Annotated in this window: 96 protein-coding genes, 1 other RNA gene and 1 pseudogene (1 of these 98 only partly in view); 39 read left to right on the forward strand and 59 right to left on the reverse strand. The window is 71.7% G+C overall.

What is annotated here, in order from left to right; translation table 11 throughout:
- Window positions 1-511 precede the first annotated feature (511 nt).
- Window positions 512-1,024 (forward strand): DUF6624 domain-containing protein, encoded by a 513-nt coding sequence (locus B5D66_RS10745; protein WP_078761545.1) that lies wholly within the window; start codon window positions 512-514, stop codon window positions 1,022-1,024.
- A 7-nt stretch (window positions 1,025-1,031) separates the two neighbouring features.
- On the opposite strand, the gene B5D66_RS10750 is transcribed toward B5D66_RS10745, so the two are convergent.
- From B5D66_RS10750 to B5D66_RS26555, 3 genes and pseudogenes are all read right to left on the reverse strand, one after another.
- Entirely contained in the window at window positions 1,032-2,114 is a 1,083-nt protein-coding gene (locus tag B5D66_RS10750; protein WP_159457252.1) for a methyltransferase domain-containing protein, read from the reverse strand.
- Complete coding sequence (locus B5D66_RS25460) at window positions 2,111-2,650, reverse strand: MvdC/MvdD family ATP grasp protein (RefSeq protein WP_159457253.1); 540 nt, start codon at window positions 2,648-2,650, stop codon at window positions 2,111-2,113. Before B5D66_RS25460 ends, B5D66_RS10750 begins: the two co-directional genes overlap by 4 nt.
- Before the next feature lie 105 nt (window positions 2,651-2,755).
- Window positions 2,756-3,091, reverse strand: a pseudogene (locus B5D66_RS26555) (MvdC/MvdD family ATP grasp protein); the annotation flags it as partial.
- Between the two features lie 832 nt (window positions 3,092-3,923).
- Between B5D66_RS26555 and def the strand changes: the two are divergent.
- On the forward strand, window positions 3,924-4,478 hold the full coding sequence (gene def / locus B5D66_RS10755) for a peptide deformylase (protein WP_078761547.1): 555 nt from the start codon (window positions 3,924-3,926) through the stop codon (window positions 4,476-4,478).
- Window positions 4,479-4,655: 177 nt separating this feature from the next.
- Window positions 4,656-5,630 carry a coiled-coil domain-containing protein gene (locus B5D66_RS10760; RefSeq protein ID WP_078761548.1) on the forward strand — a complete coding sequence of 325 codons (975 nt, stop codon included), beginning with the start codon at window positions 4,656-4,658 and terminating at the stop codon, window positions 5,628-5,630.
- A 252-nt stretch (window positions 5,631-5,882) separates the two neighbouring features.
- On the opposite strand, the gene B5D66_RS26065 is transcribed toward B5D66_RS10760, so the two are convergent.
- Both B5D66_RS26065 and B5D66_RS10765 read right to left on the reverse strand, forming a co-directional pair.
- Entirely contained in the window at window positions 5,883-6,176 is a 294-nt protein-coding gene (locus B5D66_RS26065; RefSeq protein ID WP_235000913.1) for a DUF6518 family protein, read from the reverse strand.
- Complete coding sequence (locus B5D66_RS10765) at window positions 6,097-6,531, reverse strand: DUF6518 family protein (protein WP_235000914.1); 435 nt, start codon at window positions 6,529-6,531, stop codon at window positions 6,097-6,099. The genes B5D66_RS26065 and B5D66_RS10765 overlap by 80 nt, the downstream gene beginning before the upstream one ends.
- A 371-nt stretch (window positions 6,532-6,902) precedes the next feature.
- Between B5D66_RS10765 and B5D66_RS10770 the strand changes: the two genes are divergently transcribed.
- A complete protein-coding gene (locus B5D66_RS10770; RefSeq protein ID WP_144390077.1) occupies window positions 6,903-7,883 on the forward strand; it encodes an MBL fold metallo-hydrolase in 981 nt (326 codons plus the stop codon).
- 245 nt (window positions 7,884-8,128) lie between these two features.
- Here the strand turns inward: B5D66_RS10770 and B5D66_RS10775 are convergent, their stop codons facing one another.
- The 5 genes from B5D66_RS10775 to B5D66_RS10795 form a co-directional block, all read right to left on the reverse strand.
- Window positions 8,129-9,346 (reverse strand): MFS transporter, encoded by a 1,218-nt coding sequence (locus B5D66_RS10775; RefSeq protein ID WP_235000915.1) that lies wholly within the window; start codon window positions 9,344-9,346, stop codon window positions 8,129-8,131.
- Window positions 9,347-9,434: 88 nt separating this feature from the next.
- A complete protein-coding gene (locus B5D66_RS10780; protein WP_235000916.1) occupies window positions 9,435-10,241 on the reverse strand; it encodes an alpha/beta hydrolase family protein in 807 nt (268 codons plus the stop codon).
- Between the two features lie 666 nt (window positions 10,242-10,907).
- Window positions 10,908-11,477 carry a TetR/AcrR family transcriptional regulator gene (locus B5D66_RS25465; protein ID WP_078761551.1) on the reverse strand — a complete coding sequence of 190 codons (570 nt, stop codon included), beginning with the start codon at window positions 11,475-11,477 and terminating at the stop codon, window positions 10,908-10,910.
- Window positions 11,478-11,498: 21 nt separating this feature from the next.
- Window positions 11,499-11,822 (reverse strand): DMT family transporter, encoded by a 324-nt coding sequence (locus tag B5D66_RS10790; RefSeq protein WP_078761552.1) that lies wholly within the window; start codon window positions 11,820-11,822, stop codon window positions 11,499-11,501.
- A gap of 519 nt (window positions 11,823-12,341) precedes the next feature.
- The gene (locus B5D66_RS10795; protein WP_235000917.1) at window positions 12,342-13,142 is read right to left on the reverse strand and encodes a CPBP family intramembrane glutamic endopeptidase; all 801 of its coding nucleotides are present in this window, start codon (window positions 13,140-13,142) and stop codon (window positions 12,342-12,344) included.
- A gap of 221 nt (window positions 13,143-13,363) precedes the next feature.
- Between B5D66_RS10795 and B5D66_RS10800 the strand changes: the two genes are divergently transcribed.
- Entirely contained in the window at window positions 13,364-15,526 is a 2,163-nt protein-coding gene (locus tag B5D66_RS10800; RefSeq protein ID WP_078761554.1) for an elongation factor G-like protein EF-G2, read from the forward strand.
- A 70-nt stretch (window positions 15,527-15,596) separates the two neighbouring features.
- Here B5D66_RS10800 and abc-f read toward each other — a convergent pair whose 3' ends face one another.
- The gene (abc-f, locus tag B5D66_RS10805; protein WP_078761555.1) at window positions 15,597-17,255 is read right to left on the reverse strand and encodes a ribosomal protection-like ABC-F family protein; all 1,659 of its coding nucleotides are present in this window, start codon (window positions 17,253-17,255) and stop codon (window positions 15,597-15,599) included.
- 176 nt (window positions 17,256-17,431) lie between these two features.
- On the opposite strand from abc-f, the gene B5D66_RS10810 reads away from it, so the two are divergent.
- Both B5D66_RS10810 and B5D66_RS10815 read left to right on the forward strand, forming a co-directional pair.
- Complete coding sequence (locus B5D66_RS10810) at window positions 17,432-18,037, forward strand: TetR/AcrR family transcriptional regulator (RefSeq protein WP_078761556.1); 606 nt, start codon at window positions 17,432-17,434, stop codon at window positions 18,035-18,037.
- A gap of 146 nt (window positions 18,038-18,183) precedes the next feature.
- Window positions 18,184-19,122: a threonine ammonia-lyase gene (locus B5D66_RS10815; RefSeq protein WP_078761557.1), complete on the forward strand. Its 939-nt coding sequence runs from the start codon at window positions 18,184-18,186 to the stop codon at window positions 19,120-19,122.
- A gap of 25 nt (window positions 19,123-19,147) precedes the next feature.
- On the opposite strand, the gene B5D66_RS10820 is transcribed toward B5D66_RS10815, so the two are convergent.
- Together B5D66_RS10820 and B5D66_RS10825 are read right to left on the reverse strand one after the other, a co-directional pair.
- The gene (locus B5D66_RS10820) at window positions 19,148-19,945 is read right to left on the reverse strand and encodes a M48 family metallopeptidase (protein WP_078761558.1); all 798 of its coding nucleotides are present in this window, start codon (window positions 19,943-19,945) and stop codon (window positions 19,148-19,150) included.
- A 54-nt stretch (window positions 19,946-19,999) separates the two neighbouring features.
- Window positions 20,000-21,778: an amidohydrolase gene (locus B5D66_RS10825; RefSeq protein WP_200813610.1), complete on the reverse strand. Its 1,779-nt coding sequence runs from the start codon at window positions 21,776-21,778 to the stop codon at window positions 20,000-20,002.
- 344 nt (window positions 21,779-22,122) lie between these two features.
- On the opposite strand from B5D66_RS10825, the gene B5D66_RS10830 reads away from it, so the two are divergent.
- Complete coding sequence (locus B5D66_RS10830) at window positions 22,123-23,208, forward strand: acyltransferase family protein (RefSeq protein ID WP_144390078.1); 1,086 nt, start codon at window positions 22,123-22,125, stop codon at window positions 23,206-23,208.
- Window positions 23,209-23,281: 73 nt separating this feature from the next.
- Here the strand turns inward: B5D66_RS10830 and B5D66_RS10835 are convergent, their stop codons facing one another.
- Entirely contained in the window at window positions 23,282-24,283 is a 1,002-nt protein-coding gene (locus B5D66_RS10835) for a CDP-alcohol phosphatidyltransferase family protein (RefSeq protein ID WP_078761561.1), read from the reverse strand.
- Between the two features lie 224 nt (window positions 24,284-24,507).
- Between B5D66_RS10835 and B5D66_RS10840 the strand changes: the two genes are divergently transcribed.
- From B5D66_RS10840 to B5D66_RS10855, 4 genes are all read left to right on the forward strand, one after another.
- Window positions 24,508-25,947 carry a GuaB1 family IMP dehydrogenase-related protein gene (locus tag B5D66_RS10840; protein ID WP_078761562.1) on the forward strand — a complete coding sequence of 480 codons (1,440 nt, stop codon included), beginning with the start codon at window positions 24,508-24,510 and terminating at the stop codon, window positions 25,945-25,947.
- A 171-nt stretch (window positions 25,948-26,118) separates the two neighbouring features.
- Window positions 26,119-27,168, forward strand: coding sequence for an ABC transporter ATP-binding protein (locus tag B5D66_RS26465; RefSeq protein ID WP_327308329.1), 1,050 nt, complete (start codon window positions 26,119-26,121; stop codon window positions 27,166-27,168).
- A 7-nt stretch (window positions 27,169-27,175) separates the two neighbouring features.
- Window positions 27,176-29,605, forward strand: coding sequence for a YhgE/Pip domain-containing protein (locus B5D66_RS10850; RefSeq protein ID WP_078761563.1), 2,430 nt, complete (start codon window positions 27,176-27,178; stop codon window positions 29,603-29,605).
- Between the two features lie 68 nt (window positions 29,606-29,673).
- Window positions 29,674-30,312, forward strand: coding sequence for a TetR/AcrR family transcriptional regulator (locus B5D66_RS10855; protein WP_078761564.1), 639 nt, complete (start codon window positions 29,674-29,676; stop codon window positions 30,310-30,312).
- On the opposite strand, the gene B5D66_RS10860 is transcribed toward B5D66_RS10855, so the two are convergent.
- Genes B5D66_RS10860 through B5D66_RS10870 form a run of 3 tightly spaced genes read right to left on the reverse strand, consistent with a single transcriptional unit; the run spans window position 30,287 to window position 33,001 of the window.
- Window positions 30,287-30,667, reverse strand: coding sequence for a DUF3592 domain-containing protein (locus B5D66_RS10860; RefSeq protein WP_078761565.1), 381 nt, complete (start codon window positions 30,665-30,667; stop codon window positions 30,287-30,289). The two genes, B5D66_RS10855 and B5D66_RS10860, sit on opposite strands and share 26 nt — an antisense overlap.
- Window positions 30,668-30,727: 60 nt before the next feature.
- Window positions 30,728-31,357, reverse strand: coding sequence for a hypothetical protein (locus B5D66_RS10865; RefSeq protein WP_144390079.1), 630 nt, complete (start codon window positions 31,355-31,357; stop codon window positions 30,728-30,730).
- Window positions 31,358-31,366: 9 nt separating this feature from the next.
- On the reverse strand, window positions 31,367-33,001 hold the full coding sequence (locus B5D66_RS10870) for a substrate-binding and VWA domain-containing protein (protein ID WP_235000918.1): 1,635 nt from the start codon (window positions 32,999-33,001) through the stop codon (window positions 31,367-31,369).
- 679 nt (window positions 33,002-33,680) lie between these two features.
- Between B5D66_RS10870 and B5D66_RS10875 the strand changes: the two genes are divergently transcribed.
- From B5D66_RS10875 to B5D66_RS10895, 5 genes are all read left to right on the forward strand, one after another.
- Entirely contained in the window at window positions 33,681-36,164 is a 2,484-nt protein-coding gene (locus B5D66_RS10875) for a sensor histidine kinase (protein WP_078761567.1), read from the forward strand.
- A complete protein-coding gene (locus tag B5D66_RS10880) occupies window positions 36,161-36,607 on the forward strand; it encodes a roadblock/LC7 domain-containing protein (RefSeq protein WP_078761568.1) in 447 nt (148 codons plus the stop codon). Before B5D66_RS10875 ends, B5D66_RS10880 begins: the two co-directional genes overlap by 4 nt.
- Before the next feature lie 11 nt (window positions 36,608-36,618).
- Window positions 36,619-36,996, forward strand: a complete 378-nt coding sequence (locus B5D66_RS10885; RefSeq protein WP_078761569.1) for a DUF742 domain-containing protein — start codon at window positions 36,619-36,621, stop codon at window positions 36,994-36,996.
- Window positions 36,977-37,570, forward strand: a complete 594-nt coding sequence (locus tag B5D66_RS10890; RefSeq protein WP_078761570.1) for a GTP-binding protein — start codon at window positions 36,977-36,979, stop codon at window positions 37,568-37,570. Before B5D66_RS10885 ends, B5D66_RS10890 begins: the two co-directional genes overlap by 20 nt.
- Window positions 37,571-37,765: 195 nt before the next feature.
- Complete coding sequence (locus B5D66_RS10895) at window positions 37,766-38,716, forward strand: oxygenase MpaB family protein (protein WP_078761571.1); 951 nt, start codon at window positions 37,766-37,768, stop codon at window positions 38,714-38,716.
- Window positions 38,717-38,770: 54 nt separating this feature from the next.
- On the opposite strand, the gene B5D66_RS10900 is transcribed toward B5D66_RS10895, so the two are convergent.
- Entirely contained in the window at window positions 38,771-39,289 is a 519-nt protein-coding gene (locus tag B5D66_RS10900; RefSeq protein WP_078761572.1) for an NADPH-dependent FMN reductase, read from the reverse strand.
- A gap of 540 nt (window positions 39,290-39,829) precedes the next feature.
- On the opposite strand from B5D66_RS10900, the gene nagA reads away from it, so the two are divergent.
- From nagA to B5D66_RS10915, 3 genes are all read left to right on the forward strand, one after another.
- Window positions 39,830-40,966, forward strand: a complete 1,137-nt coding sequence (gene nagA / locus B5D66_RS10905; protein WP_078761573.1) for an N-acetylglucosamine-6-phosphate deacetylase — start codon at window positions 39,830-39,832, stop codon at window positions 40,964-40,966.
- A gap of 61 nt (window positions 40,967-41,027) precedes the next feature.
- Window positions 41,028-42,065, forward strand: a complete 1,038-nt coding sequence (locus tag B5D66_RS10910; protein WP_078761574.1) for an aminotransferase class V-fold PLP-dependent enzyme — start codon at window positions 41,028-41,030, stop codon at window positions 42,063-42,065.
- 105 nt (window positions 42,066-42,170) lie between these two features.
- Window positions 42,171-42,524, forward strand: coding sequence for a hypothetical protein (locus B5D66_RS10915; protein WP_235000919.1), 354 nt, complete (start codon window positions 42,171-42,173; stop codon window positions 42,522-42,524).
- A 17-nt stretch (window positions 42,525-42,541) separates the two neighbouring features.
- On the opposite strand, the gene B5D66_RS10920 is transcribed toward B5D66_RS10915, so the two are convergent.
- The 12 genes from B5D66_RS10920 to B5D66_RS10975 form a co-directional block, all read right to left on the reverse strand.
- Window positions 42,542-42,739 (reverse strand): hypothetical protein, encoded by a 198-nt coding sequence (locus B5D66_RS10920; protein ID WP_078761575.1) that lies wholly within the window; start codon window positions 42,737-42,739, stop codon window positions 42,542-42,544.
- A 184-nt stretch (window positions 42,740-42,923) separates the two neighbouring features.
- Window positions 42,924-43,294, reverse strand: a transfer-messenger RNA (tmRNA) gene (gene ssrA, locus B5D66_RS10925).
- A gap of 641 nt (window positions 43,295-43,935) precedes the next feature.
- Window positions 43,936-45,900, reverse strand: coding sequence for a penicillin-binding transpeptidase domain-containing protein (locus tag B5D66_RS10930; RefSeq protein ID WP_078761576.1), 1,965 nt, complete (start codon window positions 45,898-45,900; stop codon window positions 43,936-43,938).
- 22 nt (window positions 45,901-45,922) lie between these two features.
- On the reverse strand, window positions 45,923-46,387 hold the full coding sequence (smpB, locus tag B5D66_RS10935; protein WP_078761577.1) for an SsrA-binding protein SmpB: 465 nt from the start codon (window positions 46,385-46,387) through the stop codon (window positions 45,923-45,925).
- A gap of 22 nt (window positions 46,388-46,409) precedes the next feature.
- Window positions 46,410-47,318, reverse strand: a complete 909-nt coding sequence (gene ftsX, locus B5D66_RS10940; RefSeq protein WP_200813611.1) for a permease-like cell division protein FtsX — start codon at window positions 47,316-47,318, stop codon at window positions 46,410-46,412.
- 77 nt (window positions 47,319-47,395) lie between these two features.
- Window positions 47,396-48,085: a cell division ATP-binding protein FtsE gene (gene ftsE / locus B5D66_RS10945; protein ID WP_078761578.1), complete on the reverse strand. Its 690-nt coding sequence runs from the start codon at window positions 48,083-48,085 to the stop codon at window positions 47,396-47,398.
- Between the two features lie 363 nt (window positions 48,086-48,448).
- Complete coding sequence (prfB, locus tag B5D66_RS10950; protein WP_078761579.1) at window positions 48,449-49,564, reverse strand: peptide chain release factor 2; 1,116 nt, start codon at window positions 49,562-49,564, stop codon at window positions 48,449-48,451.
- A gap of 37 nt (window positions 49,565-49,601) precedes the next feature.
- Complete coding sequence (locus B5D66_RS10955; protein ID WP_078761580.1) at window positions 49,602-50,441, reverse strand: tetratricopeptide repeat protein; 840 nt, start codon at window positions 50,439-50,441, stop codon at window positions 49,602-49,604.
- Between the two features lie 114 nt (window positions 50,442-50,555).
- A complete protein-coding gene (locus tag B5D66_RS10960; protein WP_078761581.1) occupies window positions 50,556-55,406 on the reverse strand; it encodes an NAD-glutamate dehydrogenase in 4,851 nt (1,616 codons plus the stop codon).
- Window positions 55,407-55,913: 507 nt separating this feature from the next.
- The gene (locus B5D66_RS10965; protein ID WP_078761582.1) at window positions 55,914-56,675 is read right to left on the reverse strand and encodes an HAD family hydrolase; all 762 of its coding nucleotides are present in this window, start codon (window positions 56,673-56,675) and stop codon (window positions 55,914-55,916) included.
- 221 nt (window positions 56,676-56,896) lie between these two features.
- Window positions 56,897-57,352, reverse strand: a complete 456-nt coding sequence (locus B5D66_RS10970) for a DUF6912 family protein (protein ID WP_078761583.1) — start codon at window positions 57,350-57,352, stop codon at window positions 56,897-56,899.
- Between the two features lie 84 nt (window positions 57,353-57,436).
- Entirely contained in the window at window positions 57,437-58,093 is a 657-nt protein-coding gene (locus B5D66_RS10975) for an HAD family hydrolase (RefSeq protein ID WP_078761717.1), read from the reverse strand.
- A 193-nt stretch (window positions 58,094-58,286) separates the two neighbouring features.
- On the opposite strand from B5D66_RS10975, the gene B5D66_RS10980 reads away from it, so the two are divergent.
- Both B5D66_RS10980 and B5D66_RS25470 read left to right on the forward strand, forming a co-directional pair.
- Window positions 58,287-59,486 carry an acyl-CoA dehydrogenase family protein gene (locus tag B5D66_RS10980; protein ID WP_078761584.1) on the forward strand — a complete coding sequence of 400 codons (1,200 nt, stop codon included), beginning with the start codon at window positions 58,287-58,289 and terminating at the stop codon, window positions 59,484-59,486.
- 131 nt (window positions 59,487-59,617) lie between these two features.
- The gene (locus tag B5D66_RS25470) at window positions 59,618-60,991 is read left to right on the forward strand and encodes a PQQ-binding-like beta-propeller repeat protein (RefSeq protein ID WP_159457254.1); all 1,374 of its coding nucleotides are present in this window, start codon (window positions 59,618-59,620) and stop codon (window positions 60,989-60,991) included.
- A 53-nt stretch (window positions 60,992-61,044) separates the two neighbouring features.
- Here B5D66_RS25470 and B5D66_RS10990 read toward each other — a convergent pair whose 3' ends face one another.
- From B5D66_RS10990 to B5D66_RS11020, 7 genes are all read right to left on the reverse strand, one after another.
- Window positions 61,045-62,718 (reverse strand): glycoside hydrolase family 3 protein, encoded by a 1,674-nt coding sequence (locus B5D66_RS10990; RefSeq protein WP_078761586.1) that lies wholly within the window; start codon window positions 62,716-62,718, stop codon window positions 61,045-61,047.
- Between the two features lie 122 nt (window positions 62,719-62,840).
- Window positions 62,841-64,523 carry a phosphoenolpyruvate--protein phosphotransferase gene (gene ptsP, locus B5D66_RS10995; RefSeq protein ID WP_078761587.1) on the reverse strand — a complete coding sequence of 561 codons (1,683 nt, stop codon included), beginning with the start codon at window positions 64,521-64,523 and terminating at the stop codon, window positions 62,841-62,843.
- 9 nt (window positions 64,524-64,532) lie between these two features.
- Complete coding sequence (locus tag B5D66_RS11000) at window positions 64,533-64,781, reverse strand: HPr family phosphocarrier protein (RefSeq protein ID WP_078761588.1); 249 nt, start codon at window positions 64,779-64,781, stop codon at window positions 64,533-64,535.
- A gap of 28 nt (window positions 64,782-64,809) precedes the next feature.
- Window positions 64,810-65,475, reverse strand: a complete 666-nt coding sequence (locus B5D66_RS11005; RefSeq protein WP_235000920.1) for an HAD family hydrolase — start codon at window positions 65,473-65,475, stop codon at window positions 64,810-64,812.
- Window positions 65,472-65,918, reverse strand: coding sequence for a PTS sugar transporter subunit IIA (locus tag B5D66_RS11010; RefSeq protein WP_078761590.1), 447 nt, complete (start codon window positions 65,916-65,918; stop codon window positions 65,472-65,474). The genes B5D66_RS11005 and B5D66_RS11010 overlap by 4 nt, the downstream gene beginning before the upstream one ends.
- A gap of 55 nt (window positions 65,919-65,973) precedes the next feature.
- A complete protein-coding gene (locus B5D66_RS11015) occupies window positions 65,974-66,210 on the reverse strand; it encodes a PTS sugar transporter subunit IIB (RefSeq protein ID WP_078761591.1) in 237 nt (78 codons plus the stop codon).
- Window positions 66,211-66,300: 90 nt separating this feature from the next.
- Entirely contained in the window at window positions 66,301-67,344 is a 1,044-nt protein-coding gene (locus B5D66_RS11020) for an SIS domain-containing protein (RefSeq protein ID WP_078761592.1), read from the reverse strand.
- Window positions 67,345-67,538: 194 nt separating this feature from the next.
- On the opposite strand from B5D66_RS11020, the gene B5D66_RS11025 reads away from it, so the two are divergent.
- Window positions 67,539-68,279: a GntR family transcriptional regulator gene (locus B5D66_RS11025; RefSeq protein WP_078761593.1), complete on the forward strand. Its 741-nt coding sequence runs from the start codon at window positions 67,539-67,541 to the stop codon at window positions 68,277-68,279.
- Between the two features lie 79 nt (window positions 68,280-68,358).
- The gene (locus tag B5D66_RS11030) at window positions 68,359-69,705 is read left to right on the forward strand and encodes a PTS transporter subunit EIIC (protein WP_235000921.1); all 1,347 of its coding nucleotides are present in this window, start codon (window positions 68,359-68,361) and stop codon (window positions 69,703-69,705) included.
- A gap of 757 nt (window positions 69,706-70,462) precedes the next feature.
- Here B5D66_RS11030 and secA read toward each other — a convergent pair.
- Window positions 70,463-73,369 carry a preprotein translocase subunit SecA gene (gene secA / locus B5D66_RS11035; RefSeq protein WP_078761594.1) on the reverse strand — a complete coding sequence of 969 codons (2,907 nt, stop codon included), beginning with the start codon at window positions 73,367-73,369 and terminating at the stop codon, window positions 70,463-70,465.
- Between the two features lie 219 nt (window positions 73,370-73,588).
- On the opposite strand from secA, the gene B5D66_RS11040 reads away from it, so the two are divergent.
- Window positions 73,589-73,912 (forward strand): hypothetical protein, encoded by a 324-nt coding sequence (locus B5D66_RS11040; protein WP_078761595.1) that lies wholly within the window; start codon window positions 73,589-73,591, stop codon window positions 73,910-73,912.
- A gap of 260 nt (window positions 73,913-74,172) precedes the next feature.
- On the opposite strand, the gene hpf is transcribed toward B5D66_RS11040, so the two are convergent.
- The 5 genes from hpf to mtrA all read right to left on the reverse strand — a co-directional run bounded on the left by hpf (window position 74,173) and on the right by mtrA (window position 80,614).
- On the reverse strand, window positions 74,173-74,847 hold the full coding sequence (gene hpf / locus B5D66_RS11045; RefSeq protein WP_078761596.1) for a ribosome hibernation-promoting factor, HPF/YfiA family: 675 nt from the start codon (window positions 74,845-74,847) through the stop codon (window positions 74,173-74,175).
- Window positions 74,848-75,558: 711 nt separating this feature from the next.
- A complete protein-coding gene (locus B5D66_RS11050; RefSeq protein ID WP_078761597.1) occupies window positions 75,559-76,239 on the reverse strand; it encodes a ComF family protein in 681 nt (226 codons plus the stop codon).
- A gap of 63 nt (window positions 76,240-76,302) precedes the next feature.
- A complete protein-coding gene (locus B5D66_RS11055; RefSeq protein WP_078761598.1) occupies window positions 76,303-78,183 on the reverse strand; it encodes an LpqB family beta-propeller domain-containing protein in 1,881 nt (626 codons plus the stop codon).
- Window positions 78,180-79,925: an MtrAB system histidine kinase MtrB gene (gene mtrB / locus B5D66_RS11060; protein ID WP_078761599.1), complete on the reverse strand. Its 1,746-nt coding sequence runs from the start codon at window positions 79,923-79,925 to the stop codon at window positions 78,180-78,182. The genes B5D66_RS11055 and mtrB overlap by 4 nt, the downstream gene beginning before the upstream one ends.
- A gap of 11 nt (window positions 79,926-79,936) precedes the next feature.
- Entirely contained in the window at window positions 79,937-80,614 is a 678-nt protein-coding gene (mtrA, locus tag B5D66_RS11065; protein WP_078761600.1) for an MtrAB system response regulator MtrA, read from the reverse strand.
- 458 nt (window positions 80,615-81,072) lie between these two features.
- Here mtrA and B5D66_RS11070 point away from each other — a divergent pair, with 458 nt between their 5' ends.
- From B5D66_RS11070 to B5D66_RS11090, 5 genes are all read left to right on the forward strand, one after another.
- Window positions 81,073-82,398 carry a DUF7847 domain-containing protein gene (locus tag B5D66_RS11070; RefSeq protein WP_078761601.1) on the forward strand — a complete coding sequence of 442 codons (1,326 nt, stop codon included), beginning with the start codon at window positions 81,073-81,075 and terminating at the stop codon, window positions 82,396-82,398.
- Window positions 82,395-83,036 (forward strand): DUF4129 domain-containing protein, encoded by a 642-nt coding sequence (locus B5D66_RS11075; protein WP_235000923.1) that lies wholly within the window; start codon window positions 82,395-82,397, stop codon window positions 83,034-83,036. Before B5D66_RS11070 ends, B5D66_RS11075 begins: the two co-directional genes overlap by 4 nt.
- 14 nt (window positions 83,037-83,050) lie before the next feature.
- Window positions 83,051-84,202, forward strand: a complete 1,152-nt coding sequence (locus B5D66_RS11080) for a DUF4350 domain-containing protein (protein ID WP_078761720.1) — start codon at window positions 83,051-83,053, stop codon at window positions 84,200-84,202.
- 88 nt (window positions 84,203-84,290) lie between these two features.
- Window positions 84,291-85,274 carry an AAA family ATPase gene (locus B5D66_RS11085; protein WP_078761602.1) on the forward strand — a complete coding sequence of 328 codons (984 nt, stop codon included), beginning with the start codon at window positions 84,291-84,293 and terminating at the stop codon, window positions 85,272-85,274.
- 46 nt (window positions 85,275-85,320) lie between these two features.
- Complete coding sequence (locus B5D66_RS11090; RefSeq protein WP_078761603.1) at window positions 85,321-86,622, forward strand: DUF58 domain-containing protein; 1,302 nt, start codon at window positions 85,321-85,323, stop codon at window positions 86,620-86,622.
- A 55-nt stretch (window positions 86,623-86,677) separates the two neighbouring features.
- Here B5D66_RS11090 and B5D66_RS11095 read toward each other — a convergent pair whose 3' ends face one another.
- From B5D66_RS11095 to B5D66_RS11105, 3 genes are all read right to left on the reverse strand, one after another.
- On the reverse strand, window positions 86,678-87,478 hold the full coding sequence (locus B5D66_RS11095; protein WP_078761604.1) for a VOC family protein: 801 nt from the start codon (window positions 87,476-87,478) through the stop codon (window positions 86,678-86,680).
- A 61-nt stretch (window positions 87,479-87,539) separates the two neighbouring features.
- Entirely contained in the window at window positions 87,540-87,950 is a 411-nt protein-coding gene (locus B5D66_RS11100) for a VOC family protein (RefSeq protein ID WP_078761605.1), read from the reverse strand.
- A gap of 20 nt (window positions 87,951-87,970) precedes the next feature.
- Complete coding sequence (locus B5D66_RS11105) at window positions 87,971-88,405, reverse strand: helix-turn-helix transcriptional regulator (protein ID WP_078761721.1); 435 nt, start codon at window positions 88,403-88,405, stop codon at window positions 87,971-87,973.
- A 261-nt stretch (window positions 88,406-88,666) separates the two neighbouring features.
- On the opposite strand from B5D66_RS11105, the gene B5D66_RS11110 reads away from it, so the two are divergent.
- Window positions 88,667-89,140 carry a DUF1801 domain-containing protein gene (locus tag B5D66_RS11110; protein WP_078761606.1) on the forward strand — a complete coding sequence of 158 codons (474 nt, stop codon included), beginning with the start codon at window positions 88,667-88,669 and terminating at the stop codon, window positions 89,138-89,140.
- 229 nt (window positions 89,141-89,369) lie between these two features.
- On the opposite strand, the gene B5D66_RS11115 is transcribed toward B5D66_RS11110, so the two are convergent.
- Complete coding sequence (locus B5D66_RS11115; RefSeq protein WP_078761722.1) at window positions 89,370-90,365, reverse strand: stage II sporulation protein M; 996 nt, start codon at window positions 90,363-90,365, stop codon at window positions 89,370-89,372.
- Between the two features lie 133 nt (window positions 90,366-90,498).
- Between B5D66_RS11115 and B5D66_RS11120 the strand changes: the two genes are divergently transcribed.
- On the forward strand, window positions 90,499-91,302 hold the full coding sequence (locus B5D66_RS11120; RefSeq protein ID WP_078761607.1) for an RDD family protein: 804 nt from the start codon (window positions 90,499-90,501) through the stop codon (window positions 91,300-91,302).
- Between the two features lie 30 nt (window positions 91,303-91,332).
- On the opposite strand, the gene B5D66_RS11125 is transcribed toward B5D66_RS11120, so the two are convergent.
- Window positions 91,333-92,592, reverse strand: coding sequence for an adenosylhomocysteinase (locus B5D66_RS11125; RefSeq protein WP_078761608.1), 1,260 nt, complete (start codon window positions 92,590-92,592; stop codon window positions 91,333-91,335).
- 19 nt (window positions 92,593-92,611) lie between these two features.
- On the reverse strand, window positions 92,612-94,048 hold the full coding sequence (ahcY, locus tag B5D66_RS11130; protein WP_078761609.1) for an adenosylhomocysteinase: 1,437 nt from the start codon (window positions 94,046-94,048) through the stop codon (window positions 92,612-92,614).
- 103 nt (window positions 94,049-94,151) lie between these two features.
- Here ahcY and B5D66_RS11135 point away from each other — a divergent pair, with 103 nt between their 5' ends.
- Complete coding sequence (locus B5D66_RS11135) at window positions 94,152-94,520, forward strand: MerR family transcriptional regulator (protein ID WP_078761610.1); 369 nt, start codon at window positions 94,152-94,154, stop codon at window positions 94,518-94,520.
- Between the two features lie 376 nt (window positions 94,521-94,896).
- Here the strand turns inward: B5D66_RS11135 and B5D66_RS11145 are convergent, their stop codons facing one another.
- The gene (locus B5D66_RS11145; protein WP_327308353.1) at window positions 94,897-96,981 is read right to left on the reverse strand and encodes an acyltransferase family protein; all 2,085 of its coding nucleotides are present in this window, start codon (window positions 96,979-96,981) and stop codon (window positions 94,897-94,899) included.
- Between the two features lie 242 nt (window positions 96,982-97,223).
- Between B5D66_RS11145 and B5D66_RS11150 the strand changes: the two genes are divergently transcribed.
- Complete coding sequence (locus B5D66_RS11150) at window positions 97,224-98,468, forward strand: hypothetical protein (RefSeq protein ID WP_078761612.1); 1,245 nt, start codon at window positions 97,224-97,226, stop codon at window positions 98,466-98,468.
- Window positions 98,469-98,479: 11 nt separating this feature from the next.
- Here B5D66_RS11150 and B5D66_RS11155 read toward each other — a convergent pair whose 3' ends face one another.
- The 5 genes from B5D66_RS11155 to B5D66_RS11175 form a co-directional block, all read right to left on the reverse strand.
- Complete coding sequence (locus tag B5D66_RS11155; protein ID WP_078761613.1) at window positions 98,480-99,727, reverse strand: serine/threonine-protein kinase; 1,248 nt, start codon at window positions 99,725-99,727, stop codon at window positions 98,480-98,482.
- A gap of 28 nt (window positions 99,728-99,755) precedes the next feature.
- Window positions 99,756-100,874: an SIS domain-containing protein gene (locus B5D66_RS11160; protein WP_078761614.1), complete on the reverse strand. Its 1,119-nt coding sequence runs from the start codon at window positions 100,872-100,874 to the stop codon at window positions 99,756-99,758.
- Between the two features lie 52 nt (window positions 100,875-100,926).
- The gene (locus tag B5D66_RS11165; RefSeq protein ID WP_078761615.1) at window positions 100,927-101,103 is read right to left on the reverse strand and encodes a Trm112 family protein; all 177 of its coding nucleotides are present in this window, start codon (window positions 101,101-101,103) and stop codon (window positions 100,927-100,929) included.
- 36 nt (window positions 101,104-101,139) lie between these two features.
- Window positions 101,140-102,504: a phosphomannomutase/phosphoglucomutase gene (locus tag B5D66_RS11170; RefSeq protein WP_078761616.1), complete on the reverse strand. Its 1,365-nt coding sequence runs from the start codon at window positions 102,502-102,504 to the stop codon at window positions 101,140-101,142.
- A gap of 151 nt (window positions 102,505-102,655) precedes the next feature.
- Window positions 102,656-103,066: a DUF3499 domain-containing protein gene (locus B5D66_RS11175; protein ID WP_078761617.1), complete on the reverse strand. Its 411-nt coding sequence runs from the start codon at window positions 103,064-103,066 to the stop codon at window positions 102,656-102,658.
- A gap of 147 nt (window positions 103,067-103,213) precedes the next feature.
- Between B5D66_RS11175 and B5D66_RS11180 the strand changes: the two genes are divergently transcribed.
- Window positions 103,214-103,639 (forward strand): metallopeptidase family protein, encoded by a 426-nt coding sequence (locus tag B5D66_RS11180; RefSeq protein ID WP_078761618.1) that lies wholly within the window; start codon window positions 103,214-103,216, stop codon window positions 103,637-103,639.
- 209 nt (window positions 103,640-103,848) lie between these two features.
- Here B5D66_RS11180 and B5D66_RS11185 read toward each other — a convergent pair whose 3' ends face one another.
- Entirely contained in the window at window positions 103,849-104,136 is a 288-nt protein-coding gene (locus B5D66_RS11185) for a WhiB family transcriptional regulator (RefSeq protein ID WP_078761619.1), read from the reverse strand.
- A 214-nt stretch (window positions 104,137-104,350) separates the two neighbouring features.
- The gene (locus tag B5D66_RS11190) at window positions 104,351-105,775 is read right to left on the reverse strand and encodes a hypothetical protein (RefSeq protein WP_144390080.1); all 1,425 of its coding nucleotides are present in this window, start codon (window positions 105,773-105,775) and stop codon (window positions 104,351-104,353) included.
- A gap of 275 nt (window positions 105,776-106,050) precedes the next feature.
- Here B5D66_RS11190 and cofD point away from each other — a divergent pair, with 275 nt between their 5' ends.
- The 4 genes from cofD to B5D66_RS11210 all read left to right on the forward strand — a co-directional run bounded on the left by cofD (window position 106,051) and on the right by B5D66_RS11210 (window position 111,468).
- On the forward strand, window positions 106,051-107,019 hold the full coding sequence (cofD, locus tag B5D66_RS11195; protein WP_078761621.1) for a 2-phospho-L-lactate transferase: 969 nt from the start codon (window positions 106,051-106,053) through the stop codon (window positions 107,017-107,019).
- Window positions 107,016-108,296 (forward strand): coenzyme F420-0:L-glutamate ligase, encoded by a 1,281-nt coding sequence (locus B5D66_RS11200; RefSeq protein WP_078761622.1) that lies wholly within the window; start codon window positions 107,016-107,018, stop codon window positions 108,294-108,296. The genes cofD and B5D66_RS11200 overlap by 4 nt, the downstream gene beginning before the upstream one ends.
- A 274-nt stretch (window positions 108,297-108,570) precedes the next feature.
- Window positions 108,571-109,767 carry a glycosyl hydrolase family 18 protein gene (locus B5D66_RS11205; RefSeq protein WP_078761623.1) on the forward strand — a complete coding sequence of 399 codons (1,197 nt, stop codon included), beginning with the start codon at window positions 108,571-108,573 and terminating at the stop codon, window positions 109,765-109,767.
- A gap of 117 nt (window positions 109,768-109,884) precedes the next feature.
- Window positions 109,885-111,468: a Na+/H+ antiporter gene (locus tag B5D66_RS11210; protein ID WP_078761624.1), complete on the forward strand. Its 1,584-nt coding sequence runs from the start codon at window positions 109,885-109,887 to the stop codon at window positions 111,466-111,468.
- 21 nt (window positions 111,469-111,489) lie between these two features.
- On the opposite strand, the gene B5D66_RS11215 is transcribed toward B5D66_RS11210, so the two are convergent.
- Both B5D66_RS11215 and B5D66_RS11220 read right to left on the reverse strand, forming a co-directional pair.
- Window positions 111,490-114,102 carry a bifunctional FO biosynthesis protein CofGH gene (locus B5D66_RS11215; protein WP_078761625.1) on the reverse strand — a complete coding sequence of 871 codons (2,613 nt, stop codon included), beginning with the start codon at window positions 114,100-114,102 and terminating at the stop codon, window positions 111,490-111,492.
- Window positions 114,103-114,183: 81 nt separating this feature from the next.
- Window positions 114,184-115,343: the 3' portion of a glycosyltransferase family 4 protein gene (locus B5D66_RS11220; RefSeq protein WP_078761626.1), read on the reverse strand. It continues 19 nt past the right edge of the window; 1,160 of the gene's 1,179 nt are visible here — the last part of the coding sequence; its start codon lies off the right edge, out of view; it ends in the stop codon at window positions 114,184-114,186.

The following is a 115,343-nucleotide window of genomic DNA, read 5'->3' on the forward strand; positions in this document are numbered from 1 at the left end:
TTGTGGGGGTCATCCCCGCGTGCGCGGGGAGCAGCTCGACGGTGTTCGTCATGGTGTCCTCCAGGTGGGGTCATCCCCGCGTGCGCGGGGAGCAGTCTTATTGACCTGGGACGTTATCAGCCGACCCCCTCGGATTCGACCACTTCTTAAGAAAAGGACGAAACGCGCCACAGGTCGCAAAAACCCATCGAGGCGCCTAACCGCCGACGTCTCAGAGAAGCCTCCACCGGTCCTGCCGATGGTGCCGGTCGAGGCCATCTCTCCCAGGCGGGTGGCCGAGTCACGGCAGCTGCTCGCCCCCATGGCGACACTCGGTTCACGATCAAGGCGACGCTCTTGCCGAAACCGCCTCCTGGAAAGTCCTGGAACCGGTGCCCCTTGAAGGGCGAAGCGAGGACATTCACCTCCCCTGGGGGGTCGGCCTCCGCGTGCGCGCCGATGTGTCACGGGTAGGGCTGCGCTCACGCGGTGCCGCCATCCGGACGGCGGTCCGCGGGAAGGGGGATGCTCTGTGAGGACAACAGAGATCCTGCGCGCGGAGCTGCTCGACCGCGCGAGGCGGGATCGTCGGGCACGTGAGGCCCTGCCCGCCGGGTACACGACGCGGGACTGGGCCAGGCTGGTGGCTCCGGTCGACGAGGACAATCACGCCTGGCTGCGCGAACTCGTCGCGGCCCACGGGTGGCCGGGGTGGTCGTCGGCCGGTGACGACGGCGCCGAGGCGGCCTGGCTACTGGCCCAGCACGCTCCGCCCGAGGACCAGGAGAGGTTCTTGCCGTTGCTGCGCCGCGCGGTCGAGAACGGGGACGCCGCACCCGTCCACCTGGCCTATCTGGAGGATCGGGTGCGCGTATGGCGGGGACTGCCGCAACGGTACGGGACACAGTACCGCCGGCTTCCGGACGGCGGGCTGCGCTTGGAGGAGGTGGAGGACCCATCGGGCCTGGACGAACGCCGGGCGTCGGTCGGTCTCGGACCCCAGGCCGAGTACGACGCACGGCTCCGCGCCTCCGCGTCCGCGTGATCCTCGCTCACGCCGGTGTGATCCGCTGCCCTTCCGGGGTCACGGTGATGGTGTGGTCGCCGATCGCCGGCCTGCCCGCGGACTCCCACTCCGCGTGGGCGTTCTCCGCAGCGGCCCACAGGTCGCGTGTTCCGGCTGTCCGTACCCTCCCCTCCTCGGCGAGCGCCCAGGACCCGTCCGAGGTGAACAACAGCGTCCTCTGCCCCATGCGAACGAAGCCGATATCGGGCGCGGCCAGCCACAGGGCCCAGGCCATGTCGGGATCCCCGAGCACGGCGCCGTCGAGGTCGCTGACGCGGGTGATGGCGTCACGTAGGTCCATGGCGGGTGGAAAACGCCGGTTCGGGGTGGCGGCGTCCGAACGGGCGGGCATGAAACAGCCCGGCTCCGCGTGACCGAAGTCGCCGCTCGCGGTGCCGTCGTCGTCAACGGTCAGCCGGGCGATGTGACCGATGTGGGTGTTGCCCACGGAGCGGATATCCACCAGGATCACGCCGCCGGGCCTGGTCTGGGACACCCAGGTGTAGGGGACCCGCTCGACGGAGTGGGTCGCGATCACCCGGTCGTAAGGCGCTTCACCGGGGCATCCCTCGCGGCCGTCGGCGGCGACGAGGACGGGGTGGTGCCCTAGAAAGGCCAGGCGGCCACGGGCCGTCTCCACCAGCTCGGGGTCGATGTCGACGGAGACCACGTGGCGGTCCCCGAGCCGGGCCCCCAGCAGGGCGGCGTTGTAGCCGGTACCGGTCCCGATCTCCAGTACGCGCATCCCGTCGGCGACGTCCAGGGCCTCCAGCATCGACAGCATGAGGGAGGGGCGGCTGCTGGAGGAGGTGGGCCACCAGTTCTCGGGGTCGTCGGGATGGCGGCGTAACTGTGTGACCAGGGACTGGTCGGCGTAGACGCCCGGCAGCCACGCGGGGTCGTCGGAGCCGATCCAGGCGGGCGGGTTCCGTTCGTCGTGGAAACCGGGAACGAAAACGTGCCGGGGAACCGAGAGGAACGCTTCGCGCCACGCGGGATCGGCGGGCGCGATCTCATCGACCAAGGCGTCCAGCAAGGGCCGCCACCGTTCCTCAGGAATGTTCGTCACGGACTCTCCTCGGTCAGCGCGTCGGCGACCAGGGAGCTGATCGGCGCCCCCGTCTCCTCCTGAAGCCAGGCCCACTGCGCGCCGGGACCACACTCCAGGAAGTACCAGCCGGCCTCGGTGGCACAGAAGTCGAACACTCCCAGTTCCAGTCCGAGCGCTCGTAGATAGGCGCGGCATCCGATGGTGATGGGCTCGGGAACGTCCACCACCTCATAGACGAGATCCCCATAGCCCGTCCGGAAGTCCTGGTGTGCTTGTGGATCCCCGGCGTGGATCGCCACCGCGATCTGGCCATGCCGAGTCGCGACCAGACGGACGTCGAACAGTTTCTTCGCGGCCAGGTTGGCTTGGAACTGATGCATCGTGATCCCAATCCGCTGGTTGACGGACTCGGAATCGACGGGTGTGGTGTAGATCAGTCGAGCCTGGCCGTCGTCGGCGACCACCTTGTGCATGAGCGTCTTGTAGACGGCACCGCAGCCGACGTGATCCTGTTCCTCGGCGAACCGGCGGGCGGCCTTGGGATCGTTGGTCAACAGTGTCGGGAGGACCGGAAGTCCGCACCTGACAGCGGTAGCCAATTGCAACGGCTTGTACTCGCCGTCAGCGACCCGTCCCGGCGCTCCGGGAACCCAGCGGGCAGGAAGGGCAGCGAACAGTCCGCCAAGACCGAACCGCGCCTCGATCCGGGCGAATCGCTCCTCGGGCTCGCTCATCCCCGCGGGAAAGCCGAAAGGCCGAGGTCGCCGGTAGAAGACCGAAGTGACACCGATGAGATCGGCCTTTCCCTCCCTGGTCCGGACGCGGACACGCCACCCTGCGTTCTCCAGTTCCGCGGTGACCACGCATTCCATCGGAAAGGCCGCTGTATCGAAGGAGAGCACTGGAACTCCCCGTGCCGCCAGTCGCTCTCGGACGAGTTCTGCCTCCCCATCGTCTCGGGAGGCCAGAAACAGTACGAGCGCCGGGGATTCCATCAGTCCGTGACGGTCTGGGTGTAGTCGTCCCTTTCAACCGCACCGTCCTTGGTGTACTCGGTGGGGACCTTCTCCGTCCGACTGGTCGTTGGTTTTTCATGTTTGCCTGCGAGATCGACCGGCCGAGGAACAACCGCTTGATCCATCCCCCATGGCCTCAATGAGGTCGGCGGGACATTTACCACAGGGACACGGTGGTCCGCCAGGCCCGCGGGGAACCGATCATGCGCAAGAGCGAGGGGGTCTTCCACGATTCGCCTTTCACTGCTGGGGGCAAGCATCTTGTTCTTTACCCCGAAACTCCTGCTCACACCCCGTTCAGTCTCTGTGTGGCCGGTAGCGGGCAGTGGAAGAAATGATCACTGGCGGCGGTATACCGCATCTCTCAGTAGCTCTGACTTCTTCCCGCTCGGGGCTGGAGAACGCCCTAGCCTGTTCCCCCTCCTCTCTCGTACGGGACACGCACATCAGGTCTCCGAAGTCCGATGCGTTTTTCCTCTGCTCCATCCCCGCGTGCGCGGGGAGCACTTGGGCCAAGCCGTACTTACGGGCGAGCTTCGGGGACCATCCCCGCGTGCGCGGGGAGCACTCTTGTTGACCTGGGACGTTACCAGGCGCTTCCTCTCTCCACGACCACTTCTTGAAATTCCGGCATAAACCCCATAGACAGCACAAGGCGACAAAGGGACATCCTCGCCTCCTGTCCCGCGCCCCGGATCGTCCGTCCCGTCCGTCTCGGCGCCTCTCCGTCGCCCCTCTTCTCCCGGCTTCCCGAGGTCATCCCCTCATAGGGCGGAATGCCCGCTCCCGGAGCGCGGCTAATCTTGCGGGCATGACCATGCGGCCCATCGTGTACTTCGGCGACCCCGTTCTCGTCACCCCCACCACGCCCATCACCACGTTCGACCGGCACACCGAGGCGCTGGTGCGCGACCTGCTCGACACCGTGGACGCGCCCGGGCGCGCCGGGGTGGCGGCGACGCAGATCGGCGTGGGGCTGCGCGCGTTCAGCTACAACGTCGAGGGGAAGATCGGCTACGTCATCAACCCCGAGATCGTGGAGCTGTCCGAGGAGGTCCAGGAGGGTGACGAGGGCTGCCTGTCGGTGCCGCGCCTGTGGTATCCGACCCGGCGGGCCCAGCGCGCCGTGGTGCGCGGCGTGGACCTGCGCAACGAGCCGGTCACGGTGTCCGGCGAGGGGCTGATGGCCCGCTGCCTCCAGCATGAGACCGATCACCTCGACGGCATGCTCTACCTGGACCGCCTGGACCGCGACAACCGCCGCGCCGCGATGCGGGAGGTCCGCAACTCCCCGTGGTTCCTGCGGGAGAAGCCCGAACCGGTCTCGCCGTCGAAGCTCCCCAGCGCGTTCGACGGAATCGGATGATCCTCCCCATGTCACGACAAACAACGACACCGACTAGGCAGATAACGGCACGATCTCGTAAGGTCTGCTGAAGCATCACGTGGCCCAGCGGAACCATTCGCCCCCCATCTCAGGGCGAGGCCACAGGTCTGCCCACGGAGCACTCCAGTGACGAAACCCCTTGCATCACGCCCCTCTATGCCCACGCGCCGCCGCCGCGCGATGGTGTTCGCCGGCCTGGCCGCCGCGTTCGCCCTCGCCGTGCCCGCGCCCGCCTACGCCGACCCCGGGGACGAGGTCGACATCGAGGAGCTGAACGAGCGCGCCGAGAAGCTGGAGGAGGAGTACGACAGCGAACTCGTCCAGTACACCTCCGCCAAGGAGGGTGCCCAGAAGGCCCAGGACGACCTGGACGAGATCAACAAGCGGATGGAGGAGGCCCGCCAAGGCGTCTCCCAGATCGCCGCGAGCCAGTACAAGAGCAGCGGCCTCAACCCCACCATGGAGGTCGTGTTCAGCAGCTCCCCCGACGAGATGCTCGGCGACGCGGCTCTCGTCGACCACCTCGCCGACAGCAACGGTGAGCGCGTCCTCTCCCTCGCCGACCTGCAAGCTGAGGCCGAGAAGGCCAAGGAGAAGGCCGACGGCAAGCTCAAGGAGGCCGAGGAGCTGATCGAGGACCTGGAGGAGCAGCGCGACGAGGTCCTGGACAAGATCGAGAAGTACGAGGCCGAGCAGACCCCCGAACCCGCCGAGACGGGTTCGTCCGGCGGCTCCGGCGACGGCACCGTCCCGGCGAGCGCGATCGGCCCCGGCTGGGACGGCGCGACGCCGCGCATGGCGGCGATCCGCGACGAGATCGTCCGCGAGTTCGGCGCCCCCTTCCCGGTCGGCTGTCTGCGGCCCGGCGACCCGGGCGAGCACGGCTCCGGCCGCGCCTGCGACTTCATGATGAGCGCCAACGGCGGCATGCCCTCGGCGGCCAACCAGCAGCTCGGCACGCAGATCGCCGAGTACGCGAAGAACAACGCCGACCGCCTGGGCGTCATGTACGTCATCTGGGAGCAGCGCATCTGGGACTCCCGCAACCCCGGCGCCGGCTGGAAGCCGATGGAGGACCGCGGCAGCATCACCCAGAACCACTACGACCACGTGCACGTCTCGTCGTACTGACGGGCACGCGACCGGGGACGGGGACGCCGGCGGCGTCCCCGTCCGTCGTGTCCGGCCCGCCCCGCAGACCGGGGTCAGGCGGGCCGGCACCGGAGGGCGGTCGTCCTCCCCCGCGGCCTCGCACCCGCCGTCCCGGCGCTTGACGCTCCTCGGCGCCGTCCCCGCACAGGCCGTTCCGTGGGATCGCGCGCCGCTCTCACGAGACCGGCCCGACCTGCCGGTACACCGGGCACCGGCGCGTCGCCGCCTCGCTCAGGACGACCACCAGATCAGCAGGTCGCCCGAGTAGACGACCACGAACGCGACGGCCGTCACCGCCGCGACGGCCACCGCAGCCAGGATCGACCGCGCGTCGCGGAAGCGCCACGCGCACCCCCACGCCAGCAGGGCCGACCCCGCGGCGATCGACCCCGCCCAGTAGGCCCCCGAGGTGGTCGCCAGGATGTACAGCAGCCCGTAGGCGCCCTCACCGACGAGCACCCCGCTCAGCAGGCCGACGCCGTAGGGGGCGAAGGCCGTCCGGAACCGCAGGGCGTGGGCCGTCACCCCCCAGGAAGGGGCCGACGACGACGGCCGCCGTCACCCAGAAGAGCGTCACACCGGCCGAGACGGAAAAGCCGCGCAGGACCGAGGCCAGGTCGTAACCGGCCATCATGGCCGCCAACGCCAGGACGCCCGCGACGACCGCGGCCCACCGCCGTGGCGCGAGCAGCGCCAGCAGGAGCGCCGCCACGCTCCAGGAGCCGGCCGAGTTGGCCAGGGAGTTCAGGGCCGATGGCAGCCATCCCTGCCCGAACGAGGTCAGGACGCCGATCGCCAGGCCCCCGACGACGGCCGGGGCGAGGGCGGCGACGGAGGCGAGGGGGGAGGCGGCCGGTGGCGCCGTCGTGCTGGTGGTCATGCCTCTCCTCACGAGGGGCCGGTGGCCGCGCGGAGTCTCAAGGACGATCCTGCCCGATCCGGTCCGGGGAGGCGATCCGCGGCGCCGGCGACCGGAAGGGCCGCGACGGCGCCGCGAGGCCGCCCGTCCGGTGGGCGGCCCCCTGGTGACCGTTTCCGGTCACGGACCGCGCGTCCCCGGTCCCGGGACGGCGGAGGTGGCGGCGCCGGCCGCCCGCAAGCCGCAGGCCAGCGGCGCGGCGGGACGCCGCGTCCACGTTGAGGCCCGGAGTTTCGGGCCTCGCCGAATCGCCGCGGAACGTCTCGTCCCGGCCGCGCGATCCGCGTAGCGTGCCCTCCGCCCCGTGCCACACGAGTCAGCAGGAGAACCACGTGCGTCCCTCACCCCGCCGCGATGGCGAGGCCGGTCTGGTCTCCCGGCGCGGCTTCGGCCGGCTCGCCGCCTTCGGGCTCGCGGCCGGCGCCGACCTGGTCGGTCCCGCCCCCGCCGCGAGCGCGGCGGCCGACGGACAGGACTACTACGAGCGCGCCCGCGCGCTGGCCGGGGACGATCCGGTCCTGCGGGCCCTCGCCTCGGCGCTGGCCCCCGACGTCACCTTCCCCGACGTGCCCGCGCCGGCGCCGCTGCTGCTGTTCGACGATCTCGCCCTGGTGAGCGTGGGCTTCGTGCACGCCATGGCGCTCCTCACCGACGACGGGATCGTGCTGTTCGACGCGCTCCGCTCCCCCGAGGACGCCGAGGACGTCATCGTCCCGGGGCTGCGCGAGCTGGGCGCCGATCCCGCGGCGATCAGGTACGTCGTCATCACCCACGGGCACTACGACCACTTCGGGGGCGCCCAGTACCTCGCGGACCGCTATGGGGCCCGCGTCCTGATGTCGCCGGCCGACTGGGATCTCGTCGCCGGCTCCCGGCCGGACAACGCCCCCGTCCGGGATCTGGAGATCGCGGACGGGCAGCGGCTCACGCTCGGCGGCACGACGGTCCGCTTCCACCACACCCCGGGTCACACCCCCGGCACGGTCTCGCCGATCTTCCCCGTGCGGGCCGGCTCCGATCGGCACACGGCCATGTTGTGGGGCGGCACCAACCCGCCCGGCACGCTGCCGGAGCTGCGCGACTACCTGGCCTCCATCGCCTCCTTCCGCGGCCGGATGCGGGAGGCGGGGGTGGACGTCGAACTGTCCAACCACCCCAACGACTACGGGCTGCAACGCGCCGAGCAGCTGAGGGAGCGGCCCGACGGGGCGAACCCCTTCGTGCTGGGCCGGCACCGCGCCGACCGGTACATGGCGGTCATGGACCTCATGCTGCGCGGGAGGATCGCCGACGCCGAGGCCGCCGGCGGCTGACCGCCGGCGCCGTGTGGCGCCGACCGCTCCGATCGCGTCCGCTGCCCGCCCCGGCGCTCGTGGCCGCCGCCGGAGGGACACTCCGGCGGCCGGTGTGCCGGGCCTCGGGCGCGGAGGTGACCTCCGTGGCCACGTGTCCCGGCTGCGTTCCGGCAACGCCCCGGGAGCGGTGCCGGAGGTCCGCGGGCGGGGAGCGTCCCCTTCCGCGTCCCGCGTCCGCGCGAGTGGGCCGCGGTGGAGGCGGGCTAGCGGGCGCCGGCGGTCTCGTCCCGACCGCGCCGGCCCAGGCGCAGCGCGGTGGGCAGGCACACGGCCGCCACCAGCGCGGACAGCGCGAACGCCGGACCGTGGCCGAGCCCTTGGGCGACGACGCCCAGGGCGAGCGCCCCCACGCCGGTCCCCGCGTCGTAACCGATGTTCCACGCGGCGCTGGCCGTGCCGTAGCCGCGCGGCCCCGAGCGGCGCAGCATGACGGTGACGGTGTCGTTCTGCGCCGCGCCGAACCCGGCGCCGAACAGGGCCGCCCCCGCCACGACCAGGACCGTTCCCGCCGCTCCCGGCCCGCTCCAACCGGGAACGGCGGCCCACAGCGCCCAGGCGATGGCGGCGCACCCCAGCGCGCAGGCGGCCACCGCCGGTGTCAGCAGGGCCGCGCGGCCGGCACGGTCGCCGAGCACGCCCGCGACCCCGCGGCCGGCGGCCGAGAACACCCCGTAGGCGAGCAGCGCGACCGTGGCGACCGCCGGGACGCGCTCCAGGGGGATGGCCAGGAACGTGACGAGGCTGTTGGAGGCGACCGCCACCGCCAGCATGACGGCCAGCGGCGCGGCGAGGAGGAGCCAGGTCCGGGCGTCCGCCGGCCCTTCGGCCCGCGCGCCGTCGCCCCGCCCCCGCGTCCCGGCCGGGGCGCCGTCGCCGCCGGTGAGCCACACGCCCACCGCGGCCACGGCGCCCAGGAGCGGGCCGACGCAGGCGAACCAGAACACGGCCGCGAACCCGACGTTGAGCGCGATCCACACCCCGCTCGACAGGAAGACGAGGTTGGACAGGCCGACGGCGAGCCCGTAGTAGCCGGTGGCGCGCCCGATCTGCTGGGGCGGGACGAGCCGCGCGGCCAGCGCCGTGCCCGCGACGGTGGCCATGCCGAAGCCGATCCCGCGCGCTCCCGACAGGGCCAGGAGCGTGGCCAGGTCGGTGGTCAGCGGGTACAGCGGCGCGGGAAGGCCGAGCAGGAGCGAGCCCACGGCCATGGTCCAGCGGTAGCCGCCCCGGTCGAGGATCCAGGGCATCGCGAGCTGCGTGAGGACGGTCGTCAGCATGAACACCGACGTGGTCGCGCCCGCCGCGACCTCGCCGGCGCCGCCGCGCACCGCCCACAGGGGGACGACGGGCAGCAGCAGGACGTAGCCGCTGAAGGTGGCGATGGTGGCGGCGATGAGGAGCCGGAAGGCCGGCGTGCGCACGCCGCGCCGGGGCGGGGTCACCGGGGCGTGCCGGGGCGAGCGAACGTGCCGCCTTTCGCGTCCCGGTCCGCCCCGCGCCCTCGGGGGCTCACTTCCCCTCCGGCGCCGGCCCCGAAGCGCCGTCCAGACGCGCGGCCAGCCACCGGGCGACGCGTTCGGCCCGTTCGGGGGTCATGGCCCGCTCGGCGTGGCCCATGCCCGGTTCGATCCACAGTTCCTTCGGTTCGCGCGCCGCCTCGTGGATGCGCAGGGCGTGTTCCACCGGGAAGTAGGCGTCGGCGTCGCCGTGCACGACGAGCAGGGGCGCCGGGGCGATCGCGGCGGCCAGCTCCGTGGGGTCGGGCGGAACCGGGTCCCACTCCCGGTCGGTGACGCGGACCCGGCGGGCGGTGCGCAGGAACCACCGGCCGGCCGGCTTCTCGACCCCGAAGTGCAGCAGCCGCATACGGGGGGTGCCCCGGTAGAACCAGCGGCTGGGACCGCTGATGGCGACCACGGCGTCCACGCCGCCGAACGTGCCGGCGTGGCGCACGGCGACGGCCGCGCCCATGGAGAAGCCGACGGTGGCCACACGGGTGTAGCCGAGGCCGCGCAGGTGGCCGACGACCGCCTCCAGGTCGTGGATCTCGCGGTCGCCGACCGTGCACTCACCGCCGGAGGAGTGGTGGCCCCGGAAGTCGAAGACCATGACGTCTCCGACGGCGAGGAGGCTGCGGGCGATCATGCGGCTGCCGGGGTTGCGCCAGGTGCCGGTGAAGCCGTTGGCGACGGCGATGGCGACCGGGCGCGTGGCGGTGCCGCGCAGCAGGGCCGCGTCGATGGAGACGCCATCAGAGGTCAGCAGGGTGGCGGGCTCGGGGTGGGACGGCGTGGTGCCGGGCAGGAGGTCGGACACCGTCCCATCCTGCCGCATCCCGTTTCCGGGGTCAGGGGGGTGGGCCGGTGATCGGGCGTGGTGCGGGCCCCACCGGTCCGGGCGCGCGGGCCGGTGGCCGGTGGCCGGGAGCGGCACCGGGGTTCATCGGCGTGCCCGGTCGCGCGGCCTTGGGCGGGCGGTCGCGTCCGGACTTCTTGGAGCCGGCCCGGACGTGGCGTCTCCACGTCGGCCCGGCGGGGCCGGTTTCACGACGCCCGCCCGGTGTCCGCGCGACTCAGCAAGGCGGCGGGCCGGCCATGGCCAGTGAACCGGGAGGCCGAACACCCCGATAGGCCGCGGCCGATCCCTCCACCGGAGGACGCCTGATCCCGCCTCCCCACCGGCGTCTCCCCGGACGGGCGCCGCGCCCGCCGCGTGCCCGGTCGCGCGGCCTTGGGCGGGCGGTCGCGTCCGGGCTCCTTGGAGCCGGTCGGGGCGCGGCGTCTCCACGTCGGCCCGGCGGGGCCGGTTTCACGACGCCCGCCCGGTGTCCGCGCCGCTCACCGAGGCGGCGGGCCGGCCATGGCCAGTGAACCGGGAGGCCGAACACCCCGATAGGCCGCGGCCGGCCCCTCCACCGGAGGACGCCTGATCCCGCCTCCCCACCGGCGTCTCCCCGGACGGGCGCCGCGCCCGCCGTCCGGATCAGGCGGGGAACAGGCGGGGGAGCGCCGCGGCGAGGGCGGTGGTGGCGGCCCCCTCCGGGTCGGCCACGCCCTCGCCGCCGGCGTTGACGAGCAGGCCGTCGGTGAGCGCGAGGGCCAGCCTCGCGTCGTCGGAGTCGACGTCCCGTCCGGCTCGGGCGAAGAGCGAGACGATCACGCGGACCAGGTCGGTGTTCCAGTCGCGTACGACACCGGCGTAGGCGGGGTGGCGTCCGGCCTGGACGTAGCGCTCGTAGAAGGCGAGCGCGCCGGGTTCGCCGACCGGCCCGGCGACCATGCGGACCAGGGCCGCGGCGAGTTCGCGCTCCCCTCCCGGCTCGAATCCGGCCAGGACCTCCTCCGCGTGGGCGCGGAACCTGCCGCCGAGGCGGACCAGCGCCTGGACGGTGAGGTCCTCCAGCGAGTCGAAGTAGTAGGTGGTGGAGCCGAGCGGCACGCCGGCGCGCGCGGCGACCGCCCGGTGGCTCAGCGCGGCGAAGCCCTCGCCGAGGATGATGTCCACCGCGGTCTCCACCAGTTCGGCCTTGCGCCGTTCGCCGCGTTCGGTCACGCCGCCTCCTCCCTCGGGTCGTCAGTGGGCGCCGCCGCCCGCCAGTTGCAGGGCGACGACCCCCGCCAGGATGAGCACGATCGCGACGATACGCAGCACCTGGACGGGATCGCCCAGGAACATCATGCCGAAGACCGCGGTGCCCGACGCCCCCAGACCGGTCCACACCGCGTAGGCGGTGCCGACGGGCAGGGAGCGCAGGGACAGGCTGAGCAGGGTGAAGGACGCCGCGGCGGCGGCGAAGGTGACCGTGGGCCACAGTCGGGTGAATCCCTCGCTCATCTTCAGGGCGATGGCGAAGACGGTCTCCAGCAGCCCCGCGATGATCAGCAGGATCCAGGCCATGACGAACTCCTTTTGTACGGCTGTACACAATTGTACGGTCGTACAATTTCAGGGGCAACGTCAGACCGGTCACCTCCGGAGCCCTCTCGCGTCGCCGCACGGCGGCGCGAGGGCGGGAACGCGGCGGGCTGTCTCCTCGTGGCCCTCCACGGCCCGGGATGCGGACCCGCGGGATCGGCCGCGCTGGGGTCCCGGGCCACCGCGCGCCTCCTCGCCGGAGCGGCTCGACCACCTCGCCTCCCCCGACGATCGGCCGGCCACGGAGCCGGCCGGACCCAACACCCGTCGGCGACGAGGGCGACCGCCCACTCGAGGCACGGCGACAGGCCGCCACCCGGCCGGACGGCACCGGTCCCCGCGGGAGACGGTCCGCCGGACAGGACGCGGCCCCGGTGGGCGCCCCGCGTCGGCGGCGGGATCGATCACCTCGCCGGCGAACCGGAGCATCGCGCCTCTAACCACCCGAGAACGCGGGAGGACGGTGCCGCGCCCCGTCCCGGCAGGTCCGCCCCGGGCCGGCTACAGCTCCGGCGCGCGGTGGCGGCGGCCGGTTCCGGTCAGCAGCAGCGCCCTCGTGTCCAGCAGGATGTGCAGGACGACGGGGATGAGCAGGCTTCCCGTCCCCAGGTAGAGCACCATGAACAGGGCGCCGAGCAGCCCGGGGCCCACCAGCCCCCACCAGCCCTGGTAAACGTGGGCGAGCGCGAACAGGACGCACGACGCCACGGCCGCGGCCCACAACGGCAGCCCCAGGGACACCCCCAAGGCGACGAACAGACCGCGGTACAGCAGCTCCTCGCAGATCCCCGTTGTGACGGCCAGGCCGATCCCCAGCCGCCGCTCGGTCCGCGAGCGCGGCGCGAGCGTGGTGATGACGTGCCCGCCCGGGGTCGCGCGCGACGACGACGGCGCTCCGCCCGCGCGCCCGCCCCCGCCCGCGCGGCCGGAGCGCCGGGACCCGCCCGAGGCGCCACGGTCGCGCGTCAGCAGCCACAGCACCAACGCCGCCAGGCAGAAGCCGATGACCGCGGCCAGCAGCGGCCCCCACTGGCTGGGCGCGCGCAGGCCCAGGTGCTGGGCCCGCACTCCCGGGGACAGCAGGACCGCGACGACGATGAGCGCGGTCCAGGTCCACTCGACGCCGATCGTCGTCCGGTACAGCCGGGTCAGCGCGCGCGGGTCCGAGGGGCGTCTTCGCTCCAGCCGGGCGAACCCGCGTCGGCCCAGCAGCGGCTCACCGACCGCCGCGTAGGCCACCAACACGATGCCGATGATCGTCGCGGCCGTACTGAACTGGGGAACGCTCTCGCTCCATGGCACGGGCCACAGCCTAAGAGATCGCGAGGGCCGTTCGGGTCCCGGCGGCGCACCCGGATCCCCTCCTTCTCCGAATCTCCTACGTAGCCGGATGACCTGGGCTTTCGCCCCGGCGTGTCGTGTTTTCCCCCTTGCGGGATGTGCCGATGGGGGGTGACCGTAGAAGGTGTCCCCTGTCACACAGGACGCGGGACATCTGTCTCTTCCCATGGGAGTGATGCACCATGGCGGACAAATCCGGTACGGTCACCGCCGGCAGGGCGCCCACGGCCGATCAGCCCGCGAACATCCGCAACGTCGCGCTGGTCGGCCCTTCCGGCTCCGGAAAGACCACGCTGGTCGAGGCGTTGCTGTCGGCCTCCGGGACGATCGAACGCGCCGGCCGGGTCGAGGACGGCACGACCGTCAGCGACCACGACGACGTGGAGGTCCGGCAGAAGCGGTCGGTGAACCTCGCCATCGCCCCCGTCCGGGTCGGCGGCGTCAAGGTCAACCTGATCGATACACCCGGTTACGCCGACTTCGTCGGTGACCTGCGCGCCGGACTGCGCGCCGCGGACGCCGCGCTGTTCGTGGTCTCCGCGATCGACGGCGTTGACGGGCGCACCCGGCTGCTGTGGGACGAGTGCGCGCGGATCGGGATGCCGCGCGCCGTCGCGATCAACAAGATCGACCACCACCGGGCCGACTTCGACGGCGTCGTCGAACAGTGCCGGGCCGCGTTCGGCGAGGGGGTCGTCCCCGCCTACCTGCCGGTGGTCTCCGGCGAGGGAGACGAGCGCACCGTGCGCGGGCTGGCGGCCCTGTTGTCGGGGCGCTACACCGACCACACGGGAGCCGAGCGGACGGTCCGTGACGGGCTGCCCGAGGAGATCGCCGCGCAGGCCGGGCCGCTGCGCGACGCCCTCATCGAAGGCGTGATCCAGGAGAGCGAGGACGAGACGCTCATGGACCGCTACATGGAGGGCGGGCAACTCGACGCGACGCTGCTGATCACCGACCTGGAGGCCGCGGTCGCGCGCGGCGGGCTGCACCCGGTGCTCGCGGTCTCGGCCACCACCGGCGTGGGCGTGGCCGAGCTGTTGGAGGAGCTGCCCCGGGCCTGCCCCTCCCCGCCCGAACGGCCGATCCCGCCGGTGACCACGCCGGAGGGGCGCCCGGTCTCCGACCTGACGTGCGACCCCGACGGGCCGCTGCTGGCCGAGGTCGTCAAGACGGTGAGCGATCCCTACGTCGGCCGGGTCAGCCTGGTCCGTGTCTTCTCCGGGCGGTTGCGCCCCGACTCGTCGGTCCACGTGTGCGGACGCGGCCTGGCCGATCGCGGCCACGAGGACCACGACGCCGACGAACGGGTGGGCGCGCTCGCCGAGCCGTTGGGCAACCGGTCCCGGCCGGTGGGCGAGGTCCTGGCCGGTGACGTCTGCGCCGTGGCCAAGCTGGCGCACGCCGAGACGGGGGACACCCTGTCGGACAGGGAGCGTCCCCTGCTGATGCCGCCGTGGACGTTCCCCGACCCGCTGCTGCCGGTGGCCGTGCACGCGGCACACGCCTCCGAGGAGGACCGGCTCGCCCAGGCGGTGGCGCGACTGTCGTCCGAGGACGTCACGCTGCGGGTCGAGGTCAACCCCGAGACGCACCAGCTGGTGGTGTGGTGCATGGGCGAGGCCCACCTCGACGTGGCCCTGGACCGGCTCGCGCACCGCTACGGGGTGGAGGTCGAGACCGAGGAGGTGCGCATCCCGCTGCGCCAGACGTTCACGATCCCGGCGCAGGGCATGGGACGCAACGTCAAGCAGAGCGGCGGCCACGGCGAGTACGGGGTCTGCCACATCAAGGTCGAGCCGCTGCCGTCGGGGTCGGGGCTGGAGTTCGTCGACGAGATCGTCGGCGGCGTCGTGCCGCGCCAGTACGTGCCCTCGGTCGAGAAGGGCGTGCGCGCCCAGATGGAGCAGGGGGTGGGGCCCGGGTACCCGGTGGTGGACATCCGGGTGACCCTCTACGACGGCAAGGCCCACTCGGTGGACTCCTCCGACATGGCCTTCCAGAAGGCGGGGAGGCTGGCGTTGCGGGACGCCGCCGAGAAGGGGCAGGTCACCCTGTTGGAACCGGTGGACGAGCTGTCGGTCGTCGTCGCCGACGCCTACATGGGCGCGGTGATGAGCGATCTGAGCTCCCGGCGGGGCAGGGTGGTGGGCACCGAGTCCCTGCCCGGCGGGCGCACCCTGATCCGGGCCGAGGTCCCGCAGGCGGAGATCGCGCGCTACGCGATCGACCTGCGCTCGGTCTCCCACGGGACGGGCACGTTCAGCCGGCGCTACCTGCGCCACGAGGCGCTGCCCCGGCACCTGGCGGACAGGTACGTCACGCCGAAGGCCGGGGCGCGCTGAGACCCGTCCGCCGCTGGGGGCCGTCCCGATCGGGGCGGCCCCCACACGTGCCGGCGCGGCGGCGCGGCGCTCACCCCCGTCTCCCGGCGGGCACCTCCTCCCGCGATCGGCTCCGCGGTGGCGCCACGACCCGGCCCTCCTCGACCCACAGCTCGGCACCGGCGAACGCGCGGCACAACGCCCGGTCGTGCGAGACGACGACGATCGCCCCCGGGTAGTGCCTCAGCGCCTCCTCCAGCTCCTCGACCAGGTCGAGGGAGAGGTGGTCGGTGGGTTCGTCGAGTAGCAGCAGGTCGGTGTCGGCGGCCAGGACGCGGGCGAGGGAGAGCCGGCGCAGCTGCCCGGTCGACAGCGTCCCCAGCCGCGCCTCCAGCCGGTCGGGGCGGAACAGGCCGAACGACAGCAGCCGTTCGGCGTGCTCCTCAAGGGTGCCGGGCCTTCCGGCGGCGAAGGCGTCCAGCAGGGTCCGTCCGGGGTCGGTGACCACGGTGTGCTGGGGGAGCAGACCGATCCGGCCGCGGCGGCGTACCACGCCCCGGTCGGGCCGCACCTGTCCGGCGATCACCCGCAGCAGGGTGGTCTTGCCGGCCCCATTAGGGCCGCGCACCAGGAGGCGCTGTCCCGCCTCGATCTCCAGGTGGGCGACGGCGAGCCGGTCGCCGACCGCCACGTCCGCCATTCCGACGAGCACGCCCCGCGTCTCGCCGCCGCCGGGGCGGGCCGTGAAGCGCAGGGGGTCGGGCGGGCGCGGCACGGGGTCGGCGTGGAGGCGGCGCAGCCGTTCCCGGGCGTTGCGGATGCGGGCGGACATCGACCCCTGGACCCGGCCCGCGGCCCGATCGTAGGCCATCTTGTTGTTGTCCCTGATGGCACGGCCGGGGGCGACCTGCCGGGCGGTGAGGGCGACCTGCGCGGTGAGGCGTTCCACGTCGCCGCACCACCGCTCGTAGTCCTGTTCCCACCGCCGGCGGGCCGCGGCCTTGCCCTGGAGGAAGCCGGCGTAGCCGTCGCCGTGGCGCACGACGGTACGGCGCTGGGCGTCGACCTCCAGGATCGCGGTGGCGGTGCGTTCCAGGAAGAGACGGTCGTGGGAGACGGCGACGACGGTGCCCCGGTGGGCGCGCACCCGTTCCTCCAGCCAGGCGGTGGCGTCGGCGTCGAGGTGGTCGGTGGGCTCGTCGAGCAGGAGGATCTCGGGCGGGGCGGCGAGCAGGCCGGCCAGGGCGAGCCGGACGCGCTGTCCCCCGGAGAGGGTGGAGAGGGGGCGGTCATGGCCGATTCCGGCCAGGCCGAGGATGTCGAGGGCCGCGGCGACGCGGGCGTCGGCCTCGTATCCGCCGCGCGCCTCGAAGGCGGAGAGCAGGTCGCCGTAGGCGGCGAGATCGGCGGGACGGGCCTGGTCGAGGACCGTCTCCAACTCGCGCATGCGCCGTTCCATGGCTCGCAGGTCGGCCAGGGCGGTGTCGATCGCCTCGCCCACGGTGTGTTCCCCGGGCAGGGCCACGACCTGGCCGAGGTGGCCGACACCGTTGTCGGCGTCCACGGTGACGCTTCCGCTGTCGGGCTGCTGTTCGCCGGCCATCAGGCGCAGGAGGGTGGACTTGCCGGCGCCGTTGTCGCCGACGACCCCGACACGCTCGCCGGGGGTGACGGTCAGGGAGATCCGGTCGAGGATCAGTCTCCCGTCGTAGGAGACGGTGACGTCACGCAGGGAGAGCTGAGTAGGCAAAGAGGACTCCGATCGCTTCGGGCGCGGCCGTGTGGCGCGCGAGGGGTGGGGGAAGGGGCGCGTCCTCGCAGGTCCATGACTGGTGTCTCCTCACGTACGAACCTAAGGCAACTTTAGTTGCGTTAAGCTGATCCTGGACCATTTCCGCTCCCGACGCAACCGGAGAATCGCGTTCCATGGAGGACGAGAACACGCCCGGCACCCGACGGCCCGGCGGACGGACCGCCCGCACCCGGGCGGTCGTGGTGGCCGCGACACTGGCCGAACTGGGCGAATACGGCTATGGCGGGCTGACCGTCGAGGGCGTCGCCCGTCGGTGCGGCGTCCACAAGACGACCCTGTACCGGCGCTGGGGCGGCGTTGACGGCCTGCTCTGCGACGCCCTCGACGCCGCGAACGACGACACCTGGCTGCCGGCCGACACCGGGACGATCGACGGCGACCTGCGCGAGATCGCCCGCGAGGTGGTGCGGGGCTTCACCGGCCCGCAGGCCCCGGTCCCCTCCGCCGTGATCGCCGCGGCCTTCCAGTCCGAACGCGCCGCGGCGGCCCTGCGCGGGTTCTTCGCCGTCCGTCACCGGCGCTGCGCCGTCGCCGTCGCCCGGGCGGTGGAGCGCGGCGAACTGCCCGCTGACGTCGACGCGGTGGACCTGGTCCGCACGGCGGTCGCGCCGTTGTACTACCGGCTGTTCGTCAGCCGTGAGCCGGTCGGACTCGACGACGCCGACCGCGCCGCCGCCACCGCCCTCGCCGCGGTCCGGGCCACCGCGCACCGCGGCTGACGGTCCGGTCCACCCGGTTGCGCCCCGACCGTATCGAGGCGCGGGGAAGACCGGTATCAACGGGAAAGTCGGCGGAAAGCCGCATGCCCGGACAACAGGCAGAGAGTCCACCACGGGATGAATTCGCCGCGCTCTACCATGCGCACATGCCGAACGCTGCCCTCAGCCTGGACCGAATCGAAGCGGCCAGCCGCCTCATCGACCCCGTTTTCCGCGACACCCCCCACCTCGCCGACGAATCGCTTTCCCGAAGCCTGGGACGCGAGGTATTCGTCAAGATCGAAACGCTCACCCCGGTCCGCTCGTTCAAGGGACGCGGCGCGGACTTCCTGCTCGGCCACACCAAGGAGACCAGGACGGTGGTGTGCGCCTCCACCGGCAACTTCGGCCGGGCGCTGGCCCAGGTGGCCCGCCGCCGCGGCCTGGGCGCCTGCGTCTTCGCGCCGGTCGGCACCGCCCCGGCCGAGATCTCACGGCTGCGCGGGCTGGGCGTCCGCGTCGTCGTCGAGGGGCGCGACATCGACGACGCCCGGCACGCCGCGAGCGTCTACACCCGCGGACGCGGCGACCTCGTCCTGATCGAGGAGGGGCGGGAGGCCCGGATCGCCGAAGGCGCCGGGACCATCGGCGTGGAACTCGCGCCGTTACGCCCCGACACCGTCCTCCTCCCGGTCGGCAGCGGCGCGCTGGCCGCCGGCGTCGGCCGTTGGCTGAAGGCGCGCTCCCCCCGCACCCGCGTGATCGGCGTGTGCGCGGCCGGCGCCCCCGCCATGGCCCACAGTTGGCGCGCCGGATCACCGATGGCCACCGCGCACGCGCGCACCTTCGCCACCTCCCTGGCCGTGCGCTCGCCCACGCCCGAGGCGGTGGAGTGGATGCGCGACGTCGTCGACGACGTGCTCCTCGTCGAGGAGAAGGCCATCGACGACGCGCTGCGCCTGCTCCGCGACACCCTCGGCCTCCTCGTCGAGCCGGCGGCCGCGGTCGGCATCGCCGCCGTGCTGGCCCACGATCCACCCGGGGCGCGGACGGCGACGGTCCTGACCGGCGGGCGCTCCCCGGTGGAGGCGGTGCGCGCCCCCTGACCCCCGCCACGCGAACGCTCCACGGTCACAGCAGCCGGCCCGGCCGCTCCCGGTCCCGCAACGCCGCGAACCGCCAGGTGTTGATGGGATGGCTGGACAGGAAGTTGACGAGCAGCACGAAGAACCCCTGGTCGGTGTGGGCGCGGGCGACGATGTCGTCGAAGTCGACCCGCCGGTAGAGGTACTTGCCCGCGGCCAGGACCCGCAGCCCCTCCACCCCTTCGGGGCAGAACACGTAGGCGTAGTTGTCCGCCGTGTACTCCTGGGCCCGGCTCAGACCGGCCCCCACCCCGGGGACGAACTCGGCGATGGACACGCCCAGCTGACGCCAGAACGAACCGTGGCCCGCCGCGATGTGGCCCACCTCGTGGCCGATGACGAAGCGCAGCGCGTCGCGGTCGGTCATGCGTCCGCCGATCTCGAACAGATCGCTGTGGATCGCCACGTAACGACGGAACCCGTGTCCCGAGGCGAAGGCGTTGATCCGCCCGTTGCCCGGTACCACGTAGGCGTCGGGGACATCGGGCAGGCCGAAGGAACGGGCCGCGTCCACCACCATCCGGTGGACCTCGGGAAACTGCCCGGGGCCGATGCGCACCCCGTTGACCCGCTGGCGGGCGTAGAGCTGCCCGCGGGTGAAGTAGACCAGGGCCGGGATGCCCAGAAGCAGGAGGGGGCGCCCGGTGTCCCCATCGAAGACGCGGTTGAGCGTGCCCACGATCGTCAACACGGTCACGACCACGCACAGCGCCAGCAGCGCGTTCTCCCGGGGATGGCGCAGGGCGCGCCGCCGGTCGCGGTCACCCCAGCGCAGGACGGGCATGGGCTCATTGTCGTGGCGCGGGCCCCTCCGCGAAATCCCTTCGGCCCGACCGGGTCACTCCCGGTACGGGTAGGGCAGATCGTCGCTCAGCGGGTCCTCTCCCGACGCGGGCGGCGGGGCGGCGACCGGCGGACCCGACGGCGGAGGGGCGGGGAAGGCCGGCCCCGTGGGCGGCTGCGGTCCCACGGGCTGTTGCGGGCCCGTGGGCGGCCGGCCGGGACCGGTGTCGGTGCCGCGCGTGGGCCCCGTGGGCGGCGGAGGCGGTTCCTGCGGCAGCCCCGCCCGATCGGCCCGGCCCTCGTCGGCCCGGCCCTCGTCGGCCCGGCCCTCGTCGGCCCGGCCCTCGTCGGCCGGGTCCTCCTCGGCGAGCAGGGCCGCCATGTCCGCGTCGCGGGTGGAATCCAGCTCGGGCTCCTCCTCCACGACGGACTCCCCGGCCGGGGCGGGGACGGGCGCGGACGGCTCGCCCAGGAGGGAGGGGTGGCCGGCCGTCGCCGTCTCGGCCGGCGGCCGGGGCGAGGTGTGCCCCAGGTAGGTGAGCGCCCCCAGGGTGAGCGCGGCCAGGCCGACGCGCAGGGTGGGTTCGCGGTCGGGGGCGAAGAACGGCGAGTGGTTGCCGGGCACCCCGGCGAGCTTCTCGTAGGGGGTGCTCCCCGGTGCCGCGTTCCACACGTCGTGCGGGGTCCCGCCGATGAACCAGAACACGTAGGGCACGGGGTCGGGGCCGTCGGACAGCCCGAAGTCGCCGAAGTCCTCGCTGCCGGTGAACGGCTCGGGCATGTCGACGACGTAGGCGTCGCCCAGGTAGGCACGGTGCGCGGCGGCCAGCGCGGCGGTGTGCGCGGGGTCGTTGCGGGTGACGCCGGCCTGCTGGACCAGGGTGATCTCGGGCTCGCGGGGCGCTCCGGAGGCGGCGGCCTCGGCCCGGACGATCCGCTCGATGGCCGCGTGGAGACGCCGCTGCACCCGCTCGTCGAAGGAGCGGGTGTTGACCTCCAGGTAGGCCTCGTCGGGGATGATGTTGGCCTTGTTGCCCGCCCTGAGCACGCCGACGGTGACCACCGCGCTGTCGGCCGGGTCGATCTCGCGCGACACCACGGTCTGCAGCCTGGTGACGATGGAGGCCGCGATGACCACCGGGTCGATCGCGTTGTGCGGCCGCGAGGCGTGCCCGCCGGAGCCGAACACGCGGACCCGCAGGGTGGCGCCGGCCCCCAGGATGACGCCGGCGCGGTGGGCGATCAGGCCGGCCGGCTGTGGACCCACGTGCTGGGCGAGCGCGATGTCGGGCCGGCCGAACCGCTCGTACACGCCGTCGCGGAGCATGCCCTGCGCGCCGTCGATCATCTCCTCGGCGGGCTGGGCGACGATCATGAGGGTGCCGCTCCACCGCTCGCGGGTGCTCGCCAGCAGGTCGGCGGCGCCCACGAGACAGGCGGTGTGCACGTCGTGGCCGCAGGCGTGCATGATCGGGACCTCGTTGCCCTCGCTGTCGACACCGCGCGCGGTGCTGGCGTAGGGCAGGCCGGTCTTCTCCTCCACCGGCAGCGCGTCCATGTCGCCACGCAGCATCACGGTGGGCCCGGGGCCGTTGCGCAGCACACCGACGACGCCGGTGCCGCCGACGCCCGAGGCCACCTCGAACCCGGCGCGCGACAGCCACTCGGCGACGGCCCGCGAGGTGCGGTGCTCCTGGTGCGACAGCTCGGGATTGCGGTGCAGGTCAACGTAGAACCCCTCGACGAGCGGAAAGATCTCGTCAACGAGTCGCATCACCGCTTCGCCGTGCTGGGCGACACGTTGTGGATCGACCGCCTGCGGCACTGCTTCCACCGCCTTCATCGGGTACGGGCCTGGGGCGCGGCGGTGCCCCGGACATGAGGCGCTCCGCCGCGCCGATTCTCCCGCCAGGGATGACGAATCTCAAACGCGGGTGCGGCGCACCGCTCCCCTCGTGCGGGTTCGCTCCCGATGAGAAGGTTCGTCCCCAGCGGATCAAGATCAAAGTGGAATCAAGTGTCCACGAAGGAGTAACGTCCGTCCCAGCGATTCCACAGGTTTGTGCGCTAAGGGCCGGCTTCGCCATGGCGGAGGACCGGCGATCCCCTGTGGGTGAACCCGCTGTGGGCGACCCGCTCCGCCCGTCGCGTCGACACAGAACAACGACCGGAGTTTCCGTGCCCTCGTCTTCCCCGTCAACCCCCCTCGACCATGCCCGGACGCGGGAGGGGAGTCCCGCGCCTCCTCCCCCGAAACAGCGCGACGCGCTGCTCGACAACGCCAAGTTCCTGCTCATCGGCCTGGTCGTGATCGGCCACGCGATCAGCCCCCTGGAGAACTCCCGCTCCGCCGAGGTGCTGTACTTCTGGATCTACCTGTTCCACATGCCGGCGTTCGTGCTGATCAGCGGCTACCTGTCGAAGTCCTTCGACGCCTCCCCGCGCCGGCTCGACAAACTGCTGACCACCGTGGCCGCGCCGTACCTGGTGTTCTGGTTCCTCTACGCGCTGCAGTCGCTGTGGGTCGGGCGCGACATCCCCGGCTCGCCCCTCCAGGCGCTGTGGTTGACCTGGTTCCTCGCCGCGCTGTTCGTGTGGCGGCTGACGGTCCCCCTCTGGTACCGGGTGCGCCACCCCGTGCTGATCTCGATCGCGATCTCGTGCTGTGCCGCAGTGGTCGACCTGGGCACCGTCATGGCGTTGCCGCGCATTCTCAGCCTGTTGCCGTTCTTCGTTGCGGGCCTGTTCCTGGAACCCCGCCACTTCGCGTTCCTCCAGCGCACCTGGGTGCGGGTGTGCGCGGTGGTCACGGTGGCGGCGAGCGCCGTGGCGACCTACCTGTTCCTCCAGCCGGAGCTGCACCCGACGTGGCTGTTCTGGAGCAGGAGCCTGACCGACCGCGACATCGAGCTCTTCCCGCTGGGGCTGCCCATCCGGCTCTTCCTGCTCGTCACGGCGGCCGTGCTGACCGCGGCGTTGCTGGCGCTGACCCCGCGCCGCGCCACCTGGTTCACCGGCCTGGGGGCGCTGACGATGTACGCGTTCCTGCTGCACGGGTTCCCGATCCGGTTCGCCCAGTACTTCGGGCTGTACGACCACCTGTCGGGCCTGTCCGGACTCGTGGTGGTCGGCGTGGCCGCGGTCGGGCTGACACTGCTGTGCATGACCCCGTGGGTGCGGCGGGCCACCTCCTGGGCGGTGGAACCGAAGGTGGGGCCGCTGATCCTGCGCCCCTCCAAGCCGAGATCCCCCCAGGGCTCCTGAATTCCCGCCGGAGGCCCGAACGTCGGCGGGGGCCGGGTCCGCTCGTGGACCCGGCCCCCGTTGCCGCACCGGTTCACCCGGCCTGGATGCGGTTCATCTCCTTGGTGAAGTCCCGGGTCGCCAGCCACAGCTTGTAGACGATCACGACCTCGAAGAACAGCAGGGCCGCGCAGGAGAGGACCACGACCGGCACGATCAGGCCGGGCAGCGGCGAGATCGGCGCGAGGAGCGCGGTGAGGGGCGCCAGCACGCACACGAACATCTCGAACTCGATGCCGCTGAACAGGTGCGGACGCACCCGGCTGCGCAGCAGGAAGGCGCGCACCCGCTCGTACCAGCCGAACTTGCGGCTGAACCCCTGGTGGACGTCGATGACGCGGGCCCCCGACAGGTGCGCCCCCGACCGCACCTGGTCGGCGTCGAGGTCGGGGTTCTCCCGCAGGACCTCCTCCATGAACACCACCGGCGCGCCGTCCCCCGCGGTCGCCGGCGCCGCGTCGATGGGCTGCTCGGCGGTCTCGGTGCTCTCCGGGTCGTCACCGGCGGTGTCGGCCGGGCTCCCCGTGGCCGCGGCGCGCAGCTTCTCCCGCATGCTCTGCCGGGTCTTGGCGACCTGTGATCCGTTGAGGTAGCGCAGCAGGTCGACGAAGGTCACCACCGGCGTCAACAGCAGGTAGACCACCTCGCCGGTGGCCGCCCACTGTCCGACGAGCAGGGCGAGCATGCACCCGAAGAACCGGATGCGGTCGAAGATGAAGTCCACCCACGCGCCGAACACCGAACCGTTGTTCTTCAGCCGGGCGATCTTGCCGTCCATGCAGTCGAGCACGAAGCTCAGGTGGAACAGGATCGCGCCGGCCACCAGCCAGGGCCAGTCGGCGAGGGCAAAGCAGATCGCCGACCCCAGGCCGAGCACGCCCGCGCCGAAGGTGATCTGGTTGGGCGTGATGTTGGTGTGGTTGGCGGTCCACACGACCAGGCGGGACGCGAGCGGGTCGACGAGGAACACCGTCCACCACGCGTCCCGTTTCTTATAGGTGCGCTCGCGGACGTCCGCGAGTGTGAAGCTCGTCATCTCATCTCCTGCGGGTCTCCCGCCGGTGGCGCGCGCCACGTCACCGTGCGCGTCGCAAGGGGACACGACCGGGGGAGGGGAGGGTGGGTGTCAGCCGGAAGATCATTCCAGACGGTATGCCGGGTGACCTAATCGGCGCGGTCATAATTGACAAGTAAGAGGGGTTGTGGGCCGAACGGACACGTTCGCCCGCCATCCCCCGAAGCAACGACCGAGGTAGAGGCGTGCGCTTTCTGAACAACCAGGTCCCCAACCACGACCTGACCTACAGCGACGTGTTCATGGTTCCGCGGCGCTCGGCCGTGGGATCCCGGCTGGACGTGGATCTCGCGTCCCATGACGGGACGGGGACGACCATCCCCATCGTAGTCGCGAACATGACCGCGGTCGCCGGACGGCGGATGGCCGAGACGATCGCCCGACGCGGCGGCCTGGCCGTGATCCCCCAGGACATCCCGATGGACGTCGTCGCCGACGTCATCCGCTGGACCAAGGAACGCGACCTGGTCCACGACACCCCGATCACGCTCGGCCCCGACAGCACGGTGGGCGACGCGCTCAACCTGCTGCCCAAGCGGGCCCACAACGCGGTCATCGTCATCGACGACAAGCGCCGTCCCCTCGGCGTGGTCACCGAGGCCGACTGCACCGGCGTGGACCGCTTCACCCAGTTGCGCGAGGTGATGTCGGCCGACCTGTTGACGATCACGGCGGGGACCGACCCCAAGGAGGCGTTCGGGACGCTGCACGACTCCCGGCACCGTCTCGCCCCCGTGGTGGACGCCGAGGGCGCGCTCGTGGGCGTTCTCACCCGCACCGGCGCGCTGCGCGCGACCCTGTACCGGCCGGCCGTCGACGCCAACGGGGCGCTGCGCGTCGCCGCGGCCGTGGGCGTCAACGGCGACGTGGCGGGCAAGGCCGCGCAGCTCCTGGAGGCCGGCGCGGACGTCCTCGTGCTCGACACCGCGCACGGCCACCAGGAGAAGATGATCTCCGCGCTGCGCAAGGTGCGCGCGCTCGACCCCCAGGTGCCCGTCGTCGCCGGGAACATCGTCACGGCCGAGGGCACCCGCGACCTCATCGAGGCGGGCGCCGACATCGTCAAGGTCGGGGTGGGGCCGGGTGCCATGTGCACCACCCGGATGATGACCGCGGTCGGCCGGCCCCAGTTCTCCGCGGTGCTGGAGTGCGCGGCCGCGGCGCGTGAGCTCGGCAAGGCGGTGTGGGCCGACGGCGGTGTGCGCCACCCCCGTGACGTGGCGCTGGCGCTGGCGGCCGGCGCGTCCAACGTGATGATCGGCTCCTGGTTCGCCGGGACCTACGAGTCGCCGGGCGACGTGATGCGCGACGCCCAGGGCCGCCTGTACAAGGAGAGCTTCGGCATGGCCTCGGCTCGCGCGGTCCGGCTGCGCACGGCCGAGGACTCCCCCTTCGACCGCGCGCGCAAGGCCCTGTTCGAAGAGGGCATCTCCACCGGCCGGATGTACCTGGACCCCGAGCGGCCCAGCGTCGAGGACCTGGTCGACGAGATCGTCGCCGGGGTGCGCAGCTCCATGACCTACGCGGGCGCGACCACGCTGGACGAGTTCCACGAGCGCGCGACCGTGGGCGTGCAGAGCGCCGCCGGCTACAGCGAGGGCAAGCCCGTTCCGACGAGCTGGTAGCGGCCCGCCGAGGCCCGGGGTGGCGGGATTGGACCGCCGCCCCGGGCTGTTCCTCCCTCTTGACCTGCGTGATCCGCCTTTCCACCGGGAAGGCACAGGTTCGGCCAATGGCACGCGCGTCGCGTTGAGTTTCCCGTTGCGCTCCGTGAGGCTCGAAGGACACGGCGGAACGTGTCCTCTCCCGAGCCGCCCGGCCGGGCCGGAGGTACGCGGGACGAGGGGGCCGAACGGATGCGTCGGGCGACGGGAGCGCGGGTGGAGGCCCGTGGGCTGGGGCTGCGTACGGGCAGGGGCCCGGTGTACCAGGACGTCGACTTGGACGCCGCCCCCGGATCGCTGACGGCCGTCCGGGCCGAACGGGGCTGTGGACGGACCTCGCTGCTGTTGACGCTGGCCGGACGGATGCGGCCCACCTCCGGCTCCCTGCGCGTGGACGGCCACGCGCTCCCCCACAGGGCGCGGCTGGTGCGGCGGATCGCCGCCCTGGGGGTCAGCGAGGGGGTGAACGACCTCGACGACCGGTTGCGGGTGCGCGAACACCTGCGCGAGCGGCTGCACCTGCGGATGCGCCCGGCCCGTGGCGCGCTGACGGGCGCGGCGCTGGAGTCGGCCGGGTTGGCGGAGTCGGACGGACGCCGGCTGGTCCGAGATCTGAGCACGCTCGAACGGCGCCGGCTCGGGGTGGCCCTGGCGCTCCTGGAGGAGCCCCGGCTCCTGCTGGTGGACGACCTCGACCTGGGGCTGGGACCGGACCACCAACGCGACCTGTGGCGGACCCTGCGCGACCTCGCCGACGACGGACCCACCATCGTTACCGCCTGCGCCGACACCACGGCGTCCGAGGACGTGGCACCGGCGGTGGTGGAACTGCGCCGTCCCCCGGCCCGCACCGCGGACGAGGAGACGGCCGCCGCCGAGGACACCGAACCGCTGGAGCCGCTGCCCTCCCACCGCGCCCCGTCCCACTACGTCCCCGCCCACCGTGCCCCCTCCCGCGGTCTCCTCTCCCTCTCTCTTCGGGGAAGGTCCCACCCCCGGGAGGAGGGGTCCGCGCCCCCGGTCCCGACGCCGCGCCGCGGGGAGGGGCGCCTCCCCGACCACGCTCCCCTCCGACCGCCCCGGCCGCGCGGCGGCCACGTGCGGACGCTCCAGCCGGACACGGGGCCGCGCCCGCCCCGGCACGCGCGCCCCGACACGGAACCGGTGGAGGAGGGGAGGTGACCGGACCGTGAGTCCTCGCGTGCTGCCCTCGGCCCGCGTCGCCGGCCTGGGGCTGTTGTCCTTCCTGCGGGCGCCGTTGCCGGCCGCAACGCTGGCCGCGCTCATCCTCATCCCGCTGCTCTACTCCGGCCTGTACCTGTGGTCGTTTTGGGACCCGTTCGACCGACTGGAGCGCCTTCCGGTGGCGCTGGTCAACGAGGACCGGGCCGTCACCGTGGACGGCTCCCGGCTGCACGCGGGGGCGGACCTCACCGACGAGCTGCTGAAACGCGGCGATCTGGACTGGCACGCCGTGGGCGCCGAGACGGCGGCCCGGGGGGTCGCCGACGGCAGCTACTACCTTTCCCTGACCATTCCCCACGACTTCAGCGCCCATCTCGCCACGCCCGCCGACCCCGAGGCCGAACCGGTCCCCGCGGAGCTGGAGGCCCACTTCAACGACGCCAACGGCTACATCGTGCGGGAGGTGGTCGGCGCCGTCTTCGTCGAGATCAAGGACGCGGCGGGGGCGACGGCCGCCGCGCGCTACCTCGACCGCATCTTCCTCGGCTTCAACGAGATCCACAGCCGGACGGAGGAGGCCGCCCACGACACCGCGAAACTCGCCGAGGGGGCCGACGACGCCAAGAGCGGCGCGGACCGGCTGGCCTCCGGTCTCGCCGACGTCGGGGACGGTGCCGGCGAGCTCGGCTCGGGACTGGAGGAGGCCAAGAACGGATCCGCCTCACTCGCCTCGGGCACCGCCAGCGCCGACAACGGCGCCCACGAGCTCGGCTCGGGACTGGAGGAGGCCAAGAACGGATCCGCCTCACTCGCCTCGGGCACCGCCAGCGCCGACAACGGCGCCCACGAACTCGCCGCGAGCCTGGCCGAACTCGACGCGGGGGCGGCCGAACTGGCCTCCGGCGCCACTGCGGCCTCCGAGCGGGTCTCCGCGGCCGCCGACGCGCTCGGCCCGATCGCCGCCGAGGTGATCCCCCGGTTGCGCGACGACGCCCCCGCGATCCAGGCCGGCGCCGGCGCGGTGGCCGACGCCGCGACGGCGCTGGCCACCGCGCTGGAGGAGCTGCCGACCGCCGTCTCCGCCGCGGAGGAGGGGACGGCGGATGTCGGCGGCCGGATCGGCGCCTACCTCGACGCCCATCCCCGGCTCGCCGAGGACGATCCTCTGCTGTACGCGCTGCTCACCGACGCGCGTACCGCCGTGGACCGCGCGGTCGCGGTCGAGGCGTTCGTCCGCGACAACGACGAGAGGATCTCCGCCATCGCCGCCGACGCCACCGAGGCGGCGGCGCTGGCCTCGGCGATCGCGGCCGAGGCGCCTAATCTCGCCGACGACGCCGAGGCGGCGGTGGGCGCGGTGGACGAGCTCGACGCGGCCCTGGCCGAAATCGCCGAGGGCGCCCGGACGCTCGACGACGGGCTGGACGCGGCCTCGGCCGGGGCGGCCGACCTCGCCGACGGCCTGGACTCGCTCTCCCAGGGGGCGAGCACGCTCGATGACGGCCTCGGCGACCTCGGCAACGGCGCGACCACCCTCGCCGACGGCCTCGACGACCTCAACGACGGCGCGACCACCCTCGCCGACGGCCTCGACGACCTCGACAACGGCGCGACCACCCTCGCCGACGGCCTCGACGACCTCGACAACGGCGCGACCACCCTCGCCGACGGCCTGGGCGATCTCAGTGACGGAGCGCACGGCCTGTCGGAGGGCGTGGCGAACGGCCTCGACCAGATCCCCACCTATGACCAGGGGGAACGTTCCACGCACCGGACGATGATGAGCGACCCGGTACGGCTGAGCGAGAGGGTCGACAACGAGGCGCCCCACTACGGCACGAGGTTCGCGCCCTTCTTCCTGCCGTTGTCGCTGTGGGCCGGCGCGATGGTGACCTACCTGGTCCTGCCCGCCGTGTCCGGTCGGGCCCTGGCCAGCACCGCTCGGTCGTGGCGCGTCACCCTGGCGGGGTGGCTTCCCGCTGCGGCCATCGGCGCCGGCCAGGTCATCGTCATGCTGTCGGTGCTCCACCTGGCCCTGGGCCTGGACGCGCGCCGTTGGCCGGCGACCGTGGCCCTGATGGTGCTGTGCGCGCTGAGCTTCGCCGCCCTGATCCAGTGGCTCAACGTCCAGTTCGGCCTGATCGGCCGGGCCATCGCGCTGGTGTTGCTGATATTGCAGCTGACCTCATCGGGGGGCACCTATCCGTTGGAGACCAGCCCGGGCTTCTTCCAGACCGTCGCCCCCTTCCTGCCGATGAACAGGACGGTGGCGGCGCTGCGCCACCTCATCAGCGGGGGCCAGACCGCCGAGATCTGGCAGGCCACCGCGCTCCTGACGGGCTACCTGGTGGCGGCGCTCGTCTTGACCTGGATCGCCGTGGCCCGCAGGCGTGCCTGGACCCTGGGACGGCTGCACCCGACCCTGGTGGTGTGAGCGGGCCGGACGCGACGCGCGGAGCCGATAATGGAGGTTGTGCCCGCCCCCACCGACGAGGAGATCCGATGAGCGCCCGCCGTGAGGCGACTCGGCAGAAGTTGTTCGAGGCAGCGATCACGTTGATCTCCGAACATGGTTTCGGCGCGACCACGGTGGATCAGATCGCCGAGCGCGCGGGGGTCGCGAAGGGGACCGTCTACTACAACTTCGCCGGCAAGGCGGAGCTGTTCACCGCGCTCCTGGAGTGGGGGGTGGACCGCCTCGCCGAGCATCTGCGCGCGGCCGTCTCCGGCCCGCCCCGGGCCGCGCTGACCGAGGTGCTGCGGGCCGAGCTGGCGTTCATCGGCACGCACGAGGCGTTCGCCCGCCTGCTCATGGCCGAGACGTGGCGGACCAACCAGGTGTGGTACGCGGCCGTGCGCCAGATCCGTTCCAAGGCGATCGGCGTCATCTCGGGGCTGTTGGAGGAGCTGGCCGCCGAGGGAGAGCTGCCCGCCGGGCTGGACGTCGGTGTGGCGGCGTCGGCCCTGTTCGGGATGGTGCTGACCGTGGCGCTGGACTGGCGCACCCTGCAACCTGACCGTCCCTTGGAGGAGGTGCACACGACCGTGGCCCGCATGGTCGAGGGCATGCTCCGCGCGGACGACCGGTCCGGTGAGACGAACGGCGGGCCTTCGCTCACCCCCAGGCGAACACCCCGATGAGCGCCCCGATGAGCAGGCAGGCACCGCCCAGCATCCCGACCATGGCCCGCACCCCGCCGCTCTGCCACGGCCCCTCGACGACCCTGGCCCGTTCGGGCCGCGCCCGGTCGTAGGAGACGACGACCGGTTCGCCGGTGCGGGCCGCGGCCCAGGCGGTGCCGGCGTCGGTGGTGAGGATGTCGCGGCCGTCACGGGTGCGGAACCGCACCACCATGCGCGAGGTGCGCCCTGTCTCCTGATATCCCACGATCTCGCCGGGTGCCCGGATCCCCGACCTGGTGAGCCCCAGGTCGCGTGCCGCCCACGCGAGCAGGGCCAGGCCCACGACGATGGGCAGTAGCGGGTACAGCTCCATGAGTCCACTCCGCGATGTGTCCGGATGAGCGCCGGAGTCCCCTACCCCGTCTCTGTGCGCTCAACGGTCGGCCGGATCGGAGTGTTCCGGGGGAAGCTCGCGCAGTATGCCGGCGGCGATCTGGTCGGCGGCGGCCACGCCGTGACCGAGCTCCCCGAGTTCGACCATCACCGCCTCGACCGTGGACCGCCCGTGCTCCCCGTCCGCCTCGGAGAGGAGCGCCAGGAGCCGTTCCAGCCCCAGGACGGTCGCCGCCAGCCGGTGGCGGACCTCCTCGTGCCGGAACCGGTGGTGGGGCGGGTGGTCCGCCGCGTCCAGGCGCAGCCCCACCAGATGCGAGGTGGCGGCGAGCCGCTCGACCGCGGCGACCACGGAGGCGAACGCCGCGGGCACATCCACGCCCGCCGTCCCCGCCCGCCGGGCCGACCGGGCGGCCTCCCCGGCGACGCGCCGCGCCCGGTGGACCGCGTCGGCTTCGGGACCGGCCGGCGCGGCCGCCCCTCGGTTCGGAGGCTCCTCGGGGAAGAGGTAGCCGAGGACGAGGACCCAGGTGAGCCAGACGATCGCCGCGACGGCGACCGAGGCGAGGAGGGGAACCCCGACGGCCCACGCCAGCCCGCCGGCGATCGCGCCGGTGAGAAGGCCCCTGGGGTCGGTGAGCCTGCGCTGGAGCAGGGCACGTGCGCGCATGGGCATGGCCTAGAAGTTGGAGATGACGGCCTCGAACACCTCACCGATGCTCTCGGGGTCGGAGGAGTCGTAGGCGGCGGCTTCGGTGGTCTCGGCGATGCGGGTCACCGTCTCCAGGTCGGCGTCCTCCCCGTAGGCGATGGTGAAGACCCGGGTGGTCTCACTGCCGGCCTCCGCCTCCAGTTCCCCGATCAGCTCCTCCAGGCCGACGCTCTGGGCGTCCTCGTTACGCCCGTCGGTGAGGAAGACGACCGCGTTGATCGCGTCGTCGCGTCCCTCGGCCGAGACGTGGCGGTGCGCGGCGAGGACCGTGTCGTACAGGCCGGTGCCGCCCGCCGCGGGCAGTCCCTCGACCCGTTCGACGATCTCCTCGCGATGGGTTCGGCCGTCGCTGCGCTCCCCCATCGGGGCGATCGGGGCGAGTTCGCGCCAGTCCCGCCCGTCGTCCCCCAGCTCGGTGCTGAACATCCACAGACCGACCTCGTCGGTGTCGGCGAACTGTTCCAGCGAGTCCGTCGCCGCGGCCTTGGCCAGTTCCAGCTTGGTCCTGCCGGTGCCGGGGACCTCCTGCTGCATCGACCCGGAGGTGTCGACGACGATCAGGACGTCGGCCGGCTTGCGCAGCTCGGCCCAGTTGCCCAGCATCTCGTCGAGCACCCCCGAGGAGGGCAGGGTGAGCAGGTCGCCGGGCTCTTCCGCGATCAGCCCGTTGTCAAGGGTGTGCGCGTCTCCCGTGGCCCCTTCGTGGTCGCGGAAGCCGTTGTCCAGGAGGGTCTGCTGGACCTCGGCGCCGAGCAGGTAGTCGAGGAAGCCCTCAGCGGCCGTCCGCCGCGCGTCGTCGGCCCAGTCCAGGACCACGTAGGGGTGGTCCGACATCAGGGTGCCCTCCTCCGGGTAGACGGCGACGAGCGGCACCTCGGGAGCGGCGTGGTCCCCGAGGGTGGCGGGGTCGCCGCTCGGGTTGCCCTGGTTGTAGTGCAGCACCGACATCTCCTCGACCGCGACCGCGGAGATGTAGGTGAGTCCCTGTCCTTCCTCGTCGGCGCGCTGGAGGTTGGCCAGGAAGGTCATGGTGATGTCGCCGTAGTGGACGATGGACCGCTCCACCCCGCTGACGAAGGCCCTGGTCCGGCTCGACGCGAGTTCGTCGACGGTCAGGTCGGAGGTCAGGCCGGTGGCCGCGAAGTAGGCGCCGATCGTGGCATTGAGACCGGAGGTCGAGTAATTGGGGTTGGTCTTGCCCATCCGGAAGTCCCCCCACTCGGGGTGACCGACGCTGCCCCAGCCCTCGCCATCGGTGGACAGCTCCAGAAGGTCCGACCAGCCGATGGACTCGTCGGGCCAGCCGAGCGCCTCGGCCATGGGACGGGGCATCGCGATGACGAGCGGGGAGTTGGCGATGGAGGGGAGATCCTGCGGGATGAGGGCCTCGTGTTCGCCGCCCTGGAGCCGGTCTCGGGCGATCTGCACCCAGCTGGAACTGGCCGGGAGCCACACGTCGGGGCGCGGGCCGAGTTCGGCCTCGTCCCACTCCCCCGACCCGATGGCCTCCAGCGTGGTGCCCGACGCCTGTTCGACGACCTCGACCGTGACGCAGGCGCCCTCGGCCTCGGTCTCGCCGTACTCCTCCGCGAACCGCTCCATCAGCCGCGCCTTCTCCGGGGAGGAGACGACGGTGAGGGGCCTGCTCTCCCCCGGACAGCCGGCGAAGGAGGGAGGGGGCGCCGACCGCGGCCCAGCGTACGAGCGCGATGACAAGGACCGCCACGAGCGCGACGATCGTGGCGGGGAGGATACGTTTCCGCCGCGGTGTCCCGTTTGCCATCTCAACCGCCCAACTTCGCCCAGGTATGCCCGCGCAAGTTGGAGGAAGGCCAGGCGTACCAGGTTGCATCACGGCGGCGGTTCGGAACGGTTACTCCAACGTTCCCGTCCTCCCCCGGCCACTCCGTCGCGTGACACGCCTGACGCTAAGCGTAACTATTTGGTAATTCTTCACGTTCGCTCCGTTATCGCGCTCTCTCCCCTCTCCTCGTCGACATGGGCAAACGCCCGTGGGGCGATCACAGACCGACACATGACCCGTTTAAGGTCCAAAGGCCCTGTCACCCAAGCGAATGCCGTTTCGGACAGACAAGGTACGATCCGATGGCCGGATTCGTCTTCTGGCGGAGCCGCGACTTCTTTCCGTTGCGCCCACCCGGCCTCCCCTGAGCGGTGGCGCCCCCGGACCCGGGCACCCGCCCCACCGGCGGGGCCGCGCCGTCCCCTCGTCGGCCGCCCTCGCCACGCGCACGGCGATCCACGGGCTAGTAGGAGAACAGTGCAGGCAGCAGATCGACGCAAGGAGCAGTCCATCCGGACCCGGCTCCACCGAATCGTCCTCGTCCCCACGGCCGCCCTGGTGGCCCTGTGGCTCGTGGTCAGCGGCTACCTGTTCTACGGCGCGACGGTCCAGTACGCGATCGTCAAGGGCAACGAGGAGCTGTTGACGCCCTCCGCGCTCGCGCTCACCTCTCTCATGGACGAGCGGTCGGCGACGCTGGCCTACCTGGAACGCCCCGCCGAGCACACCACCGCGCTCCAGGAGGCGCGCGCCGCCTCCGACGCCTCGATGACCTCGATCCTCGACAAGTTCGAGGGGCTCCTGCCGTTCTCCCCCGCGAAGGTCCAGACGCGCATCGAGGACCTGCGCGAGAGCTTCGATCGGGTTCCCGAGATCCGGGCCCTCGTGGACAGCGGTCAGGCGACGCGCGACGACGTGTCGGAGTACTACGACGGGCTGATCCTGGCCGGCGCCGACCTGTTCGACGAACAGGCCCGGCTCAACCCCTCCAAGGAGGCCGTCGGCCCCGGGCTCAGCGCCACCTACCTCTTCCGCGCCGTCGACCTGATGTCCCAGGCCGACGCACAGCTGTCCCGTGCCTTCGCCTCGGGCGAGCTCAGCACCGCCGACCAGCAGGAGTTCACCCGCCTGGTCGGCGCCTACCACTCCATGCTCGGCGCGGTCGGCGACTACCTGGGCCCCGAGCAGGCGGAGCGGCTGGAGGCCATCCGGGCCGACGAGCGCTGGAGCGACCTGGTCGCGCTGGAGGGCGAGATCTCCGGCCGCGTGGTGGCCACGACCACCGACCCCTTCACCGGCGGGCAGGTCGAGGACACCTCGATGCCCGTGGGCGAGGAGGAGTGGCGCACCGTGTACGCGCCCACCAAGGACGCCCTCACCGAGCTCGGCGCCGAGCAGGCCCGGTGGGCCGGTAACCTCCAGGCCGAGATCGCCAACGGGGCGATCCTGCTCGCCGTGGCCGGCAGCCTCGGCGTGGCCGCCGTCTCCGCCCTCGCCTTCACCATCTCCATCCGCGCGGCGCGAGGCCTGGTGGCCCGGCTGAACCGGCTCCGCGACGAGACCCAGGAGCTGGCCGACCGCCGGCTGCCCGGGCTGGTCGAACGGCTGCGCCGCAACGAGGAGGTCGACGTCGCGGCCGAACTGCCCGAGGTCTCCCAGAGCCCGGACGAGATCGGCGAGGTCGCCCGCTCGTTCAACGCGGCCCAGCGCACCGCGGTCGAGGCCGCCGTCCAGCAGGCCGAACTGCGCGAGGGCGTCAACCGGGTGTTCCTCAACATCGCCCACCGCAGCCAGACGCTCGTCCACCGCCAGCTGCGCCTGCTGGACCGGCTGGAACGCGAGCAGGAGGACCCCGAGCAGCTCACCGAACTGTTCAAGCTCGACCACCTCGCCACGCGCTCCCGCCGCAACGCCGAGAACCTGCTGATCCTGGGCGGCGAGTCGCCCGGACGCACCTGGCACCGCCCGATGCCGTTGATCGACGTGATCCGCGGCGCCATCTCCGAGTCCGGCGACTACACCCGGGTCAAGCGCCAGCGCATCGCCCGCGTCTCGCTGAGCGGCCCCGCCGTCGCCGACGTCATCCACCTCGTCGCCGAGCTCGTCGACAACGCCACCACCTTCTCGCCGCCGCACACCAGCGTCCACCTGCGCAGTGAGCAGGTGCCCAACGGGGTCACGATCGAGATCGAGGACCGCGGGCTGGGCATGAAGGAGGAGGAGTTCGCCGCCACCAACGAACTACTGGCCAATCCGCCGGAGTTCGACGTGATGCGGCTGAACGAGAAGATGCGCCTGGGGCTGTTCGTGGTCTCGCGCCTGGCCCAGCGCCATGGCATCAGCGTGCGGTTGCGCTCCTCGCCCTACGGCGGGGTGCAGGCGATCGTCCTGCTGCCCTCCTCCCTCATCGTCGCCGACCCGAAGGGGCCGGATCCCAAGGACGGGGCCACCGACTCCGCCCCCGAGGACGACGCCCCGTCCCACGAGGACGGCGCGGCCGGCGCCGAAGCGGCGCCGGGCGACGTGCTCGCCGCCGTGCCCGACGGCGAGGAGCGCACCCCCTCACCGCAGCGGCTACCCCGCCGCTCCCCCGGGCTCAGCCGGGCGTCCCTTGCCCCCAGCGGCCCGCTGTTCCCTCCGAGCCCGGCTTCCCCCACCGACACACAGCCGAAGCCCACAGCGGAGGACGAGCCCGCGGAGGGGGACGCCCCCGCGCAGGGATCGTCCACCGAACGGCCCCGGCTCCCCAAACGCCGCCCGCAGGCCAACCTCGCCCCCCAGCTGTACGACACCTCCCTCGTCTCCCTCCCCGAGAGGAAGCGGGAGGCCGACCCCGGTGACGACGCCGGGCCCGACCGGTCGCTGCGGCTCCGTCGAAACATGTCCGCGTTCCAGCAAGGCACCCGGCGAGGACGCGAAGAGGGCCGGCAGCGGCAGAACGACACCGAGAAGGATGCATGACCGTGACGAAGAACGCTCCCAGGGACCTGGACTGGCTACTCGACGAGCTCGTCGACCGGGCGGTCGGCGCCCAGTACGCCATCGTGCTCTCCGCGGATGGCCTGCTCATCGGCAAGTCGCGGGAACTGGGCAAGGACGACGCCGAGCACCTGTCCGCCCTGGCCTCGGCGTTCCAGAGCCTGGCCAAGGGGACCGGACGGCAGTTCGGCGGGGGACGGGTCCTCCAGACGGTCGTGGAGATGGAGCACGCCTATCTCTTCGTCACCGGAGCGGGGAACGGCGCCTGCCTGGCCGTGGTCGCCGGCGAGGAGTCCGACGTCGGCCTCATCGCTTATGAGATGAACGTGCTCGTGGAGCAGGTGGGCAAGTTCCTCGACGCCGCCCCGCGCAACGGCGAGGAGCAGGCGAACACCGAATCCGCGTCCCTGGAAGCCGACCGGTAACGGAGGCCGGAATGCCCGACCGTCACGAAACCGACCCCGGTTCCCCCGAGGCCGGCCCTCTGGTCCGGCCCTACGTCATGACGTGGGGCCGGCAACGTTCCGACGCCGTCCAGTTGGACATGATCAGCGTGGTCATCGCGGCGCGCCGTGCCGAGGTGGACGAGATGGCGCTGGAACCCGAACAGGTGGCGATCCTCGACCTGTGCCGCAGACCCCAGTCCGTGGCGGAGGTGTCGGCTCGCCTGGACATCCCGGTGGCCGTGGTCAAGGTCCTGTTGAGCGACCTCATCGGGCGTGGCTATGTCCTCGCCCGCGCCCCTTACACGACGGAGAGCCCGGTGAGCCGGGACGTATTGCAGGCGGTACTCGATGGCATCCAAAGGCTCTGACCCCAGTAGTGGCGAGAACGTCATCCCCTCGGCGATCAAGATCCTGATCGCGGGCGGCTTCGGCGCGGGCAAGACCACGATGGTCGGCTCGGTCAGCGAGATCGCCCCGCTCAGTACCGAGGAGTTGATGACCGAGGCCAGCCTCGGCGTGGACGACCTCTCGGGTGTGGAGGAGAAGTCCACGACGACGGTCGCGCTGGACTTCGGCCGTATCACCATCAACGACGGTCTGGTGCTCTACCTGTTCGGTACGCCGGGCCAGCAGCGCTTCTGGTTCATGTGGGACGAGTTGGCGCTGGGTTCGCTGGGCGCGGTCGTGCTGGCCGACACCCGCCGGCTGGAGACGTGTTTCCCCTCGGTTGATTTCTTCGAACGGCGCGCAATCCCGTTCGTCGTCGCCGTGAACTGCTTCGAGGGCGCGCATCGCTACGATCCCGAGGAGGTGCGGGAGGCGCTCAGCATTTCCCCTCACACCCCTATCGTGTTGTGTGACGCGCGTTCGCGGGAATCCAGCAAAGAGGTCCTGTCGACCCTGGTCAACCACGTCGCGGAAACGGTTGCGGCGGGAGTGTAGCCGCCGGAAGGCCCCGCGCCGTCGGCCTTACCGCCATCAAGCCCCCGAATCAACTGAAATGGATAAACGTGTGTCCACCCCACGATTCCATTTCCGCCACCCTCGGGATTAGGCTGTTGAGAGGCGATCCGGCGGCGCGTGGCATCGGCGCGCGAAACACGTCGGAATCTGGACGGCGAGATCGAGAGAGCCTTGATGAAACGCTACGACTGGTACGACGAGATCCACCGGCTGGACGCCGAGGCCGACTGCCTGCGGATCACCCAGATCATCGCCACACACGAATTCCCCTGGGATATGACCCAGGCCCTCGGGTTGGCCCTGTACCGGACCTACGCGGTGCCCAGCATCGGCGAACTGCTGTACCGGACCCGTGAGTTCACCGAACGGACCCAGCACCGCTACGACGACACCGGGCTGATCCTGGACGCCATCTTGGAGCACGGTTTCGAACCGGGGCCGGGGCGCGACGCGCTACGCCGGATGAACCAGATGCACCGCTCCTACGACATCTCCAACGACGACTACCTCTACGTGCTCAGCACGTTCGTGGTCATGCCGGTGCGCTGGCTCAACGACTGGGGCTTCGGCTGGCGCCGGCTCAGCGACCACGAGATCACCGCGGGCACCAACTACTACCGCCGGCTCGGCAAGCACATGGGGATCAAGGACATCCCCGAGACCTACGCCGACTTCCTGGAGCTGTTCGACTCCTACGAGCGGGCCCACTTCGGCTACACCGAGGGCGGGCGCAAGGTGGCGGACGCGACGCTGGACCTGATGGTCGACTTCTTCCCCTCATGGCAGCGCCCGGTCGTCCGGCCGTTCACGATGGCGCTGCTGGACGACCGGTTGATCACGGCGTTCCGCTATGACGAGCCGTCGCGGACCTGGCGTTTCCTCGCCCGGGCCGGCCTGAAGGCCCGCGCCAGGGTCGTCCGCATGATGCCCCCGCGCAAGGAGCCGATGTGGGTGCGGATGAGCCCCAACATCCGCAGCTACCCGAACGGGTTCGACGTGTCGCAGATCGGGACCTTCCCCAAGGGCTGCCCCGTGCCCCACGGTCTGGCCACCGTCGAGGTGCCCGAGACCGGTGCGCGGGTTCCGGTGCCGCAGTCCGCGCAGGGGACGGCCGGCCCCGCCTGACCCGCGCACGCCACTGTGTGGGGGAGGGCGACGCGCCCTCCCCCACACGTGTGATCACACGGAGACGACCGTCGCCTGACGCAGCGTCGGCGCGGCCACCTCGCTCCAGGCGGCGATGACCCCCGCCGGATCGCCCAGCTCGTCACGGGCCAGCAGCAGCCCCGGCTCGATCACCCTGGCGCCCAGGTCCGAGAGCAGGACGCGCAGGTCGTCCTCCACCCCGCGTCCGGTGCGCAGATCGTCCACGACGGCCATGGGGACGGCGATGGTGTGGCCGAGACCGACCTCGGGGATCCGGTCCAAGAACACCTTGAGCAGGCCCGTGTAGCTGCCGTGGACCTGGGGCGAGACCACCAGGACGACGTCGCTGGCGCGCACCCGGCCGAGCGCGGCCGTGACCTCCTCGCCCGGATCGGCGGCCAGCAGCGCGGAGCCGAAGGAGGCGAGGTCGACGACCTCGACGGGGTCGGAGATCCCGGTGGGCGGGAGCAGGGCCTCGGCGGCGTGGAGGGCGGCGGCGCGGAGGGCCGAGTGGGACTGGGGGGCACCGATGAGCACGGTGAAGCTGGTCATGGAGGATCTCCTGGTGAGACATGGCCGCGAGGCCGGGAGGAACGTGGCGCTGGAGCCGGCCGGGCGGGACTACGGTGTCCCCGGCCGGGCCCTGTCTCGCGAAACGATGGGATCGCGGCGAGAAAGGCTGGTAGTGGCGGCGTCTGGAAAATCCCCGCAGCCGCGCGCGACGTTCCACAACGTGGAGATCACCGGGATCTGGACCGTGAGCCGAGCACCGCGGGGGACGAGAACAGCGCAGGGCGGATGCCCTGGACTGGCGCTCAGCTACAACACAGTGCGCTCGCCTGCTGTCGAAGATCGACGTGCAGGCGCTGGACAAGCAGCTCACCGGGGGCCATAGTCCCCATGATGCGCGGGGGCGGCACTATCGTCAATGCGCGGTAGGGGTTTCCTCCCCCTCCCGAGCATGACGGCGGACGGTCCGATGTGCCCGCTCGGCGCGAAACAGCCCAGTTCCCGGGCTCCTTTCACACCGGTGGCGGCGCACTCCCGACACAACGGCACACGGTGTGGTATACGGCACAGGAAGGTGCGGACATGGGCACGGTGGAGAACGCTCGCCTGGTCACTCCCGACGGAGTGCTGGAGGGATGGCTACGCGTCGAGGACGGACGTATCACGGCCCTGGGGCCGGGCCCCGTCCCCGAACCCCGCGGTGAGACGGTCGACGCCGAAGGACGCTGGGTACTGCCCGGCGCGATCGACATCCACGTGCACGGTGGCGCCGGCGCGGCCTTCACCGACGCCGACCCCGAACGGGCCCGTTCGATCGTGGAGTTCAACCGCTCGCACGGCGTCACGACCGTGGTCGGGGGACTCGTCGCGGCCTCCCCCGAGGACACGTTGCGTCAGGTGGCCGCCCTCGCCGAACTCGCCGACGACGGTGACCTCGCCGGCGTCTACCTCGAAGGCCCCTACATCGCGAAGAGCCGGTGCGGGGCACATGACCCGGCGCTGCTGCGCGACCCCGACCTGGAGGAGTTCGCGGCGGTGCTCAAGGCCGGCCGCGGGCACGTCCGGATGATCACCGTGGCGCCCGAGCTGCCCGGCGCGCTGGACCTCATCCGCGCGGCGACCGCCGAAGGCGTGGTGGCCGCTGTCGGCCACACCGAGGCCACCTACGACCAGGCGCGCGCCGCGTTCGACGCGGGCGCCACCGTCGCCACCCACCTGTTCAACGCGATGCGGCCCCTGCACCACCGCGAGCCCGGGCCCATCGCCGCCGCGTTGGCCGACGAGCGGGTCACCGTCGAGCTGATCAACGACGGCGTGCACCTGCACCCGGCGATCGTCGGCCTGGCGGCGGCCCAGGCCGGCCCCGAGCGGGTCGCGCTCATCACCGACGCCATGGCCGCGACCGGCCTGGGGGACGGCGAGTACACACTGGGGAAGCTGCGGGTGCGCGTCGAGAACGGCAACGCGGTGGTGGTCGAGACCGGCGCGATCGCCAGCAGCACGATCGTGCTGCCCGAGGCGATCAGCCGGGCGGTCCACCATGTCGGCCTGCGCCTGGAGGACGCCGCCCGGTCGGCCTCGGAGGTTCCGGCCCGTGCCCTGGGACTCACCGGGGTCGGCTCACTGGTCGAGGGCGGGCGGGCCGACCTGCTCGTGCTCGACGAGGACCTGAGTGTGGCCGGCGTGATGCACCGCGGGAACTGGATCCGCTCGTTGTGAACCGCCATGGGACGGCCGGGCCGGCCTGGCCGGGCCGTCCCGCGGTCGCCATGATGGACACATGGATCCTCGTTCCGCGCACCTCCTGTGGGATGCCGCCCCTCTCTGGCTCAACACCGCCCAGTACGGACTTCCGCCCCGCCCGGCCTACGAGGCCCTGCATGCGGCCCTGGACGGCTGGCGGCACGGCAGGCAGACGCCCGAGGTCTGGTTTCCCGCCGGCGAGGCCGCACGGGCGCGCTTCGGCGAACTCGTGGGGGCGCCTCCACAGGACGTGGTCCAGGGGGCCGCGACCTCACAGCTGCTCTCCGCGATCGCCCTGGCCGTCCCCGACGGCGCCCGGGTGGTGATCCCCGACGGGGAGTACACCTCCAACGCCTACCCCTGGATGGTCCACGCCGACCGCGGGGTGAAGGTCGTGACCGTGCCGCCCGGCGAGCTGGCCGCCGCGATCGACTCCGAGACCTGGGCGGTCGCGTTCAGCCTGGTCTCCTTCTCGACCGGGGAGATCGCCCCCGTGGACGACATCGTCGCGGCGGCCCGGCGGCACGGCACGAGGGTGATCGTCGACGGCACCCAGGCGGTGGGCTGGCTGCCCGTGGACGCCACGCGCTTCGACGCGCTGGTGTGCTCCTGCTACAAGTGGCTGATGGCGCCGCGCGGGCTGGCGTTCGGCTACCTGGCCCCTGGACTGCGCGCCGTGATGCGCCCGATCGCGGCCGGACCGAGCGCGGCGGCCGATCCCGCGGGGGCGTTCTCCGACATGGACATGCGCCTGTCGCACAGCGCGTCCCGGTTCGACATCTCGCCGAACTGGTTCGCGGGGGTCGCCGCCGCCGCCTCCCTGGGGGTGCTGCTCGACATCGGGGTCGAGCGCGTCCACGCGCACAACGTGGCCATGGCCGACCGGTTCCGCGCCGGGGTCGGGCTGCCTGCGGGTGACTCGGCGATCGTCTCGGTCCGCCTGCCCGGTGGCGCGGAGCGGCTTCGGGAGGCGGGTGTGCGCTTCTCCGAACGTTCCGGCCGACTCCGGCTGTCCTTCCACGTCTACACGACGGAGTCCGACGTGGACCGCGCGGTGCGGGCCCTCACCGGCTGAACCGCCGCGCAGGAGGCCGCGGCGTGTCGGCGGCGCGCTCCACCCCGACTCGACCACGGAGGGTGACAATGGCGGGAGACCCACCGCATCTCCCGTGAGGACAGCATGTTCCGTGCCGAGCGCGCCCGTCGACCTCCCCGGACCCCGGTATCACCGCCGCCGCCGGTCCTGTCCGCCCTGCCGGTCACGCCCACCGGGCCGGCCGAACGCCATCAGCTCGCCGAACTCGCCTCCGCGCTCTCCGGCTACGGTGTGTGGGCGCGGGTGATCGAGAACGGCGTTCCGTTCCTGCGCGTGAGCAACCCCCGGTCCTTCTACGCGGTCGAGGACGTGGTCTGCGAGCGGCACGCCGACTCCTTCACCTTCCGGACCTCCTTCGGCGTCGTGCTCGGCACCAGCAGGGAGCTTCCCCGCGCCGCGGTGCGCACGGCCTGGCTCGTCGGCGCGATCGACCGCTGACCCCCGGGGGCCGTGGATCAGCCGGCCCGCTTGCGACCGCGCCGCATGGCCCCGCCCAGGACGGTCAGCACCAGCCCGAGCACGGCGATCCCCAGGTAGGCGGTCTGGGACAGGTCGAACCACAGATGCAACAGCCCCATCTCCCTGTCGAGGAACGGCCCCGCGAATCCGAGGACTCCCTGGATCAGCACGAGGATCCCGACGATCTCCACCATGGTTCCGGTTCCCTTCCCGACGTTCGCCGGCCACGGAGGCGTCGTGGCTGTGGCCGCTGGACCCATGCTCACGCCCGAAGGGCAGGCTTTCCTCCTCCCGGGGAGGGAGATCTCCTCCTCCGAAGGAATGAGGGCCGCAAACGCGCAGAGCCGCCGGCCTGATGGCCGACGGCTCTGCGTCACTGGGTGGAGGTGGCGGGAATCGAACCCGCGTCCTTCGGTACCGCAACAGGGCTTCTCCGGGCGCAGTCTGCTGTACGTTCTACTCGGCTCCAGCGCTCACGCAGACGTGTCGCTGACAAGCCCAGCCACGTGAATTTCCCGATCGGGCCCCGTGGCCTGATCCGACCGGTAAGTCTCCTGAACGATGCCGGAACCTGAGCCGGAGACGAGCTCAGGCCGACAGAGTCGCTATCGCTTAGGCAGCGAGAGCGAACTCAGTGCGCTTAGAATTGGCACTTGTATTTATGCGATCGCAGGATTTACGAGGTCACAACCGCAACCCTCGGCCCGCTTCCCCTGGAACAACCACCGAAGTCGAAACCGATCACCCCCTGTGGAATTTTCAACGGGCCCGAGGACCCGCGCGCGGGGCCGCCGCAGCGGTCCCGACGTTCTCACGCTACCGGTACAACGGCCGCGGAGCCAAGTCGATTCCCGCCCGGCGGAGATTTTTCGGAGCGACGTCACAACCGGGCCGATGAGCGCCGGGGACTCCAAGCCCGCACATGAGAAACCCCCGCGGGCGCGGACGGGATCCATCGACGCTGCCCGCGAGGGCGGCCGGCAGGGTCGGGCCGGCCTCGAAACGACAGGGCCTCCCCCGAGACGAGGTCCTGTCCCTCAGGACTGGTCACCGCAACCCCCTTTACGGTTCCAGTCATAGGGGAAGACGCCCCACACCACGGGCCGGGTTGCCCCATTGGCCGAGTTTGCTGGTGTTTTGCCCGGTGAGCTCTTCCCGGAAGCCGCCGTCCCGACCGTCCAAGGACCACCCGCCCCCGTCCCGGGAGATCCCTACCACCGGCCCTTGGCCACACCCGCGAACACGGCGGGCACGCCCTGTGCCCCGACCCGCGGTCCCCACGGCCACCCCGTCCGGTCCGCGACCGGCGATCCCGTCGTCGCGCGGGCCGGGGTCGGAAAAACGGACGTGGGGCCGGGCGAATCGCCCGGCCCCACGTCAGCGGCGGAGGTCAGTACACCGGGTCGACGGCGGGAACCCCACCGGCGTCGGCGGCGCTTCCCTCCTGCGCCGTCGTGTCCTGCACATACCCGTAGGGCAGGCGCTGGAGGAAGTCGGCCGCGGCCGAGACCGCGAAGGAGTAGGTGTTCGCGGGGTCGGTCTCCACCGCCACCGCGAAGGCGACCTGGCCCTGGTAGCCGACGAACCACTGGACCGCGCCGGCCTCGCCGTCGATCTCCTGCTCGGCGAAGCCCACCTGGCCGTGCACCGGCACCATCCCGATGTTGGCCGCCGCCGCGGACCCCTCTTGCACGGTCGAGCGCATCATCGCCCGCAGCGACTCCACCACGGCCGGATCGAGCTCGACGGAGGGGGACTCCTCGGTGCCTTCCTCGTCGGCGACCAGGCGAGGCGCGTGCCAGGTCCCCTCGGCCACCGCCGCGGCGACCGTGGCCATCGTCAAGGGGCTGACCTTGACACCGTCGGCGCCCACCATGGCCGCCGCGATGCCGGCCTCGCCGCCTCCCGGGGCGAACTCACCGGTGTAGGCGGGCACCGGAACCTGCCAGTCGCCTCCGATACCGAAGTCGGCCGCGGCGGCGTTCAGCGCCTCGGGGTCGGCCTCGGCCGCCAGGCCGGCGAAGGTGGTGGCGCAGGCGTTGGCGAACGCGCGGGTCAGGTCGGGCTGGCCCCACATCAGGGAGGCACCGCCGGGGTTGGTGAAGGTGCGGTCGCCGATGGTGGTCTCCGCGTCGCAGGTCACCGCCTGGTCCGCGCTCACCGCACCGGAGCCCAGGAGGGCGGCGGCCGAGACGATCGTGAACGCCTCACCCGGGTGGTACTCCCTGGTGAAGGCACCGACGTTGTCGACCTCGTCGGGCCGGCCGGCGGCCCCCAGGATCTCGCCGTTGCGGGCGTCGAGGGCCACGAGGTAGGCGCTGCCCGGGAGCAGCTCCAGAGCCCCCTCGGCGGCGGTCTGGACGTCGCTGTCGAGGGTGGTGGTGAGCGAACCGCTCTCCTGTCCGGCCCACTCGTGCAGGACCTCGGTCTCGCCGCCCTGTTCGTCGAGGGTGACCACCTTGGTGGTCGCGGATCCCGCGAGCCTTTGCTGGTAGACGCTCTGCAGGCCGCCGAGGCCCACCGTGTCGCCGGCCTGGTAGGGGCCCGAGACCCGGGAGGAGACCTTGTGCTCGACCGTTCCGGCGACCTCGCCGACGATCGCGGAGGCCATGTTGGGGGCGAGCGGCATCTTCAGCTCACTCGTCTCGACGCCGGGAATACCCGTGGCGCGGGACAGGAGCGAGGGGTCGACGTCCTGGGCACGCATGAGCACCAAGGGCTGGAACTCCTCCGGCGGCGCCGAGCGCACCCGGTTGAGCAACGGCTCGGGATCCTCGCCGAGGATCTCGGCGAGGTCCTGGATACCGCCCTCCATGTCGTCCATCCGGGCCGGGCGGACACCGAAGGCGATGACGTCGGTCTCGCCGACGAGCGGCTGCTCGGAACGGTCGTAGATCTGGCCGCGGTCGGGCACGTCGTAGGTGATGGCCAGCCGCTCGCCCTCGGCGAGGCGCGGGTGGATGACGGCGGGCGACCAGTTGATGGCCCACCCCTCGGAGGTGCGCGAGAGGGGCATGCTGCCCTCGTACTCCCACACCGGGTCGCCGATCCCCAGGTCGGCCTGTACGTCGAACGAGGCTGTCGCCGTGTCCCCATCGATGGAGATGGGTCCCAGGCCCAGCCGTAGCGCCGCCAGGTCGAGCTGGTCGTGCGCCTGCTGGAGGGCCGCGGCGACCGAGTCGACGTCGCCGTCGGTCTGGCGGGCCGCGGCCTCGTAGTCGCCGGCCTGCCAGTCGAGCAGGAACGTGCGGACGGCGACCTCGGGGCTGGGCTCCGCCGCGCAACCGGCCATGACGGTCACCGTGGCGGCGCTCACCGTCGCGGCCAGGAAACGACGGAGGTGACGGGGGGACACCTTTGGGGTTCCTTTCACACGCTCAGCGCCGACGCCGCAGGGCGCGTTCGACCTCACGCTGGGCCTCACGTTCGGCGATGTCGTGGCGTTTGTCGTATTCGCGCTTACCGCGCGCCAGCGCGATCTCGACCTTGGCCCGTCCGTCGCTGAAGTACAGCGACAGCGGGATCAGGGTGCGACCCGCTTCCTGGGTCTTGCCGATGAGTTTGGCGATCTCCTCGCGGTGCAACAGCAGCTTGCGGGGCCGGCGCGTCTCGTGGTTGGTCCACGTCCCTTGGGTGTACTCCGGGATGTGGACGTTGTGCAGCCACACCTCGCCGTCCCTGACCAGCGCGAAACCGTCCACCAGGGAGGCCCGTCCGGCACGCAGCGACTTCACCTCGGTGCCGGTGAGGACGAGCCCCGCCTCGTAGGTGTCGTCAATGTGGTAGTCGTGCCGGGCACGCCGGTTCTGGGCGATGGTCTTGCGCCCCTTTTCCCGTGGCACTGAAGAACCCCTTTCTGCCGCCTCACACCCGCAGGTAGCGCCGCAGCGTCAGGAAGGAGGCGATGGTACAGAGCAGCACGCCGAGGATCATCGACACGCCGATGACGTAGAAGACCGAGCCCATACCCAGCGTGACGTCGAACTGGAACCAGTCCTGGACCTTGTCCAGCAGGAAGAACTTCGTCGCCACGATGAAGCCCGAGGCGAAGATACCGCCGATGAGACCGGCGATCGCGCCCTCCAGGAGGAAGGGGAGCTGGATGTAGAAGTTCGACGCGCCGACGAGCCGCATGATGCCGGTCTCGCGACGGCGGCTGTAGGCCGACAGGCGGATGGTGTTGCCGATCAGCAGCGCGGCGGCGGCCAGCTGGACGGCCGCGACGACGAGAGCGGCCCACTTGAGACCGTCGAGCAGCTCGAAGAACTGGTCGAGGACCTCCTGGTCGTTGGAGACCGAGTCCACGCCCGGCATTTCGGCGACCGCGCCCGCGACCGTGTCGTGATCGCCGGGGTCCTGGAGCTGCACCCGGAAGTTCGCCGGGATGTCCCCTTCCTCGGTCGCCTCGACCAGGGCCTCGCTGTTGGAGAAGCGGTCCTGGAAGTCCTGCCACGCCTCGCTCTCGGTCATGAAGGTGACCTGGGCGACCTCGGGCATGGACTCGAGCTGGGACTGGATCGCCTGCCGCTCTTCGTCGCTGGCCGCTCCGCTCTCCTGGCAGATGGCGCTCGGAGAGGTGTCGTTGCACAGGTAGACCGTGAGCGAGACACGCTCGCCCCAGTACCCGCGCATCTCGGAGACCTGCTGGTTGATGAGCAGACCGGCACCGAAGAGTGCCAACGAGATGGCCACCGTGGTGATCACCGCGATGGTCATCGTCAGATTCCGGCGCAGACCGATCCAGATCTCGGAAAGTACGAACTGTGCTCGCATGATGTTCTAAGGGTCCATCCTTGTGGGGCTTCGCCGCGCTGGTTCACCAACGCTGGAACGCGTAGCCGGCCGGCGTCTCAGTACGCCTGACCGTAGACACCACGCGACTGGTCCCGCACGACCTGGCCCTCTTCGAGCTCGATGACACGTTTGCGCATCGAGTCGACGATGGCGGCATCGTGGGTCGCCATGACGACGGTCGTTCCCGTCCGGTTGATTCGGTCGAGCACCTTCATGATGCCGATCGAGGTGGCAGGGTCGATGTTCCCGGTGGGCTCGTCGGCCAGCAGGATCTGCGGACGGTTGACGAACGCGCGCGCGATCGCGACGCGCTGCTGCTCACCACCCGAAAGCTCGTCGGGCATGCGGGTGGACTTGCCTTCCAGCCCGACCAGCTCCACGACCTCGGGAACGACCTTGCGGATGAATCGGCGGGGCTTGCCGATGACCTCCAGCGCGAACGCGACGTTCTCGAAGACGTTCTTGTTCGGCAGCAGCCGGAAGTCCTGGAAGACGCAGCCGATGCGGCGCCGCAGGTGCGGCACCTTCCAGTTGGACAGACGAGCGAGGTCCTTGCCCGCGACATGGACCCGCCCCTTGGTGGGCTTCTCCTCCTTGAGGACGAGCCGCAGGAACGTTGACTTACCCGAGCCGGACGGACCGACGAGGAAGACGAACTCCCCCTTGTCGACGTCGATGGAAACGCCGTCGAGAGCGGGGCGTTTCTGGGTCGGGTAGACCTTGGTGACGTTTTCGAAGTGGATCACAGGTGCATCACAAGGTTCTCGAAGGTTGGGGAGCCCAGGCGGAACCCATCCGCTCGGGGCAGTACCGGCCACAGGGCCAATCGACAGTGTAGGGGTGAATGCAACCCGGAATGTCCAGATCGAGACTCGTTCCCGGAACGATCCCACGGAGGCGGAACCGGTTCTCCGGAACGGCCGTCTCTTCCTCCCCCTGCCACCACGGCGTCGCCATCGCGCCGGGACACCGGGGGTTCACGGGGCATCCACTCCCACGCCGCGCTCGACCGAGCTGCGGAACGGAACAGCAGGACCGAGCATATCGGAAGAGTCAACCGGTGATAACGTTCACATATACGTGTTTCCGATAAAACCGCTGCTCCGGCGCTATTCCGCGGCGCGCTCCTGGTTGCGCATCCAACGGATCTCGGCATCGATGAATTCGTCGATCTCGCCGTCGAGCACCGCGCCGGTGTTGCCGGTCTCGACGTTGGTGCGCACGTCCTTGACGTTCTGGTAGGGGTGCAGCACGTAGTTGCGCATCTGGGTGCCCCAGCTGCTGGCCCCCTCGCCGCGCAGCTCGTCGATCTCGGCACGCTCCTCCTGCCGCTTGCGCTCCAGCAGCTTGGCCTGGAGGACCGACATGGCGGTGGCGCGGTTCTGCAGCTGCGACCGCTCGTTCTGGCAGGAGACGACGATGCCGGTGGGCAGGTGGGTGATGCGCACCGCCGAGTCGGTGGTGTTGACGCCCTGACCGCCCGGACCGCTGGAGCGGTAGACGTCGATGCGCAGTTCGCTCTCGTCGATGTCGATGTGGTCGCTCTGCTCGACCACCGGGACGACGTCCACGCCCGCGAAGGAGGTCTGGCGCCGACTCTGGTTGTCGAACGGCGAGATGCGCACCAGGCGGTGTGTGCCGTGCTCACCGCGCAGCGTGCCGTAGGCGAACGGGGCCCGCACCGCGAAGGTGGTGGACTTGATGCCCGCCTCTTCGGCGTAGGAGGTCTCATAGATCTCGGTCGGGTAACCATGGCGCTCGGCCCAGCGCAGGTACATGCGCTGGAGCATCTGGGCCCAGTCGGCGGCGTCCACACCGCCGGCCTGGGCGTTGATGCTGACCAGCGCCTCACGCTCGTCATAGGGGCCGGACAGCAGCGTGCGGACCTCGAGGTCGCCGATGTCCTTGCGCAGGGCCGTCAGCTCGTCCTGGGCCTCGGTGAGGGTGTCGGCGTCGTCCTCGGCCGCCGCCAGCTCGAACAGCACGCCGAGGTCGTCGAGCCTGCGACGGATCCCCTCGACCTTGGTGACCTCGGACTCAAGGTAGGACAGTCGCCGGGTGACCTTCTGCGCGTTGTCCTGGTCGCTCCACAGCTCCGGATCCGCGGACTGCTCGCGCAGCTGTTCGATCTCCGTGCGCTTGGCGTCGAGGTCCAACACGGACTCGACGCTCTCCAGCGTCGCCGAGAGTTCCTTGATCTGGTCTGCGGGGTCTAGGTCTGCCACGCTCCCAAGTCTAGGGCGTCGCGGAGGCGTCCTTCACTCACAGCCCTCGCGCCGCGCAGGCGGCCTCGACCCTGCGGCGAACGTCGGCGACCACGGCGACCAGCTCCTGGGGGATCTCCAGCCCCCGCAGCCGGGCCAGCGCGAGCGCCGCGTCCCCGGGACGGCCCAGGCGCAGGTCGGCCTCGATCGCCTCGATGAGCGGCAACGGGCCGCGCGAGCCGGTCCAGTGCCGCCTGACCAGGGCCGCGCAGATCGCGTCGTGTCCCTCGGCGGCCAGGATCCGCGCGGCGGCTGCCAGCGGTCCCGGCTCGGAGGGGGCCGACCGGCAGGCCGTCTCGAACAGGTCCAGGGCCGTCTGCGTGTCCCCGCCGCGCAACTCCAGCTCACCCAGGATGATCCGGGCGCGCCAGCTCCGCTCGGACCGCTCGGCCACCCACTGGGCCGCCGCCTGCGGCCCCTCCTCGCGCAACCGGTACTTGTACCCCCATTCCAGCGCGTCGGGGTGGTCGGGGTCGTGGCGCAGCGCGTTGTCCAGTGCCGTCGCGACATCGCGGTCGCTGCCCCGCCACGAGGCCAAGGGGGCGAGCGCGAACCAGGTGTCCGCGCTGCCGCCGCGCGCGCGGATGTGCCGGATCAAGACGTTCTCGGCCCGGGCGTGCTCGGCACAGGCCCGCAGGACGAGGGCGTGCGCGAGCACCGCCCGCTGCGCGTCGTCGTCGATGTCGCGCAGCCGCTCGGCCGCGGGCAGCGCCTCGCGCGCCCGCCCCTGGTCGAGCGCGCGCAGGACGGCCGCGTACAACAGGTCGGGGTCGTCCCAGACCTCACCGGTCTCCTCGTAGGGCCCGTCCGGGCGAGCCGTCTGTCGTCTGTCGTCCATCGTGCCCACGACACTAGATCGCGCCCCTCTCCACCGCCTCGCGTGGTCCGGGGTAACGACGCGGCGGGGGCGCGCCCCGTGGGCACGCCCCCGCCGTCGGCGAACCGGTTCCGCTCAGCCGCCCGCCACGAGCGCCCGGACCGAGCGCAGCGCCACGGAGAGGGTGGACAGGTCGAAGCGTTCGCTCTCCCAGATCTCCGAGAGCGTCTGGCCGGCCCGACGGACCGCGGTCTCGTTCTGCGCCGTCCAGTGGGCGCGCAGCTCGTCGGGGGTCTCGCCGGAACTCCCCGACGCCAGGACGTCGCGGGCCAGCTCGGCGTGCGCGGCGTAGAGGTCGTCGCGGATCGACCCGCGGGCCATCGTGTTCCAGCGGTCGTCACGCGGCAGCGCGATGATGCGCTCGCGCAGCCGGCTCAACTGGAGCTGCTCGGCGAGGTCGAAGTAGACCTCGGCGACCTCACGCAGCGGTCGGTCGATCTGCCGCGCCACCTCGACCAGGTCGAACGTGGAGTAGGCGGGGACCATGCCGGCGACCCGCTCGGCGAGCTCGACCGGAACGCCGCGGGCGGCGAAACGGTCGCGCCGCTCGGTGAACGACGCCAGGTCGCGCCCCTGGAGCAGCTCCGGCAACTGCGGCACGATGTGGCGCACCCCCTCGGCGAAGAACGCGATCTCCTCGCCGAGGTCGAACATCGACGTCCGGTTGCGCAGCAGCCAACGGGTGGCGCGCTCGGTGAGCTTGCGGGCCTCCAGCAGCATCGACAGCTGGGTGTCGACGTCGATCTGGCCGCCGAGCTCCTCGACGGCCTGCCAGAAGTCCCGCAGCCCGAAGGCCTCGCTGACGACGAGGTAGGCGCGGGCGATGTCGGCCGCGCTGGCCCCGGTCTCCTCGTTGATCCGGAACGCGAAGGTCGTCCCCGAACGGTTGACCATGTCGTTGACGACCTGGGTGGTGATGATCTCGCGCGCCAGCGGGTGCTCCGGCATCGCGTCGGCGAAGCGCTCGCGCAGGGCCGACGGGAAGTAGGCCGTGAGCGTGCCCCGCAGGAACGGGTCGCCCGGCAGGTCGGAGGCGAGGATCTCCTCGCTCAGCACGATCTTGGTGTAGGCCAGCAGTGTGCCGAACTCCGGACTGGTCAGGCCCTGTCCGGCCGACCGCCGCGCGGCGATCGTCTTGTCGTCGGGCAGGAACTCCAGCTTGCGCTTGAGGTGACCGGACCGTTCGAGCCTGCGCAGGTAGCGCGCGTGGACGTGGAGCATGCCGCCGGCCTGCTTGCGCGACGCCGAGAGGACCACGTTCTGGTGGTAGTTGTCCCCCAGCACCAGCCGGGCGACCTCGTCGGTCATGCCGACGAACAGCTCGTCGCGCTCCTCCTTGGTCAACCGTCCGGCGCGCACCTCGCGGTCGAGCAGGATCTTGATGTTGACCTCGTGGTCGGAGGTGTCCACCCCGGCGGAGTTGTCGATGAAGTCGGAGTTGACGCGACCGCCCTCGAGCGCGAACTCGATCCGGGCGAGCTGGGTGAGCCCGAGGTTGCCGCCCTCGCCGACGACCTTGCAGCGCAGCTCGGTGGCGTCGACACGGACCGGGTCGTTGGTCTTGTCGCCGACCGCGGCGTGGGACTCCGTGGACGCCTTGACGTAGGTGCCGATGCCACCGTTCCACAACAGGTCCACCGGGGCCCGCAGGATGTGGCGGATCAGCTCCGAGGGGGTCAGCGAGGTGATCCCCTCGTCGATCCCCAGCGCCTCGCGGACCTGCGGGGTGATGGGGATGGACTTGGCGGTACGCGGGTGGACGCCACCGCCCGCGGAGATCAGCTTCTCGTCGTAGTCGGCCCAGGAGCTGCGCGGCAGCTCGAACAGACGGCGCCGTTCGGCGTAGCTCGTGGCGGCGTCGGGGGTCGGGTCGAGGAAGACGTGCCGGTGGTCGAAGGCCGCGACGAGCCGGATGTGGCGCGACAGCAGCATCCCGTTGCCGAACACGTCCCCGGACATGTCCCCGATGCCGACGACGGTGAAGTCCTCCCGCTGGACGTCGACGCCCATCTCGCGGAAGTGGTACTTGACCGACTCCCACGCGCCCCGGGCGGTGATCCCCATGGCCTTGTGGTCGTAGCCGACCGACCCGCCGGAGGCGAAGGCGTCGCCGAGCCAGAACCCCCGCTCGGCCGCGATCCGGTTGGCGATGTCGGAGAACGTCGCGGTGCCCTTGTCGGCGGCGACCACGAGGTAGGCGTCGTCGCCGTCGTAGCGGACCACGTCGTCGGGGTGACGCACGTCGCCGTCGACGAGGTTGTCGGTGACGTCGAGCAGACCGCTGATGAACTGCTCGTAGCAGGCCACCACCTCGGCCTGGACGGCGTCGCGGTCGCCGCCCACCGGCAGGTTCTTGCAGACGAAGCCGCCCTTGGCCCCGTTGGGGACGATGACGGAGTTCTTCACCGTCTGCGCCTTGACCAGGCCGAGGATCTCGGTGCGGAAGTCCTCGGGCCGATCCGACCAGCGCAGGCCGCCACGCGCGACCGAACCGAACCGCAGGTGGACGCCTTCGGTGCGCGGCGAGTAGACGAACATCTCGAACTTGGGCCGGGGCGCGGGCAGGTCGGGGATGCGCTGCGGGTCGAGCTTGTAGACGAGGTAGGGCTTCTCCCGTCCGTCGGCGTCGCGCTGGAAGTAGTTGGTGCGCAACGTCGCCTCGACGGCCGCGAGGAAGGAACGCAGGATGCGGTCGTGGTCGAGGCTCGCGACCGCGTCGAGCTCGCCGCGGATCTCCTCGGCGATGGCCTCGCTGCGTTCCGCGCGCCCCTCGTCGAGCCCCGGCGTGAACCGCGACTCGAAGAGGCGGACCAGCAGTCCGGCGACGTGGACGTTGGAGAGGAGCACGCCGGCGATGTAGGCGGGGGTGAAGGTGCTGCCGGTCTGACGCAGGTACTTCGCGTAGGCGCGCAGGATGGTGACCTGGCGCCAGGTGAGCCGGCCGCGCACGACGAGCGCGTTGAACCGGTCGGACTCGACCCGGCCGTCCCACATCGCGAGGAAGGCGTCCTCGAAGAGGGTGCGCAACCGCTCCTCGCCCCCGCTCCCCTCGGGAAGGTCGGCGAGGCCGAAGTCGTAGATCCAGCCCCATTCCCGCCGCTGCCCGGAGGAGTCGGGGCGCCCCAGCCCGTAGGGCCACTCGTCGACGATCTCCAGCCCCATGTGCTCCAGCAGCGGGAGCGCGCGCGACAGCGAGATCGGGGCGCCGGTGCGGTAGACCTTGCAGCGCCACTCGCCGGGACGGGCCCCCTCGCGCCGGTAGAGCCGCACGGCGATGTCGTCGTCGCCGAGCCGGTCGATGTGGTCGAGGTCGTCCACCGCGACCTGGGCGGGCACGTCGACCTTGTAGCTCTCGGGCAGCGCGTCGGCGTAGGAGCGCAGGAGCGTGGCGGCGCGGTCGGCGCCGAAACGCGCGGTCAGCTCCTCGGCGAGGCCGTCGTCCCAGGAACGGGTGGCCCGGACGACCTCGGCCTCCAGCGCGGCGTGGTCGATGTCGGGCAGGGCCCTGCCGCGCTCGGCCCGCACGACCAGGTAGAGCCGGGCCAGCGGCGCGGAGCTGACCATGACGGCGTGGTCCATGGAGGCGCCTTGGAACGCCTCGGCCAGCACCTGCTGGATGTCGAGTCGGACCTGGGTGGTGTAGCGGTCCCGGGGCATGTAGACCAGGCAGGAGATGTAACGCCCGTAGACGTCGCGGCGCAGGAAGAGCTTGGTCCCGCGGCGCTCGCGCAACCGCAGCACGCCCAGCACGATGTCGTAGAGCTCCTCGACCGGGACCTGGAACAGCTCCTCGCGCGGGAAGCCCTCGAGGATCTCGATCAGGTCCTTGCCGTCGTAGCTGTCGGCGTCGAAGCCCGCCAGGTCCAGCACCTCGGCGAGTTTGCGCTTGAGGATGGGGATCTGGGCGATGCTGGTGGTCACGGCGTCGTGGGTGAACAGGCCGAGGAAGCGCCGCTCGCCGATGACGTTGCCCTGGGCGTCGAACTTCTTGACGCCGATGTAGTCGAGGTACTTGGGCCGGTGGACCGTGGCGCGGGAGTTGGCCTTGGTGAGGACGAGGACGTGCGGCTCCCGGGCGTGGGTGCGGACCTCCGAGGGCAGCGCGGCGAAGCTCTTCGAGGCCGGGGCGTCCATCCGCAGCAGTCCCAGCCCCGTGCCGGCGACCGGGCTCAGGGCGTCGTTGCCCTGCTCGTCGCGCACCAGGGTGTACTCGCGGTACCCCATGAAGGTGAAGTGCCGGTCGGCGACCCAGCGCAGGAACTCCGCGCCTTCGTCGACCTCGCGCTCGGTGGGGCCCTCCGCGCTCGACGGGAGCGCGGCGACCTCGTCGGCGAGCCGCAGGGCGCAGTGACGCATCCGGGCGGAGTCCTCGTCGACGTGACGCACGTCGGCCAGGACGCGCTCCAGGTCGGCGGCGAGCTGTTCGAGCTGGCCGGGGTCGGTGCGGCGGTCGATCTCGATGCGCATCCACGACTCGGCGAGCGGGGTGAGGGTCGGCTCCTGGGGGTCGATCTCGATGAGGCGGCCCACGATGTCGCGTTCCACCCGGAGCTGGGGGTGGATGACCAGGTGGACGCCGATACCGTGGCGGGCCAGTTCCATCGTGACGGAGCTGACGAGGAAGGGGGCGTCGTCGGTGACGATCTCGACCACGGACGGGGCGGCCTCCCCCTCGGGGGTGGTGACCCGCACCTTGGCGCGTCCCTGGGGACGGATCTCGCCGAGCTCGCGGTGGGCCAGCGCCGGCCCGTAGATGTCGGCGGGACGGCGTTCCTTGAGTTCCTCAGGGGCGACGTGCCGGTAGTACAGCCGGAGGAACCGCTCGACCTGGTGCACTTCGACGGGTGATCGGCCGGAGAGCTCGGACCACTGCGCGACCGCGTCGCTCAGCAGGTGGTCCCTGACGGCGTCAGACTGCCCGGACATGTGCGATCTCACTCCCTTGTGAGTCGTCGGGGGTTGGTTGCCTGCCTCGGGAGGTTCCCGGCCAGGCGATACAGATTGTGAAGTTTTGTTAACCCGGATGTGAAGCCGGGATACGGGGAAGGACGGCCCGGCTCGCACACCAGGACCCATGCACACAGGTCAAGGCGCGAAACGGAAGGACTTCTTTGTCCGATCCATGCCCGCGCCTAGGCTACTGCGTTTCACAACTTGCAACAGCGTTCAACGCTGTTAACAGTAGGTTTCGCCCGTTAGCAGTTTGTTTCGTGGGAACGTCCGACCTCCACCCGTGGCGGCCCGTGTGCGGGGCGTCACCGGGTTCCCCTGTCCGCTTCCGGACATGAGTCCCCTCCCCGTCTCCTTAACCGCAAAACGTGACACTACGTCGGATTTAGGGCGTTGGCCAGTCCCGCTACGGTCTTCCGTCCTCTTCCTACCCGAGCGCGCCCCCGTCCCGTGGGATTCCCACACGATCGACCTTGTGCGGCCTCACGCCCGCCCGGCGCCCGAGGTGACCTCCTCGACCGCCGCGACCAGCGCCCGCGGGTCGGTGAGGTCGGGCAGGACCCGGCGCGCGCCCGCCGCGCGCAGCTGCGTCTCCGTCGCCGACCCGCTCACGACCGCGATGGGGGCCGCACGGCCGATGCAGGCCGCCTCGACATCGCGCACCGACTCGGTGATGTAGACCGTGCTCGCCTCGGGGAAGGACCTGCCGTAGGCCTCCTCCGCGCGCATCCGGGTGAACTGGATCAGGCTCGCCTTGGGATAGTGCTCGGATCCGAACCCCCCGATGGCGAGGTCGAGATAACCGTCCAGGCCGAAGGCGGCCAGTTTCGCCATCGCCCCGGACATGATCGAGCCCGTCACGACGCTCTGTACCGTGTCGGCCATCCGGGCGACGGCGGCCAACGCCTCCTGCGCGCCGGGCAGGGCGCGTCCGTTCGCCACCATCTCCTCACGACGCCGGGCGAAGGCCGTCCCCAGGGCCTCGGTGAAGGCCGGGAGCAGGTCGACCGCCTGCTCGGAGTCGATGTCGTTGCGGGCGAGGAACTCGAAGAAGATCTCCGAATCGGTCCGTCCCGCGGTCTGCGCCAGGTAGACCAGCGGCTGGCCCGTGACCTTCTCGAACGCCTCGGCGTAGGCCGCGCGCGTGACGCGGGCGACGTCGACGAGGGTGAAGTCGATGTTCCACAACACCAGGCGGCTGATGGGGGGCTCCTCGGGAAGGGGACCTGCGTGTTCGGTGCCCATTGTGCCGCACGACGGCCCCGCTGGGGGTTCCCTATCCGGTCCGATCCGGTCGCAACGCCGGTGCCGCAGGGGTTTTCGGGGGTTCTCCCCGTGCCGCCGACCGCCCCGCTCCGGCCCTCGGGTCCGCTGGGACGCGCCGGTGGCCGGTGAGGGGCGCGGGGGAACTCCCTGCTCCGGCGCCCTGCGGGCGCAGAGCGTCCCCCGCGCGCCCCTCAGCCGGTTCACCCCACCAGGTACCTCAGCTCCTGGGTGGCGTACCACATGAGCTCGTGTTCGTCGGCGTGGCCGGCTTCGGGCTCGGCGAGCGCGGCGGCGATGTCCTCGGCGGCCTCGGCGTCGTCGACATGGGCCGAGACGACCCGCTTGAGCGGGACGCCGCCGTCCACCTCGACCCCGGCCGGTCCGTCGGAGGCGGTCGGCCGGAGGACGCCGTCGGGGACCTCCGCGGCGATGACGACCCGACGGCGCGGGGCTGTCGGGTCCGCGGCGAGCAGTCGCAACGAGGCGTCGGCCGCCGCTCCCATCGCCATGTACTCCAGCTCCTCGTCGTCGTGCCCGTCGTGGCGGCGGCGCAGCGTGTCGGTCACCGCGTAGGCGATGAGCGGCGCGCCGCGCACCTCTCCGTCGGCCAGGACCACGGCGAGGGCGGACAGGGTGCTCGGCAGGTAGATGCGCATCGTTGGTCTCGTCATTTCGGCCGGTCGGATGGACGGTGGCACCAGTCTCCCAAACCTCGGCCGGCACCGTGCGCCGCGTGCGGGTCAGACCATGACGTCGAGCCGGACGCCGCAGGCCTCCTCCAGGCGGACCCGGGTCTCCTCGGGGTCGCGGTGCAAGATGCCGAGCATGCCCAGCTCCCTGGCCGCCTCGACGTTGCGCTCGACGTCGTCGACGAACACGCACTCCCGCGCGCTCAGGCCGACCAGGCCGAGGGCGTGGGCGAAGATCTCCGGCTCGGGCTTGCGCATGCCGACCTCACCCGAGATGACCACCGCGTCGAAGGTGTCGACGAACATCTCGCGCGGATAGCCGTTGCCCCAGGAGTTGGACAGCAGGCACGTGCGCACGCCCTGGCCGCGCGCCTGCCGCAGGGCCGCGTACATCGACTCCACCGGGAGGAAGCCGGCGAACATCCGCTCGATCAGCCCCTCGGCGGGGACCGCGCCGCCGTCGACCAGGCGCAGCTCGGCGGCGAGCCTGCGCTCGAACTCCGTCGTCTCGACCTCGCCCCGCTCCAGCGCGTGGACCGGGCTGACGGCGCCTCCCGCGTAGGCCTCCTGGAGCCAGCCGCGCATGACGCGGCGGTAGTGCTCGTGGTCGATCCCGTCGGCGGCCAGCCAGGCGTCGATCGTCTCGGGCAGCGGAGAGGTGAGCACGCCACCCCAGTCGGTGATGATGCCGCGGCGCGCGATGGTCATCCGGTCGCCTCCGTTCACTCGGGAATGGGACTCCAGCGGGTCCCGCCCCCACCAGGACGGTCCGCCCCGCGCGGACCACCGCGCCGGGGGATGAGTTTTCCCCGGCCGCCGGGGATCGAATCCTCGGGGATCCCCGTCCGGCGTCCGCCATCCAACGGTACCGACCGGTCGGTCTGGTGGCATACTCGGCGGTATGGACTTCGAACTCAGTTCCACGGCGCGCGCCTACCTGGACAACCTCCACGAGTTCATGGACGAGCACGTCTATCCAGCCGAGCCCGTCTACCACCGCTGGCGGGCCGAGGCCGGCCGCGACGACCACACCCTTCCGCCGATCATGGAGGACCTCAAGGCCGAGGCCCGCCGGCGCGGCCTGTGGAACCTCTTCCTCCCCGACGTGAGCGGCCTCAGCGTCACCGACTACGCCCCCCTCGCCGAGCTCACCGGCCGCTCCCCCCTCCTGGCCCCGCAGGCGCTGAACTGCTCGGCGCCCGACACCGGGAACATGGAGGTGCTGCACATGTTCGGCACCCCCGAGCAGCAGGAACGCTGGCTGACCCCCTTGCTGGAGGGGCGCATCCGGTCGGCGTTCGCGATGACCGAGCCCGACGTCGCCTCGTCCGACGCCACCAACATCTCCACCTCCATCACCCGCGACGGCGACGACTACGTGATCAACGGCCGCAAGTGGTGGATCAGCGGTGCGGCGGACCCCCGCTGTGCCGTGTTCATCGTCATGGGCAAGACCGACCCCGATGCCCCGACGCACCGCCAGCAGTCGATGATCATCGTCCCGCGCGACACCCCGGGCCTGGAGATCGTGCGCGCCCTGCCGGTCTTCGGCTATCAGGACCAGGAGGGCCACTGCGAACTGCGCTTCACCGACGTCCGGGTTCCGGCGACAAACCTGGTGGCCGGCGAGGGGGACGGCTTCATGATCGCCCAGGCCCGGCTGGGCCCCGGACGGATCCACCACTGCATGCGCGCGATCGGCATGGCCGAGCGCGCCTTGGAACTGATGGTGCGCCGCGCGCGCGAGCGGGTCGCCTTCGGACGCCCTCTGGCCGATCAGGGCGTGGTGCAACAGCAGATCGCGGAGTCGCGCCTGGCGATCGAGCAGGCCCGCCTCCTCGTACTGAAGACGGCCTGGCTGATCGATAACCGCGGCACCAAGGAGGCCCGGACCGAGATCTCCGCGATCAAGGTGGCGGCACCGCGCGTGGCGGTGGAGGTACTGGACCGCGCCATCCAGGTGCACGGTGGAGCGGGGGTCAGCGACGACTTCCCCCTCGCGGAGATGTACGCGCACGCGCGCGCCATGCGCATCTTCGACGGCCCCGACGAGGTGCACCTGCGCTCCCTCGCCCGGCAGGAGATCAAGCGGCACGGTTGAGCCGCCGTGTCGGAACGGTCGAGGGCGCTCGCGGGACGACCGCGGGTGCCCTCGCTCTTTCCCGCCTTACCCCCCGGAACAGGACATATGGTATAAGAACGAAAACGGTTTTCATTTGTCGAAGGAGTGCCATGCGCAGGTCAGCGCTTGCCGCACCCCTTGTTCTCCCCCTGGTGATGCTGGCGAGCGCATGCGGAACCGAGGAGAGCGAAGGGAACAACGGACCCGACCCCAGCCCCTCGCCCGCGGCCGGCTGGGAGGCGCGCGAGGCGTCCCACGGCGCGGCCCTGCCCCGCCTGGTCGTCTCCGCCGCCGACAGCGGCGCGGTGCACGTCATCGACGTCGCCTCCGGCGAGACCGCGGGAAGCGTCGAGGCCACCGGCCCCGCCCTGCTGTCCGCCGCGAGCCCCAGCGGCGGACAGGTGTTCCTCGTCCAGACCGGCGACGACACCGTGCAGCTCCTCGACGCGGGGATCCGCTACACCGCGCACGGCGACCACGCCGACCCCGACCACGTCGAACCCGCCCTGGTCGAGGGCGCGATCGAGGTTCCCGAACCCTCACACGCCCTCGTCCACGGCGACCACGCCGCCGTGTTCGCCGACGGCGACGGGTCGGTCTCCCTCGTCAACGTCGGCGACGAGGCGCCCGACGAACTCGCCGCCGAGGCCACCACACCGTCCGGCACGGCCCACCAGGGTGTCGCCATCCCCCTTGGACACGACATCGTGGCCAGCCGCGCCGACTCCTCCGGCGAGGTGACCGGTGTCCAGGTCCTCACCGAGGACGGCGACGTCGAGGCCGAGTTCGACGACTGTCCCGACCTGCGCGGCGCCTTCGCCCCCGACTCCGAGACCGCGCTGTTCGGCTGCTCCGACGGGGTGCTGAAGGTCCACTCCCACGACGGGACGTGGGAGGCCACCAAGATCGACGCCCCCGAGGGCGGCGGCGAGGACGCGCGGGTCACCATGCTGGCCGGCGCCCCCGGCGCCGAGCAGGTCCTCGGCTCCTACTCCGACGGCCAGGTGGCGGTGATCGACACCGCGGCCGAGGAGATCTCCCCGCTCGACCTGCCCGCCGACTTCGTGACACTGGCCTGGGACCCGTTCTGGGAACAGGGCCTCGTTCTCACCTCCGACGGCTCCCTGCACGCCGTCGACCCCGCCAACGGCGAGATCACCCACTCCACGCGGGCCACCGGGGAGGTGGGCGACGCGACCGAGGACGGCGGGCGGGCCGCCGTGGTCGCCGGGGAGAACTACGCCTACGTCGTCAACCCGACCACCCGTGAACTGGCCGAGGTGTCGGTGGGCGGCGACGGGCTCGCCCTCGAACGCGCGATGACGCTGGACTTCACACCGCGCGACCTCGCCATCGTCGGCCTGGCCGAACTCGGCGGCCACGAGGAGCACGAGCACACGCACGAGGAGGGGCACGACCACTCCGCAGACTCCGGCGAGGGCCACGACCACGCCCACGACGAGGAACACGACCACGCGCACTGACCGACGCGCGTGGTGACCGCGGGCCGCGCAGGGGCGCGGCCCGCGGTCGCGGCTCAGTACGTCAGGCCGTCCCCGAGGCCGAGGTCGGTGCCCGGGATGTCCACGGGCAGCCGTCCCGAGGGGTTCACCTCTCCGGTCAGCACCCGGGCGGCGGCCGTCCGGGAGACCTCCACCGAGGAGTAGGTGGCAAGGTAACCGTCCGGCTCGGCGATGGCGACGATGTCGTAGGGGGTCCCCTGGGCGACCACCACCACGGGGGTGTCCGAGGAGCCCGCCGATTCCACCATGGCCTGCTGCTCGGCGTCGCCACGGGCGCCCTGGGTGCCGACCACGACGACGTCGGCCTCCCCGGCGGACCCCGTCACCGTACGGCCGAGTTCCTCCAGCGCCGCCGAGATCTCCTGGGCCCCGGCCCCGGTCACGTGCACCCGGGCCCCTTCGGCCAGGGGCAGCACGTCACCCTCGTTGCGCAGCAGGGTGACCGAGCGGTCCGCCACCTCCTGGGCGGCCCGCCGGTGCTCCGCCGACCCGACCGTGTCGCGCGCGTGGTCCGGATCGGCGGGGGCGGCGTCGAACAGGCCGCGCTCCAGCTTGAGCTCCAGGACCCGCCGCACCGACGCGTCCAGCCGTTCCCGGTCGATCCTGCCCTCCTCGACCGCGGCCAGCACCGCGGCGTGGGCGGTGGCGAGGTCCGGCGGCATGAGGAGCTGGTCGGCGCCGGCCAGCACCGCGCGGACGGCGATCTCGCCGTCGTCGTGGGTCTGGCGCACCCCCTCCATGTTGAGGGCGTCGGTGGTGACGACCCCGTCGTAGCCCAGCTCACCGCGCAGGACCCCGTCGATGACCTCCGGGGACAGGGTGGAGGGCTCACCGGATCCGTCGATGGCCGGCATCACCACGTGGGCGGTCATGATCATGTCGACACCGGCCTCGACCGCCTGGCGGAACGGCGGCAGGTCCACCCGCTCCCACTCCTCGCGGGTCTTGTCCACCACGGGCAGGCCGGTGTGGCTGTCCACGTCGGTGTCGCCGTGGCCGGGGAAGTGTTTGACGACGGGGACCACCCCGGCCTCCTCGAACGCCTCGGCCTGCGCGGGCACCATGGTCGCCACCAGCTCGGGGTCGGAACCGAAGGAGCGGACGCCGATGACCGGGTTGGCCGCGTTGACGTTGACGTCGGCGACCGGTGCGTAGTCGAGGTTGATCCCGAGCGCGGACAGCTCGGCGGCGGTGGTGCCGGCGAGCGTGGCCGCGGCCTGCGGGTCCCGGGTGGCCCCGATCGCCATCGCGTCGGGGAAGCGCGCGCCGAACGGCAGCCGGGCCACCATGCCCTGCTCCTGGTCGATCCCCAGGAACAAGGGGATGCCGGCACCGCTGTCGGCGGCGAGGTCCTGAAGACCGTTGGACAGGGTGGCGACCTGTTCGGGGTCGGACAGGTTCTCGGGGAAGTAGATGAGCCCCCCGGGGTGGTAGGTCTCGATCAGATCGGCGTTGTCCTGCGCCTGTGTTCCGCTGACGGTGGCCACGAACAGCTGGCCGACCTTCTCCTCCAGGCTCATGTCGGCGAGCAGTTCGGCGGCCCTGGCCGCGGTGTCCGGGGAGGGTGCCGTGGACCCCCGTGAGCTCGATCCGTCGTCCCCTCCCCCCTCTTCCGAGGCGCCGCCACAGGCGGTCGAGGACAGCAGGAGACCCGCGCCGACCAGCGCGAGGAGACGTCGAAGGGCCATGTGGATCTTCCGGACAGGATGCTGGGAAAGTGCGGAATGGGATATTCACGCTGAGTCCCCACCATAAGCCGTGGGGCGGTGGGCCGTACCCGGCCCACCGCCCCACACGTCCGCCTTCGGCCCTAAAACCCCAGCTCGGCCAGGCCCGGCAGATGGTCCCGGGCCGCCCGGCCCGCGCCCTCCGCGTCCCGGGCCGCGCGCGCGGCCGAAGCCGCGGCCCGGCACTCCTGGAGGGTGACCCGGGAGAGCGCCGCACGCACCGCGGGCAGCGCGCCGGCCCCCATCGACAACGAGGTCACCCCCAGGCCGGTGAGGACACAGGCCAGGACGGGATCGGCGGCGGCCTCGCCGCACACCCCGCACTCGCGTCCCGCGGCGTCGGCCGCCTGCGCCGCCATCGCCACCAGGTCCAGCACCGCCGGCTGCCAGGGGTCCTGGAATCTGCCGAGCGCGCCGACCTCGCGATCGGCCGCGCAGGTGTACTGGGTCAGATCGTTGGTCCCGACGCTGAAGAACCCCGCCGTCGCGGCGATGTGCGCGGCGCGTATCGCGGCGGCGGGCACCTCGATCATGACCCCCGCCCCCTCGATGCCGGCCTTGGCCGCCGCCTCGGCGAACCACGCCGCGTCGGCCTCGTCGGTCACCATCGGGGCCATGACCCGGAGTTCGGCCGCGGTGTCCCGGGCCGCCTCCGCGAGCGCGGCGAGCTGCGTCTCCAGCACCTCGGGGAACAGCCGCATCATGCGCACGCCCCGCTCCCCCAGCGCCGGATTGGGCTCTCCCGCGCTCGGCGGCAGGAAGGCCAGCGGCTTGTCGGCCCCCGCGTCGAGGGTGCGCACGACGACCTTCGCGCCCGGGAACGCCTCCAGCACGGCGCGGTAGGCGGCCACCTGCTCCTCGTGCCCGGGGGCGTCCGCCCGGTCCAGGAAGAGGAACTCGGTGCGATACAGCCCGACCCCCTCGGCCCCGTTCTCCAGCGCCGCCGGCACGTCCTTGGGGCCGCCGATGTTGGCGAGGAGGGGAACGGGATGCCCATCGGCGGTCCGCCCGGGGCCCACGCTCGCCGCGACGGCCGCGGCCCGCGCGGCGGCCCGCTCCCGGGAACGCTCGACCAGTTCCGGCGCGGGATCGACGGTGACCGTTCCACCGGCGCCGTCGACCAGCAGCGTGGTGCCGTCGGTCACGGCACGCGCCCCCGGACAGGCCACCACGGCCGGCAGCCCCAGCGCACGCGCGAGGATCGCGGTGTGGCTGGTGGGCCCGCCCTCGGCGGTCACCAGCGCCAGCACCCGTCCGGGGTCCAGCGTGGCCGTGTCCGCCGGCGCCAGGTCGTCGGCCACCAGGACGAAGGGCTCGGCCGACTCGGGGACGCCCGGGACCGGGACGCCGAGCAACCGGGCCACGGCGCGGTCGCGCACGTCGTCGAGGTCGGCGACCCGGGCCGCGAGATACCCTCCCGCAGCCGCGAGCATGTCGCGGTAGACCGTGAAGGCGTCGAACACGGCCCGTGCCGCCGACGTGCCCTCCTCCACGCGCCGCCGCACGTCATCGGCGAGCGCGGGATCGCGCGCCATCAGCGCCTGGGCGGACAGCACCTCCTCGGCCTCGCCCCCGGCCCGCGCGCCGCGCTCGGCGAGCTCCTCGGCGGTCCGTTCCAGCGCGTCCGCGGCGCGGGCCGCCTCCGCGGCGACGTCGCCGTCGTGGCGTTCGCCGCTCGGCGGCTCGGGAACCGCCCGCACCAGGCGCAGCGCGGGTCCCGCGCCGACCCCGGGGCTGACGCCGACGCCGCTCAACGTGTCGGCCATCGTCTCCCCCTAGCCCGCGTTCGCGATCGCGGCGAGCTCGTCCAGCAGCTCCTCGCTCTCGGCGTTGATGACGATCTCGTCGCCGTGGCGGACGTCCAGGCTCATCACCGCGAGGATGCTCTTGGCCGAGACGGGGGAGCCGTCCCCCTTGGCGACCGTCACGTCCCCGCCGGCCTTCGCCGCGGCCCCGACGAACAGCGCGGCCGGCCGAGCGTGCAACCCGACCTCGGATTCGACCTTCACGCGGCGCTCTGCCACGATTCCACCTCTTCTTCGGCTATCGGAATTACGGGGTGAGCCGAGGCCAGTCGACCTCGGTCAGGTGGTCGACGATGCGGTCCGCGCCGTCCAGCAGCTCCCTGGCGTGGGTCGTCGTGATGGCGACGACCCGCATGCCGGCGCGCCTGCCGGCCTGGATGCCGGCCGGGGTGTCCTCGAAGACCACGATGTGCTCGGGCGCGTAACCGAGGATCTCGGCGCCTCGCAGGTATCCCTGCGGGTCGGGCTTTCCCTCGGTGACGTCGCCCGCCGTCACCAGCCCCTTGAACAACTCGCGCACCCCCAGCTGGGTGAGGGCGGTCTCGGCCCATTCCCGGCCGGCCGAGGTGACCAGGGCGAAGGGCACCCCCTCGGCGTGCAGGCGGCGCAGGAAGGAGACCGATTCGGGCAGGTGCTCCACCGGGGGGAGGTCCGGGGCGCTGCCGTAGATCTGCAACTCGTCGATGAGCACGTCCAGCGTGACGCCGGGCAGCAGGTCGGGGTATTCGGAGAGGACGTCCTTGCCGCGCCGGCCCATGAAACGGCGCAGTGTCGTCTCGTCGTAGTCGACGTTGTGGGCGTCGAGGAGTTTGGCCCAGACGGCGACGCTGCGCGGCTCGCTGTTGATCAGCGTTCCGTCGAGGTCGAACAGTGCGGCGCGGGGCAGGTCTGCGTTGATGAGGGTTTCGTTCACGCCCACTGGAACAGTTGGCTCCCCTTCTCGACTTCCCCCGCGACCGCGCGGGAGATCACATCGTGACCGGCGTCCAACGCGACCACCGGGACGACCGTGGCCATCCCCTTGGCCGCGACCTCCGCCGGGTCCCAGCGGATCAGCGGCTGTCCGGCCTCGACGTCGGCGCCCTCGTCGACGAGCCTTTCGAAGCCCTCGCCGTTGAGCTTCACCGTGTCGATGCCGAGGTGGACGAGGACCCCCCGACCACCCTCGCCCACGACGACGAAGGCGTGCGCGTGCAGCTTGGCCACCCTGCCGGCGATCGGCGCGACCGCCTCCTGCCGCCCGTTTCGGGGCAGGATCGCGGTGCCTGGGCCGACCATGCCCTGGGCGAAGACGGGATCGGGTACCTCGGACAGTCCCACGGCGGTGCCCGAAACGGGCGACAGCACGGAGAGCATGGACTACCTCCTTGAACGGGCGCGGCCCCGGGGCCGCGCCCACGTCGTCGGCGGGTCAGTCGAGCAGGTCGTTGATGTCGTCGGTGAGCGTGTCGGCCTCGGGGCCGACGACGACCTGGACCACGTTGCCGGACACGAGCACGCCGTGCGCGCCCGTCGCCTTCAGCGCGGCCTCATCGACCTTGCCCGGGTCGGCGACCTCGGTGCGCAGGCGGGTGATGCAGGCCTCGATCTCCTTGATGTTGTCCGCACCGCCGAGCCCTGCGACGATCGCCGCTGCCTTGTCGGCCATGTGTCTCCTCCTGCTTCGGGGGCGCGGGCCGGGCCCGCGCCGGAACCGATGGATGTGAGCAGAGCTTAGGTCCACTCACCACGGGCCTCGCTACGAGGTCTGGGTGACCTTGCCCAGGCCCCGCGGCGCGTCGGGGTCATAGCCGAGCCTGCGCGCCAGCTTCTCGGTGATGAGCTGGGCGGGGACGATCAGACCGATCGGCGCCAGCCATTCCGGCAGGTCGGGTCCTGGGACGGCCAGGTCGCAGGCCCCGGCGAGCGCGGCGCCGCCGCCGATGCCATAGGCGGGGGCACCCGCGGAGACGACCCGCTGGGCGAGGGCGACGGTGCCCGGGAGGGTGGGGCCGTTGTTCGCGGCGACGAGCAGCGCGGGGGTGTCGGCGTCGACGACCGCGATGGGACCGTGCAACAGGTCCGCGTAGGACAGACCCATCGCGTGCAGGTAGCACGCCTCCTTGAGCTTGAGGGCGGCCTCCAACGCGGTGGAGAAGGCCATGCCCCGCCCGGAGACGACGGCGCCCTGGACCCCCACCAGGCGTTCGACGATCTCGTCGAGGGCGTCCTCGGAGGCCTCCAGCGTCGCCTCGATCTCGTCGGGGACCGCGCGCAGCTCTCCCGCGTCGAGGTCGGCGCCCAGTCCCAGGGCGAGCACGGCGAGCGCGGCGAGCTGGGTGGTGTAGGTCTTGGTCGCCGGGACGGCGACCTCGTCACCGGCCCGGGTGAGCAGGGAGACGTCGGCGATCTCGGTCATCGGCGAGCCGGCGCCGTTGGTGATGCCGATGGTCCGGGCGCCGCAGTCGGCGGCCCAGCGCATCGTGTCGACGATCTCCTCGGTACGGCCCGACTGCGAGATCGCCACGGCGAGAACCCCGGACAGGTCCATCTTCGCGCGGTAGGTGGTGGCGATGGAGGGGGAGGCCAGTGTCGCCAGACGCCCTCCGTGCGCCTGGATCAGGTAGCCGCCGTAGACCGCGGCGTTGTCGGAGGAGCCACGCGCGATGAACAGGACCTGCCTGGTCTGCTGGGCGAGCGCGGCGATCTCTCCCGTCAGGGGCAGGAGGGCGTCAAGGGTCCGACGCACCGCCTCGGGCTGTTGCGCGATCTCCGAACGCATGACGCTGGTCGTCGTTGTCATCAGGTCTCTTCCCATCGCTCGCCTCTGCTCGGCCGGAGGCCGTATCCGCCCCGAGCAGGGGGGACACCGCGTTGTCAAAGTGTTAAACGGTGTGCCGACACCAATTATTGACACAGCATTGTTTACTGTGGTCTAGTCCGGCCTATACCAGTACGCACCATATCCGACCGTTACGCAACCGAACAGGCACCAGCATGGCGATCGACCCCACCAGCCCCATCCCGAAGTACTCACAGCTTCGCGAGATCCTGCTCGACTGGATCGAGGAGACCGGGCTCGGAGTGGACGACGCCATCCCCTCGGAACGTGAACTCGGCGCCCTCTACGGCCTGTCCCGCATGACCGTGCGCCAGACCATCGACCACCTCGTCGCCGAGGGCAAGCTCTACCGCGTCCCCGGCAAGGGGACCTTCGTCGCGCGCCCCAAGATCGAGATGTCCCTCGCCCTGACCTCCTTCACCGAGGACATGCGCGCGCGGGGCTTCACCCCCGACTCCCAGGACCTCGCCCGCCGGATCGACCCGGCCAGCGGACACCTGGCCCGCATGCTGGACATCGAACCCGGATCGCCCATCCACCACATCGAGCGTCTGCGCACCGCCGACGGCGAGCCCATGGCGCTGGAACGCTCCAACATCCCGCTCTCCCTCGTCCCCGGCCTGGACGAGCGGTCGCTCGCCGGCCGCTCCCTCTACCAGCTCCTGGAGGAGGAGTACGGGATCCTGCTCGACTCCGGTGAGCAGACCATCGAGGCGGGGATCTGCGATCCGACCGACGCCCGGCTCCTCGGCCTGCCTCCGGGCAGCGCCGTCCTTCTCATGCAGCGGCGTAGCTTCGCCAACGGCCGCTGCGTGGAGCTGGCGATCTCGACCTACCGGGCCGATCGCTACCAGCTCCACTCCACGCTGGACCCGCGCCGCAGCGGATCCGCCTAGTCCCCGTCCCGGGGACCCTGCACCCATCCACCCCGTTTTCGAGCCACGGCTCAACGGCACCTACACGGGAGGCACAGCGGTGAGCTCCTCATCCACCGCGGCCGGCGGGTCCTCCGCCGCTCCGGAGAAGACGAAGAAGACGTCGAGTGCGCTGGCGATCCTGCAACGGATCGGCCGCAGCCTGATGATGCCGATCGCGGTGTTGCCGGCAGCGGCGATCCTGCTCCGGCTGGGGCAGCCCGACCTGCTCGGCGCCATCCCAGGGCTGGAGAGCACCTCCGAGGTCATCGGCCAGGCGGGTAACGCCCTGTTCGAGAGCATGCCCCTGCTGTTCGCGATCGGCGTCGCGATCGGGTTCGCGAAGAAGGCCGACGGCTCCACCGCCCTGGCGGCCCTCGTCGGCTACCTGGTCTTCGACCGGGTCACCAAGCTGATGTTCTTCAACGCCGGCGGCGAGATCGGCGCCCGCGTCACCCTGGAACTCGCCGACGGGACGACCGCGGTGAACTGGGGTGCCAAGAACCCCACCGACGTGCTCGGCGGCATCCTCATCGGCATCGTCGCCGCGTTGCTGTGGCAGCGCTTCTACCGGATCAAACTGCCGACCTGGCTCGGCTTCTTCGGTGGCCGGCGCTTCGTCCCGATCATCACCGCGGTGACCGCCCTGCTCCTGGGTGTCGTGTTCGGGTTCCTGTGGCCGACCATCGGCGGCTGGATCAACGGGCTGGGCGAGTGGATCATCGGTTCCGGGGCTGTCGGGGCCGGTGTCTACGGCATGGTCAACCGCCTGCTCCTGCCGTTCGGCCTGCACCACATCGTCAACTCCGTCGTCTGGTTCGTGTTCGGCTCCTTCGAGGGCCCCGACGGGGTCGTGCACGGCGAGATCAACCGCTACCTGGCCGGCGACCCCACCGCGGGCGGCTTCCTGTCCGGCTTCTTCCCCGTGCTGATGTTCGGCCTTCCCGCCGCCGCGCTGGCGATGTGGCGGGCCGCGCGCCCCGGCCAGCGCGCCGCGGTCGGCGGCATCATGATCTCGGCCGCGCTGACCGCCTTCGTCACCGGCATCACCGAACCGATCGAGTACGCGTTCATCTTCATCGCGCCCGTGCTGTTCGTGCTCCACATCGTGCTGACCGGCATCTCGATGGCGGTACTCAACGCCCTGGACGCGCACCTGGGGTTCGGGTTCTCCGCCGGCCTGATCGACCTGCTGCTCAACGCGACCAAGGACAACACCACGGGGCTGGGACTGATCCTGCTCCTCGGCCTGGTGTACTTCGCCCTCTACTACGTGGTCTTCTACTTCGCGATCACCAAGCTGAACCTGCCCACACCGGGCCGGGAGCCGGAGCAGGAGAAGGTCACGGCCGACGTCCCGTCCGAGACGGGCGGCGACACGAAGGAGACGAAGACCGACACACCCTAGCCTCCTGCCCATGGCACGGGGCCCGGCCGATCCGGCCGGGCCCCGTCCGCTTTCCCGGTCCCCCGCGCGAGACCGGAAATCCCGGCGCACCGGGCACCGCGTGCCTCCCTCGACGGATCATCCCGCCGGGCGGCAGCCCGTTCGAGAGTCCAGGGACTGAACCCACCGCACCGCGACGGCGGCGACCTGGACAAGCTCGGCGCGCAGCACGCGGATCGCGTTCGGCGAGCGCCTCCGCCGTCTCCTCGGCGAGCAGACCCGCCCAGGTGGTGGGGTCCCGGCCGAGGACCGCGCATGGTAGCCAGCACCGGAGCGACGGCACCAGCACTGCCCTCCAGACCATGCCGAACACCCCACAGACACCGCTGGGCATAGCGCTCGGCCGCCACATCGGCCAGGACGGCTTCCAAGGCGCCCGGGACACCCGGGGTCAGAAGCGCGGCGGCGCGCAGCCGGGGTCCCCTCTCTGGCCCCTCGGCGCGGTGCCTGACCGCCCACGGTGGGCGCCCCAACCGTCACCGGGGCGCTCCTCTCCGCCACGTCGGGCATCGGGCACCGGACGGTGCGGACCGGTTCGGCCGAGCGGCGCCCCTATCGGCACATCCTCGTCAACGCCTCACGCGCGGCCGGGGAGCCTGCGCCCACGGCCGTCCGGCAGGCCCCCACGGAAGCGGGCCGGAGGGAAGACGGGCGAAGAGACGACGGGGGCGCCCCGGGACCTGACGGTCCCGAGGCGCCCCCGTCGTGCGTGCCGCGCTCAGACCCTGTTCTTGGGATCGCCGTGGCACTTCTTGAACTTCTTGCCCGAACCGCAGGGGCAAGGAGCGTTGCGCGAGGTACCGGCGTAGGAGTCACCGGTGGACTCGCTGTGCTCCTCGACACCGCCCCCCTCGCTCGGCGCGGTGTAGCGCAGCTGGCTGGGACGGTCGGCGCCGAAGCCCGGGACGACGACCTCGGGAGCCGCCTCCTCCTCGCCCTTCTCCGGGGCCGCCTCGGCCGCCTCGTCCGTGTCCGTCGCGGCCGCCGCGACCGGCGTCTCCTCGGGTTCGGCCGGACGCTGCGCCTCCTCGGCGGCCGGCGCCTCCTCCTCCTTGGTGACGACGGCGGCGCCCGCGGTGGCCACCGCGGCGGCGCTGGCGGGGGTGACCTGCACCTCGGGGCGGTTGCGCACCTGGACCTCGAGGTTGAACAGGAAGCCGACCGACTCCTCCTTGATGCCCTCCAGCATCTCCTGGAACATGTCGTAGCCCTCCCGCTGGAACTCGATCAGCGGGTTGCGCTGGGCCATGGCGCGCAGGCCGATGCCCTCCTGGAGGTAGTCCATCTCGTACAGGTGCTCACGCCACTTGCGGTCCATGACCTGGAGGATGACGCGGCGCTCGACCTCGCGCATGGCCTCGGTCCCGAGCTCCTGTTCGCGGCGCTCGTAGGCCTCGTGGGCGTCCTCCTGCACCCGGTGCAGGATGAGGTCGGGGGTCAGCGCGCTGACCTCGCCGCCGTTCTCCTCGATCAGCTCGTCAACGGTGAAGCCGATCGGGTAGACCTGCTTGAACGCCTTCCACAGCTTGTCGAGATCCCAGTCATCGGGCTCGCCCTCGGCCGTGGCGATCCGGACGTAGGACTCCAGGACGTCGTCGATCATCGACTGGACCTGCTCACGCAGGTCGGCGCCCTCGAGGACCTTGCGACGCTCGGCGTAGACCACCTTGCGCTGGCGGTTGAGGACCTCGTCGTACTTCAAGACGTTCTTGCGGATCTCGAAGTTCTGCTGCTCGACCTGGCCCTGCGCGGACTGGATGGCCTTGCTGACGACACCCGACTCGATGGGCTGGTCGTCGGGGATGTTCAGCCGCTCCATGATGATCTCGACCCGGGCGCTGTTGAACAGCCGCATCAGGTCGTCACGCAGGGACAGGTAGAACCGCGACTTGCCGGGGTCGCCCTGACGGCCGGAACGGCCACGCAGCTGGTTGTCGATGCGGCGGGACTCGTGGCGCTCGGTGCCCAGCACGTAGAGACCACCGGCCTCGACGACCGCCTCGTGTTCGCTCTCGACCTCCTGCCGGGCCTTCTCCAGCGCCTCGGGCCAGGCCGCCTCGTACTCCTCGGGGGTCTCCAGCGGGGACAGGCCGCGCGCCTGGAGCTCCTCGTCGGCGATGAAGTCGGGGTTGCCGCCGAGCATGATGTCGGTGCCGCGGCCCGCCATGTTGGTGGCGACCGTGACCGCCTTCAGCTTGCCGGCCCGCGCCACGATCGCGGCCTCACGCGCGTGGTTCTTCGCGTTGAGGACCTCGTGGGCGATACCACGCTGCTTGAGCATCCTCGACAGCAGCTCGGACTTCTCGACGCTGGTCGTACCGACCAGGACGGGCTGGCCCACCTCGTAGCGCTCGGCGATGTCGTCGACGACCGCGGCGAACTTCGCCTCCTCGGTCTTGTAGACGACGTCGCGCTCGTCCACGCGGACCATCGGCTTGTTCGTGGGGATCGGGACCACGCCGATGTTGTAGGTCTGGTTGAACTCGGCCGCCTCGGTGGAGGCGGTACCGGTCATGCCGGCCAGCTTCTCATAGAGGCGGAAGTAGTTCTGGAGCGTGACCTTGGCGAGGGTCTGGTTCTCGTCCTTGATCCGCACCTTCTCCTTGGCCTCGATGGCCTGGTGCATGCCCTCGTTGTAGCGGCGGCCGCGCAGGACACGTCCGGTGAACTCGTCGACGATGAGCACCTCGCCGTCCTTGACGATGTACTCCTTGTCGCGCCGGTAGAGCTCCTTGGCCTTGAGGGAGTTGTTGAGGAAGCTGATCAGAGGGGTGTTGACGGACTCGTAGAGGTTCTCGATGCCGAGCCAGTCCTCGACCTTCTCCACGCCCGACTCGGTGATGCCGACGGTGCGCTTCTTCTCGTCGACCTCGTAGTCGACGTCACGACGCAGCCGCGGCGCGATCTTGGCGAACTCGGCGTACCAGCGGGAGTTCTGCTCGGCCGGACCGCTGATGATCAGCGGCGTGCGCGCCTCGTCGATGAGGATGGAGTCGACCTCGTCGACGATGGCGAAGTAGTGCCCGCGCTGCACGCAGTCCTTGATGGACAGGGCCATGTTGTCGCGCAGGTAGTCGAAGCCGAACTCGTTGTTGGTGCCGTAGGTGATGTCGGCGGCGTAGGCCTTGCGGCGGTCTTCGGAGGACATGTCGGGGACGATGACGCCGACCTCGAGCCCGAGGAACTGGTAGATGCGTCCCATGTTCTCGGCGTCACGGCGGGCCAGGTAGTCGTTGACCGTGACGACGTGGACGCCCTTGCCGGCGAGGGCGTTGAGGTAGACCGCGAGTGTCGCGGTGAGGGTCTTGCCCTCACCGGTCTTCATCTCGGCGATGTTGCCGAGGTGCAGTGCCGCGCCGCCCATGAGCTGGACGTCGAAGTGACGCTGTCCCAGAGTGCGTTTGGCCGCCTCCCGGACGGTGGCGAAGGCCTCCGGGAGCAGGTCGTCGAGGGATTCACCGTCCTGGTGGCGCTGCTTGTACTCGTCGGTGAGTTCGCGAAGTTCGGCGTCGCTCAGATCGACGAAGTCATCCTCGATCGAGTTGATCTGGTCCTTGAGCTTCTTCAGCTTGCGCAGGACCTTTCCTTCGCCCGCGCGCAGGACCTTGTCGAGTATGCCTGGCACTTCCTATGCGCTCCTCACAGATCGTGACCCGCATCCGGAGGCGGGACGGATCCTTTACCCCCAGCGTTCCATCGTAGGTGAGCCTATTGCCTTGATGACGCTGAGCGGGTATCGCGACGGGATCGACATTGAGTTCACGGCGTTTAGCCAGTTCGCGCCTGGGTTATGGCCGAATGTGAAGGTTGTGGACGAGCCAGGGGCTATACCGGAGGTGCGCCGATGGCCGAGAACACCCGCGACACTCGTTTCATCAGAGGCTCACAGGCCGAGGGCGGCGCCTTCGCCCCGACCAACAGCCACCGGGGCCGGGGACGGTCCTGGATCGCGGTCGCCGTCATCCTCGTCGCCTTCGTGTTGATCGCGGTGTCGCTGACGCTCGGCCCCGCGTGGTGGCTGCTGGGGATCGGGGTGGCGCTGATGGTGGTCGGCGGCGTGCTGTGCCTGGTCACCGACATCTTCACCGACGTGGTGCTCGACGAGCCTCGCTATGAGCCCGAGGAACCGCACTCGACGCCCCTGCACCGGATCAAGCAGGGCAAGTAGCCGACGTTCCCCGACCGTCGACCGGTCCGGCCTGGTCGACGGAGGGGTCCCGCGGGCGCGCGACGGGTGGGAACTCCCGTTCGCGACCGGGCGGCCCTTCTCCCCCGCGCCGGGGTGGGGCCCGGCGCGACCTCGAACCCGCCGATCCGGCATCCTCCTGCGAAGAGCCGCGGCCGACGAGAGCGGACGCCCCCGTCCCCGCGGGCGTGCCGTGCCCGGAGAACCGGACACGGCACGCCGTCGTTCGGCCGGGCTCCGCCCTACTCCATGAGGCGCAGTACCCCGTAGTTGAAGCCCTTCCGGCGGTAGACCACGCTGGGAGCGTCACGCTCCTCGTCGCGGAACAGGTAGAAATCGTGGCCGACCAGCTCCATCTCCATGAGGGCCTGGTCGATGGTCATGGGTTTCGCGTAGTGGAACTTCTCGCGAACGATCACCGGCGCGTCCCCCTGGGTGTCGAGCTCGACGACCTCGTCGGCGAACGCCTCGTCGACGGCGGCGCCGTCGATCTCCTCGTCGTCCATCGGGGCTGTGGGAGCGGGTGGCGTCGCGACGGCCCCCAGGGGCGCGGCCTGGGCGTCGCCGAGGGAGGCGGTCGCCGCGGCCACCGAGACGGGCGTACGTCCGCCCTTGTGCACCTTGCGACGGTCGGCTGCCTTGCGCAGCCGCGATTCGATCCGGTCGAGAGCCAGATCGAGCGCCGAATAGCGGTCGTCTGCCGCGGCCTCGCCGCGGACCACCGGACCACTGGAGTGGATGGTCAGCTCAACCCGCTCGCGCTGGTCCGCCAGTTTCGGGTTGCGCTCCTTGGACACCTCCACATCGACGCTCATCCCCTTGTGCTCCCACTTGGAGAGCCTGTTCAGCTTGTTCTCGACGTGCTGTCGGAACTTGTCACTGACCCCTGTGCGCCGACCCTTGACGATGATGTCCACAAGACCCCCTTCGTCGCTTGGCTACCGGCTGATAGCCCGGCTTCGTATCGTGTGCCCGCGTCGTGGTCGCAGGCCCGAGGGACCTCCTTCCTGGGTCCACGCCGTCCCATGACGGCTCCAGTGGGAGCCGTATACCCGGGAGATCGCTGGAACTCACCGGAAACGGGAACGATCGTCGGGCCCGGGAGAGAACGCGCGCCACAACGGCGTCGCGGGAGAGGAGGGAGTCGGGAGGGACCGACCCGGGGCACGATACGTGGAAGAAATATGTCACCCGTCCGGCCGACCTGGTCTTCGTCCCCACATCCGCCTGCTGAGGGTCTCGCGGCGCTTGTGTGCCACTACTGCCCTTCTCCCTGACCCGGAGGACATCGGGACCTCCGGCGAGGCAGGGCTTACCTCTAAGCCGCACCGTGATCGGTCGACGAAAAGTCGCCTTACGTGGGCCGTTTCGCCTGCGGCTGGCATCGGCTTGCCGAATCGACGTCCCCACTCGGAGGACGCCGGCTACGGCGCAACCACGGACCCGGACGGGTGCCATGTCTGGAACGCTAGCCCGTGAACAGCCAGATGTCAGGTGCTGTTGGTCCTGAATCTACTTTTCCCGGGCTCGATGTTCCCTACAGACGCCGAAAGAGGAAGGAACCGGATCGTCGGGTAAAGAGTTCCTGACGATCCGAGTTTCAGGGGCCACCTCCGGCCCTACCGAGACTACCCCCGTTCGCACAGCACAACGGCCCCCTGCACGGTGCAGCGCGCGGCGCGGAGCGCCCGCGCGGCCTCGGCGATGGTGGCCCCGGTGGTGAGCACATCGTCCACGATGAGGACGGGAGCGCCGCGCAGGAGGGGCATCGCGTTCGGCCGGACCGCAAGTGCGCCCGCCAGGTTGGCCCCGCGCTGGGTGGCGGTGAGCCCGACCTGATCGGCGACGCGGCGGACATGGTGCAGGCCGGCGACGACCCGGATCCGCGGCGGATGGCGGCCGGTCCCGGCCGCGGCCGCTCCGGCCAGCAGCCGAACGGGGTCATACCCCCTGTGGCGCAGAGCGGAGCCACGGGAGGGAACGGGCACCAGGAGGACACGGCCGTGACCGCGCGCGGCCTCGGCGACCGCCCGGGCCAGCGTGTCCCCCAGGGGTCCGGCGAGGGACCTGCGTCCCCCGTTCTTGAACGCGAGCAGGAGGTCGCGGTGGGGACCGGAGTAGAACCCGCAGGACCACACCAGCGGGCAGCGGGGGCGCGGGCGGCAGGGGCGGGGTGGACGTCGCAGCACACCGGAGCAGGACGGGCACAGCCGCGTGCCGGGGACGCGGCAGCCCGCGCACCGTCGCGGCAGGACCAGGTCGACAAGGGCGGCCAGGCCGCCGGCGGGGAGGAACGACACGTCTGTCATGCCTCCCAGCCTGACCGCCGGCGAAACGTCCCCGCCAGCGCGATCCACGGCCTGTGGACAAGCTCAGCCGGGATAGACCGGATTGGCCCCGTCGGTGACGCGCTGCCACATCAAGCGGTCGTTGGTCATGGACAGGTAGTCGTCCTCGACCCCCGCCAGCAGGGGCTGCCCGGGCGCGGCGGCGATCGTCTTCATGTCCGACCCCGCCGCGGCACCGGCGCTGGTGGACTCGGTACTGCCGTCGAGCGAGACCAGGTAGGCCTGGAGCGCTCCGCGCTCCTTGCGGCCGAGCACCGCGAGCTGGTCGGCACCGCGCCAGGCGATGTCGGAGACGTGGTCGAGATCCATGGCCAGGGGGATGAGGTGTTCCAGCGCGACGCCGCCGTCGGCGTGGACCACCCGGCCGACGAGGAGCCGAGTGCCGTCACCCTCGCCCACGAGGACCGCGACGCGGGTGCCGTCGCGCGAGGCGCGCAACTGGGTCACCGTGCGTCCGGCCAGCTCGGGCGCGTTCACCTGCACGGGGTCGGACCCACCGGGCAGCATCCACAGACGGGTCCCCGGGCTCTTGGGTTCCCGTGGGGACGGCTCCGTCCTGGGCGTGTCGCCGGGCTCGGTGTCGTCGTCGACGTCCTCGGCGTCGGCGCGTTCGGCGACGTCGCCACCGGAGGAGATGTCCTCGACCGCCCACAGGTTGCCGTAGCCGTCCCACGACAGGGCCGTGTAGTCGCCGCCGTCGAGGACAATGGCGTACTCGGAGCCGTCGACCATCTCGGTGGTCACCACCCTGTGGTGCCCGGCCGTGATGCCGGCGACCCATCGCTCGTCCAACGACACGGCGTGCTGCTCCAGCGGGGTGCCGCCCACGCCCGCGGCTCCCTCGACCCGGGCCTCCTGCTGGGAGGAGTCCAGCGACCACAGTTGGCCGTCACGGACGAAGTAGGAGCGCAGCGCCCCGTTCACCCCCGAGGGGTTGACGGAGTTCCAGTAGTCGCCGCCGATCTGCAGGCCCTCGTCCTGCGAGCCCGGAACCTCGATCTCCTCCCCGTCGAGGCGCAGCGTCAGCTCCTGGACCTCGGGGAGCTGTTTGAGCGTCCAGACGAGCTGGGCCGCCATACCGACACGCTGCTCGGAACCGATGTACTCGGACTCGCCGGTGGTCAGCTCCACGGTGAGGTGACCGGTGTCGTAGGCGACCGCGGCGTTGGTGCCGGGCGGGAAGGCGGAGCGCACGGCCGGCTGCAGCCACTCCGTCGGCCCACTGACCAGCATGCGGGCCAACAGGCGGGAGAGCTGGTCGGGCAGGTCGGTGGTGGACTGCACCGGGAGGAGGACCGGATCGGGCACCAGCGTGCCCATGTCGCGGTTGAAGAAGTAGAGGTTGAGGGGACGGTAGACCCGGTCGACGTCGCGGCGGCTGAGCACGAGCTCCTGCGGCAGCTCGGCGATACGCCACTCGCCCTCGACCTTCACCAAATCGAAGGTGACGTCGATGACCTGGCCGGATGTGGCCGGAACGTACTGGCCGCTCGCCTCGATGGTGGCGACCTGCTCGGTGCGCATGCGCACCGTCGCGGTCTCCCCGCCCTCGGCGGTCGCCACGTCGAGGCCGACCGCGTCGATCTCGCCGTAGACGAGCACGGTCCCGTCCGGCCGCCATGTCGCCTGCTTCTCCGGCGTCATGTACATCCGGGGCGCGCGGTAGTCGTCCTCGACGCTGCCCATGTCCTTGAGGAAGCCCTTGACCAGCGCGGCCTCGTCGACGCCGCGCTGCGGCCCGGCGGGGATCTGGCGCACGTAGGTGCCGTCCTGTCCGGCGGCGTTGCCCCGCCCCGCGCCCTCGACGATCGGCCCACTGGTGGGCACGGTGGCGCACCCGGAGAGCGCGGCGGCCAGGCAGGCGGCCCCGGCGGCGGCCCCCAGGCGCATCGTCCGTCCCGTCACGGCGTATCCCCCAGTCCCCCCGACCACGAGGAGTCGAGTTCGGTCTGCGCCGCCGGCAACACGCGCCCGCGGCCGATGGCCATCTCCGGCGGAGCCAGGGGCAGGGGCGAACCGCGCAGTTCCGCGCCGGCCTTGCGCGGCAGCGACAACCGGAACTGGGCCCCCTTGCCCGGCATCCCCCACGCCTGGAGCCACCCCCCGTGCAGCAGCGCGTCCTCCTTGGCGATGGACAGTCCCAGACCGGTGCCCCCGGTGGTGCGGGCGCGGGCCGGGTCGGCGCGCCAGAAGCGGTCGAAGCACAGGTGCTCCTCGCCCTCCTTCAGGCCGACCCCGAAGTCGCGTACCGCGACGGCGACCGCGTCGCGGTCGCCCGCGGCGGTGACGATGACGTCCTTGCCCTCGCTGTGCTCGATGGCGTTGACGATGAGGTTGCGCAGGATCCGGTTGATGCGGCGCACGTCGAACTCCGCGACACACGGCTCGGCCGGCAGGCGCAGCACCACCTTGATCCCGCGGCGCTCCGCGAGCTGTTCGGCGTCGCCCACCGCCCGCAGGACGGCGTCGCGGATGTCGCCGGCCTCGACGGCCAGCGTCGCCGCCCCGGCGTCGTGCCGGCTGATCTCCAGCAGGTCGGCGAGCAGCTCCTCGAAGCGTTCGAGCTGACTCTGCAACAGCTCCACCGACCTGCGCATGGTCGGATCGAGTTCGTCGCGGTCGTCGTACAGCAGGTCGCCGGCCATGCGGATCGTGGTCAGCGGGGTACGCAGCTCGTGGGAGACGTCGGAGACGAACTGGCGCTGGACCTGGGAGAGCTCCTCGAGTTCGAGGATCTTCTCCTGGAGGTTGCCGGCCATGTCGTTGAACGACACCGCCAACCGGGCGAGGTCGTCCTCGCCCTGGACCTTCATCCGCTCGGTGAGGTCGCCCGAGGACAGCCGCTCCGCCGAACTCGCCGCCTGGCGTACCGGGATGACCACCTGGCGGGTGACCACGTAGGCGATGGCGGCGAGGAGCAGGATGAGCGCCGAGACGACGAGCAGCAGCGTCCCCTGCACGAGGTCGAGCATCTCCTGCTCGTGGTCGAGCGGGAAGAGGTAGTACAGCTCGAAGGCGCTGGACAGCTGTGAGCCGACGACGAGCCCGGGCTCGGTGCCGTTGCCCCGGATGATCTCGGTGTAGCCGTAGAACTGCTTCTCCAGCTCGGTGCTGTTGCGGACCTCCTCGCGCATCCGCTCGGGCACGCTCGCCTCGGAGACGTCGCCGCTGGCGCGGCCGGTCATGCCGCCGACCGAGGGAAGGATGATGACCTCGTAGAGGCCGGTGGAACCGCTGCGCGCGCCCAGGTCCTCGGTGATCCGGTCGAGCTGCCGGTCGCGGTCGGACTCGGCGCTGTCCTGGAGCACGCTGAGGGCGTAGGTGAGCCCCGCGCGATGGTCGTGCAGGGCGGCGTCCTGCTTGGCGTCGAGCAGGCCCGCCTGGACCTGCTGCATGAGGAAGAAGCCGAGAACCGCGGTGACCAGCCCGGAGATCGCCAGGGTGGTGGTGACCACCCGGAGTTGCAGGGACCGCCGCCAGCGGGTGTGGACCCCGCTCACCAGGGCACGCGCGGCCCGCTGGGCCGCCAGGTAGCACCGGCTCAGCAGTCCGGCGAGGCGTTGCCAACGCGAGAGCGCGGCGTCCTCGCCCTCTGGCGGGTACGCCGCGTTCGCGCCACCTGGGGTGACCGATGCCGAGGCCGTCACAGGACCTTCCGTCAGGCGCCGCCGGCCTTGTAGCCGACGCCGCGGACGGTAACGACGACCTCGGGGTGTTCGGGGTCCTTCTCGATCTTGGCGCGCAGCCGCTGGACGTGGACGTTCACCAGGCGGGTGTCGGCCGCGTGGCGGTAGCCCCACACCTGCTCCAGCAGAACCTCGCGGGTGAAGACCTGGCGGGGCTTGCGCGCGAGGGCGACCAGCAGGTCGAACTCCAGCGGGGTGAGGCTGATGGGCTGGCCGTCGCGGCGCACGGAGTGGCCGGCGACGTCGATCGTGATGTCACCGATCTGGAGCACCTCGGGAGCCGGCTCCTCGGTGCGGCGCAGCCGGACGCGGATACGCGCCACGAGCTCCTTGGGCTTGAACGGTTTGACGATGTAGTCGTCGGCGCCGGACTCCAGGCCGAGCACGACGTCCACCGTGTCGCTCTTGGCGGTGAGCATCACGATGGGAACACCCGATTCGGCGCGGATCTGGCGGCACACGTCGATGCCCTCGGTTCCGGGCAGCATGAGGTCCAACAGCACGAGATCCGGCTTGGTCTCCCGGAAAGCCTCCAGGGCCTTGTCCCCGTCGTGTACGAACGACGGCTCGAAACCCTCGCCTCTGAGGACGATGCCCAACATCTCGGCGAGAGCGAGGTCGTCGTCGACGACCAGTACGCGTCCCTTCATCGATTCTCCGGCGCTCTCCGCCCCGCGGGGCGGACCTGCGAGCGCCTTCTCCTTTCCGGACACTCAAACGGCGAAAACGTTCGATCTCTTCTGCCGGGTCCCCCCGTGGAGCGACCTTCCGTCCCTAACCTTGCCATCATCGGCCTTGCCCTCGGGCAGGGTTGCCCCGATGACCACACACAGCGGCGGGGGATTCCCACGGGCCCACAGCGCCTGCGGGTTCCCCCTCCGGTTCCCTCCGTCCGGTCCGCCACTCCCGCGAAGCGGGGGTTTGGGCTGCCAGAGGGCACGGTCGCTAGATAACGAAAGCATACAAAAAGAATGAACAACGTCGCCGTTCCGATATGGAACGAACCCTCCGTGCGGTAGGTGGGGTCCGACGCTAGGTTGAACTCACATAACGTGGGTAATCCGACGGCCGCGTTGCGGCCTTGCCGATGGAACCAACGGGAGGACCGATGCCCCAGGAGGACGGTCAGGCTTGGCGGGCCCCTGGAGACCGACCCGACCACCCCTCCCCGTCCGCTCCTGGCCCCTCCGGTGCGCCCGGTGGCGCCACCGGTGGCTGGGCGGCTCCCGGCGGTCCCGTCCCGCAGCCCAACGCGCCCGGCCCGCAGGGGGCCCCCGGCCCCGGCTGGCCGCCCCCGCACCAGGGCGGCGCGGGGTGGCCGCCGCACCAGCCCGGTGGGCCGGGTTGGCAGCAGCCCCACCACGGCGGGGCGGGCTGGTCCCCTCCACCCCCCGACCCCAAGCCCGGCGTCGTCGCGCTGCGCCCCTTGACGCTCGGTGACATCTTCAACGGCGCCTTCAGTTACATCCGGCACAACCCCAAGGCCACGCTGGGGCTGTCCGTCATCGTCATGGCCATCGCGAGCCTGCTCCCGGCGGTGGGGTTCGGCTCGTTCATGGACGAGTACACCTCCTACCTCGACGCCCTCGTGGCCGATCCGGCGGCCGACGTCGGCGCCTTCCCGTTCTCCTCCTTCAGCCTGATCGGGGTCTACGGCGGGGCGCTCCTCTCCCTCATCGCCGGCTACATCCTCAACGGACTGCTGGCGGTGGTGATCGGCCTGGCGGTGATCGGCCGGCGGGTCACCCTGAAGGGGGCCATCGACGCCCTCCGGGGCCGGATCGGCGCGCTCCTCGGCCTGGGCGGACTGTTCCTCCTGCTCTCCCTGCTGTGGACGGTGGTCCTGGCGTTGGTCCTGACGGTCATCGCCCTGTCGGCCCTGGTCGACCCGTGGCTGATCGCGGTCACCGCCGTCATCGGGATCCCCGCCGTGATCGCGCTCGGCGCGTGGGTCTACATCCGCACCGCCCTGGCCATGCCGGTGGTGGTGCTGGAGCGCATCGGCCCGGGCCGCGCGCTCGGGCGTTCCTGGCGGTTGACGCGCGGAAGCTGGTGGCGGGTGTTCGGCATCCTCCTGCTCGTCCAGTTCATCGCGGGGATCGTCGCCAACCTCCTGGCGACCCCGTTCACGCTCGTCTCGCTGGCCCTCACCTTCCTGGCCCCCGACGCCGCGTGGATGCCGGTCGCCGACTCCGCCTCGTACTACCTGGGCATGGTCCTGTCCGGTGCCGTCACCAGCCCCTTCACCGCCGGAGCGGTGACCCTGCTCTACGTCGACCTGCGGATGCGCCGCGAAGGGCTGGACCTCCGGCTGCGCTCGGCGACCCGTCCGGGCGAGCGGGCCGGCGCCGAGGTGTACCTCACCGATGGCGGGTACCACCCCTCCGGCGCCCCCTCGGGCCCGGTCGGCCCGTACCCGGGAGCCCCGGCTTGAGCGGCCCTCTCCCGCACGCCGCCGAGGTGAGCCGCGAGGAGGGGGCGCGGGCGGCCCGAGAAGAGCTGTCCAAGGACATCTACCAGCGCTCCGAGCCCAGCCTCATCGAGATCATCTACACCCGGGTCATGGACTGGATCGAGGAGCTCACCCGCCGCATCGGCGACAGCGTCCCCGGCGGCTGGTGGGCGCTCGGGGCGCTGCTCGCCGTGCTGGCCGTGCTGCTGGTCGCCCTCCTCGTCCACACCCGGCCGGCCCGCCGCGCCCGGCGGCGCGGGGCGCAGGTGGACCAGGACACGCCGCTGAGCGCCTCCGGCCACCGCGCCCTGGCCGAGCGGCACGCCGAGGCCGGCGCCTACGCCGAGGCCATCGTGGAGCGGTTGCGCGCCATCAGCCGCGAGCTGGAGGACCGGGCGATCGTCCTGCCGCGGGCGGGACGCACGGCGACCGAGTTGGCCACCGAAGCCTCCCCGGCGCTCCCCGACGAGCGCGGCGCCCTGCGCGCCGCCGCCGACGTCTTCAACGACGTCCGCTACGGTGAGCGCGTGGCCACCGCGGACTCCTACGCGGTGCTGCGCGACCTTGACGAGCGGATCCAAACGGCCCGTCCCCACCACGGCCGGGAGGTGACACGGTGACCGCCGCCCCTCCCATGGCGCCTCCGCCCACGGTGACCTCGACGAGCGCCGCCGACCTGTGGCGCCGTGTCCGCGGCCCGCTCGGCTTCCTCCTCGCGTTGACGGTCATCGCCGTCGTCCTCTCCCTGGGGTCCCGTCCCTATCCCCAGGGCGACCTCGACCCCGACTCCCCCGTTCCCGAAGGCGCGCGGGCCCTCGCCGAGGTCCTGCGCGAGCGGGGCGGCGAGGTGACCATCGCGCGCGACACCGCCGAGGCCGTGGAGTCGCTGGGGCCCGGGACCGTGCTGATCCTCACCCAGTCGCACCGGCTGCTCCCCGAGGAGCTCGACCGCCTCGCCGCGGCCCCGGGCGACCGGCTGCTCGTCCAGCCGACCACCGCGGCGCTGGAGGCGCTGGCCCCCGGTGTGGCCGTGTCCGGCCGCGTCGAAGCCGGCACGCTGTCGCCCCGATGCGGGCTACCGGCCGCGCGCGCGGCGGGGCCCGCCGACGCCGGCGGGGAGCTGTACGCCGTCGAGGAGGGCCTGGCCTGCTATCCGGCGCCGGAGGGCGCCGCCCTGGTCCGCTCCTCCGGTGACGGGGGCACGGTGACGGTGCTGGGCACCGGCGCCCCGTTGCGCAACTCCCACCTCGACCGCGAGGGCAACGCCGCGCTCGCGCTCAACCTGGTCGGCGGGCGCGACGTGGTCTGGCTCCACCCCGACGTTCCGGTCGCCGAGGGAGACGCGACCCTGTGGGAGCTGCTCCCCCAGGGGATCAGGCTGTCGGTGTGGCCGTTGGCGTTCGCGCTGGCGCTGCTCGCCCTGTGGCGCGGCCGGCGGCTCGGTCCGCTCGTCGCCGAACGGCTCCCCGTCGTGGTGCGCGCCTCGGAGACGACGGAGGGACGCGCCGGCCTGTACGCGGCACGGCGCGCCCGCGACCGCGCGGCGGCGGCCCTGCGCGCCGGATTCCTCGACCGGGTGCGGCCGCTCCTGGGGTTGAACGCCGCTTCCACGCCGCAGGCCACGGCCGAGGCGCTGGCCGAGCGCACCGGGGAGTCCCCCGACCGGCTGCTCGTCCTGCTCTACGGCGATCCGGCGGACGAGGGTGGCGACCCCCACTCCGTCGACGACGCCGCACTGGTCCGACTCGCCGACGAACTCGACAGGATCGAGGGCTCCCTGCGATGACGGGTCCAGGCTCCCGGACCGCTCCCGGTCCGTCCACGGGCCCGCGAGCGGGCGTGCCCGACCACCACAACAGAGAGGTGCCTCAGCCGTGACCGCCTACACCACCGAGGGGCAGCCGTCCGCCGAGGAGGCACGGACGGCGCTGACCGCGCTGCGCGACGAGGTCGCCAAAGCCGTGGTCGGCCAGGAAGAGACGGTGACCGGCCTGGTCATCGCGCTGCTGTGCCGCGGCCACGTGCTGTTGGAGGGCGTTCCCGGCGTCGCCAAGACACTGCTGGTCCGGGCGGTGTCGGCGGCGCTGTCGCTGGACCACAAGCGCGTCCAGTTCACCCCCGACCTCATGCCCGGCGATGTCACCGGGTCGCTGGTCTATGACACCCGGACCTCCAACTTCGAGTTCCACGACGGGCCGATCTTCACCAACATCCTGCTCGCCGACGAGATCAACCGCACCCCGCCCAAGACCCAGGCCGCGCTGCTGGAGGCGATGGAGGAACGCCAGGTCACCGTCGAGGGGCGGCCGCGCCCGCTCCCCGACCCGTTCGTCGTGGCCGCGACTCAGAACCCGGTGGAGTACGAGGGCACCTACCCGTTGCCCGAGGCCCAGCTCGACCGCTTCCTGCTCAAGCTCATCGTCCCGCTCCCCCAGCGCGCGGAGGAGGTGGACATGCTGTCCCGGCACGCCGCCGGGTTCGACCCGGGCGACCTGGAGGTGGCGGGCGTGCGCGCCGTCGCAGGCGCGGCGGAGCTGCGGGCGGCGCGCGCGGCGGCTGCCGCGGTCCGGGTCGCCCCCGAGGTGCTCGGCTACATCGTGGACCTGTGCCGGGCCACCCGCGAATCGCCGTCGCTGCTGCTCGGCGCCTCCCCCCGGGGCGCGACCGCGCTGCTGCGCACCAGCCGGGCGTGGGCCTGGCTGTCCGGCCGCGACTACGTGACGCCCGACGACGTGAAGGCCCTGGCGAAGGCGACCCTGCGCCACCGTGTCGCGATGCGCGCCGAGGCCGAACTGGAGGGGGCGACCGTGGACGGTCTGCTCGACGGCGTTCTCGCCGCGGTCCCGGTCCCCCGCTGACCCCCGGATCGGCCCCGGGCCGGTGACGAGTTAAGGAAGACGACGGATGGCGATCACTGGACGGGCGGTCCTGCTCGCGTTCGCGGGCCTGCTGCTCGTGCTCATCGCGGGATCGACCGGCACGTGGGTGCTGTGGGCCGCTCTCGCCCTTCCCGCGCTGGCGATCCTCGCCGACCTGCTGCTCGCCGCCAGCGCGCGGGCGGTGACGTTCGAGCGCGCCGGCGACACCTCCGTGCGCCTGGGCGAGACCGCGACGGTACGGCTCGTCGTCGCCAACCCCACCCGGCGCCGGATGCGCGCGCGGGTGCGCGACGCCTGGCCGCCCAGCGCGCAGGCCCGGCCGCGCGCCCATGACGTGGTGATCCCCGCGGGAGAACGCCGCCTGCTCGCCACCGAACTGACGCCGACGCGCCGTGGCGACCAGCAGGCGGCCGGGGTGACCGTGCGCAGTATCGGCCCGCTCGGCCTGGCCGCGCGGCAGTGCACCCACGCGGTCGCCTGGCAGGTGCGCGCGCTGCCGCCGTTCCACAGCCGGCGCCACCTGCCGGGCAAGCTGTCGCGCCTGCGCGAACTGGACGGTCAGCACCGCGCGCTGGTCCGGGGGCAGGGCAGCGAGTTCGACTCGCTGCGCGAGTACGTTCCGGGCGATGACGTCCGGTCCATCGACTGGCGGGCCACCGCCCGGCGTGACGCGGTCGTGGTACGCACCTGGCGTCCCGAACGCGACCGGCGCATCCTGCTGGTGCTGGACACCGGCCGGACCTCGGCCGGCCGGGTCGGTGACACCCCCCGGTTGGACCACTCGATGGACGCCGCGCTGCTGCTCGCCGCGCTCGCCGCGAAGGCCGGCGACCGGGTCGACCTGCTGGCCTATGACCGCCGGCCCCGCGCCCGGGTCACCGGCACGGGCCGCGGGACCATGGTGCCCGTCCTCGTCCAGGCCATGGCCACCCTCGAACCGGAGCTGGTGGAGGCCGACACGGCGGGGATGGTCGCCGAGATCCTGGGCCGAACGGGGTCGGGCCGGCGGCTCGTCGTGCTGTTCACCGACCTCAACGCCACCGCGCTGCACGAGGGCCTGCTACCCCGGCTCCCCGCCCTGACCGCCCGCCACCTCGTGCTCGTCGCCGCGGTGAGCGACCCCCGGGTGGCCGAGATGGCCGAGGGGCGGGGGGACGCGCAGTCGGTCTACGCCGCCGCCGCGGCGGAGCGCACGCTGCTGGAGCGCCGTCACGTCACCGCGGAGCTGCGCCGGCGCGGTGTGGAGGTCGTCGACGCGCCGCCGGAGCGCATCGCCCCGGCGCTGGCCGACGCCTACCTGTCGCTGAAGGCCCAGGGACGGCTGTAGCGGCGGGACCGGCCCTGTCTCCCCGTGGTGGGACAGGGCCGGTGAGCGGCGGCTGTCACGCGCCTACCGTGACCGCCCAGTGCTGGCCGTCGGGGTCGGTGAAGTATCCGACGTAGTCCCCCTGCCCGGTCCGCGCCTCCGCCGTGACGACCCGCCCGCCGGCGGGCTCCACGGCCTTGAGGAGGGTGATGGCGTCCTCGCGGGAGGCGGCGACGTGGGTGAGGACGACGGCCGGGAAGCCGTGGCCGCGCTCGTCGACGCCGGCGTCCTTGGCGAGGGCCGGGCGGGGCAGCAGACCCAGGCGGCACACGCCGTCGGTGACGGTGAAGTCGACGAACTTGTCCCCGTAGTCCCGGTCGACGTCCATGCCCAGCGCCTCGTAGAAGAGCTTGGCCGCCTTGGGCCGTGTGACGCCGAGGTAGGCCGCGGTCTCGGTCAGCCGCACCGGCGCATCGGAGGGCCTGGTGTCCTTCTTGGCGGCCGCGGCCAGCTTCCACACCGCCCCGTCCGGCGCCCGGTAGACCGAGGTGAACTCGCCGAAGATCCGCTTCTTCGCCGGTCTGACGACCGTCGCGCCGTTGGCGGTGGCGGCGTCGAGGAGGGTTCCGACCTCGCCGGGCTGGTCGACGATGACAGACAGGACGCAACCACGGAAACCTGACGTGTCCGGGCTCATGCCGGCGTCGGCGGCGAGCGCGTCGATTTGGCGCAGGAGGAGGCGTCCGGTGCCGTGCAGGTCCAGGCCGGCATCCTGTCCGTCGCCGATGGCCGTGGGTGAGAACACCGTGGTGTAGAAGGCGTGGGCGGCCTCCACGTGAGGCACGCCGAGGGCGATGGCGTCGAGTGAAAGCGCCATGCGGGTGGTTCCTTCGTGAAGTCGGGGTGGGTGGTCTCGTCGGGCCCCTCGCGAACCCTGTTCAGGCGAGCTGGTTGACGCGGACGAGATTGCCGGCCGGATCGCGGAAGGCGCAGTCGCGGACCCCGTAGCCCTGGTCGATGGGTTCTTGGACCACGTCCACGCCGGCGGCCGTCAACCGTTCGAAGAGGCCGTCGAGGTCGTCGGTGGCCAGGGTGATCGCGGTGTAGGTGCCCTTCGCGATCAGCTCCAGGATGGTGCGGCGCTCGTCCTCGGTGACGCCGGGGTCGGCGGCCGGCGGGTGCAGCACGATGGAGGTCCCGGGCTGTCCGACCGGTCCGACGGTGATCCAGCGCATGTCCTCGTAGCCGACGTCCTTGCGGACCTCGAATCCGAGGATGTCGCGATAGAAGGTCAGGGCGGCCTCGGCGTCGGTGTGCGGGAGGAAGGCGTGGTGAATGGTGATCTCCATGCCCCTCACGCTAGACGTGGCTACCGGACGCGCGCTTCTTGATTCCTGACCGGTCTGGTCACCTGCTTGGCCAGGCAGGGCGGGATGCCCGCCGCCGCCTGCGCGTGGTCGCGGCGGTAGACGCTCGGGGGCACGCCGACCAGCTCGGTGAACCTCGTGCTGAAGGTGCCCAGCGAGGACGAGCCCACCGCGAAGCAGACCTCGGTGACGCTGAGGTCCCCGCGGCGCAGCAGCGTCATCGCCCGCTCGATCCGCCGGGTCATCAGGTAGGAGTACGGCGACTCGCCGTAGATGCGGCGGAACTCCCTGCTCAGGTGGCCGACCGACATGTGCGCGCCGCGGGCCAGCGCCTCGACGTTCAAGGGTTTGGCGTACTCGCGGTCGATCCGGTCACGGACCCGCCGGATGACCGCGATGTCGCGCAACCGCTGTTCCTCAGCGCGCCTGTTAGCCATGGGTGCCATCATCCCACGCCTCGTCCCGGCCCGCCGGTCACGCGCCCATCCGGAAGGATGCGGCGGGTCCCGGTCGCGGAGCCCCGGTCCACGTCGCGCGGCGGTTCGGATCGGGCGGGCGCTCTCCCGCGTCCTCGTCGAGGACGCCACGGGCTTGGGAAGGGCCTCTGGTGGTCAGGAATCAAGAAGCACCGGCCGTCCCGGCGGGGCTAGCGTGGCGAGCGCACCACACCGGTCACGAGCAGCAGGAGGAGGACGACCATGGGCGTGGACACCGAGGGACAGAACGGTAAGCGGCCGGAGGGTTTCTCCGAGCAGGAGCGTGCCGCCATGAGGGAACGCGCGGCGGAGCTGAAGAGGGAGACGGCCCGCGGACGTGGCGGCAGAGCCGCCGCTGGCGAACTCGACGTGCTGGCGAAGATCGCCGAGATGGAGCCGCCCGACCGCGCGGTGGCCGAACGTGTCCACGCCATCGTCACCGGCACCGCCCCGGAGCTGACGCCGAAACTGTGGTACGGGCAGCCGGCCTATGCCCGGAAGGGGAAGGTGGTCTGCTTCTTCCGGAGCGGCGGGGTCGACAAGGAGCGCTACTCGACGTTCGGGTTCACCACCGAGGCGGGCCTCGACGACCCCAGCGGGCTGTGGCCGACCTCCTACGCCGTGACCGAACTGACCGAGAAGGCCGAGGAGACGATCGCCGCCCTCGTCGAACGCGCCGTGAGCCGAGTCCCGTGAGCCGAGCGCCCGCGGGGCCGCGCGATGGTCCGGCGGGCGCCACCTCCACGGGCCGCTTCACGGGGACGGACGCCCGGCAAAGGCCCGGCGCTTCTCTCGGCGTGAAAGCCCCGTCCCAGAGGGCCTGCGCGCACTGCGGCCGGTTCCCGGGCCGCTCACCGGCGGCCGGGCCGAGGGCGGTACGGCCGTGCGCGGCCCCCGCCCCGGCCGCCACCCCGCGGGTCCCGGCTCAGCCCGCGACCGGGGCCGCGGCGGGCGCGTCCTCGATGTCACCGGTCTCGCCCTCCCGGACCGCGCGACGTCCCAACGTGAAGACATAGGCGAGGAACAGCGCCTCGGCGACCACGCCGATGCCGATGCGCAGCCAGGTGATGTGCACCCAGCCGGTGACCAGGCCCTCGATCAGACCGGAGATGAACAACACCACCACCAGGCCCAACGCGACCGCGATCGCCGGCCGCGCCTCCTCGCCCAGTGCCCGCAGCCGCGGCCTCGCCCCCGGTTCGATGATCGTCCAGCCCAGCTTGAGCCCGACCCCCGCCGCGACGAACACGGCGGTCAGCTCCAGCAGCCCGTGCGGCAGGATCAGGCCGAAGAACACGTCCCCCTTGCCGTGCGCGAACATCAGCCCTCCGGCCACCCCGATGTTGGCCCCGTTGAGGGCCAGCACGTACAGGGTGGGCACGCACAGGAAGACGCCGAAGATGAGCGCCTGGGCGGCGGCCCAGGCGTTGTTCGTCCACACCCGGGCCGCGAACGAGGCGCCCGGATACTCGACGTAGTAGTTCTCGAAGTCGTTCTCGACGTAGGCGCGGATGTCCTCGGGGGTGCCGAGGAGCGCCCGCGCCTCGGGGTCCAGGGCGATCCAGGTGCCCAGGGCGAAGGAGAGCGCGAGCGTGCCCAGCGTCGCCCCGATCCACCACCAGCGCAGCCGGTAGACCACCGCGGGGAAGGTCCGGGTGAAGAAGCGGGCGACGTCCCGCCAGGCGGGGGCGTGCGCGCCGGTGACCGCCGAACGGGCCCGCGCGACCAGACCCGACAGCCGGCCGGTGAGCACCGGATCGTGCCCCGAGGAGCGGACCACCGACAGGTGCGTGGAGACCCGTTGGTACAGCTCGACGAGTTCGTCCACCTCGTCGCCGGACAACCGGCGCCTGCGGCGCACCAATTCGTCCAGTCGGTCCCAGTCGGGGCGGTGCGCGGCGGCGAAGACGTCGAGATCCACGTGTTCGACTCTACTGACCGTGGGGATGATCGGCATGCGGGGTGTTCCTCGCCGGTCCTGAATGGTCCGTTCCCCTGTCAGGTCCTGACAGACTGGGAAGAAGAGGGCAGCCGAGTGAAGCGGGAGAGGCACCGTGGCGTATCCGGGCGGTGGCGGCCACTACCAGCAGACCCACCTGGTCACCGGCGACGCGGTCGTGCTGGACCTGCGTCCGGCGGGATTCGCCACGCGGATGCTCGCGTTGCTGATCGACGTGCTCGTCCAGGTGGCGCTGTTGATCGCGCTGTCGGTCCTGACCGTGCTCGTCGGAAACGGCCTGGACGCCGCCGCCACCGCGTCCGTCCAGCTCGCGGTCGTGGTGCTGGTGCTCATCGGCTACCCCACCGCGTTCGAGACCCTCACCCGGGGCCGTTCGCTCGGCAAACTGTCGCTGGGGCTGCGGGTCGTGGGCACCGACGGTTCGCCCGAGCGGTTCCGTCAGGCGCTGGCGCGGGCGCTGTGCGCGTTCGTCGAGATCTGGCTGTTCAGCGGTGTCCCCGCGCTCATCACCTCCCTGATCAACCGTGACGGCCGGCGTATCGGGGACTTCCTGGCGGGCACGCTCGTGGTCGAGGAGCGTTCGGCGCGCGGGCACGAGGAGACGATCATGATGCCTCCCCACCTGGCGGAGTGGGCGAGCCACGCGGAACTGTCGGGCCTGTCCGCCGAGACCGCGGCGACGGCGCGTCAGTACGTGCTGCGTTACGGGGAGCTCACCGAGGAGGCGCGGCACGAGATGGGCGCGCGGATCGCCGCGGAGGTGGCCCGGTCGGTCAGCCCGCCCCCGCCCTCCCACGCCGCCCCGCTGGACTTCCTCGCGGCGGTGCTGGCCGAGCGCCGCCGCCGCGAGGAGGAGCGGCTGGCCCGGCAGCGCCGGACCCCGCCCTACCCGGGATAAGGCTCCGCCCCCGTCGCCGGCCGGGCCGGTTCAGGGCCGCCAGGAGCCCAGGTACTCCTCCTGCTCGGGGGTCATCGTGTCGATCCGCACCCCCAGGGCGGCGAGCTCCAGCGCGGCGACCTCGGCGTCGATCTCGGCGGGGACCTCCAGCACCCCCGGCGCCAGTTCCGCGTGATTGCGGGCGATCCAGGCGACGCTGAGCGCCTGCACGGCGAAGGACATGTCCATCACCGCGGCCGGGTGCCCCTCGGCCGCGCCGAGGTTGACCAGGCGCCCCTCGGCGAGCAGGACGACGCGCCGGCCGTCGGCGAGCACGTACTCGTCGGCGTGCTCGCGCACCCCCCGCCGCACCTCGACCGCCATCTCCTCCAACGCCACCAGGTCGATCTCGATGTCGAAGTGTCCCGCGTTGGCCAGCACCGCGCCGTCCTTGAGCACGGCCAGGTGCTCGGCGCGGATCACGTCGCGGTTGCCGGTCACGGTCACGAGCACGTCGCCCGCGCGGGCCGCCTCGTCCATGGGCAGCACCGTGTAGCCCTGCATGACCGCGTCCAGGGCCTTGACCGGGTCGACCTCGGTGACGACGACGCGAGCCCCCATCCCCCGAGCCCGTTCGGCCAGGCCACGACCGCAGAACCCGAACCCGGCGACGACCAGGGTGCGTCCCGCCAGCAGGGCGTTGGTGGCCCGCATGATGCCGTCCAGGGTCGACTGCCCGGTGCCGTAGCGGTTGTCGAACATCCGCTTGGTGGCGGTGTCGTTCACCGCCACCATGGGCAGCCGCAGCGCCCCCTCGGCGCTCATGCGGCGAAGCCGCAGCACTCCCGTGGTGGTCTGCTCGCACCCGCCGACCGCCTCGGCGAGCAGTTCGGGACGTTCCAGGTGGACGATGTTGACCAGGTCGCACCCGTCGTCGAGGAGCAGGTGGGGCCGTTGTTCCAGGACCGTGACCAGGTTGCGGTCATAGGTGGCGGGGTCCATCGCCGAGCGCGCGTAGACCGACACCCCGTACTCGGTGACGAGCGCGGCGGCGGTGTCGTCCTGGGTGGACAGCGGGTTGGAGGCGGCGAGGGCGACCTCGGCCCCGCCCGCCCGCAGCGCGCGGAGCAGGCCCGCGGTCTCGGCGGTCACGTGCATGCACGCGGCGATCCGCATCCCCTCCAGCGGACGTTCCCGCTCGAAGCGCTCCCGGATGCCCCGCAGCGCCGGCATGGATTTCTCGGCCCATTCCACGCGGCGGACCCCGGCCTGGGCCAGGCCGAGGTCCGCGATCTCGTGTGGTGGCAGCATCGAAGAGGATCGGGACGCTTTAGTAACGGTAGTGGTCTGACTTGTAGGGGCCGGCGATGTCCACACCGATGTAGGCGGCCTGCTCCTTGGTCAGCGTCGTCAGCTTGACGCCGAGCGCGTCCAGGTGCAGGCGCGCCACCTTCTCGTCGAGGATCTTGGGCAGCACGTACACCCCGATCGGGTACTCCGACGGCTTGGTGAACAGCTCGATCTGGGCGATCACCTGGTTGGTGAAGCTGTTGGACATCACGAAGCTCGGGTGGCCGGTGGCGTTGCCGAGGTTGAGCAGGCGTCCCTCGGACAGCACGATGATCGAGTGGCCGTCCGCGAAGCGCCACTCGTGCACCTGCGGCTTGATCTCGATCTTCTCGATGCCGGGGATGCGGGCGAGCCCGGCCATGTCGATCTCGTTGTCGAAGTGGCCGACGTTGCCGACGATGGCCTGGTGCTTCATGCGGGCCATGTGGTCGGCGGTGATGATGTTGAAGTTGCCCGTGGTGGTGATGAAGATGTCGGCGGTCTCGACGACGTCCTCCAGCACGGTCACCTGGTAGCCGTCCATCGCGGCCTGCAGCGCGTTGATCGGGTCGATCTCGGTGACGATGACGCGCGCGCCCTGGCCGCGCAGCGCCTCGGCCGCGCCCTTGCCGACGTCGCCGTAGCCGCAGACCACCGCGACCTTACCGCCGATGAGGACGTCGGTGCCGCGCATGATGCCGTCGGGCAGCGAGTGGCGGATGCCGTACTTGTTGTCGAACTTGCTCTTGGTGACCGAGTCGTTGACGTTGATCGCCGGGAAGAGCAGCTTGCCCTCGCGCTGCATCTCGTACAGGCGCAGGACACCGGTGGTGGTCTCCTCGGTGACGCCCTTGATGCGGGAGGCGATCGTGGTCCACTTCCGCGGGTCGGCGGCCAGGCTGCGCTGGAGCAGCCCGAGCACGATGGCGTACTCCTCGCTGTCGGCGGTGGAGGGGTCGGGGACCGCCCCGGCCTTCTCGAACTCCGCACCCTTGTGGACGAGCAGCGTCGCGTCACCGCCGTCGTCGAGGATCATGTTGGGCCCTTCACCGTCGGGCCAGGTGAGCGCCTGCTCGGTGCACCACCAGTACTCCTCCAGCGTCTCGCCCTTCCAGGCGAAGACGGGCACACCCTGGGGGTTGTCGGGGGTGCCGTTGGGGCCGACCACGACGGCCGCCGCGGCGTGGTCCTGGGTCGAGAAGATGTTGCAGCTCACCCAGCGGACCTCGGCGCCCAGGGCGACCAGGGTCTCGATCAGGACCGCGGTCTGCACGGTCATGTGCAGCGAGCCCATGATCTTGGCGCCCTTGAGGGGCTGGGAGGGGCCGTACTCGGCGCGGGTGGCCATCAGGCCGGGCATCTCGTGCTCGGCGAGGCGGATCTCCTTGCGGCCGAACTCGGCCAGGGAAAGGTCGGCGACTTTGAAGTCGAATGCCATGACGTCGATCTCCTCCTATGGGTGCGCCTGAAGTCTAGGGCCGGAGACGGCGGGTCGGACCGCACAGGGCGCGGAATTGACAATTGTTCGTTAGATTGCTCGCATGGAGCGGGACATTCCTATTTCGGCCGCCGCCGAACGCCTCGACCTGACCGCCCGGATGCTGCGCTACCGCGAGGCCCTGGGGCTGCTTCCGGTGACCAAGGAGCCGCCCACCGGACGGGGACACCGGCACCGCAGGTTCAGCGAGGCCGACCTGCGTACGATCGCCGCGGGCCTGGAGCTGGAGCGCAACTACGACATCACCCCGGCCGCGCTGGCGTTCGCGCTGCGCGTCCTGGCCGAACCCGCGACGATGGCGCGGGTCCGCTCCTACGGCGAACGGCTCGGCCGGCTCGCCCCTCCCCCGGCCCGCGCGCTCGACTTCGAGCAGCGCAAGGCACAGCGGCTGCTCCGCGGCCAGGGGCGTTGAGGCCCGAGGCCGGCCCCTGCCACGCCGGGAGCGCGGCCGGCAAAGCATGACCTCGGCGTCCCCGGCCCCCTGCCGGGCCGATCCCCCGCCGCCCCACCGTGAGCGGACGGCCCATAGGCTCCGCGCCGGGACGCTCACCGACCGGGCGTGTGCGCGGGCGCGTCCTCAGACCGAGCGCGGTCCACGGACACGGCGGCCCCGGGGCGGAGGGCCGCCGAAGCAGGACGGTCCGCGCTTCCCGTCCCGGATCTCCCACGGCTCGCTCGCCCGCTCGCAGCCCGCCCGGCCGAGCGAGCCCCGGGGCGTCCCTCCCCCGGGACCGGCGTCACGGCCGGGATCCCGGTAGGCGCCGGCCCGCCCTCCCCGCCCCGCGCGTTCACCAGCCGGTGGCACGCTCGATCTCGGCCCCCAGGGCCGGGGCCAGGGTACGGGCGAAGGTCGCGGTGAAGTGGGCGTTGTCCCAGTAGACGAGGACGTTGCCGATGACCGCGGGACATCTGCCCTCGACGCACAGGTGGTCGGTCAGGTCGACGAAGGACACGTTGCCGGACACCCCCTCCAGGTCCTGCAGGGGCGAGACCGGCGCCAGGGAGGGCTCCGCGGTGCCGACGCACGTGTCGGCCCCCCGCTCGGCGACGCACTCGGGCGCCGCGAAGTCCAGGCGCGGGGTGTCGCGGACCGCGACCACGTCGATCCCCAGCTCCCCCAGCTCCGCCCAGCGTTCCAGGTACCCGTCCACCACGCTCTCCCCGTCATAGCCCGACGCGGGGTCGATGCTGCTGGTGGTGGCGGTGGTGAAGACCACGTCGGGGCGCAGCTCGGCCAGTTCGGCCATGACGTTGTCGTTCCACCGCGCGCAGGAGGTGTAGTCCTCCCCCTTGTAGCGCTGCGGCGCGGGGGTGAACAGGCAGGCGCCCTTGGTGATGTTGACGACCCGCCACCCCTTCTCCTCGGCGACGACCTGCAACGCGGGCAGCCAGTGGGCCGCGTGGGAGCCCCCCACCAGCGCGATCGTGCGCTCCGCCTCCTGTTCCCCGAACTCACAGGTCAGGGCCTCGCTGCCGGCGATTCCCTGGTTGCAGCCGAGCGCGTAGCTGGCCGGAAGGTCGTCGGCGGCGTCGACCGGGGCGGGATGGACCGGGACGTCGGGCAACCGCTCGTCCAGGACCCCGTCGGCGAGCACCGCCGCCCCCGGGTAGTTGGCCGGGTCGGCGGCGAGCGTCTCGGCCTGGTGCCGCTGCACGGCGAGATGGGCCGACCAGGCGCCGGCGGCCAGGGTCACCGGGAGCAGGCAGGCGAGGGCCACCGCCAGGGTCCGCGCCGGCGTGGCCCGCGGCCCGATGACCTTCCCCATCCCGCCCTCCACGAGCCACTTCGTGGCGGCGGCGAGCGCGAACGACAGCGCCAGCACCTGGAACCCGCCGGTCAGACTCGCCTGGGTCCTGCCGGTCACCGTCAGGTAGCAGACCAGCACCGGCCAGTGCCACAGGTACAGCGCGTAGGAGATGTCGCCGATGTAGTGCAGCGGGCGCAGGGCCAGCAACCGGTCGGCACCGAAGCGGCTCCCCGTCGTCCCCGCCATGATCACCAACGCCGCGGCGCCGGTCGGCCACAGCGCGACGTAACCGGGGAACATCGTCGAGACCTGGAGCAGCATCCCGCACGCCACCAGGCCCACCAGTCCGACCCAGCCCATCACGACCCGCAGCCGGCCGGGGATGCGCAGCCGGGGCAGCACGATCGCCAGGACGCCGCCGAGGGCGAGCTCCCACAGGCGCGCCCCCGTGTCGAAGTAGGCCCAGCGCTGGTTCGTCTCGGTGATGACCACCGAGTAGGCGAAGGAGACCACGAACACGGCCGCGACGAGGACCAGCAGCACCCGGCGCACACCGGCCCCCCGGCGCCGGGCGACCAGCAGGGCGACGGCGACCAGCACCGGCCACACCAGGTAGAACTGCCCCTGGATGGCCAGGGACCAGAAGTGCTGCGCCGGGCTCACCGCGTCCCCGCGCGACAGGTAGTCCACGGCGTTGAACGCCAGGTACCAGTTCTCGTAGTACAGGGCCGACGCCACGACCTCGGCGATCGTGTCACGCCACCGGTCCTGCGGGAGGAGGAGCGCGGTCGCGGCGAGCACGCCGGCCAGGACCACCGCCGCGGCGGGGAACAACCTCCCCGTCAGACGGGTCCAGAAGGCGGCGAATCCCACCCGCCCGTCCCGCTCGACGGCGCGCAGCAAAGACCCGGTGATGAGGAATCCGGTGAGCAGCAGGAAGACGTCCACGCCTCCGGAGACCCTGCCGAACCAGACGTGGTAGACCGCCACGAGCACCACGGCGACGGCGCGCAGCCCCTGGATCTCGGGGCGGCGCCCGCCCCGCCCCGTCCGCGCGGTGCCACGCTCCGCCACCGCCGTGCCGGTCTCGGGGGGAACGGCGACAGGGGAGGAGAGGACACGCACGGCCGGACACCGCCTCGGTGAGGGAGGGAGAAAACGATCACGGCGCGCGGGCCTCCCCCGTGACACGGGTCCTGGCCTCCGGCGCGCCGGGCCATCCTCGCGCACCCCTGTTACAGGCCGGGGCGGAGCACGCCAACCACAGATGAACCCGTGGTCACCACACGATGACCGGAACCGGCAGATGACCTTCGGACACGGCGGGCCAGGTTTCCGCGGCTGCGGCCGTGGTTACGGTGACACTCGTGAATACGCGACGTGGCCATGACCTCGCCCCGACCCGCTTCCCCGACGGCGTCCGCAGGCGTCTCATCTCCCTGGACCGGCTCCGCGAGGTGTGGGCCGACCACCAGGCCCGCCGCCCCGACCACCAATGGGCCGAGGAGCGGCGACGATTCTTCCGCAGGCACGTTCTCGAACTGCGCACCCTCGCCGGGCAGGCCGAGGTCGCCGCGGCCGACGCGGCGCGGCTGGCGGCCCTCGGCTGGGACTCCGCCGACATCGCAGACGACCTGCGCGACCGGTTGCGCGCCGACGAGGAGGCGCTGGTGTCCATGGCCGAGGAGTGTCGCTCCGGCCAGCCCCTGACCCCCGGCTACCTGGACGGCCTGGCCCGCAAGCTCCCCGGTTCCGACGGCCCGGACGCGCCGTTCGAACACACCGGTGAGGATCTCGCCGAGGCGGCCGCGGTCGAGACCCACCCCCTCATCCGCGCCGCCCACCTCCAGCTCGGCTGCGACCGGGCGCTCCGCGCCTCTTCGGCCCCGCGTCCCCGGGCCCTGGGCCCCTTCCCCTGGGCGGTGGCCTCCCTCTCCCTCATCCGCTCCCACTATCCGCCCCTGGTCATGGACCACCGGTTGGCCTCCCTCCACGGAGAGGTGCTGTCCCGGCCCAGCGAGGAGGAGCGGCTGGCCGGCCTGGTCGAGCTGTTCGCGGACCTGGAGACGGCGGCGCTGCGCGGGGAGCTGAGCTGGACGGCGCGCGCCTCCTCGCGTCCGCCCGCCAACACCGCGCCCCTGGCGATCTCCTTGCACCGGCGCCTGCTGGAGCACCTGCGCGCCGCCTCGGCCTCGCTGCGTCTCGTCGCCCGCGAGATCGACCCCGACGCGCGGGTGAGCGTGGACGCGGGAGACGTGTGCGACGACGAACGCCACCGGGAGCGGTTGGACGCCGCCGCCGAGCGGGCGATGTTCACCCGCGGCCCCGGTTGCTGGTGGGCGTCGCTGGAGGTCCGGGTGGACGAGGGGGAACTGCGCCTGCTCATCGCGGTCCAAGACGTCGGCGCCCCGGCCACCGGCGTGCTCGCCGTCACCGCGGACGGCCGTCTGGTGTCCGAGCGGGGCGAGCGCGACGCGCTCGACCTGGCTTCGACCGACTGCGTCACCCTGATCCCCACCGACAGCGCCGGAGAGCGCTGGCCCGACGTGGAGAGGTTCGCCGATGACGTGGTGTCGCGCGCTGTCGGCGCGTTGATGACCGCGGTCCGCTGAGCCCCGGGGGGTCAGGTGGCCAAGGCCGTCAGAACCAGCAACAGCAGCAGGATGATGATCGTGATGAGCACCGCGGGGATGACCCACCCCTGCGACAGCACGGGATCCTCGCCGCGCGACTGCCCCGTGTAGGCGGGCTCGCGTGGGACGTTGCGCTGCGGGATGGGGGCGCCGGGGTAGGGCGTGGAGGGGCCGGTCATCGGCGGTCGTCCCATCCCCGGATGGCCGCCGGTGGGCGGCATCTGGGACATGTGGGGGGCGTATCCCCCCTGCTGGGGGCCTGTCGCCGGGTGACCGCCGTGCGGCGTCCGGTAGGCGTTCGGGTAGGGCGTCTGGGGGCCGCTGTGCGACAGCGGGGTGTAGGCCGGGGGCTGTGGCTGCCCGCCGGTGGGGGAGCCCGCGATCCGCGCCCCCTCGGCCATGGCCTCGGCCGGGGACGGCGCGTCGTCCTCGTCGTGGCCCAGCAGCCGCATCAGGAGCTTCTGCGCCGTGGGCCGCTGCTCGGGGTCCTTGTTGAGGCAGTCCTCGATGATGGGCCGCAGCGGCCCGGTGATGCCGTCGATGTCGGGCGGCGCGCTGACCACGCGGTGCACGACCGCGGGGACGCTGTCGGCGCCGAAGGGGGCGTTGCCGGTCGAGGCGAACGCCATGACACAGCCCCAGGCGAAGATGTCGACCTTGTCGGTGATTCCGGTGCCGGCGATCTGCTCGGGGGCCATGTAGGAGGGGGTGCCGACGATGGAGTTGGTCATCGTCGCGGTGCCGTCGACGACACGGGCGATGCCGAAGTCGATGACGCGCGGCCCGTCGGGCCCCAGCAGCACGTTGCCCGGCTTGAAGTCGCGGTGCACGATGCCGGCCTGGTGGATGGCGACGAGGGCGGTGGCGGTGGAGACGGCGAGCCGCTGGAGCGCGGCGCCCTTGCGCGGCCCCTCCTTGGCGACCGCCTCCTGCAGGGACGGGCCGGGGACGTACTCGCTGACGACGTAGGGCGGGTCGTCGTCGAGGTTGGCCTCGTGGATGGCGGCCGTGCAGAAGGAGGCGACCTTCTGGGCGGCGCGCACCTCCTTCTCGAACCTTCGACGCAGTTCGCCGTCCTGGGCCCACTGGTCGTTGAGCACCTTGATGGCGTACTCGTCGCCCTCGGGGTCGCGGCCGAGGTAGACGACGCCCTGGCCTCCCCGCCCCAGACGTCCGACGACGCTGTAGCGGCCGAACGCGGTGGGATCGTTCGGCAACAGCGATCCGGAACCGGGCATCAAGCTCCTCCAGGGGGTCGTGGGGGCGCTAGCGCACGACCAGAGTATTTGCTAACGGATCAGCGCCATACGCCACAGCAAGATACACAGTGGCGTAATCGGTTAGAGCGATCAAACCGGCCAGACGTTCCATGGGATGTCCCTCGGGAACCTCGATCCCACTTACGGGGGTCCCCCGCTCGTGCGCCGCTCGCTCGACGGCGGCGAGTTCCGCCGCCGCCTCGGGGAGCCCGTCCTCCTCGTCACGCAGGACGACCAGGCGCATCCGGACCCGGCCGTCCTCGACCGGGTCGTCGAAGATGCTGCGCGGCCCCGTGGCGCCGAAAGGCCCCTCCAGGAGAGGGTACCGGTCCCGGGCGAGCCCCGGCGGGGCGCCGGTGAGCGCCGGATAGCCCGCGGTTCCGGCGAGACGGTCGGCGAAGGCGCGGGCGGCGAGGTCGGCGATCGGGGAGGCACCGCATACCAGGGGAAGGGTCCCGGCCACGTCGAGGGCGAGGGTCTTCGCCGGATTCTCGAACGTCTCCACCGTCGGCCCGCAGCGCCGGGCCGTCTCCTCCAACCGGTCGGCGGTCGCCTCGTAGACGGTCTCGGGCAGCCCCGCGGCTCCGAGGTGGCCGGCCGCGACCAGCAGCGGCACGAGCAGCGACCACAGCATGGTGCGAGGCTCCCCCGCCAACGGGAGCGCCACGTGGGGGGCCCGCGCCCGTTCGGCGAGGTCGGCGAGGGGCCCGCCGGGGAGGCCGACGGCGAGGAAACGGCAGCCGCGCCGTACCGCCTCGGCCGCGATCCGGACGGTCGCGGCGGCCTCGTGTCCGCTTGTGGCCGCGACCGCGACCACGAGGTCGTGGCCGCCCACCCAGCCGGGCAGCCGGTGGCCCCGTACCGAGGAGATGGGGACCGGGCAGCCGTTGCCGAGGACCGCGGCCAGCACCTCGCCGGCCTGCGCGGCGACACCGCCGCCGGCGACGACGATGGAACGCGGGCGCCCCTCGGAGGCGAGCCGGTGCAGGCCGGCCTCGACGGCCGCCGTGCGCGCCGCGCGCACCTGCGCGGCGGCCGAGGCGAACTGGCGCAGCAGGCCACCGGGATCCAGTCCGGGGTCCTCGGCGAGCGCGTCGAGACGGTGCTCGTCGAATTCCGTTGGCACGTGACCTCCCTGTGCGCCCGGCGGCCCCGCCACCGAGGGGCGGGGACACGCGCTAACCGATGCGGCGCGCCTCGTCGACGAGCAGCACCGGAATCCCGTCCCGGATGGGGTAGGCCAGTCCGCTCTCGTCGCAGACGAGCTCACCGGCCTCCTCGTCGAGACGCAGCGGGGCCTTGCTTTCCGGACAGGCCAGGATCTCCAGCAGCCAGTCGTCGATCTTCGCGGTCATCTCGTGGTTCTTCCTTGGGTTCTGTGGCGTTGTGGATCAGGCCCGGACGATGGCGAGCACGTCGTCGCGCAGCTTCGCCATGGTCGCGGGGTCGGGGGCCTCGACGTTGAGTCGCAGCAGCGGCTCGGTGTTGGAGGCGCGCAGGTTGAACCAGCTTCCGTCGGCGAAGGACACCGTGAGCCCGTCGAGGTGGTCGATGGTGACGTCGTCGCGGCCTGCGTAGGCGGCCTCGACGGCGGCGGAGCGGCCGGCCTGGTCGGCGACCTCGGAGTTGATCTCGCCCGAGGCGGCGTACCGGGCGTACTCGGCGGTGATCTCCGACAGCGACCGGTCCTGACCGCCCAGCACGCCGAGCACGTGCATGGCGGCGAGCATGCCGGTGTCGGCCCGCCAGAAGTCCCGGAAGTAGTAGTGGGCGGAGTGTTCGCCGCCGAAGATCGCCCCGGTCTCGGCCATGGTGGCCTTGATGAAGGAGTGGCCGACCCGGGTGCGCACCGGGTTCCCGCCGTGCTCGCGGACGATCTCGGGAACCGCCGAGGAGGTGATGAGGTTGTGGATGATGGTCGCGCCGGGCTCCTTGGCGAGTTCCTGCACCGAGACCAGCGCGGTGATCGCCGAGGGCGACACCGGCTCGCCCCGCTCGTCCACGACGAAGCAACGGTCGGCGTCGCCGTCGAAGGCCAGGCCGATGTCGGCCCCGGTCTCGCGGACGCGGGCCTGGAGGTCGACGATGTTGTCCGGGTCCATGGGGTTGGCGGGGTGGTTGGGGAAGGTCCCGTCCAACTCGAAGTACATCGGCACGATGTCCAACGGGAGCGGGTCGAGGACCTGGTCGCCCAGGACGGCGGGAACGGTGTAGCCGCCCATGCCGTTGCCCGCGTCCACGACGACCTTGAGCGGGCGGATGCCCGAAAGGTCCACCAGGGAACGCAGGTGCGCGGCGTAGTCGGCGAGCAGATCGCGCTCGGTGATGGTCCCCGCGGGGCCGTCGTGGGCCGGAACCCCTTCCTCGGCGAGCCGGCGGATCTCGTCGAGACCGGTGTCGGAGCTGATCGGCGCGGCCCCGGCACGGCACATCTTGATGCCGTTGTACTGGGCCGGGTTGTGGCTGGCGGTGAACATCGCGCCGGGGAGGTCCAGTCGGCCGGAGGCGAAGTAGAGCAGGTCGGTGGAGGCCAACCCGGCCATGACGACGTCGGCGCCCTGGCTCGCGGCGCCCTCGGCGAAGGCCCGGGCGAGTTCGGGGGAGGAGGGACGCATGTCGTGCGCGACGACGATGCCGTCCGCCTCGACGACCCGGGCGAAGGCGGCGCCGATGGCACGGGCGATGCCCGCGTCCAACGTGTCGGGAATCACACCACGAACGTCGTAGGCTTTGAAGATCTGACCGAGGTCACCCACAGCTTCTCCGGATAAGAGTGTCGATGTGCCGCCGAGCCCGCGGACCGGTGGACCCACGGGATACCAACGTACAAGACGGCGGCCCCGGTCGTACGGGGCCCGATCGGGCCCTTCCCGCTCGTTTGTCCGGCAAACGCGCTGGAAGACCCCTTCAGGCGTCTTGTGGGGGACGGTCGGGGCGACCGGGACGCCCCGAGGGGTGGCCCGGCGCGGAGGGCTCGGACTTGACGACGCGCAGGTGGCCGCGGCGGTGGGTCTCGACGCCCTGCCCGACCGGTTCGCTGGCCTGAGGGGGGCGCGCCGCCTCGCGGACGGCGTTGGCCAGCGCCTCCAGGTCGTCGCTCCCGGGTCCGCCGGTGGTGTCGGCGGGAAGCCGCACCACCTCCCACCCGCGCGGCGCGGTGAGGCGGTCGGCGTGCATCGCGCACAGGTCGTAGCAGTGGGGTTCGACGTAGGCGGCGAGCGGGCCGAGCACCGCGGTGGAGTCGGCGTAGACATAGGTGAGCGTGAAGACTGCTGGCTGCCTGCACGCGGTGCGTGAGCAGCGTCGTACAACGCTCACGGGCAAAGACGGTATCCGTTTCGGGGCCCGCACGCCAGCATCGCGCCCCCCGCTCGTGTCTTCGCGACGTGGCGGATCGGACACCGCCGAAACCCCCAGGGGCTGCGCTCGGGGGTGGTGATGGCTTAGGCTCGATATGTGCGACGAGTGCACCTTCACCGGCCTCAAGCCAACCGAGTACGACGTAGAGACCGCCACGGCCGCGGGATCCGCGGTCCACTGACGCCTCCTGAGCTCCCCATCACCCGCAGCCGCGCCCAGCTCTTCGACGACCTGGTGCTCGACGCCGTCGAACGCCTGGAACGGGTCTGGGCTCGCGAACTCGCGAATGTGGAGTTCCTGGTCGAAGACGTCCCGCAGGTCCCACGCGGCGTCACCGCGGACGACGGCATCCCCTTCTCCCGTCTGGAGGCATCCAGGACGGGCCAGGCCCGGATCATCGTCTACCGGCGCCCTGTGGAGATCCGCACCAAGGATCCCGAGGAGATGGCGCTGCTGGTCTACGACACGGTCGTCGAGGAGGTCGCCAACCTGCTCGGACTGGAGCCGGAGACCGTCGACCCCGAGGCCTGACGCGCGAATCCATCCCGGGAGCGGGCCGCCCGCTCCCGGATCGTCCTGGGCGGGTCCGCCCGCCATTCCCTCCGGGGCGGGGTGTCACACGATCGGGACATCCCATGTGGCGCGCCTCCGTTAGAAGAGGCGGACAGCCGGAAACGACAAAAAGGGCGTGCGCCCCAGGTGCCGAACACCCAGGACACACGCCAGAAGCCCCCGTTGGGCTACAGAGCGTCAGCCAGGAAATCGAAATCCTGACCGGCCGCTTTCTTCAGCCGACGCCGTTCGCGTTCGGAGAGTCCCCCCCAGATGCCGAAGCGTTCATCGTGCTCCAGCGCGTATTCCAGGCACTCCGCCCGCACCTCACACGAGTGGCAGACCTTCTTCGCTTCTCGTGTCGAGCCGCCCTTCTCGGGGAAGAACGCCTCGGGATCGGTCTGCGCGCACAGGGCGCGTTCCTGCCAGCCCAGATCTTCGTCTGCGCCGTGCGCCAGCGGGATAACCTCGCTCACGCGCACCTCCTATTGCCCCCCTAGATGTACCCTCCCTTTCGACCCCCGGGAGGGTGGAAACACACCTTGAAATTACACGCGCGTGTCTCGCTATACGTCAAGCACGCGACGTGGTAATCCCCTGAATATCACGTGACAAACGGCGACTCACCGTTGAACCGCGATCCCTCAGCGGATTACCACGTCAATTCGCGGTGCGCGGGGCGCGGAGGGATCAGCGCCGGTCGTCGTCGCGGTACCAGCCCTGCTGGCGGTCCTCGCCCTCGGTGCTGGAACGCCGCTGCTCCGAGGAGTAGTTCTCGCCGTAGGGACTGGTCGTCTCGTGCGGGTTGGCCGTGTAGCCCCCTGTTCCGTACTGCCCGCTGTAGCCCGGCTCAACCCTCATCGTCGACTCGCTGTCGCTCTGATCCTGCTGAGGGGTCTCAGCGGCCGGGGTCTGCTGGTACCAGCCGTACTGGATGGCGTCCTGCGCCGCCTGCTCGCCGCCCTGCGCCGGGTCGTTGCCCGGAGTCACCGGCGGCTGGATCATCGTCGCCTCGGCGTCCGAGGGGTAGCCCGGCTGCTGCCCGCTGTAGGAGTGCTGCTCACCGCCGGCGTGGGCCTGGCCGGACTCGTACTCCGAGGCCCCGTAGGACTGCTGTCCGCCGGTGCCGTAGGGCGCCGCGGGCTGCTGGCCGTAGGACCCGTAGCCGCTCTGCGCGCCGCTGTCGGTGTAGCCGGGCTGGGCCGCGTAGGGCGGCTGTTCGGCCTGCGCGTAGGACTGCTGACCGTAGGCGTTCCCCTGCTGGTGCGCCCCCTGCTGCCACTCCTGGCCGTAGGACTGCTGCTGGTAGTCCCCGTAGCCCTGCTGGGCGTTCCACTCCCGGGCGGAGTCCTGTCCCCCGGTCGAGGAGTACCCCGCCTGTCCCTGGTAGGCCGACTGGTCGTAGGAGGCCGAGGGGTCGGGCTGGGCCTGGTAGGCCGGCTGTCCCCCGCTGGGCTGGGCGTACCCCTCGCCCTGGGGCTGCGGCCAACCGGTCTGCGCCGGCTCACCGTAGGTGTGGCCGTAGGCCGCGTGCGCGCCGGCCTGCGGGAATCCGGTGCCGGTCTGCGCCGCGGGGTCGGCCGGCGGCGCGAACGACTGCTGGGCACCCGTGTGCGGGGCGAACGGCTGCTGCTGGCCGTAGGGGCCGACCGACGCGGAGCTGCGCGGCACCAACGTGCGGTCACCGAAGACCTTGAGCAGGACGAAGGCGGCGACCCCGAGGATGGCCAGGTGGGCCAGTGTGACGAAGAAGTCGCTGAAGCTGATCGCCATGCTGTAGCCCGCGGAGGCGACGAAACTCATGATCAGGGTGATGAGCCCCACCAGAAGGCCCAGCCCCGCCATGATCAGGGAGGCCAACACGACGGGGAACGCCCGTGAACGTCCGGACGGGAGAACGGCGAGCGCCACCGCGGCGAGGAGCAGGGCGACGGTCACCGGACCGAAGAACAGCTCCCCCCTGGCGACGAAGTTGGCGGGGATCGATGAAGGGCCGTACTCACTGGCGTGCGCCCCGAACAGGTAGATGAGGCCGCCGAGCATCCGCACCCCTACGGCGCCGAGCAGCGCCCAGGCGGCGGGCTCCCGCAACCGTTGGATGGCTTCGTTGTTCAAGAGAGGTTCCCCTCTGCTGCTTCGCTGTCGCGTCGGTGGCAGCTTTGCATATCGACACGTTGTGCAAGGAATTCGATTGGAACGCGGGATGGTCCCCGGCATCGCCGCGCGTCACCGACGGCGGGAGCACGGTTTCGGCCACCATGCCGGAAGCGTGCGGGGACCGGGCCGGCGGTGATCGGTGTCCCCCACCGCTGCGGCGCCTCCGACCCACGCCGCCGGCTCCCCCCAGGGACACGGCGCGTCCATGATCCCACCCTGCCAGACTTGATCCCATGCGGATAGTCGTGCTGGCTGGTGGTATCGGAGGGGCGCGGTTCCTGCGCGGCCTGAAATCTGTGCTCGGGTCCGGGGAGGGGACCGACGGGAGCGATCCGGAGATCACCGTCATCGGCAACACCGGTGACGACATCACCCTTTTCGGCCTCAAGATCTGTCCGGATCTGGACACCGTGATGTACACGCTCGGGGGCGGAATCAACGAGGAACAGGGGTGGGGACGCGCGGAGGAGACGTTCAGCGTCCGTTCTGAGCTGGCCGCTTACGGAATGCAGCCGCAATGGTTCGGTCTGGGAGACCGTGACGTCGCCACCCACATCGTGCGGACCCAAATGTTGTCCGCCGGCTATCCGCTCTCGGCGGTCACCGAGGCGCTGTGCGACCGTTGGCGGCCCGGCGTCCGGTTGATCCCGATGACCGACGAGCGGGTCGAGACCCACGTGGTGGTCTGCGACGACGAGGGACGCCGGGCCATCCACTTCCAGGAGTGGTGGGTGCGCCACCGGGCCGCCCTGCCCGCCGAGGCGATCCTGCCCGTCGGGGTCGAGAAGGCGACGCCGGCCCCGGGCGTGCTGGAGGCCATCGAGGCGGCCGACTTCGTCCTCTTCCCCCCGTCCAACCCGGTGGTCAGTGTCGGCACGATCCTGGCCGTCCCCGGCATCCGCGACGCGGTCGCCGCCAAGACCGTGGTCGGGGTCTCCCCGATCATCGGCGACGCGCCGGTGCGGGGCATGGCCGACGCCTGCCTGAGCGCGATCGGGGTGGAGACGAGCGCGCGCGCCGTCGCCGAGCACTACGGCGCCGAGCTGCTCGACGGCTGGCTGGTGGACGACGCCGACGCGGGCACCCGGGTCGAAGGCATCGACGTGCGTTCCCGTCCGCTGTACATGAGCGATCCCGCCGCGACCGAGGCGATCGCGCGGGCCGCCGTCGACCTGGCACTCGAACTCAAGGAGCGCGCATGACCACCTCGATCTCCGTCCACGGTGTGACCGGCCTGCCCGAGATCGGGGCCGGGGACGACCTCGCCGCGTTGATCGCCGACGCGGTCGACCTCCACGAGGGGGACGTCGTGGTCGTCACGTCCAAGGTCGTCAGCAAGGCCGAGGGCCGGCTGCGCCACATGGACCGCGACGAGGCGATCGACGCCGAGACCGTGCGCGTGGTGGCGCGGCGCGGGCGCACCCGGATCGTGCAGAACCGGCAGGGCTTCGTGATGGCGGCCGCCGGTGTCGACTCCTCCAACGTGCCCCCGGGGACCGTGCTGCTGCTGCCCGAGGACCCCGACGCCTCGGCGCGCGCTCTACGGGCCGGACTGCGCGCGCGGTCGGGGGTGAACCTCGCCGTCATCGTCAGCGACACCTTCGGTCGCCCCTGGCGCAACGGGCAGACCGACATCGCGCTCGGTGCGGCCGGGATCGATGTCCTGGAGGACCTGCGCGGACACACCGACTCCCACGGCAACGTATTGGAGGTGACGGTCAGCGCCGTCGCCGACGAGATCGCGGCGGCGGGCGAGCTGGTCAAGGGCAAGACGGCCGGTGTGCCCGTGGCCGTCGTCCGCGGGCTCGGCCACCTGGTGACCGCGGAGGACGGGGCCGGCGCGCGGGCGTTGATCCGTCCCGCCGACGCCGACCTGTTCCGTTACGGTTCGCGTGACGTGGTGGCCGCCCGGCGAACGGTGCGCGAGTTCACCGGGGAACCGGTCGATCCGCAGGCCGTGCGGCGCGCGGTGGCCGCGGCCCTCACCGCCCCCGCCCCCCATCACACGACCCCGTGGCGGTTCGTCCTGGTGGAGTCCGCCCGGACGCGCAAGCGGCTGCTCGACGCGATGTTGGAAGCCTGGGTGGCCGACCTGCGCGGTGACGGCTTCGACGAGAAGGCCGTGGCCCGGCGTACGCGCCGGGGTGACGTGCTGCGCAAGGCCCCCTATCTGATCGTCCCGTGCCTGGTGGCCGATGGCGCGCACGCCTATCCGGACGAGCGCCGGGCCGGCGCGGAGCGTTCGATGTTCCTGGTCGCGATGGGCGCGGGGGTGCAGAACCTGCTCGTGGGGCTGACGATGGAGGGCCTGGGCTCGGCCTGGGTCTCGTCCACGCTGTTCTGTCCCGACGTGGTGCGCGAGGTGCTGGAACTGCCGCGGGAGTGGCAGCCGATGGGGGCGGTGGCGGTCGGGCACGCCGCCGCGGCGCCGAAGGAACGCCCTCCCCGGGATCCGGCGGCGTTCATCGAGGTGCGCTGAGGTCTTCGTTCGGCGCGGGGGCGGGGTGGGCCGGTGCCGGCCCACCCCGCCCCCGCTTTTATCGAAAAGAATCTTTCCGGTTTATTGACCGCCGCGAACCGATCTCTTAACTTTGTTTCCAATTAAATAGGCGACCGGTCGGCGACACCCCGCACAGCAGAAACCGGACGGGCCGAGCAGGGCACCCCACCCCGCCGACGCCCGCCCGGGCCGCCCCGTCGTATCTCCCCCAGCGTCAGGAGCCTCCGTGAACCTCAGACCACTACGCTCCGTAATGGCGGCGATCGCCTCCGCTCTCATCACCGTCGGCGGCATCACCCTCGCCGCCACCTCCGCGCACGCAGAGGACCCGCCCGCCCCCGAGCCCGCCACGACCTCGGCCTCCGGCCAGTGGCTCACCGGTTACTGGCACAACTTCAACAACGGCTCCACCGTGCTACGCCTCAACCAGGTTCCCGACGCCTACAACCTCGTCGCGGTCGCCTTCGCCGACAACCTCGCCGGCACCCCCGGCGGCATCACGTTCAACCTCGCCTCCTCCGAACTCGGCGGCTACACCGAACAGCAGTTCAAGAACGACATCGCCGCCATCCAGGCCCAGGGCCGCAAGGTGATCATCTCGGTGGGCGGTGAGCGCGGGCACGTCAGCGTCGCCAACGCCACCGAGGCCGCCAACTTCGCCCGAACCACCTACGACCTCATGGTCGAGTACGGGTTCGACGGTGTGGACATCGACCTTGAGCACGGCATCAACGCGCAGTACATGGAACAGGCGCTACGCGACCTGGCCGGTCGGGCCGGATCCGACCTCATCATCACGATGGCCCCCCAGACCATCGACTTCCAGGCGACGACGATGCCCTACTACCAGCTCGCCCGCAACATCTCCGACATCCTCACCATCGTCAACATGCAGTACTACAACTCGGGTTCGATGCTCGGCTGCGACCAGCGGGTCTACAGCCAGGGCACCCCGGACTTCGTCGCCGCCCTGGCCTGCATCCAACTCGAAATGGGGCTGCGTCCCGACCAGGTCGGCCTGGGCGTCCCGGCCGTCCGTTCCGCCGCCGGCGGCGGCTACATGCCCCCCTCCGACGTCATCCGCGCCCTGGACTGCCTGGAGACGCGGACCAGCTGCGGTTCCTTCACCCCCTCCCGGGCCTATGGCCCCATCGGGGGGATCATGACGTGGTCGATCAACTGGGACGCCACCAACAACTACGCCTTCGCCAACACGATCGGCGCCCGGCTGGGCAGCGGTGGCGGAACCACGCCCACCCCCACCCCCGAGCCGACGCCCGAACCCACCCCGGGCGACTGCGCCGCCCCGGCCTGGAGCGCCAGCGCCGTCTACACCGGCGGTGACCAGGTGACCTACAACGGCCGCCTCTACCAGGCGCGCTGGTGGACCCAGGGCGAGACGCCCTCCTCCGCCGCCTGGGGCGTGTGGCAGGACCTCGGTCCCTGCTGACCCGTCCCCTCCCCGTGGCCGTCCCCGACCTGGGGGCGGCCACGGTCGTGTGGTGTCGCCCCGCCGCTCCACCCCGTGCGTGCCACAGTGAGAGGCGACGACACGGAGGGGGCACACGTGACCGACGACGCCTACATCCTGGCCGGGCTCATCATCGTGCTGACCGTCCTCGCGGGACGGCTGGTCGCCCCCCTGCTGCGGCTACCGGACGCGGTCGTCCTGGTGGCGCTGGGTTTCGCGGTGAGTTTCCTGCCCGGTATGCGCGAGGTCCACATCTCGCCCGAGGTCGTGCTGCTGGTCTTCCTCCCCCCGCTGATCTACAACGCGGCGTTCTTCTCCTCCCCCCGTGAAATGCGCGCCGAGGCCCGGCCGATCATCGCCCTCGCGGTCGGCGCGACCCTGGTCACCGCGCTGGCGGTGGCCGCGGCCACCTACTACACGCTGCCCGCGACCGGTTGGCCCGCGGCGATCGCGCTCGGCGCGGCCGTCGCGCCCACCGACGCGGTCGCCGCCTCCTCCGTGCTCAAGCGGGTCGGCGCGCCACGACGGGTGGTCACCGTGCTGGAGGGCGAGAGCCTCATCAACGACGGTGTGGCGCTGACGTTGTTCGGCCTCGCGGTGACCGCCATGACCACCCACCTCACCCCCGCCGACGGCCTGCTGGAGCTGGTGCGCGTCGTCCTCGGCGGCGTCGCCTACGGGCTGGTCGTGGCGCTCGTCGTCACCCGGGCGCGCCGGCGGATGGACGACGACAACGTCCAACTCGTCGTCTCGCTGGTGACCCCGTTCGTCGCCTACGTCCCGGCCGAGCTGGTGGGCTTCTCCGGCGTGCTGGCCGCCGTGACCGCGGGCTTCTACCTGGGCACCCGCGGCGAGGGCATCCTGCCCCCACGTGTCCGGGTGACCGGGCGGACCGTGTGGCAGGGGCTCGTCATGCTGCTGGAGTCGGTGCTGTTCGTCCTGCTCGGGCTGCAACTGCACGAGGTGATCGCCCACGTCGCCGGACTGCCGCCGGCCGAGCTGGTGACCACCTCGCTGGCGGTCATCGTCGCCGCGGTGGTGGTCCGTCTCCTGTGGGAGGTGTTCGTCCCGCCGGTGATGCGCCGGCTGCCGGGCGGACTCCGGCTCGACCCCGGCCCGCTGCCCCACCGGCTCGTCGTCGGCTGGAGCGGGATGCGCGGCGCGATCTCGCTGGCCATCGCCCTGTCGCTGCCGCTGACCGTCGGCGGGGCCCCCTTCACCGACCGCAACCTGCTGATCTTCCTGGCCGCCGTGGTCGTGCTGGCCACCCTGGTCGGCCAGGGGACGACCCTGCCGCTCCTGCTCCGCCGGCTCGGTGTGACGGCCGAGGACCGGGTACGGCACGAGATCGCCCTGGCCGAGGCCGCCATGGGGCGCGCGGCACTGGCCCGCATCGACGACCTGCTCGCCGACGAGCAGGTCGACGAGCGGACCGCCGAGACCTACCGGCGGGTGCACGAGCTGCGCGTGGCCCACTCCGAGGCCCTGGTGGACACCGACGGCCGCGACCACGGCGCGCGACGCGACCTCAAGGACACGGTGTTCCTGCGACACGAGATCATCCGGGCCCAGCGGGCGGCACTGGGCCGCCTGTACCGCAGGGGCGGGATCGGTCACGAGGTGTTCCAGTCCCTGCGGCACGAGCTCGACGTCCAAGAGCCGCACCGGCCGGAGCCCTGACCTCCGGCCGGCGACCGGACCTCAGGCCAGGGGGAGCCGGGTGCGGCGCAGGCTCTCGGCGACACCGTCATGCGCCTCGGCGACCGCGCGACGCTCCGGCGCCACCTCCCCGTACAGCGTCGTCCGCTGGCGCAACGGCCGCCCCGTCGGCTCGACCAGCGCCCGGATGTCGCTGATCGTCTTGAACGAGCCGTTGTCGGAACCGGCCATGCGGCTGATCGTCTCCTCCATCAGCGTCCCGCCGACGTCGTTGACGCCTCCCGCGAGCAGCAGACGGCAGGTGTCCTCGGCCAGCTTGACCCAGGAGCACTGGATGTTGTCGATGTGACCGTGCAGCAGCAGCCGCGCCAGCGCGTGCACCGCGCGGTTCTCGCGCACCGTCGGCCCGGTCCGGGCCAGACCCGCCAGGTAGATCGGCGCGTTGGTGTGCACGAACGGCAGGAGCACGAACTCCGTGAAACCGGGGCGGCCGTTGCGTTCGACCGCCCGCTGCTGGAGCGAGCGGATCAGCTTGATGTGGGCCACCCAGTGCCGCGGGGAGTCCACGTGCCCGTACATCATCGTCGAGGTCGTCGGAATCCCCAGGTCGTGGGCGGTGCTGATGACCTCGACCCATTGGGCCGCCGGCAGCTTGCCCTTGGTCAGCACCCATCGGACCTCGTCGTCGAGGATCTCGGCCGCCGTCCCGGGGATCGAGTCCAGCCCGGCCTCGCGCGCCCTGACCAGCCACTCGCGGACCGGGAGGTCGGTGCGGGCCGCTCCGTTGACCACCTCCATGGGGCTGAAGGCGTGGACGTGCATCCGCGGAACACGTTCCTTGACCGCCCGGGCGATGTCGAAGTACGCCTCGCCCGGCAGGTCCGGGTGGATTCCCCCCTGCATGCACACCTCGGTGGCGCCGGCCTCCCACGCCTCGGCGGCGCGGTCGGCGACCTGGGCCACCGACAGGGTGTAGGCGTCGGCGTCGGTGCGGCGCTGGGCGAACGCGCAGAACCGGCAACCGGTGTAGCAGACGTTGGTGAAGTTGATGTTGCGGGTGACCACGAAGGTCACGTCGTCGCCCACCGCGTCGCGGCGCACGGCGTCGGCGAGCCGCGCCAGTTCCTCCAGCTCCGGACCGTCGGCGTGCAGCAGGGCGAGCGCCTGGTCGTCGTCGAGGCCGGCGGGATCCCGTTCGGCCGCGGCCAGCGCCGCGCGCACCTCGGGGTCGAAGCGCCGCGGCGCCGCGGCACCGGAGAGCTCGGCCCGCTCGCGCAGCAGCGACCAGTCGCCGTAGACCTCGTCGAAGTCGCCGCGGCGGTCGTCGGTCCGCCCCTCGGCGTCGATGCCGACGTGCAGGTCGGTACGGCCCGACCCGCCCAGCGCGGCCTCGGGCGCCTGCCAGGGCCGGCCCTGCACGGTGACGTCCTCGCGGGCCAGCCCGGTGGCCGGATCCGCGAGGGCGGTGACGTGCGGGACCAGCCTCGGATCCAACCAGGGTTCGCCGCGCAGCACGTACTCCGGGTAGATCGTGAGGCGCTCGCGCAGCGCGAACCCCGAGCGCGCGGTCTGCGCGGCCAGTTCCTCGATCTGCGGCCAGGGGCGTTCCGGGTTGACGTGGTCGGGCGTCAGCGGGGAGACGCCGCCCCAGTCGTCGATGCCGGCGCGCAGCATCAGCGCGTATTCGTCGCCGATGAGGTTGGGCGGCGCCTGCACCCGCGCCGTGGGCCCCATCACCAGCCGGGTCACCGCGATCGTGGCGGCCAGCTCGGCGAGTTCGGCGTCGGGGCGGTGCATCATCGCCGTGTCGGGCTTGGCGCGGAAGTTCTGCACGATGACTTCCTGGATGCCTCCGTACTCCCGGGCGACCGCGCGCATCGCGAAGATCGACTCGGCCCGTTCGGCGACGGTTTCGCCGATGCCGATGAGGATGCCCGTGGTGAAGGGCACGTTGCTCCGCCCGGCGTCCTCCAGCACCCGCAGGCGGACCGCAGGGTCCTTGTCGGGGCTGCCGTAGTGGGGGCCGCCCCGTTCGGTGAACAGCCGCCGCGACGTCGTCTCCAGCATCATCCCCATGGAGGGCGCGACCGGCTTGAGCCGCTGGAGGTCGGACCAGCCCAGCACCCCCGGGTTGAGGTGGGGCAGCAGGCCGGTCTCCTCCAGGACCAGGATCGCCATGGCGCGGACGTAGGAGAGGGTGTCGTCATACCCCTGCTCGTCCAACCAGCGCCGGGCCTGCTCCCAACGGTCCTCGGGCCGGTCGCCCAGCGTGAACAGGGCCTCCTTGCATCCCATCTCGGCGCCCTTGCGGGCGATGTCCAGCACCTCGTCGGGGGTGAGGTAGGGGGCCGGGAGCCGGCCCGGGACGGTCGCGAAGGTGCAGTAGTGGCAGCGGTCACGGCACAACCGGGTCAGCGGGATGAAGACCTTGCGACTGTAGGTGACGACACCAGGACGTCCGGCCGCTTCCAGGCCCGCGTCACGCACCCGGCCGGCGTACTCCAGCAGCGCCTCCAGCTGCTCGCCGCGCGCGTGCAACAGGACCTCGGCCTCGCCGACGTCCAGCGTCTTGCCGTCACGGGCGCGGGCCAGGGCCCGCCGTAGCGCCGAGGGGGACGGGGCCTTCTCGGTGTTCTGGTTCGTAGCACCACTCATAGGCGGCACGATACGCGCAGGTAGCCCTGCCCGGGGTCACCGCCCGTGGCAGGGCCGCCTGTCGGTCGGTCCGCGGCGGGGTCAGGCCGCCGTACGGGCGCGCTTGGCCGCGATCCGCTCGTCCAGGAAGGACTCCCAGCGCTCGGTGACCAGGGACAGGTCGTAACGGGCGGCCGACTTCAGCGCCTCCTCGCCCATCCGCTTGCGCTCCTCCCGGTCGCGGACCAGCCGCAGCAGCGACTGGGCGAGGGCGTCCACGTCCTGGTGCGGCACCAGCAGACCGTCACGCTCATGGGTGATGATCTCGCGCGGACCGTGCGGGCAGTCGAAGCTGACCGCCGGCACCCCCACCGCGAAACCCTCGATGATGGTCATGCCGAACCCCTCGGCCTTGGAGCTGACGGCCAGGATCGACGCCTTGGCGAGCTCGCCGGTCAGGTCCTTGGTGCGGCCCATGATCATCACCTGGTTGTGCAGGCCCATCTTGGCGATCTTGGACTTGAGGGCGGACTCCTTGCCCCCGCCCCCGTAGATCCGCAGCCGCCACTCGGGGTGCTCGCGGGCGACGATCGCGAAGGCGTCGATCAGCTTGGGGTACTGCTTGATCGGGGTGAGCCGGCCGGCCGCCGCGATGATGGGGTTGTCCAGCGTGGAACGCGGGTACTCGCCCGGGGGCAGCGCGTTGGGCATCGTGGTGAGCCAGCCGGGGCTGACCGGGAGGAAGTCCTCGTAGGCGCGTTTGTCGGCCTCGGTGAGCACGGTCAGACCGTCGAGGCGGGGATAGAGCCGCTGGATCGCCCGGCGCACGTCCTCCTTGTGGTTGTCGAGGTGGACGTGCTCCTGGCCGATCGTGACCAGCCGGGGCGGCGCCCACCTGGCCAACAGCATGTTGACGCCCGGCCGGGTGCCGACGACGACGTCGGCGTCCGTGGTGCGCAGGAACTTGCGCAGTTCGTGGGAGGTGCGAGCGTTGAAGGCGCCGTTCTTCTCGGCCTCGGTCTTGGCCACCGTGGGGCAGGGGCGGGACTCCCGCCAACGGTCGATCAGCCCCTGACGCGGACGGTCGGTCCACCCGGGGGTGGGGGCCAGCGCCCGGATGGGAACCCCTTCGGGCAGGTCGAAGAAGGGGGTGGTGCGGTGCTGGACGAGGCTGACGATCTCGACCTCGTGGCGGGTGGACAGACCGCCCGCGATGTTGAACACGGTGCGGATGGTGCCGCCCATGCCGTACCCGTTGGCGA

This window comes from Marinactinospora thermotolerans DSM 45154 (genome assembly GCF_900167435.1).
In the GTDB taxonomy this organism is placed as follows: Bacteria; Actinomycetota; Actinomycetes; order Streptosporangiales; family Streptosporangiaceae; genus Marinactinospora; species Marinactinospora thermotolerans.

What these genes read in the sequence shown, in the direction of transcription:
- B5D66_RS11125 (WP_078761608.1), bottom strand. Translation starts at nt 92,592, where the DNA reads ATGCTGCCACCACACGAGATCGCGGACCTCGGCCTGGCCCAGGCCGGG.
- B5D66_RS10910 (WP_078761574.1), top strand. Translation starts at nt 41,028, where the DNA reads ATGGATCCTCGTTCCGCGCACCTCCTGTGGGATGCCGCCCCTCTCTGG.
- ahcY (WP_078761609.1), bottom strand. Translation starts at nt 94,048, where the DNA reads ATGGCATTCGACTTCAAAGTCGCCGACCTTTCCCTGGCCGAGTTCGGC.
- B5D66_RS10760 (WP_078761548.1), top strand. Translation starts at nt 4,656, where the DNA reads ATGCCCACGCGCCGCCGCCGCGCGATGGTGTTCGCCGGCCTGGCCGCC.
- B5D66_RS10765 (WP_235000914.1), bottom strand. Translation starts at nt 6,531, where the DNA reads ATGACCACCAGCACGACGGCGCCACCGGCCGCCTCCCCCCTCGCCTCC.
- B5D66_RS11205 (WP_078761623.1), top strand. Translation starts at nt 108,571, where the DNA reads ATGGCGGCGATCGCCTCCGCTCTCATCACCGTCGGCGGCATCACCCTC.
- B5D66_RS10895 (WP_078761571.1), top strand. Translation starts at nt 37,766, where the DNA reads ATGAAACGCTACGACTGGTACGACGAGATCCACCGGCTGGACGCCGAG.
- B5D66_RS10815 (WP_078761557.1), top strand. Translation starts at nt 18,184, where the DNA reads ATGCCGAACGCTGCCCTCAGCCTGGACCGAATCGAAGCGGCCAGCCGC.
- B5D66_RS10990 (WP_078761586.1), bottom strand. Translation starts at nt 62,718, where the DNA reads ATGGCCCTTCGACGTCTCCTCGCGCTGGTCGGCGCGGGTCTCCTGCTG.
- B5D66_RS10810 (WP_078761556.1), top strand. Translation starts at nt 17,432, where the DNA reads ATGGAGGACGAGAACACGCCCGGCACCCGACGGCCCGGCGGACGGACC.
- B5D66_RS10820 (WP_078761558.1), bottom strand. Translation starts at nt 19,945, where the DNA reads ATGCCCGTCCTGCGCTGGGGTGACCGCGACCGGCGGCGCGCCCTGCGC.
- B5D66_RS10855 (WP_078761564.1), top strand. Translation starts at nt 29,674, where the DNA reads ATGAGCGCCCGCCGTGAGGCGACTCGGCAGAAGTTGTTCGAGGCAGCG.
- B5D66_RS11090 (WP_078761603.1), top strand. Translation starts at nt 85,321, where the DNA reads ATGGCGATCACTGGACGGGCGGTCCTGCTCGCGTTCGCGGGCCTGCTG.
- B5D66_RS11155 (WP_078761613.1), bottom strand. Translation starts at nt 99,727, where the DNA reads ATGCCCGGTTCCGGATCGCTGTTGCCGAACGATCCCACCGCGTTCGGC.
- B5D66_RS10880 (WP_078761568.1), top strand. Translation starts at nt 36,161, where the DNA reads ATGACCGTGACGAAGAACGCTCCCAGGGACCTGGACTGGCTACTCGAC.
- B5D66_RS11015 (WP_078761591.1), bottom strand. Translation starts at nt 66,210, where the DNA reads ATGGCCGACAAGGCAGCGGCGATCGTCGCAGGGCTCGGCGGTGCGGAC.
- def (WP_078761547.1), top strand. Translation starts at nt 3,924, where the DNA reads ATGACCATGCGGCCCATCGTGTACTTCGGCGACCCCGTTCTCGTCACC.
- nagA (WP_078761573.1), top strand. Translation starts at nt 39,830, where the DNA reads ATGGGCACGGTGGAGAACGCTCGCCTGGTCACTCCCGACGGAGTGCTG.
- B5D66_RS11025 (WP_078761593.1), top strand. Translation starts at nt 67,539, where the DNA reads ATGGCGATCGACCCCACCAGCCCCATCCCGAAGTACTCACAGCTTCGC.
- B5D66_RS10790 (WP_078761552.1), bottom strand. Translation starts at nt 11,822, where the DNA reads ATGGCCTGGATCCTGCTGATCATCGCGGGGCTGCTGGAGACCGTCTTC.
- B5D66_RS11070 (WP_078761601.1), top strand. Translation starts at nt 81,073, where the DNA reads ATGCCCCAGGAGGACGGTCAGGCTTGGCGGGCCCCTGGAGACCGACCC.
- B5D66_RS10970 (WP_078761583.1), bottom strand. Translation starts at nt 57,352, where the DNA reads ATGCGCATCTACCTGCCGAGCACCCTGTCCGCCCTCGCCGTGGTCCTG.
- B5D66_RS10960 (WP_078761581.1), bottom strand. Translation starts at nt 55,406, where the DNA reads ATGTCCGGGCAGTCTGACGCCGTCAGGGACCACCTGCTGAGCGACGCG.
- B5D66_RS11020 (WP_078761592.1), bottom strand. Translation starts at nt 67,344, where the DNA reads ATGACAACGACGACCAGCGTCATGCGTTCGGAGATCGCGCAACAGCCC.
- B5D66_RS11105 (WP_078761721.1), bottom strand. Translation starts at nt 88,405, where the DNA reads ATGGCTAACAGGCGCGCTGAGGAACAGCGGTTGCGCGACATCGCGGTC.
- ftsX (WP_200813611.1), bottom strand. Translation starts at nt 47,318, where the DNA reads ATGCGAGCACAGTTCGTACTTTCCGAGATCTGGATCGGTCTGCGCCGG.
- B5D66_RS10835 (WP_078761561.1), bottom strand. Translation starts at nt 24,283, where the DNA reads ATGACGAGCTTCACACTCGCGGACGTCCGCGAGCGCACCTATAAGAAA.
- B5D66_RS10860 (WP_078761565.1), bottom strand. Translation starts at nt 30,667, where the DNA reads ATGGAGCTGTACCCGCTACTGCCCATCGTCGTGGGCCTGGCCCTGCTC.
- B5D66_RS10920 (WP_078761575.1), bottom strand. Translation starts at nt 42,739, where the DNA reads ATGGTGGAGATCGTCGGGATCCTCGTGCTGATCCAGGGAGTCCTCGGA.
- B5D66_RS10965 (WP_078761582.1), bottom strand. Translation starts at nt 56,675, where the DNA reads ATGGGCACCGAACACGCAGGTCCCCTTCCCGAGGAGCCCCCCATCAGC.
- B5D66_RS10865 (WP_144390079.1), bottom strand. Translation starts at nt 31,357, where the DNA reads ATGCGCGCACGTGCCCTGCTCCAGCGCAGGCTCACCGACCCCAGGGGC.
- B5D66_RS10900 (WP_078761572.1), bottom strand. Translation starts at nt 39,289, where the DNA reads ATGACCAGCTTCACCGTGCTCATCGGTGCCCCCCAGTCCCACTCGGCC.
- B5D66_RS10980 (WP_078761584.1), top strand. Translation starts at nt 58,287, where the DNA reads ATGGACTTCGAACTCAGTTCCACGGCGCGCGCCTACCTGGACAACCTC.
- B5D66_RS11080 (WP_078761720.1), top strand. Translation starts at nt 83,051, where the DNA reads ATGGCGCCTCCGCCCACGGTGACCTCGACGAGCGCCGCCGACCTGTGG.
- ptsP (WP_078761587.1), bottom strand. Translation starts at nt 64,523, where the DNA reads ATGGCCGACACGTTGAGCGGCGTCGGCGTCAGCCCCGGGGTCGGCGCG.
- B5D66_RS10975 (WP_078761717.1), bottom strand. Translation starts at nt 58,093, where the DNA reads ATGACCATCGCGCGCCGCGGCATCATCACCGACTGGGGTGGCGTGCTC.
- B5D66_RS10955 (WP_078761580.1), bottom strand. Translation starts at nt 50,441, where the DNA reads ATGGACGACAGACGACAGACGGCTCGCCCGGACGGGCCCTACGAGGAG.
- B5D66_RS10890 (WP_078761570.1), top strand. Translation starts at nt 36,977, where the DNA reads ATGGCATCCAAAGGCTCTGACCCCAGTAGTGGCGAGAACGTCATCCCC.
- B5D66_RS11050 (WP_078761597.1), bottom strand. Translation starts at nt 76,239, where the DNA reads ATGACAGACGTGTCGTTCCTCCCCGCCGGCGGCCTGGCCGCCCTTGTC.
- B5D66_RS11010 (WP_078761590.1), bottom strand. Translation starts at nt 65,918, where the DNA reads ATGCTCTCCGTGCTGTCGCCCGTTTCGGGCACCGCCGTGGGACTGTCC.
- B5D66_RS11040 (WP_078761595.1), top strand. Translation starts at nt 73,589, where the DNA reads ATGGCCGAGAACACCCGCGACACTCGTTTCATCAGAGGCTCACAGGCC.
- B5D66_RS11215 (WP_078761625.1), bottom strand. Translation starts at nt 114,102, where the DNA reads ATGAGTGGTGCTACGAACCAGAACACCGAGAAGGCCCCGTCCCCCTCG.
- B5D66_RS10915 (WP_235000919.1), top strand. Translation starts at nt 42,171, where the DNA reads ATGTTCCGTGCCGAGCGCGCCCGTCGACCTCCCCGGACCCCGGTATCA.
- B5D66_RS10885 (WP_078761569.1), top strand. Translation starts at nt 36,619, where the DNA reads ATGCCCGACCGTCACGAAACCGACCCCGGTTCCCCCGAGGCCGGCCCT.
- B5D66_RS25470 (WP_159457254.1), top strand. Translation starts at nt 59,618, where the DNA reads ATGCGCAGGTCAGCGCTTGCCGCACCCCTTGTTCTCCCCCTGGTGATG.
- B5D66_RS11100 (WP_078761605.1), bottom strand. Translation starts at nt 87,950, where the DNA reads ATGGAGATCACCATTCACCACGCCTTCCTCCCGCACACCGACGCCGAG.
- cofD (WP_078761621.1), top strand. Translation starts at nt 106,051, where the DNA reads ATGCGGATAGTCGTGCTGGCTGGTGGTATCGGAGGGGCGCGGTTCCTG.
- B5D66_RS10870 (WP_235000918.1), bottom strand. Translation starts at nt 33,001, where the DNA reads ATGGAGCGGTTCGCGGAGGAGTACGGCGAGACCGAGGCCGAGGGCGCC.
- B5D66_RS11165 (WP_078761615.1), bottom strand. Translation starts at nt 101,103, where the DNA reads ATGACCGCGAAGATCGACGACTGGCTGCTGGAGATCCTGGCCTGTCCG.
- mtrA (WP_078761600.1), bottom strand. Translation starts at nt 80,614, where the DNA reads ATGAAGGGACGCGTACTGGTCGTCGACGACGACCTCGCTCTCGCCGAG.
- B5D66_RS11095 (WP_078761604.1), bottom strand. Translation starts at nt 87,478, where the DNA reads ATGGCGCTTTCACTCGACGCCATCGCCCTCGGCGTGCCTCACGTGGAG.
- B5D66_RS11200 (WP_078761622.1), top strand. Translation starts at nt 107,016, where the DNA reads ATGACCACCTCGATCTCCGTCCACGGTGTGACCGGCCTGCCCGAGATC.
- B5D66_RS11135 (WP_078761610.1), top strand. Translation starts at nt 94,152, where the DNA reads ATGGAGCGGGACATTCCTATTTCGGCCGCCGCCGAACGCCTCGACCTG.
- B5D66_RS11110 (WP_078761606.1), top strand. Translation starts at nt 88,667, where the DNA reads ATGGGCGTGGACACCGAGGGACAGAACGGTAAGCGGCCGGAGGGTTTC.
- B5D66_RS10800 (WP_078761554.1), top strand. Translation starts at nt 13,364, where the DNA reads ATGGCGGACAAATCCGGTACGGTCACCGCCGGCAGGGCGCCCACGGCC.